The 111,372-nt window shown below is 67.5% G+C and carries 109 protein-coding genes and 4 tRNA genes (2 of these 113 cut by a window edge); 78 read left to right on the top strand and 35 right to left on the bottom strand.

Annotated features, from left to right (window positions below; genetic code table 11):
* On the top strand, positions 1 to 324 hold the 3' portion of the coding sequence (locus tag KIT25_13735) for a hypothetical protein (protein ID UYN93128.1). The gene continues 87 nt to the left of window position 1, outside the view; 324 of the gene's 411 nt are visible here — the last part of the coding sequence; its start codon lies off the left edge, out of view; it ends in the stop codon at positions 322 to 324.
* Between the two features lie 349 nt (positions 325 to 673).
* Here the strand turns inward: KIT25_13735 and KIT25_13730 are convergent, their stop codons facing one another.
* Positions 674 to 1,909 (bottom strand): hypothetical protein, encoded by a 1,236-nt coding sequence (locus KIT25_13730; protein UYN93127.1) that lies wholly within the window; start codon positions 1,907 to 1,909, stop codon positions 674 to 676.
* A 90-nt stretch (positions 1,910 to 1,999) separates the two neighbouring features.
* Between KIT25_13730 and KIT25_13725 the strand changes: the two genes are divergently transcribed.
* The 4 genes from KIT25_13725 to KIT25_13710 all read left to right on the top strand — a co-directional run bounded on the left by KIT25_13725 (position 2,000) and on the right by KIT25_13710 (position 5,049).
* A complete protein-coding gene (locus KIT25_13725) occupies positions 2,000 to 2,536 on the top strand; it encodes a hemerythrin domain-containing protein (protein UYN93126.1) in 537 nt (178 codons plus the stop codon).
* 68 nt (positions 2,537 to 2,604) lie between these two features.
* Positions 2,605 to 3,378: a sulfite exporter TauE/SafE family protein gene (locus tag KIT25_13720; protein UYN93125.1), complete on the top strand. Its 774-nt coding sequence runs from the start codon at positions 2,605 to 2,607 to the stop codon at positions 3,376 to 3,378.
* A gap of 22 nt (positions 3,379 to 3,400) precedes the next feature.
* Positions 3,401 to 4,657, top strand: a complete 1,257-nt coding sequence (locus KIT25_13715) for an MFS transporter (protein UYN93124.1) — start codon at positions 3,401 to 3,403, stop codon at positions 4,655 to 4,657.
* Between the two features lie 2 nt (positions 4,658 to 4,659).
* Positions 4,660 to 5,049: a VOC family protein gene (locus KIT25_13710; protein ID UYN93123.1), complete on the top strand. Its 390-nt coding sequence runs from the start codon at positions 4,660 to 4,662 to the stop codon at positions 5,047 to 5,049.
* 16 nt (positions 5,050 to 5,065) lie between these two features.
* On the opposite strand, the gene KIT25_13705 is transcribed toward KIT25_13710, so the two are convergent.
* From KIT25_13705 to KIT25_13690, 4 genes are read right to left on the bottom strand one after another with little or no spacing between them, the layout of a single operon-like run.
* Complete coding sequence (locus KIT25_13705) at positions 5,066 to 6,025, bottom strand: 2-hydroxyacid dehydrogenase (GenBank protein UYN93122.1); 960 nt, start codon at positions 6,023 to 6,025, stop codon at positions 5,066 to 5,068.
* A complete protein-coding gene (locus KIT25_13700) occupies positions 6,026 to 7,087 on the bottom strand; it encodes a hypothetical protein (GenBank protein ID UYN93121.1) in 1,062 nt (353 codons plus the stop codon).
* The gene (locus KIT25_13695) at positions 7,084 to 8,058 is read right to left on the bottom strand and encodes a hypothetical protein (protein ID UYN93120.1); all 975 of its coding nucleotides are present in this window, start codon (positions 8,056 to 8,058) and stop codon (positions 7,084 to 7,086) included. Before KIT25_13695 ends, KIT25_13700 begins: the two co-directional genes overlap by 4 nt.
* The gene (locus KIT25_13690) at positions 8,058 to 9,761 is read right to left on the bottom strand and encodes a GMC family oxidoreductase N-terminal domain-containing protein (GenBank protein ID UYN93119.1); all 1,704 of its coding nucleotides are present in this window, start codon (positions 9,759 to 9,761) and stop codon (positions 8,058 to 8,060) included. Before KIT25_13690 ends, KIT25_13695 begins: the two co-directional genes overlap by 1 nt.
* 133 nt (positions 9,762 to 9,894) lie before the next feature.
* On the opposite strand from KIT25_13690, the gene KIT25_13685 reads away from it, so the two are divergent.
* From KIT25_13685 to KIT25_13675, 3 genes are all read left to right on the top strand, one after another.
* A complete protein-coding gene (locus KIT25_13685; GenBank protein ID UYN93118.1) occupies positions 9,895 to 10,404 on the top strand; it encodes a hypothetical protein in 510 nt (169 codons plus the stop codon).
* Positions 10,405 to 10,518: 114 nt separating this feature from the next.
* Positions 10,519 to 12,237: an amidohydrolase family protein gene (locus KIT25_13680; GenBank protein ID UYN93117.1), complete on the top strand. Its 1,719-nt coding sequence runs from the start codon at positions 10,519 to 10,521 to the stop codon at positions 12,235 to 12,237.
* A complete protein-coding gene (locus KIT25_13675) occupies positions 12,234 to 12,482 on the top strand; it encodes a hypothetical protein (GenBank protein UYN93116.1) in 249 nt (82 codons plus the stop codon). The genes KIT25_13680 and KIT25_13675 overlap by 4 nt, the downstream gene beginning before the upstream one ends.
* Before the next feature lie 9 nt (positions 12,483 to 12,491).
* Here the strand turns inward: KIT25_13675 and KIT25_13670 are convergent, their stop codons facing one another.
* Complete coding sequence (locus tag KIT25_13670; protein UYN93115.1) at positions 12,492 to 13,523, bottom strand: 5-methyltetrahydropteroyltriglutamate--homocysteine methyltransferase; 1,032 nt, start codon at positions 13,521 to 13,523, stop codon at positions 12,492 to 12,494.
* A 66-nt stretch (positions 13,524 to 13,589) separates the two neighbouring features.
* Here KIT25_13670 and KIT25_13665 point away from each other — a divergent pair, with 66 nt between their 5' ends.
* Positions 13,590 to 15,338, top strand: coding sequence for a hypothetical protein (locus KIT25_13665; GenBank protein ID UYN93114.1), 1,749 nt, complete (start codon positions 13,590 to 13,592; stop codon positions 15,336 to 15,338).
* Here KIT25_13665 and KIT25_13660 read toward each other — a convergent pair whose 3' ends face one another.
* Together KIT25_13660 and KIT25_13655 are read right to left on the bottom strand one after the other, a co-directional pair.
* The gene (locus tag KIT25_13660) at positions 15,339 to 16,745 is read right to left on the bottom strand and encodes an amidase (protein UYN93113.1); all 1,407 of its coding nucleotides are present in this window, start codon (positions 16,743 to 16,745) and stop codon (positions 15,339 to 15,341) included.
* 11 nt (positions 16,746 to 16,756) lie between these two features.
* Complete coding sequence (locus KIT25_13655; protein ID UYN93112.1) at positions 16,757 to 17,125, bottom strand: VOC family protein; 369 nt, start codon at positions 17,123 to 17,125, stop codon at positions 16,757 to 16,759.
* 71 nt (positions 17,126 to 17,196) lie between these two features.
* Here KIT25_13655 and KIT25_13650 point away from each other — a divergent pair, with 71 nt between their 5' ends.
* A complete protein-coding gene (locus KIT25_13650; GenBank protein ID UYN93111.1) occupies positions 17,197 to 18,273 on the top strand; it encodes a nitronate monooxygenase in 1,077 nt (358 codons plus the stop codon).
* On the opposite strand, the gene KIT25_13645 is transcribed toward KIT25_13650, so the two are convergent.
* On the bottom strand, positions 18,254 to 18,844 hold the full coding sequence (locus tag KIT25_13645) for a TetR/AcrR family transcriptional regulator (GenBank protein ID UYN93110.1): 591 nt from the start codon (positions 18,842 to 18,844) through the stop codon (positions 18,254 to 18,256). The genes KIT25_13650 and KIT25_13645 overlap by 20 nt on opposite strands.
* Before the next feature lie 45 nt (positions 18,845 to 18,889).
* Between KIT25_13645 and KIT25_13640 the strand changes: the two genes are divergently transcribed.
* On the top strand, positions 18,890 to 19,348 hold the full coding sequence (locus KIT25_13640) for a VOC family protein (protein UYN93109.1): 459 nt from the start codon (positions 18,890 to 18,892) through the stop codon (positions 19,346 to 19,348).
* Here KIT25_13640 and KIT25_13635 read toward each other — a convergent pair.
* Genes KIT25_13635 through KIT25_13625 form a run of 3 tightly spaced genes read right to left on the bottom strand, consistent with a single transcriptional unit; the run spans position 19,345 to position 22,447 of the window.
* On the bottom strand, positions 19,345 to 19,656 hold the full coding sequence (locus tag KIT25_13635; protein ID UYN93108.1) for a divalent-cation tolerance protein CutA: 312 nt from the start codon (positions 19,654 to 19,656) through the stop codon (positions 19,345 to 19,347). The two genes, KIT25_13640 and KIT25_13635, sit on opposite strands and share 4 nt — an antisense overlap.
* Before the next feature lie 11 nt (positions 19,657 to 19,667).
* Positions 19,668 to 21,107, bottom strand: a complete 1,440-nt coding sequence (locus KIT25_13630) for a glutamine synthetase (protein ID UYN93107.1) — start codon at positions 21,105 to 21,107, stop codon at positions 19,668 to 19,670.
* A gap of 5 nt (positions 21,108 to 21,112) precedes the next feature.
* Positions 21,113 to 22,447: an aromatic ring-hydroxylating dioxygenase subunit alpha gene (locus KIT25_13625; protein UYN93106.1), complete on the bottom strand. Its 1,335-nt coding sequence runs from the start codon at positions 22,445 to 22,447 to the stop codon at positions 21,113 to 21,115.
* A 64-nt stretch (positions 22,448 to 22,511) separates the two neighbouring features.
* Here KIT25_13625 and KIT25_13620 point away from each other — a divergent pair, with 64 nt between their 5' ends.
* The 7 genes from KIT25_13620 (at position 22,512) to KIT25_13590 (ending at position 28,816) form a co-directional block, all read left to right on the top strand.
* Entirely contained in the window at positions 22,512 to 23,378 is an 867-nt protein-coding gene (locus tag KIT25_13620; protein UYN97933.1) for an alpha/beta hydrolase, read from the top strand.
* Entirely contained in the window at positions 23,375 to 24,394 is a 1,020-nt protein-coding gene (locus tag KIT25_13615; GenBank protein UYN93105.1) for a zinc-binding dehydrogenase, read from the top strand. The genes KIT25_13620 and KIT25_13615 overlap by 4 nt, the downstream gene beginning before the upstream one ends.
* A 10-nt stretch (positions 24,395 to 24,404) precedes the next feature.
* Positions 24,405 to 25,019, top strand: coding sequence for a glutathione S-transferase (locus KIT25_13610; protein UYN93104.1), 615 nt, complete (start codon positions 24,405 to 24,407; stop codon positions 25,017 to 25,019).
* Positions 25,020 to 25,095: 76 nt separating this feature from the next.
* Positions 25,096 to 26,247, top strand: coding sequence for a hypothetical protein (locus KIT25_13605; GenBank protein UYN93103.1), 1,152 nt, complete (start codon positions 25,096 to 25,098; stop codon positions 26,245 to 26,247).
* A gap of 7 nt (positions 26,248 to 26,254) precedes the next feature.
* Positions 26,255 to 27,199 (top strand): ABC transporter ATP-binding protein, encoded by a 945-nt coding sequence (locus tag KIT25_13600; GenBank protein ID UYN93102.1) that lies wholly within the window; start codon positions 26,255 to 26,257, stop codon positions 27,197 to 27,199.
* Positions 27,189 to 28,154, top strand: coding sequence for an ABC transporter permease subunit (locus tag KIT25_13595; protein UYN93101.1), 966 nt, complete (start codon positions 27,189 to 27,191; stop codon positions 28,152 to 28,154). The genes KIT25_13600 and KIT25_13595 overlap by 11 nt, the downstream gene beginning before the upstream one ends.
* A gap of 113 nt (positions 28,155 to 28,267) precedes the next feature.
* Complete coding sequence (locus KIT25_13590; GenBank protein ID UYN93100.1) at positions 28,268 to 28,816, top strand: hypothetical protein; 549 nt, start codon at positions 28,268 to 28,270, stop codon at positions 28,814 to 28,816.
* On the opposite strand, the gene KIT25_13585 is transcribed toward KIT25_13590, so the two are convergent.
* From KIT25_13585 to KIT25_13575, 3 genes are read right to left on the bottom strand one after another with little or no spacing between them, the layout of a single operon-like run.
* Positions 28,800 to 29,483 carry an RNA pseudouridine synthase gene (locus KIT25_13585; GenBank protein UYN97932.1) on the bottom strand — a complete coding sequence of 228 codons (684 nt, stop codon included), beginning with the start codon at positions 29,481 to 29,483 and terminating at the stop codon, positions 28,800 to 28,802. The genes KIT25_13590 and KIT25_13585 overlap by 17 nt on opposite strands.
* 32 nt (positions 29,484 to 29,515) lie before the next feature.
* Positions 29,516 to 30,940 carry an amidase gene (locus KIT25_13580; protein UYN97931.1) on the bottom strand — a complete coding sequence of 475 codons (1,425 nt, stop codon included), beginning with the start codon at positions 30,938 to 30,940 and terminating at the stop codon, positions 29,516 to 29,518.
* Positions 30,937 to 32,115: a fumarylacetoacetate hydrolase family protein gene (locus KIT25_13575; protein ID UYN97930.1), complete on the bottom strand. Its 1,179-nt coding sequence runs from the start codon at positions 32,113 to 32,115 to the stop codon at positions 30,937 to 30,939. The genes KIT25_13580 and KIT25_13575 overlap by 4 nt, the downstream gene beginning before the upstream one ends.
* Here KIT25_13575 and KIT25_13570 point away from each other — a divergent pair.
* The 5 genes from KIT25_13570 (at position 32,114) to KIT25_13550 (ending at position 35,262) form a co-directional block, all read left to right on the top strand.
* Positions 32,114 to 33,055, top strand: coding sequence for a dihydrodipicolinate synthase family protein (locus tag KIT25_13570; protein ID UYN93099.1), 942 nt, complete (start codon positions 32,114 to 32,116; stop codon positions 33,053 to 33,055). The two genes, KIT25_13575 and KIT25_13570, sit on opposite strands and share 2 nt — an antisense overlap.
* Before the next feature lie 44 nt (positions 33,056 to 33,099).
* Positions 33,100 to 33,471, top strand: coding sequence for a VOC family protein (locus KIT25_13565; GenBank protein UYN93098.1), 372 nt, complete (start codon positions 33,100 to 33,102; stop codon positions 33,469 to 33,471).
* A 198-nt stretch (positions 33,472 to 33,669) separates the two neighbouring features.
* Entirely contained in the window at positions 33,670 to 34,128 is a 459-nt protein-coding gene (locus tag KIT25_13560; protein UYN93097.1) for a GNAT family N-acetyltransferase, read from the top strand.
* Positions 34,129 to 34,138: 10 nt separating this feature from the next.
* Positions 34,139 to 34,348, top strand: a complete 210-nt coding sequence (locus KIT25_13555; protein UYN93096.1) for a GNAT family N-acetyltransferase — start codon at positions 34,139 to 34,141, stop codon at positions 34,346 to 34,348.
* Between the two features lie 50 nt (positions 34,349 to 34,398).
* Positions 34,399 to 35,262, top strand: coding sequence for an isocitrate lyase/PEP mutase family protein (locus KIT25_13550; protein UYN93095.1), 864 nt, complete (start codon positions 34,399 to 34,401; stop codon positions 35,260 to 35,262).
* Positions 35,263 to 35,268: 6 nt separating this feature from the next.
* On the opposite strand, the gene KIT25_13545 is transcribed toward KIT25_13550, so the two are convergent.
* The 4 genes from KIT25_13545 to KIT25_13530 all read right to left on the bottom strand — a co-directional run bounded on the left by KIT25_13545 (position 35,269) and on the right by KIT25_13530 (position 39,544).
* The gene (locus KIT25_13545; GenBank protein UYN93094.1) at positions 35,269 to 35,742 is read right to left on the bottom strand and encodes a hypothetical protein; all 474 of its coding nucleotides are present in this window, start codon (positions 35,740 to 35,742) and stop codon (positions 35,269 to 35,271) included.
* A 16-nt stretch (positions 35,743 to 35,758) separates the two neighbouring features.
* Positions 35,759 to 36,376, bottom strand: coding sequence for a glutathione S-transferase family protein (locus KIT25_13540; protein UYN93093.1), 618 nt, complete (start codon positions 36,374 to 36,376; stop codon positions 35,759 to 35,761).
* Between the two features lie 73 nt (positions 36,377 to 36,449).
* The gene (locus KIT25_13535; GenBank protein UYN93092.1) at positions 36,450 to 37,985 is read right to left on the bottom strand and encodes a long-chain fatty acid--CoA ligase; all 1,536 of its coding nucleotides are present in this window, start codon (positions 37,983 to 37,985) and stop codon (positions 36,450 to 36,452) included.
* Positions 37,985 to 39,544 carry a long-chain fatty acid--CoA ligase gene (locus tag KIT25_13530; protein UYN93091.1) on the bottom strand — a complete coding sequence of 520 codons (1,560 nt, stop codon included), beginning with the start codon at positions 39,542 to 39,544 and terminating at the stop codon, positions 37,985 to 37,987. Before KIT25_13530 ends, KIT25_13535 begins: the two co-directional genes overlap by 1 nt.
* A gap of 60 nt (positions 39,545 to 39,604) precedes the next feature.
* Here KIT25_13530 and KIT25_13525 point away from each other — a divergent pair, with 60 nt between their 5' ends.
* From KIT25_13525 to KIT25_13505, 5 genes are read left to right on the top strand one after another with little or no spacing between them, the layout of a single operon-like run.
* Positions 39,605 to 40,840, top strand: coding sequence for a cytochrome P450 (locus KIT25_13525; protein ID UYN93090.1), 1,236 nt, complete (start codon positions 39,605 to 39,607; stop codon positions 40,838 to 40,840).
* Positions 40,841 to 41,551, top strand: a complete 711-nt coding sequence (locus tag KIT25_13520; protein UYN93089.1) for a serine/threonine-protein phosphatase — start codon at positions 40,841 to 40,843, stop codon at positions 41,549 to 41,551.
* Positions 41,548 to 42,546 carry an asparaginase gene (locus KIT25_13515; protein UYN93088.1) on the top strand — a complete coding sequence of 333 codons (999 nt, stop codon included), beginning with the start codon at positions 41,548 to 41,550 and terminating at the stop codon, positions 42,544 to 42,546. The genes KIT25_13520 and KIT25_13515 overlap by 4 nt, the downstream gene beginning before the upstream one ends.
* Positions 42,543 to 43,742 carry a class I SAM-dependent RNA methyltransferase gene (locus tag KIT25_13510; protein ID UYN93087.1) on the top strand — a complete coding sequence of 400 codons (1,200 nt, stop codon included), beginning with the start codon at positions 42,543 to 42,545 and terminating at the stop codon, positions 43,740 to 43,742. Before KIT25_13515 ends, KIT25_13510 begins: the two co-directional genes overlap by 4 nt.
* A gap of 19 nt (positions 43,743 to 43,761) precedes the next feature.
* Positions 43,762 to 44,526, top strand: coding sequence for an SDR family oxidoreductase (locus tag KIT25_13505; GenBank protein UYN97929.1), 765 nt, complete (start codon positions 43,762 to 43,764; stop codon positions 44,524 to 44,526).
* 7 nt (positions 44,527 to 44,533) lie between these two features.
* Here the strand turns inward: KIT25_13505 and xth are convergent, their stop codons facing one another.
* Genes xth through KIT25_13490 form a run of 3 tightly spaced genes read right to left on the bottom strand, consistent with a single transcriptional unit; the run spans position 44,534 to position 46,606 of the window.
* Positions 44,534 to 45,319 (bottom strand): exodeoxyribonuclease III, encoded by a 786-nt coding sequence (gene xth / locus KIT25_13500; protein UYN93086.1) that lies wholly within the window; start codon positions 45,317 to 45,319, stop codon positions 44,534 to 44,536.
* A 10-nt stretch (positions 45,320 to 45,329) separates the two neighbouring features.
* Positions 45,330 to 45,662, bottom strand: coding sequence for an iron-sulfur cluster insertion protein ErpA (gene erpA, locus KIT25_13495; protein ID UYN93085.1), 333 nt, complete (start codon positions 45,660 to 45,662; stop codon positions 45,330 to 45,332).
* A 53-nt stretch (positions 45,663 to 45,715) separates the two neighbouring features.
* A complete protein-coding gene (locus tag KIT25_13490) occupies positions 45,716 to 46,606 on the bottom strand; it encodes a DMT family transporter (GenBank protein ID UYN93084.1) in 891 nt (296 codons plus the stop codon).
* A gap of 75 nt (positions 46,607 to 46,681) precedes the next feature.
* Between KIT25_13490 and KIT25_13485 the strand changes: the two genes are divergently transcribed.
* The 3 genes from KIT25_13485 to KIT25_13475 are packed head-to-tail and all read left to right on the top strand — an operon-like array spanning position 46,682 to position 51,026.
* Positions 46,682 to 48,958 (top strand): adenylate/guanylate cyclase domain-containing protein, encoded by a 2,277-nt coding sequence (locus KIT25_13485; protein ID UYN93083.1) that lies wholly within the window; start codon positions 46,682 to 46,684, stop codon positions 48,956 to 48,958.
* Positions 48,939 to 49,847, top strand: a complete 909-nt coding sequence (locus KIT25_13480; GenBank protein ID UYN93082.1) for a DUF4392 domain-containing protein — start codon at positions 48,939 to 48,941, stop codon at positions 49,845 to 49,847. The genes KIT25_13485 and KIT25_13480 overlap by 20 nt, the downstream gene beginning before the upstream one ends.
* 12 nt (positions 49,848 to 49,859) lie before the next feature.
* A complete protein-coding gene (locus tag KIT25_13475) occupies positions 49,860 to 51,026 on the top strand; it encodes an acyl-CoA/acyl-ACP dehydrogenase (GenBank protein UYN93081.1) in 1,167 nt (388 codons plus the stop codon).
* A gap of 28 nt (positions 51,027 to 51,054) precedes the next feature.
* On the opposite strand, the gene KIT25_13470 is transcribed toward KIT25_13475, so the two are convergent.
* From KIT25_13470 to KIT25_13460, 3 genes are read right to left on the bottom strand one after another with little or no spacing between them, the layout of a single operon-like run.
* On the bottom strand, positions 51,055 to 51,669 hold the full coding sequence (locus KIT25_13470; protein UYN93080.1) for an exopolysaccharide biosynthesis protein: 615 nt from the start codon (positions 51,667 to 51,669) through the stop codon (positions 51,055 to 51,057).
* On the bottom strand, positions 51,666 to 52,529 hold the full coding sequence (locus KIT25_13465) for a CoA ester lyase (protein UYN93079.1): 864 nt from the start codon (positions 52,527 to 52,529) through the stop codon (positions 51,666 to 51,668). The genes KIT25_13470 and KIT25_13465 overlap by 4 nt, the downstream gene beginning before the upstream one ends.
* 10 nt (positions 52,530 to 52,539) lie before the next feature.
* Positions 52,540 to 52,995: a MaoC family dehydratase gene (locus KIT25_13460; protein UYN93078.1), complete on the bottom strand. Its 456-nt coding sequence runs from the start codon at positions 52,993 to 52,995 to the stop codon at positions 52,540 to 52,542.
* A 104-nt stretch (positions 52,996 to 53,099) separates the two neighbouring features.
* On the opposite strand from KIT25_13460, the gene KIT25_13455 reads away from it, so the two are divergent.
* The 9 genes from KIT25_13455 to pcp all read left to right on the top strand — a co-directional run bounded on the left by KIT25_13455 (position 53,100) and on the right by pcp (position 63,011).
* A complete protein-coding gene (locus KIT25_13455) occupies positions 53,100 to 54,077 on the top strand; it encodes an NADPH:quinone oxidoreductase family protein (GenBank protein ID UYN93077.1) in 978 nt (325 codons plus the stop codon).
* Between the two features lie 7 nt (positions 54,078 to 54,084).
* Positions 54,085 to 54,840 carry an SDR family oxidoreductase gene (locus tag KIT25_13450; protein ID UYN93076.1) on the top strand — a complete coding sequence of 252 codons (756 nt, stop codon included), beginning with the start codon at positions 54,085 to 54,087 and terminating at the stop codon, positions 54,838 to 54,840.
* A 4-nt stretch (positions 54,841 to 54,844) separates the two neighbouring features.
* Positions 54,845 to 55,945, top strand: a complete 1,101-nt coding sequence (locus KIT25_13445) for a M14 family metallopeptidase (GenBank protein UYN93075.1) — start codon at positions 54,845 to 54,847, stop codon at positions 55,943 to 55,945.
* Between the two features lie 62 nt (positions 55,946 to 56,007).
* Positions 56,008 to 57,942: a hypothetical protein gene (locus tag KIT25_13440; GenBank protein ID UYN93074.1), complete on the top strand. Its 1,935-nt coding sequence runs from the start codon at positions 56,008 to 56,010 to the stop codon at positions 57,940 to 57,942.
* A gap of 22 nt (positions 57,943 to 57,964) precedes the next feature.
* Positions 57,965 to 58,570 carry a carbon monoxide dehydrogenase subunit G gene (locus tag KIT25_13435; protein UYN93073.1) on the top strand — a complete coding sequence of 202 codons (606 nt, stop codon included), beginning with the start codon at positions 57,965 to 57,967 and terminating at the stop codon, positions 58,568 to 58,570.
* A 134-nt stretch (positions 58,571 to 58,704) separates the two neighbouring features.
* A complete protein-coding gene (locus KIT25_13430) occupies positions 58,705 to 59,190 on the top strand; it encodes a (2Fe-2S)-binding protein (protein UYN93072.1) in 486 nt (161 codons plus the stop codon).
* Between the two features lie 2 nt (positions 59,191 to 59,192).
* Complete coding sequence (locus KIT25_13425) at positions 59,193 to 61,568, top strand: xanthine dehydrogenase family protein (GenBank protein ID UYN93071.1); 2,376 nt, start codon at positions 59,193 to 59,195, stop codon at positions 61,566 to 61,568.
* Between the two features lie 15 nt (positions 61,569 to 61,583).
* On the top strand, positions 61,584 to 62,381 hold the full coding sequence (locus KIT25_13420) for a xanthine dehydrogenase family protein subunit M (protein ID UYN93070.1): 798 nt from the start codon (positions 61,584 to 61,586) through the stop codon (positions 62,379 to 62,381).
* Positions 62,382 to 63,011: a pyroglutamyl-peptidase I gene (pcp, locus tag KIT25_13415; GenBank protein ID UYN93069.1), complete on the top strand. Its 630-nt coding sequence runs from the start codon at positions 62,382 to 62,384 to the stop codon at positions 63,009 to 63,011.
* Between the two features lie 3 nt (positions 63,012 to 63,014).
* Here the strand turns inward: pcp and KIT25_13410 are convergent, their stop codons facing one another.
* Both KIT25_13410 and KIT25_13405 read right to left on the bottom strand, forming a co-directional pair.
* Entirely contained in the window at positions 63,015 to 66,113 is a 3,099-nt protein-coding gene (locus KIT25_13410) for an efflux RND transporter permease subunit (protein ID UYN93068.1), read from the bottom strand.
* 11 nt (positions 66,114 to 66,124) lie between these two features.
* Positions 66,125 to 67,258, bottom strand: coding sequence for an efflux RND transporter periplasmic adaptor subunit (locus KIT25_13405; protein ID UYN93067.1), 1,134 nt, complete (start codon positions 67,256 to 67,258; stop codon positions 66,125 to 66,127).
* 111 nt (positions 67,259 to 67,369) lie between these two features.
* On the opposite strand from KIT25_13405, the gene KIT25_13400 reads away from it, so the two are divergent.
* On the top strand, positions 67,370 to 68,032 hold the full coding sequence (locus KIT25_13400) for a TetR/AcrR family transcriptional regulator (protein ID UYN93066.1): 663 nt from the start codon (positions 67,370 to 67,372) through the stop codon (positions 68,030 to 68,032).
* A gap of 27 nt (positions 68,033 to 68,059) precedes the next feature.
* Here the strand turns inward: KIT25_13400 and KIT25_13395 are convergent, their stop codons facing one another.
* Both KIT25_13395 and KIT25_13390 read right to left on the bottom strand, forming a co-directional pair.
* Positions 68,060 to 68,362: an antibiotic biosynthesis monooxygenase gene (locus KIT25_13395; protein ID UYN93065.1), complete on the bottom strand. Its 303-nt coding sequence runs from the start codon at positions 68,360 to 68,362 to the stop codon at positions 68,060 to 68,062.
* A gap of 107 nt (positions 68,363 to 68,469) precedes the next feature.
* Positions 68,470 to 70,155 (bottom strand): amidohydrolase family protein, encoded by a 1,686-nt coding sequence (locus KIT25_13390; protein UYN93064.1) that lies wholly within the window; start codon positions 70,153 to 70,155, stop codon positions 68,470 to 68,472.
* An 80-nt stretch (positions 70,156 to 70,235) separates the two neighbouring features.
* Between KIT25_13390 and KIT25_13385 the strand changes: the two genes are divergently transcribed.
* Entirely contained in the window at positions 70,236 to 71,303 is a 1,068-nt protein-coding gene (locus KIT25_13385; GenBank protein UYN93063.1) for a tartrate dehydrogenase, read from the top strand.
* 268 nt (positions 71,304 to 71,571) lie between these two features.
* Here the strand turns inward: KIT25_13385 and KIT25_13380 are convergent, their stop codons facing one another.
* Complete coding sequence (locus KIT25_13380) at positions 71,572 to 72,618, bottom strand: alkaline phosphatase family protein (GenBank protein ID UYN93062.1); 1,047 nt, start codon at positions 72,616 to 72,618, stop codon at positions 71,572 to 71,574.
* A 25-nt stretch (positions 72,619 to 72,643) separates the two neighbouring features.
* On the opposite strand from KIT25_13380, the gene KIT25_13375 reads away from it, so the two are divergent.
* From KIT25_13375 to KIT25_13365, 3 genes are all read left to right on the top strand, one after another.
* Positions 72,644 to 73,153, top strand: coding sequence for a hypothetical protein (locus KIT25_13375; protein ID UYN93061.1), 510 nt, complete (start codon positions 72,644 to 72,646; stop codon positions 73,151 to 73,153).
* A 9-nt stretch (positions 73,154 to 73,162) separates the two neighbouring features.
* A complete protein-coding gene (locus tag KIT25_13370) occupies positions 73,163 to 74,008 on the top strand; it encodes a TauD/TfdA family dioxygenase (GenBank protein UYN93060.1) in 846 nt (281 codons plus the stop codon).
* Between the two features lie 92 nt (positions 74,009 to 74,100).
* Positions 74,101 to 74,628, top strand: coding sequence for a hypothetical protein (locus KIT25_13365; protein UYN93059.1), 528 nt, complete (start codon positions 74,101 to 74,103; stop codon positions 74,626 to 74,628).
* Position 74,629: 1 nt separating this feature from the next.
* Here the strand turns inward: KIT25_13365 and KIT25_13360 are convergent, their stop codons facing one another.
* The 4 genes from KIT25_13360 to KIT25_13345 all read right to left on the bottom strand — a co-directional run bounded on the left by KIT25_13360 (position 74,630) and on the right by KIT25_13345 (position 78,574).
* On the bottom strand, positions 74,630 to 75,823 hold the full coding sequence (locus KIT25_13360) for a CoA transferase (protein UYN97928.1): 1,194 nt from the start codon (positions 75,821 to 75,823) through the stop codon (positions 74,630 to 74,632).
* On the bottom strand, positions 75,820 to 76,686 hold the full coding sequence (locus tag KIT25_13355) for a hypothetical protein (protein ID UYN93058.1): 867 nt from the start codon (positions 76,684 to 76,686) through the stop codon (positions 75,820 to 75,822). Before KIT25_13355 ends, KIT25_13360 begins: the two co-directional genes overlap by 4 nt.
* Positions 76,687 to 76,776: 90 nt before the next feature.
* Positions 76,777 to 78,183, bottom strand: coding sequence for a type I glutamate--ammonia ligase (glnA, locus tag KIT25_13350; protein ID UYN93057.1), 1,407 nt, complete (start codon positions 78,181 to 78,183; stop codon positions 76,777 to 76,779).
* A 52-nt stretch (positions 78,184 to 78,235) separates the two neighbouring features.
* Complete coding sequence (locus tag KIT25_13345; protein ID UYN97927.1) at positions 78,236 to 78,574, bottom strand: P-II family nitrogen regulator; 339 nt, start codon at positions 78,572 to 78,574, stop codon at positions 78,236 to 78,238.
* A gap of 197 nt (positions 78,575 to 78,771) precedes the next feature.
* Between KIT25_13345 and KIT25_13340 the strand changes: the two genes are divergently transcribed.
* The 33 genes from KIT25_13340 to KIT25_13180 all read left to right on the top strand — a co-directional run bounded on the left by KIT25_13340 (position 78,772) and on the right by KIT25_13180 (position 110,657).
* Positions 78,772 to 79,938: an aminotransferase gene (locus tag KIT25_13340; GenBank protein UYN93056.1), complete on the top strand. Its 1,167-nt coding sequence runs from the start codon at positions 78,772 to 78,774 to the stop codon at positions 79,936 to 79,938.
* A gap of 179 nt (positions 79,939 to 80,117) precedes the next feature.
* Entirely contained in the window at positions 80,118 to 80,753 is a 636-nt protein-coding gene (locus tag KIT25_13335; protein ID UYN93055.1) for a TetR/AcrR family transcriptional regulator, read from the top strand.
* A 4-nt stretch (positions 80,754 to 80,757) separates the two neighbouring features.
* The gene (locus KIT25_13330; protein ID UYN93054.1) at positions 80,758 to 81,420 is read left to right on the top strand and encodes a hypothetical protein; all 663 of its coding nucleotides are present in this window, start codon (positions 80,758 to 80,760) and stop codon (positions 81,418 to 81,420) included.
* A 56-nt stretch (positions 81,421 to 81,476) separates the two neighbouring features.
* Positions 81,477 to 81,553, top strand: a tRNA-His gene (locus KIT25_13325).
* A 14-nt stretch (positions 81,554 to 81,567) separates the two neighbouring features.
* Positions 81,568 to 83,097, top strand: a complete 1,530-nt coding sequence (locus KIT25_13320; protein UYN93053.1) for an NAD(P)H-hydrate dehydratase — start codon at positions 81,568 to 81,570, stop codon at positions 83,095 to 83,097.
* 73 nt (positions 83,098 to 83,170) lie between these two features.
* Positions 83,171 to 83,255 (top strand) — tRNA-Leu (locus tag KIT25_13315).
* Positions 83,256 to 83,276: 21 nt separating this feature from the next.
* A complete protein-coding gene (tig, locus tag KIT25_13310) occupies positions 83,277 to 84,641 on the top strand; it encodes a trigger factor (GenBank protein UYN93052.1) in 1,365 nt (454 codons plus the stop codon).
* A 76-nt stretch (positions 84,642 to 84,717) separates the two neighbouring features.
* On the top strand, positions 84,718 to 85,365 hold the full coding sequence (locus KIT25_13305) for an ATP-dependent Clp protease proteolytic subunit (GenBank protein UYN93051.1): 648 nt from the start codon (positions 84,718 to 84,720) through the stop codon (positions 85,363 to 85,365).
* Positions 85,366 to 85,508: 143 nt separating this feature from the next.
* Positions 85,509 to 86,780, top strand: coding sequence for an ATP-dependent Clp protease ATP-binding subunit ClpX (gene clpX / locus KIT25_13300; GenBank protein UYN93050.1), 1,272 nt, complete (start codon positions 85,509 to 85,511; stop codon positions 86,778 to 86,780).
* 170 nt (positions 86,781 to 86,950) lie between these two features.
* Complete coding sequence (lon, locus tag KIT25_13295) at positions 86,951 to 89,350, top strand: endopeptidase La (GenBank protein ID UYN93049.1); 2,400 nt, start codon at positions 86,951 to 86,953, stop codon at positions 89,348 to 89,350.
* Positions 89,351 to 89,528: 178 nt separating this feature from the next.
* Positions 89,529 to 89,801, top strand: a complete 273-nt coding sequence (locus tag KIT25_13290; protein ID UYN93048.1) for an HU family DNA-binding protein — start codon at positions 89,529 to 89,531, stop codon at positions 89,799 to 89,801.
* A gap of 35 nt (positions 89,802 to 89,836) precedes the next feature.
* A tRNA-Val gene (locus tag KIT25_13285) sits at positions 89,837 to 89,911 on the top strand.
* Between the two features lie 335 nt (positions 89,912 to 90,246).
* The gene (locus tag KIT25_13280; GenBank protein UYN93047.1) at positions 90,247 to 92,175 is read left to right on the top strand and encodes a tetratricopeptide repeat protein; all 1,929 of its coding nucleotides are present in this window, start codon (positions 90,247 to 90,249) and stop codon (positions 92,173 to 92,175) included.
* A gap of 434 nt (positions 92,176 to 92,609) precedes the next feature.
* Positions 92,610 to 92,686 (top strand) — tRNA-Asp (locus KIT25_13275).
* Between the two features lie 51 nt (positions 92,687 to 92,737).
* The gene (locus KIT25_13270) at positions 92,738 to 93,103 is read left to right on the top strand and encodes an NADH-quinone oxidoreductase subunit A (GenBank protein UYN93046.1); all 366 of its coding nucleotides are present in this window, start codon (positions 92,738 to 92,740) and stop codon (positions 93,101 to 93,103) included.
* Positions 93,094 to 93,627, top strand: coding sequence for an NADH-quinone oxidoreductase subunit B (locus KIT25_13265; GenBank protein ID UYN93045.1), 534 nt, complete (start codon positions 93,094 to 93,096; stop codon positions 93,625 to 93,627). Before KIT25_13270 ends, KIT25_13265 begins: the two co-directional genes overlap by 10 nt.
* Before the next feature lie 13 nt (positions 93,628 to 93,640).
* Entirely contained in the window at positions 93,641 to 94,231 is a 591-nt protein-coding gene (locus tag KIT25_13260; GenBank protein ID UYN93044.1) for an NADH-quinone oxidoreductase subunit C, read from the top strand.
* Positions 94,231 to 95,415, top strand: coding sequence for an NADH-quinone oxidoreductase subunit D (locus KIT25_13255; protein UYN93043.1), 1,185 nt, complete (start codon positions 94,231 to 94,233; stop codon positions 95,413 to 95,415). The genes KIT25_13260 and KIT25_13255 overlap by 1 nt, the downstream gene beginning before the upstream one ends.
* Positions 95,416 to 95,426: 11 nt before the next feature.
* Complete coding sequence (gene nuoE / locus KIT25_13250) at positions 95,427 to 96,011, top strand: NADH-quinone oxidoreductase subunit NuoE (protein ID UYN93042.1); 585 nt, start codon at positions 95,427 to 95,429, stop codon at positions 96,009 to 96,011.
* A 4-nt stretch (positions 96,012 to 96,015) separates the two neighbouring features.
* The gene (gene nuoF, locus KIT25_13245) at positions 96,016 to 97,299 is read left to right on the top strand and encodes an NADH-quinone oxidoreductase subunit NuoF (GenBank protein ID UYN93041.1); all 1,284 of its coding nucleotides are present in this window, start codon (positions 96,016 to 96,018) and stop codon (positions 97,297 to 97,299) included.
* A gap of 15 nt (positions 97,300 to 97,314) precedes the next feature.
* Positions 97,315 to 99,366 (top strand): NADH-quinone oxidoreductase subunit NuoG, encoded by a 2,052-nt coding sequence (nuoG, locus tag KIT25_13240; GenBank protein UYN93040.1) that lies wholly within the window; start codon positions 97,315 to 97,317, stop codon positions 99,364 to 99,366.
* A 3-nt stretch (positions 99,367 to 99,369) separates the two neighbouring features.
* Positions 99,370 to 100,407 carry an NADH-quinone oxidoreductase subunit NuoH gene (gene nuoH, locus KIT25_13235; protein UYN93039.1) on the top strand — a complete coding sequence of 346 codons (1,038 nt, stop codon included), beginning with the start codon at positions 99,370 to 99,372 and terminating at the stop codon, positions 100,405 to 100,407.
* Positions 100,408 to 100,419: 12 nt separating this feature from the next.
* Entirely contained in the window at positions 100,420 to 100,908 is a 489-nt protein-coding gene (gene nuoI / locus KIT25_13230) for an NADH-quinone oxidoreductase subunit NuoI (protein UYN93038.1), read from the top strand.
* 25 nt (positions 100,909 to 100,933) lie between these two features.
* Positions 100,934 to 101,548 carry an NADH-quinone oxidoreductase subunit J gene (locus KIT25_13225; protein ID UYN93037.1) on the top strand — a complete coding sequence of 205 codons (615 nt, stop codon included), beginning with the start codon at positions 100,934 to 100,936 and terminating at the stop codon, positions 101,546 to 101,548.
* Positions 101,548 to 101,859, top strand: coding sequence for an NADH-quinone oxidoreductase subunit NuoK (nuoK, locus tag KIT25_13220; protein ID UYN93036.1), 312 nt, complete (start codon positions 101,548 to 101,550; stop codon positions 101,857 to 101,859). The genes KIT25_13225 and nuoK overlap by 1 nt, the downstream gene beginning before the upstream one ends.
* Positions 101,860 to 101,869: 10 nt before the next feature.
* Positions 101,870 to 103,852 carry an NADH-quinone oxidoreductase subunit L gene (gene nuoL, locus KIT25_13215; GenBank protein ID UYN93035.1) on the top strand — a complete coding sequence of 661 codons (1,983 nt, stop codon included), beginning with the start codon at positions 101,870 to 101,872 and terminating at the stop codon, positions 103,850 to 103,852.
* A gap of 4 nt (positions 103,853 to 103,856) precedes the next feature.
* On the top strand, positions 103,857 to 105,371 hold the full coding sequence (locus KIT25_13210) for an NADH-quinone oxidoreductase subunit M (protein UYN93034.1): 1,515 nt from the start codon (positions 103,857 to 103,859) through the stop codon (positions 105,369 to 105,371).
* A gap of 18 nt (positions 105,372 to 105,389) precedes the next feature.
* Entirely contained in the window at positions 105,390 to 106,832 is a 1,443-nt protein-coding gene (nuoN, locus tag KIT25_13205; protein ID UYN93033.1) for an NADH-quinone oxidoreductase subunit NuoN, read from the top strand.
* A gap of 41 nt (positions 106,833 to 106,873) precedes the next feature.
* Complete coding sequence (locus tag KIT25_13200; protein UYN97926.1) at positions 106,874 to 107,563, top strand: biotin--[acetyl-CoA-carboxylase] ligase; 690 nt, start codon at positions 106,874 to 106,876, stop codon at positions 107,561 to 107,563.
* A 12-nt stretch (positions 107,564 to 107,575) separates the two neighbouring features.
* Positions 107,576 to 108,340 carry a type III pantothenate kinase gene (locus KIT25_13195; protein ID UYN93032.1) on the top strand — a complete coding sequence of 255 codons (765 nt, stop codon included), beginning with the start codon at positions 107,576 to 107,578 and terminating at the stop codon, positions 108,338 to 108,340.
* Entirely contained in the window at positions 108,337 to 109,989 is a 1,653-nt protein-coding gene (locus tag KIT25_13190; protein UYN93031.1) for a ribonuclease J, read from the top strand. Before KIT25_13195 ends, KIT25_13190 begins: the two co-directional genes overlap by 4 nt.
* Positions 109,990 to 109,994: 5 nt before the next feature.
* Entirely contained in the window at positions 109,995 to 110,399 is a 405-nt protein-coding gene (gene mce / locus KIT25_13185; GenBank protein UYN93030.1) for a methylmalonyl-CoA epimerase, read from the top strand.
* A gap of 9 nt (positions 110,400 to 110,408) precedes the next feature.
* Positions 110,409 to 110,657, top strand: a complete 249-nt coding sequence (locus tag KIT25_13180) for a DUF1467 family protein (protein ID UYN93029.1) — start codon at positions 110,409 to 110,411, stop codon at positions 110,655 to 110,657.
* Positions 110,658 to 110,919: 262 nt separating this feature from the next.
* Here the strand turns inward: KIT25_13180 and KIT25_13175 are convergent, their stop codons facing one another.
* A protein-coding gene (locus tag KIT25_13175) for an NCS2 family permease (protein ID UYN93028.1) crosses the window boundary here: on the bottom strand, positions 110,920 to 111,372 show its end. It continues 840 nt past the right edge of the window; 453 of the gene's 1,293 nt are visible here — the last part of the coding sequence; its start codon lies off the right edge, out of view; it ends in the stop codon at positions 110,920 to 110,922.

Raw genomic sequence — 111,372 nt, 5'->3', positions numbered from 1 at the left:
GGGCAGACCACCATCGACAGGGGCGGCGCCAGCCCGTCGGGCAGCCCGGGCACGACCAACAACGCGCCGCGCACGGGCGGCACCACGATCCATCAGCAGGGCACGGCGGGCAGCGGCCAAATGGGGGGCACCGGCCAAATGGGGGGCACCGGCCAGATGGGAGGCACCGGGCAGATGGGCGGTGGCCAGATGGATCGCCAGCAGGCGGCCGGCGGGTCGTCGGGCGGCATGATGCGCGGAGGCGAAGCCGCCGAGCGGCAGATGACCGAGTGCCTGAACAGCGCCATGGCCCAGCAGCGGCCGCTGAGTTCCTGCCAGCGCTAGGCCGGCGCCAGGAAGAGCGAAGTCGACGATGGGGCCCGCCTCGGTGCGCCGCGGCGGGCTCTTTTCGTTCTGTCAGGCGAGGGGAGTGCCGACGAGCGGCAGGAACGTCAGAGCTTGCCGGCCAGCGTCACGGTCGCGGTGCCGATGCAGGCAAGCACCACCAGGGCAGCGAGGCCGAGATCGATCAGACGGTTACGCTTACGGTTCGACATGATGTCTCGATATGTACGCCTCGCGACTCTTCGCGACAACGACGCCCGCGTCGACAGGCGGTCGTGGCCCGCGGTTCGTCGTCCGGTGTGACTTTCATGCATCGCAATATGGCGGTGCCGCGGCGCAACGCGCGCGACTATGGCAACTCTGCCCTTGTTGCCGCGCCGGGAACGGCACCACGCGCGCTGGAACCCGTCTCGTCGCGCTCGCGCTTGCCGGCGACGATCGCGATCGAGGCGGTGGTGCTGCCGGCGGCGGCCGGCTCGATGCGCAGCGCGATCGCCTCCTCGATGGGCGGCGAGCCGGGCCAGACCGCGACGGCGGTGACGGTGCCGGCGGCGCCGCCGCCCGCGTCCGGCGGGTCGGCCGGATGGCCGACCTTGGCCAGTGCGTCGTGCGTGGCCTCGGCCTCGGCGCCGTCGAAGAAGAGGCGCGGCGGCTCGTCGGGATCGACGGTGATGCTGCGATCGCCCGAATCGCCTCCGGTGCCGGGGCAGATCGTGCAGGTCTTCGCCTGGTCGATGGCCGGTGGCGCCTCGCGCAGGCGGATCGAGACGTTGCCGCCGCGTCCACCCGGCTCGAGCAGCGCGGTCGAGCGCCGGCCGCCGCGGGCCGTCGCCTTGAAGCTGTGGCCGCCGGCGCCGGCAGCGAGGACGCCTGCCAGTTTGATCACGCCGCCCGCCGAACCGGTGGCGAGCAGGAGGTCGCCGCCGGCACCGCCTCCCTTGGCGGTGGCCTCGACGACGGCGGGGCCGGGGCGCGGCGCCTGGTTCTTCTTCTCGCCCTTCGGCTTCTGATCTTTCGGTCGGCCATCCTCGCCGGGAACGCCGGCGGGCGCGCCGATGGCGAGGGCCTCGCCACCCCAGCCGCCGAAGCCGGCCCTGATCTCGCCTTCGAGGATCATGACATCGCCGGCCGAGAGGCGGATCGTTCCGCCCGGTCCGCCGGCGCCCGACAGCGCCTTGACGAGGGCGTGCGCGGGGCCGAAGCCGCGCGCCTCGGCACGGCCGCCCGCGCCGCCCGCCCCCGATCGCAGCCGGGCGCTTTCCAACAGCACCAGCCGGCCGCCCGCCGAGACGTCGATGGCGCCGCCGGCCCGACCGTCGCCGGCGCGTACCGACGGAGCGACCGGCGGCGAATCGCCGTCGGCGCCGGTGGCCGTGGCGATGCGGCCGGCGATCAGGATGTCGCCTTTCGCCGTTCGCAGCTTGATCCCCGCGCCCGGCGCACTCCTGGCGTCGCAGACGATATCGCCGAGCAGCCAGATGTCGCCGCTCGCCCGCACCTCGACATCACCGTCGAGCACCCAGGTCTCGCCGGGCGGCAGGGTGAAATCCTTGCCGGTCAGGGTGCCGGAAATGCGGCGTGGCATGACGCGCAGTGTAGACGCCGCGGACGGCGCGGCAACCGGCGCGGCGGGCGGCTCGTTGGAACGCTGTCCCATCGCCTTGAAGGAACCCCCATGGCCCGCAGCAAGCAACCCGAGGATGCCATCGCCCTCCTGAAGGAGGACCATCGCAAGGTCGAGAAACTGTTCCACGCCTTCGAATCGGCGCGCGACCCCAATCGCAAGAAGCAGCTGGTCGAGCAGATCTGCCGGGAGCTGGTCGTCCATGCCACGATCGAGGAGGAGATCTTCTATCCGGCGTGCAAGGAACACGTCGAGGAGGACCTGCTCGAGGAAGGCTACGTCGAGCACGACGGCGCCAAGGTGCTGATCGCCGAGCTGATGGACGGCTCGCCGGACGACGAATTCTTCGATGCCAAGGTCTCGGTCCTGTCGGAGATGATCGGGCATCACGTCAAGGAAGAGGAGAAGCGCGGCGAGGGCCTGTTCACGCAGGCGCGCAAGGCCGGCCTCGACGTCGACGCGCTCGGCGAGCGGCTGAAGGCGCGCAAGCAGGAGTTGCTCGACGAAATCGAGCGCAGCGGCATCCCGACGCCGCAAACCCGTTCCTTCACCGGGCACAATCTCGAGGAGAGCCGGCCGGTCGCCTGACGGCGAAACGCGGCGCTTGAGTTCTTCCTCCCGCGTGACGCATGGTGCGCCGCGCGGGAGGACACGCCTTGACCTTCGACCTCTGGACATTGGCGCTCGGGCTGGCGGCAGGACTGGTCTGCGGCTTCCTGAACGTGGCGGCATCGTCGGGTTCGGCGGTGTCGCTGCCGATCCTGATGTTCCTCGGCCTCGATCCGGCGACGGCCAACGCGACCAACCGCATCCCCATCCTGATCGCTTCGCTGTCGGCGACGGCGAGCTTCCACGCCAAGAAGGCGATCCCCTGGCCGCTCGCGCTCAGGGTCGCGGCGCCGGTGACGGTCGGCTGCCTTGCCGGCGCCGGCCTCGCCGAGGTGCTGTCGGCGCGCAACATGGGCATCGCCATCACCGTCGCGGTGATGGCGGCGCTGCTGCTGCTCTTCACCAAGGTCAAGAAGGCGATCGAGCAGGCCACCGTCCGCGAGCCGCGCTTCGGCCTCCGCGAAATCGCGGTGTTCTTCGCCATCGGCGCCTGGATGGGCTTCATCGTGCTCGACGGCGCGACCTACATGCTGCTGGCCCTGACCCTCGTGGTCGGCCTCGGGCTGGTGCCGGCCAACGCCATCAAGGCCTTCGTCGCGGTGCCGGGGACACTCGTTGCCATGCTGGTCTTCGCCTCGCACGGCGACATCGACTGGGCGGTCGGCGCGGTGCTGGGGCTGGGCAGCCTGGTCGGCGGCTATCTCGGCGCGCGCCTGACCATGGCGCCGCGCGCCCAGAAATACGTGTTCGCCCTGCTGGTGCTCGTCATTTCGGGCGAGGTGGTGCACCTGACGGTGCACTATGTGCTGGGCACGCATTGAGCGGACGGCAGTGGGGGAATCGATGGAGAAGGGCAACACACGGCGGGTCATCGCAGCCGGGGCCATCGGCAACGTGCTCGAATGGTACGACTTCGCGGTCTACGGCTACTTCGCCGCCCAGATCGGCCGCGCCTTCTTTCCGCACGAGGACGAGATCGCCCAGATCCTGTCGGCATTCGGCATCTTCGCCGTCGGCTATCTCATGCGGCCGGTCGGCGGCGCGCTGGTCGGCCATATCGGCGACAAGTTCGGCCGCCGCCGCGCGCTCACTTTCTCGGTGGCGGCGATGGCGATCCCGACCTTCCTGGTCGGCGTGCTGCCCGGCCACGAGACGCTCGGCCTGCTGGCGCCGGTGGCGCTCACGTTGCTGCGCATGATCCAGGGCCTGTCGGTCGGCGGCGAGTACACCACGTCGGTCGTGTTCATGGTGGAGCATGCGCCGCCCGGCCGGCGCGGACTGATCGGCGCCATGGCCTGCTGCGGTGCCGTCGGCGGTATTCTGCTCGGCTCGGCCACCGGCGCGCTGCTCGCCGCCCTGTTCAGCGAAGCGGAGCTGCAGGCGTGGGGCTGGCGCATTCCCTTCCTGCTCGGCCTCGTCGTCGGCCTCGCCGGCTACTTCCTGCGCCGCCACATCCACGAAGCGCCGCCCAAGGCGGAGCAGCGCTCGCCGCTCAAGGAGACCTTCCGCGACCATTGGGGATTGCTGCTGCGCCTCGCCGGGCTCTCGGTCTTCAATGCCGTCGGCTTCTACCTGCTGTTCGTCTACATCGTGAGCTGGCTGCAGCTCGCCGACGGCATCGCACCGGCCCGCGCGCTCGAGATCAACACGGTGAGCATGCTGGTGCTGCTGCCGATGATGGTGGCGATGGGCGCGCTGTCCGACCGGTTCGGCCGCCGGCCGATGCTGCTGGCCGCCACCGCCATCGCCTTCGTGGGCGGACTGCCGCTGTTCTGGCTGATGCACCACGCCGATGTCGGCCTCATCCTGGCCGGCCAGTTCGGCTTCGTCGTCGCGGTCGGCATGTTCCTCGGCACCCAGCCGACCCTGATGGTCGAGGCGACGCCGCCTGCGGTGCGCTGCACCGCGATCGCCCTGGGCTACAACGTCACGCTCGGCGTGGTCGGCGGCGTCAGCCCGCTGGTCGCGACCTGGCTGGTGCATCGCACCGACGACCAACTCAGCCCGGCCTACATGGTGATGGTCGCCGCCGCGGTGTCGTTCCTGACGGTGCTGCTGGCCTTCCGGGAGACCCACAAGGCCCGGCTGGAGTCCGCCTGACCATGCGGGCGCTGGGTCACATCCGCCAGATCGACTACACCGTCGTCTTCGTTCGCGACATGACGGCGATGCGCGACTTCTACGAGAACGTGATGGAGTTCCCGCTGCTGCGCGTGCTGAGCGAGCGCTGGATCGAGTATCGCATCGGCACCACGACGCTCGCCCTGGCCGTCAGTGCGCCGCGCTTCGACGATCCGTCGCCGCCGCCCGGCGCATTGTCGGTCCAGCTCGCCTTCCGCGTGCCGCCGCCCGTGGTCGCCGAGTGTGCCGCCACGCTCGAAGCCCGGGGCGTCGCGCTGATCTCCGGGCCGACCGACCATCCGTTCGGCCATCGCACCATCTTCTTCCGCGACCCCGACGGCAACGTGCTCGAGATCTACGCCGAGATCTGAGAGCGGCGCGGGCGGGTCAGAGCAGCTCCGGCACCACCCAGAGCGGCGGCTCGCCGCGGGCCACGCGCTGCACGTTGTCGAAGCCGTTGCGCAGGCGCGTGACGTTGCTCTCCCAGGTCGGGCCGGCGAGATGGGCCGTCAGGATCACGTTGTCGAGCTTGAGCAGCGGATTGTCGGGCGGCGTCGGCTCCTCGTCGAAGACGTCGAGGCCGGCGCCGAACAGCTTGCCGGCCGACAGCGCCGCGGTCATCGCCTTCTCGTCGATCACCGGACCGCGCGAGGTGTTGACGATGATGGCCGACGGCTTCATCACGGCGAGCTCCTGCTTGCCGACCATGTGGTGCGTGCTGTCGTTCAGCGGCACGTGCAGCGACAGGACGTCGGACCCGCGCAGGATCTCGGGCAGCAGCCGGAAGCGCACGCCGAGTGCGTCCTCCTGTTCTTCCTTGAGGCGGACGATGTCGTAGTAGTGAACGATCATGCCGAACGCCTGGGCGAGCCGGGCCACCTTCTTGCCGATCGTGCCGAGGCCGACGATGCCCAGCACCTTGTCGCGCAGCTCATGGACGGTCGGCGGCGCGTTGCCGTGCCAGCGGCCGGCGGTGACGTTGGTGTGCTGGGTGATCAGGCGGCGCGACACCGCGAGCATCAGCAGCAGCGCGTGCTCCGACACGGCGACGGAGTTGGCGCCGCCGTTGTTGCAGAGCGGCACCTTGCTCTTGCGCGCCGCCTCGAGATCGGCGCGGTCGTAGCCCGCGCTCAGCATCTGGATCAGCCTGAGGTTGGGTGCGTCCTTGAAGAGCTGGGGCGTGACGTACTGCTGGATGAAGCCGACGAAATAGTGCGTCCCGGGCAACGCCGCCTTCTGCTCCGGCGAGTTGTGCAGCGCCTTGACGATCTCGAAGCCCTTGGGGGCGAGTTCGTCGACCATCGAGATCGTGTCCTTGGGTCCGACGACCAAAACGCGCTCAACCATCTAGAAAGCCTCCGCGGCGTGACGATGACCTGCGAGCAAGCCGGGCAGGCGTCCGGGCTGGGTGCGGCCCCAGCCGCACTCCGCTGAATAGCCGAAATCCGACACGAAGCGGCGCGCCAGTTCGGTGCGGGCCTTGTCGCCGGCCGCGTCGTCATGGTGCAGCAGGCCGAGATAGAGGCGGGTGCCGGCCGATTGATCGCCGGAGGGCCGCTTCCAGCCCGCGAGCGGCGCGTAGTAGGCGGCGTCGGTACGATCCTTCGGGACCGGGATATGAAAGAAGTCGATCCGGCGACGGGTCGCGGCGGCGATGCCTTCCATCATCTCGACTAAAATGCCGGAGTCCTTCGGTTGCACCAGGTGCTCGTCCGCCGGCGAGCCGTAGCAGAGGTGATAGCCCATCTCGACACCGGCCGGCACCGCATCGCCCAGCCGGCCGAGCATGTCGAAGGTCTGCTTCCTGTAGTCGGCGGGCCGGTCCTTGAAATAGCCCTCGAAGGCCAGCACCTCCTGGCAGACGTCCCACTGGATGGTGAGGTCGGAGGCGGGGATCGCCTCGACGGTGCCGGCGAGGGCGGCGAGCAGCGCGCGCTCGTAGACGCCGAAGTAGGTCTGCCGCGCCGGTCCGCTGACATAGAGATATCCGCTCGAATGCGGCGTCGGCAGCGACACCTGGAAGCGCGTTCCCGGCGCGATCACGCCCTCGGCGCGCAGCCTGCGAAAGGTCTCGTAGGAGGCCAGCGCCGCCTTGTCGTAGCCGGTCTCGAATGTCACCGACGCGGGGTCGATGCCGGGCTTGAAGCGGACTTGCGGGATCTCGCGGATCACCTTGCCGTCCCACTGGATGAACTTGTAGGGCGGCACCGTCGGATCGACCTCCATGGCGGGATGCGCGCGCAGCATCTGGCCCTGGAAGTAGACCCAGCGCGAGCGCTCGCCGGTCTCGCCGTCGGGAAAGCGCCTGAGGTACGGGCCGAGCTCGGCGGCGAGGGTGCGGAAAACCTGCTCGCTCGAATCCAGAGGGATGCTGCCGATCAAGTGCAGCCTGTCGCCTGTCTCCATCACGTCACCTTCTCGAGCTTCTGCAGCGAGCGAAGATATTTCGGCACGGGCACGCCGGGATGGGTGCTCGGCCAGTTGGTGTAGCTCACCTCGCCGACATAGATGTCGCCGCGCGAATCGACGGCGAGGCCGTGCGGCGAGAGGAACCGGCCGGTCTCCTCGCCGGGGCCGTGCTCGCCGCCGAGGCGCGCGATGGTGTGGCCCTTCCTGTCGACGATGGCCAGTCGCGGGCCGAGGTTGGTGTGCTTGCTGTTGACCGGCATGCCGGGGCCGAGCTCGCCGATGATGAAGCGCGGCTGCTCGTTGCCTGCCCGCGTGCCGCAGCAGTAGAGCGCGCAAGGCCGATGCATGTTGTTCCACTGCATCTCGTACCGGCCGTTGCCGTCGAACACCTGAACGCGATGGTTCTCGCGGTCGGCGACATAGACCCAGCCGTCGCCGTCGGTGGCGATGTTGTGCGGGATGTTGAACTGGCCGGGATCGGTGCCGGTGGTGCCCCAGCACATCAGGTGCCGGCCGTCGGGCGAATATTTGTGGATGCAGGAGTTGCCGTAGCCGTCCGACACGTAGATCTCGCCCTTGGGCGAGAGCGCCGTGTGGGTGCAGCGATTGAAGGGCGTTCCGCTCAGGAACGGGGCGGGCCGGTTGGGCACGCCGATGGTCAGCAGCACTTTGCCGTCGGTCGTCGTCTTGCGGACCGTGTGGTCGCCGTCGTCGGTGCAGTAGAGGTTGTCGTCGGCGTCGATGTCGATGCCGTGGGCGCGGCTGAACAATCCTTCGCCCCAGGAGCGCAGGAAATTGCCCTCGCGGTCGAACACGATCATGGGATGTTCGCCGCGATTGAAGACGTAGACGCGGTCCTTGCTGTCGACCGCGACGGCGGCGACGTCGCGGAACTCCCAGCCGTCGGGCAGCCGGGCCCAGTTCTCGACGATGCGATAGCGGTGCTCGCCGCTTCCCAGGACGACGGACATCAGGCGGCCCTCAGCATCGCGTCGGAGATCTTCTCGGCCGTCATCAAGGTGGGAAAGTTGGTGTTGGCGCACGGCACCACCGGGAAGATCGAGGCGTCGACTACGCGCAGGCCCTGCACGCCCTTGACGCGGCCCTGCGTGTCGACCACCGACATGGGATCGTCGGCGCGGCCCATTCGGCAGGTGCAGGAGGCATGCCACACGCCGATCGCCGCCTTGCGCACGAAGGCCTCGAGCGCGTCGTCGTCGGTCATTACCTGCTGGAAGGTGAAGCCCTCGACCACGAAGTTGTCGATCATGTATCTGCGCAATGCCGCCGGGCCGTCCATCAGCGCAGCCACGATCGAGGTCAGGATCCTGTTCCTGGTGTTGACGACGCCGATCTGGCGGACGCGATCGGAGTAGGAGGCCGGGAAAGGATTGTCCGTCACGGCCTTGAGCGGCTCGCTCATCTGCAGCACCGCCATCTTGCGGAAGCCCTGCATCAGCCGGTCGAGGTCGCGTTTGTCGGACAGCAGGTTGAACTCGACCGTGGGCTCGGTCCGCCAGTCGCGCGAGGCGAGCCTCACCTGGCCGGTTTCGGAGTAGGTCTTGTTGATGAAGGTGAGCAGCGAGGCGATCTGCTCCCCGACGGCGTGCCAGGCCGACTTGCTGACGACGGCCACGAACATGTCGCCCATGGGAACGCCGGGCAGGCCGGACGAATAGCGCAACCCGACCTGGATGTGGCGGCGGGTATGCTGGTTCATGCGCGCGTTGCGCCTGATGAAGGACGAGAGCGCGATGGAGGGATGGTCCATCAGGCGCTGGCCGACGCCTTCCAGCCCGACCCTCACGGGTATGCCCATCTCGTGCAGGTGTCCGACCGGGCCGATGCCGGCGCGCATCAGGTGGGCCGGCGAATGGATGGCGCCGGACGACAGGATGACCTCGCGGGCGCGGAACTCCTGCTCCCGGCCCTTGACCAGCGCCTTGACGCCGACGCAGGCGGTGCCCTCGAACAACAGCTCGCGGACCTGCGTCTCGCAGGAGATGGTCAGGTTGGGGCGCTTGCGCGTCTCGGCATCGAGATAGCCCATCGCGGCCGACGCACGCTGCTCGTTGGCATTGGAGTGCGTGACCGGAAAGTACCCCTCGACGAACTCGCCGTTCTGATCGGGCAGGAACTTGAAGCCCGCCTGCTTGCAGGCCTCGCCCACGGCCTGGGCGTGCCTGGTCCAGTGCTCGACCGGGATGCGGCGAACGGGGATCCGGCCGTCCCTGCCGTGCCAGTCGTTGTCGAAGTCGAGATCGCGCTCGACCTTCTTGAAGAAGGGCAGGACGTCGTTCCAGCCCCAGCCGTCGGCGCCGCGCGCGGCCCATTCGTTGTAATCGGTCGGCGCCCCGCGATTGGCCATCTGGCCGTTGATGGAGGATCCGCCGCCCAGCACGCGCGCCTGTTCGTACTTGCGCAGTGGCGGGCGGTTCTCCTGCGGGTTGTTGTGGCTGACGATCTGGGTGTGGACCTTGAGCTCGGTCCAGTGGAAGCGTGGATCGAAGTATGCGGTGCCGGAATAGGAGTCGCGGATCTCCGGCGGCTCGTTGCCGGGAGGCGTGTCGGGACCGGCCTCGCACAGGAGCACCTTGTTGGTGCCACGGGACGACAGGCGATGGGCCAGGACCGATCCGGCCGAGCCGCCGCCGACGATGATATAGTCGTACACGGACGTTTCCTCGTTTGCTTGGCCGAAAGCTAGCACGGTTGCGGCCGAAATTGGGCAAGGTCGGATGCCCTGCGGAACGCCGGGCCGCCGAGCCGCGTTTTCCACCCGCTCCCAACACGAGAAGGAGAAGCGAATGATGAAGCGTACGATCCTGCTGACGACCGCCTTCGTCGCCATCGCCGGCGTGGCTGGCGCGCAGACGGTTACCACGCCGTCGGTCGGCGGCACGACGGTCAATCCGCCGAGCGTCGGCGGTGCGACCGTGACGACCCCGCCGGCCACGGCGCCGTCGACGACCACGCCGTCGGTGCCCTCGAAGACCATCGGTGCGGGCGGCGCCACCGTCACCACGCCATCGGTCGGCGGTGGCTCGACCAGCGGGCCCAGTGTCGGCGGCACCGGCACGACGACGCCTGGCGTCAATCCGCCCGCCGTGTCGACGCCCGGCGTCGATCAGGCGACGCTGCCGAACGACGCCAGTGCGGCGGCCCAGTCGGCACGGCGCAAGATCGAGGCCGACGGCTACAAGAACGTGCAGGGCCTGGCCAAGGGCGCCGACGGCATGTGGCACGGCCGCGCCCTGCGCGGAAACACCGAGGTGCAGATCAAGGTCGATGCCAAGGGCAACGTGATGGCGCAGTAGCAAGAGCCGTCATCGGAACCTCGTTCCGCCCAACGGGAGCCCACCTCGTCCGACGACGGGGTGGGCTCTTTTCGTTTGCTGGCGTAGCATCGCGGCCACGAAACGGAGGAACGCATGGCGCTCGATCTGGTGGTTCGCGGCGGCACGATCGTCGACGGCTCCGGCAAGGGGCGATATGTCGGCGATGTCGGTATCGCCGACGGTCGGATCGTCGAGATCGGCCGCATCACGGAAAAGGGTCGGCGCACGATCGACGCCGATGGCCTGGTCGTCGCGCCCGGCTTCATCGACGGCCACACCCACATGGATGCGCAGGTCGCGTGGGATCCGCTCGGCAGCTGCTCGTGCTGGCACGGCGTGACGTCGGTCGTGATGAGCAACTGCGGCTTCGCGCTGGCGCCCTGCAAGCCGTCGGACCGCGACTGGTACGCACGCTGCCTTTCCGCCGTCGAGGACATCCCGACCGAGGCGATGGCGGCCGGCATCGACTGGACGTGGGAGACGTTCCCCGAATACCTGCGCACCGTCGAGCGCCTCCCCAAGGCGATCAATTACGGCATGTACATCGGCCACTCGGCGCTGCGCATGTACGTCATGGGCCGGCGCGCCCTGTCGGAAGCGGCGACGGAAGACGACATGAAGCGCATGGCGGCGCTGGTGCAGGAGGCGCTGAAGGCGGGCGCCATGGGCTTTTCCAGCTCGCGGGCCTCCACCCACGTCACGCCCGACGACACGCCGGTCGCCAGCCGGATCGCCGAATGGGAGGAGATCGACCGCATCGTCGCGGCGATGGCGGAGCTCGACACGGGCATCTTCCAGGTCGGCCCCGACATCGCGAGCGGCGAGCGCCATCGCGCGTTCCTCGAGCGCCTGCGGCACGTGGCGCTGCGCTACAAGCGGCCGATCATGTTCGGCGTGCTGGCGACGAAGCAGGGCGACGACCCCAATCCGTGGCACCACCAGACGCGCTACATCGACGACACCGTCGCGGCGGGCGGCCGGATGTTCGGACAGGGCACGACCCGCTCGATCAACGCGATCTTCTCGCTGAAGTCCTATCTGCCGTTCGACGTCCTGCCGGCCTGGAAGGCGGTGCGGTCGCTGCCGCTGGAGGAGCAGAAGAAGCGGCTGCGCGATCCCGACGTGCGCCGCGAGCTCGTGGCGGCGGAGTCCCGGATGAAGCCGCGCGACAACACCTTCCAGGGTGGCGGCGCGGCGACCACCGATCCGCGCAAGCCGGACTACGCCAACCTGTTCGCGCTCACCGGCGTCGACTGGGACGATCCGACGGTGGAGCAGCTGGCGCGGGCGCGCGGCCAGCATCCGGTCGAGGTGATGATCGATCTGTCGCTGGCCGACGACAACCAGGTCTATGTTCAGCCGCTGGTCAACGAGACTCCGGACGACGTGCTGGGCATCCTGCGCCATCCGCGCACGCTCGCGACCTTCTCGGATTCGGGCGCCCACGTCTGCCAGGAGATGGGCTCGTCGTTGCAGACCCATTTCCTGAGCTACTGGGTGCGCAAGCGCGGCGCCTTCACGCTGGAGCAGGCGGTCAGGAAGCTGACGCACGACAATGCCGTGGCCTGGGAACTCGGCGACCGCGGCCTCGTGCGCCAGGGCTACAAGGCCGACCTGGTGATCTTCGAGGAGGATCGCATCCGGCCCTGCCTGCCGACGGTCGAAAGGGATCTGCCGGGCGGCGCGCGGCGGCTGGTGCAGAAGGCCGAAGGCATCCGCGCCACCGTCGTCAACGGCAGCGTCGCCTTCGAGGGAACGGAGGCCACAGGCAGCAACTCGGGCGAGGTGCTGAAGGGCAGGCTCGCCTCGTGAGGACGTTGCTGCTCGCCGGGATGGCGATCGCCGTCGCAGCGGGGGCGGCCGGCGCGCAGCCGGTGCGCGACCAGGCGACACAGGCGGGTTCGGCGGGCGTGGCCCAGCGCCTGCAGTCGCTGGGCTACAAGAACGTGCACGACCTCCGCCGCGGCGCCGACGGCCGGTGGACCGGCAAGGCGACGCGGCACGGCGTGCCGTCGACCGTGACGGTGCAGCCGCGCGGCGCCGTGATCGCCCGCTGAGCGGCGTTCCTACGCCAGCTCGCGGCGGACGATGGCGGCGCCGGCGGCCAGCGCCTTGAGCTTGCCGAAGGCGGTGGCTCGCGGCAGGTACTTCATGCCGCAGTCGGGCGCCGGCAGGAGATTCTCGGGCGCGACGAACTTCAGGCCGGCTCGGATGCGCGCGGCGACCGCCTCGGGCGTCTCGACGTCGGGATCGGCGAGGTCGATCACGCCCAGCATGATCTTCTTCCGGCCGAGATCCCTGAGCACGCCGAGATCGAGCCTGGGCTGCGCCGATTCGATGGAGATCTGCTGGGCCGTGCTGTCGGCGAGCTGCGGCAGGAACGAGTAGCCCGACGGCTTGCTGGTGCCGACCACGGCGGCGTAGCCGAAGCAGAGATGGACGACGGTCGGGACCGCGAGTTCCTCGAGTGCGCGGTCGATCGCCTTCACCGCGTAGCGCCTGGCTTCCTCCGGGTTGTTGCGCAGCCACGGCTCGTCGAGCTGGATGACGTCGGCACCGGCCGCGACCAGTTCCCTCGCCTCCTCGTTCACCGCCGCCGCGTAGTCCATGCACATCGCCTCGGCGTCGCCGTAGAACTCGTCCTTGACCTGCTGGCCCATGGTGAAGGGACCGGGCAGGGTGATCTTGGCGAGGCGCTCGGTGTTGGCGCGCAGGAACTGCATGTCGCGCAGCTCGACGGGGCGGGTGCGACGAATCCGGCCGACGACGCGCGGCACGGCGGTGCGGGTGCCGGTGCGGCTGACGATCTCGGCCGGATTTTCGTCGTCGATGCCCTCGAGCGCGGTCGCGAAGCGGTTGGAATAGCTCTCGCGGCGCATCTCGCCGTCGGTGATGACGTCGATGCCGGCACGCTCCATGTCGCGGATGGCGAGCAAGGTCGCGTCGTCCTGCGCCTGTTCGAGAAAGGGCTCGCCGACCCGCCAGATCTCGCGCAGCCGCGTGCGCGGCACGACCTTGCTCAACATCTGGCGATCCACCAGCCAATCCGGCTGCGGATAGGAACCGACGACGGTGGTTTGCAGCAGGACATTCGACATTGCGGGAACCTTGGGGGACGCGTTGCGTTTCACCGTCGAGTTTGCGAGCGGATCGAGTCGCTGTCCATGATCCTCCTTCGTGCGATTCGTCCGATCCTGGCGCTGGCGCTGACGCTGGCCGCCTCCTGCAGCGGCATGCTGCCCAACAGCGCGGTTCCCGAACATCTCGCCAGCCCCTACGGCGGCCCGCTCGAGGCGGCGACGCCGCTCGCCTCGGTCATCCGCGAGCGGGAGCTGCGCTCGCCCGATCCGTCCTTGAGGCGGCCGCTGCTGGAACAACTCCACGACCAGCTCGCGAAGAGCGATCCGGCGAGCACTTTCAAGGGCGTCACCTACGACCTCACGCGCGGCAACGCCCTGCCGCGCGGCTGGCTGGTGCAGACGCCCGGCGGGTGGGGGAGGAAATCCTCGCAGCTTCCCTACTATGCGCTCGATTGCGCTGACTGCGATCCCGACCTGCTGCTGCCGGCCTGCCTGAGCGACGGCGACTGCACCAGCGGCGTTTGCGGCACGATCGCCAGGCGCAAGGTCTGCCTCGGCCACTCCGATTCGATCCTCGCCGGCATCCACGAGATGATCGCCGGGGCGCGGCAGAGCGTCGACATCGCCTTGCTTCAACCCGCGCCCGACACGCGCTTCCTCGGCGTCCTCCGTCATGCCGTTGCCGAGCTTGCGCGGAGCCGGCGCGACGTCACCGTCCGCCTGCTGGTCGGCCAGTATCCGCCGGCCAACGTCGATGCCCGGCGGGTGTTCGACGAACTGGCTCCGCGAGAAATGGGGCGCCTGGTGCTGAGCGTCGCCGCGATGCGCTCCTGCCTGGTGTTCGAGGGCTGCGACAGCTACTCGTGGAATCACGCGAAGATCGTCGCGGTCGACGGTCGCGACGTGCTGTCGGGCGGCCACAATCTATGGTCGGCCGACTATCTCGTCGGCAATCCGGTGCACGATCTCTCGATGAGGATGCGCGGCCCCGCGGCCGCCAGCGCGGCCCGCTACATCGAGGCGCTGTGGCGCTACGTCTGCGCCAACCTCGATCGCAAGCCCACCATTTCGGTGGTCGGCAGCAACGTCTCGGGCTGCGTGCCGTCGCCGCGCCTTCGCCCGTCGCCCGCCGTCGGCCCGCTGCAAGTGCTTGCCGTGGCGCGCCTGGGCGCGGGCATCACGCGGGATTTCGCCAACCAGAGCGAGCTCGCACGCGACCTCGCGCTCGGGGCGGCGCGCGGCAACATCCGGATCGTGCAGCAGGATCTCGGCTTCAACATGGGCCGGGCCGACACGCTTTTCCCGGAGACGGCGCTCGAGCGGCTGGTCGACTTCCTGTTCCACAACGACGGCGACATCCACATCGTGCTCTCGAACTACGGTGCGGTCGGCAACACCGGCAGCATCTACAATAACGGCGTCCGCCTCGAAGTCGTGGCGCGACGGCTGCGCGAGCTGGTGTCGCGGCGCTTCGAGGCGCTCGATCCGCTGTGGCGATACCAGATTCGCCGCGGCCCCGATCCGGTCAACGCCATGCTGTGCCAGCGCGTGCACCTGGCGTCGTTCCGCTTCGGACCGGAGAACCAATGGCCCGACGGGCAGCAGATCGCCAACCACGCCAAGTTCTGGATGGTCGACGATCGGCTCTTCTATATCGGCTCGGACAACATGTACCCGGTGAACCTGCAGGAGTTCGGCTACATCATCGACGACCGCAAGGCGGCGCAGGAGATCGTCGAGGACTACTGGACGCCGCTCTGGCACTGGTCGAGCCGCGCCGCGGTGTCGGGCCGCGGCGTCGACAGATGCATTTTCCGGGAGGTGCTGCGTTAGCTAGCCGTTGGCCGGCTCGACCGGCTCGACCACGCCTTCCGCCGCCTCGATCACCTCGCCGGCATCGAGACAGAGATCCTCGCGATTGCGCATGGCCATGATCTGCACGCCGGTGCGCAGCCTGCCGTGGCTGCCCACCGGCACAGCGAGGCCGGGCAGGCCGAGCAGCGGGGCGATCAGGGCCGGGCGCATCGAATCGAGCACCTCGCGCTGGCCCTCGAGGGTGATGTCGGCGACCTGGCGTGGCGGCAGGTCGGCGAGCGTCGGCAGGATCACCAGCGGCCACTGCTGCATGAAGCTCATCCATCGGAACAGCATGCCCTCGCGCTCGGCGAGCGCGGCGACGTAGGTCGCGAGATCGACCGGCTTGTGCAAGGCGAGCCAGTGGCCCATCGCGGCGATGCCGTCGGGATCGCCCATCTTCTGCATCTGCGGCCACAACCCGCCGAACACGTCGGTGACGCAGATCATGTGCCAGAGCGCGACGCAGCGCTCGAGCTCGGGCGGCTGGATCTCCTCGACGACGTAGCCGGTGCCCCTGAGATGCTTCCCGGCGGCGCGCACGGCCGCGGCCTGCGCCGGATGGGTCTTGCTGCCGGGGAACTCGGGCACGATCGCCACCTTGATCGGGCGCGCCGGCGGCGGGCCCTGCATCGGCACGTCGTTCCAGCGCCAGTCGCGGCGATCGCCGCGCGCCATCACCTCGAGCGCCAGCCGGGCATCGCGCACGCTGCGCGTATGCGGCCCCTGCACGGCCATCAGGATGGCGCCGATCGGACGGCCGGCGTTGGCCGCCGTCGGATTGAAGGACGGGATGCGCGCGAAGCCGGTGCGCAGCCCGACGACGCCGTTGCAATAGGCGGGAATGCGCACAGAGCCACCGATGTCGTTGCCGTGGGCGATCGCGCCGATGCCGGTCGCGGTGGCCGCGCCCGCGCCGCCGCTCGAGCCGCCGGGCGTCACCGCGGGATCGCGCGGGTTGAGCGTGCGGCCGTGCAGGGCGTTGTCGCTGAAGATGCGCATCGAGAAGGCCGGCGCATTGGTGCGGCCGACGACGATCGCGCCGGCGTGCTTGAGGTTGGCGACGACCGGGCTGTCTTCCTGGGCGATCAGGTCCTTGAGCGGAGCGACGCCGTTGTCGGTCGGCAGGCCGACCTGGTCGACGTTGATCTTGGTCGTGACCGGCACGCCGTGCAGCGGCGGCAGGGCGTGGCCGCGCGCGCGGGCGGCATCGGCCGTCTCGGCCAGGGCGCGCGCCTCCTCGTGCAACGGCCGCACGACGGCGTTGATCGACGGATTGACCCGGTCGAGCCGCGCCAGCACCGAATCGACGGCTTCGCGCGCCGAGGCCTGGCCGGTGCGAATGAGGCGGGCGAGGTCGGTCGCGTCATACTGCCAAAGTTCCATGATGTCTCCGTTCAGGCCGGTTTGGTTTCGCAGCCGAAGACCAGCATGTTGCCGTCCGGATCGGCAACATTGAAATCCCTGAGGCCATAATCGCGATCTCCCGGCGCAACGACGATCGTCGCGCCGCGACGGACGAGGTCCGCGTGCACCGAGTCGACGTCGTCGACGAAGATCACGACGCCGCCCTGCCCCGGCTGGCGCGGCGGCTGGGTATGCGAGGTGGCAATGAGATGGAGCGACACCCCGCCCGAGCACAGGCCGACATAGAAGGTGGGGGTGCCGTACTCGAAGGCGACGGCGAAGCCGAGCTTGTCGCGATAGTAGGCGAGGCTGTCGCCGACGTTCTCGACCGTGAGGACGGTCGTGCTGCCGCGCATCATTGGTGTCTCCCGGAAAGCGCGATTGCAGACTAGCATGGTAGGCTCGCCGCCTCGGCAGGAGGTTCCATCGCATGTGGCACGATCGACGGCTGCTCGACCTGTTCGGCATCGAGCATGCCATCCTGCAGGCGCCGATGGCGGGAATCAGTTCGCCGCAGATGGCGGTGGCCGTTTCCGAGGCGGGCGGGCTGGGCGCCGTCGCCGGTGCGATGCTGACGCCCGACACCCTGCGCGGTGAACTGCAGCTCGTGAAGCAGGGTACCGGGCGTCCCTTCAACGTCAATTTCTTCGTTCATCGGCAGCCGGCCTTCGATGCCGGCGTCGATGCCGGCTGGCGCCGGCGACTGGCGGCCTACTACCGCGAATTCGGCCTCGCCGCGGATGCCGGTGCCGACGGCCCGGTGCGGGCGCCGTTCAGCGCGGCGATGTGCGACGTGGTGCTCGAGTTCAAGCCGAGGGTGGTCAGCTTCCATTTCGGCCTGCCCGACGGCGCGCTGATGAAGCGGCTTCGGGATGCCGGCATTCTCGTGATCAGCTCGGCGACGACGGTCGAGGAGGCGCGCTGGCTGGAGGGCCGCGGCGTCGACGCGGTGATCGCCCAGGGCAACGAGGCCGGCGGCCATCGCGGCATGTTCCTCGCCGACGACATCGCGCGCCAGCCCGGCACCATGGCGCTGGTGCCGCAGGTCGTCGATGCGGTGAGGGTGCCGGTGATCGCGGCGGGCGGCATCGGCGACGGGCGCGGGATCGTGGCGGCGCTCGCCCTCGGCGCGGCCGGCGTGCAGATCGGAACCGCCTTCATGCTCTCGCCCGAGGCCAGGACGTCGTCGCTGCATCGTGCGGCGCTGAGGCAGGCCGACGACGGCAGCACGACGCTCACCAACGTCTTCACCGGCCGGCCGGCGCGCGGCATCGTCAACCGCTACGTTCGCGAGATCGGGCCGATGAGCGCCGACGCACCGCCGTTTCCGCTGGCAGCGGGCGCTTCGCAACCGCTGCGGACGGCGGCCGAGGCGAAGGGATCGGCCGAGTTCACGTCGCTGTGGAGCGGGCAGGCGCCGACGCTGGCGCGCGAGATGCCGGCCGCCGCGCTGGTCGGCAGGCTCGTCGAGGAAACGGCGGCGGCCCTCAGTCGCGTGACGGGATGACGACCTCGAGCAGCCGATCGACGAAGCCGTGCGTGATCGGGGCGTGGCCCATCAGCAGGCGGTAGAAGAGCGGTCCGAAGATGAGGTCGAGCGTGAGCTCAGTGTCGACGAGAGCGTCGATCTGGCCGTCGGCCGCGCTGCGTTCGAGCAGCAGGCGCGCGGCGTCGCGATTGCGGGCGATGAACTCGTTGCGGAAGGCCTTGGCGAGTTCGGTCTCGGATTGCGCCGCGGCGACCATGGCGGCGATGCTGCGCCCAGTCGGCGCGGCAAAGGCATCGGCGACCGCATGAAGCTGGGCACGCAACGCGGCGCGCGGCGAGCGGCCGGCGCGGCCCGCCGCCGGCGCATCGGACGCCTCGAGGAACGCCGCCATCGCCACCGCCGGCGCGTTCGGCCAGTAGCGGTAGATCGTCGGCCGGCTGACGCCCGCCTTGCCGGCGATGGCCTCGATGGTGACGGCGGTGAGCCCGCCGCGCTCCAGAAGGCCGCGGGCGGCGGCGAGGATGGTGGCTCGGATGCGCGGATCGCGCGGCCGGCCGCGGATCGGCGGGGAGGGGGCTTGACGGGGCATCTATTTACGTTACAATACGTAACGTAATATAACACAGGTGATGCCATGAGCGCAAAGAGCACGGACGGCCAGACCCTGCGCGCCCACATGACGGTCCACGACGCCAAGGCCGCGATCGCGTTCTACGGCAAGGCGTTCGGCGCGACCGAACTGTTCCGCCTCACCGAGCCTTCGGGTCGCGTGGGCCACGCCGAGATCAGGATCGGCGACAGCGTGCTGATGCTGAACGACGAGTATCCGGACTTCGGGGCCAGGAGCCCGGCCGCCACGGGCGGCTCGCCGGTCGCCTTCTACATCCAGGTCGCGGACGCGGACAAAGCGGTCGACCGCGCGATCAAGGCGGGCGCGACGCTCGTGCGCCCCGTCGCGGACCAGTTCTACGGCGACCGATCCGGCATGGTCGCCTGTCCCTTCGGCTATCGCTGGTCGCTGTCGGTGACCAAGGAGGTCGTCGACCCCGCCGAGATGCAGAAACGCTGGACGAAGATGCTGTCGAGCGCCTAACCGGCGTTCTCCTCGATCCACTCGGCGTAGGCGCCGAGGATGTGGGAGAACGAGAAGGCGTGGATCGCCGGCAGTTCGTAGGAGTGCAGTTCGCGGATGGCGCGCTCGATGGCGCCGTAGCTCGCTTCCGTGGTCTTGAGGAGGATGCGGTACTCCTTGCCGCTCTCGACCGAGCCCTTCCAGGAATAGACGCTTTCTATCCGGGAGATCTGCGCGCAGGCGGCGAGCTTGGCGTCGACCAGAGCGTGCGCCATGGCGCGCGCCTCCTTCTTGCTGCCGACCGTGGTGACGACGGCGATGGCGGTCATGCGGTCCTCATCTAGAATATCGAGAAGTACTCTCTCTGCTCCCAGTCGTCGGCCCCCGCGGAGAAGCGGTCGATCTCGGCCCGCTTCAGCTTGAGATAGTAGTCGACGAAGAAATCGCCGAAACCGGCGCGCAGCACCTTGTTCTTGTCGAGCGCCGCGAGCGCCTCGCCGAGCGAGCGCGGCAGTGGGGGCGCCTCGGCCTCGTAGGGCGTGTCGGCCGAGGGGCCCGGATCGGCCCTGGTCCGCAGGCCATCGAGGCCGCACACGACCTGGCTCGCCATGTAGAGATAGGGATTGGCCGCCGGCTCGCCGACCCGGTTCTCGAGATGCGTGGCGGGATCGCCCGGACCGCCCAGCACCCGCACCATGACGCCGCGGTTCTCGCGCGCCCAGATCGCGCGGTCGGGCGCCAGCATGAACGGCTGGTATCGCCCGTAGCCGTTCAGCGTCGGCGTGCTGAACGCCGCCGACGCCTGAGCGTGCGCCAGCAACCCCGCCATCCAGTGCATGCCGGCGGCCGACAACGGCTCGCCGGGATCGGTGAAGGCGTTGGCGCCGGTCTTGCGGTCCTTGAGCGACTGGTGCAGGTGCCAGCCGCTCGACATGACGTTTGGAATCTTCGGCCGGCACATGAAGGTGGCGTGGTAGCCGTTGCGCTGCGCCACCTGCTTGGTGGCGCTGCGGAACAGCACCATGGCGTCGGCCGGGTCGAGGCCCGTGCCGGCGCGGAAGGTGAACTCGACCTGGCTCGGGCCGAACTCCACCTCGAGCGAGCGCAGCGGCAGGCCCAGCCCGGCGATGTTGGCGCGCAGAATCTCGAGGATCGGATCCATCTCGTCGTAGCGCTGCTCCGTCAGGTACTGGTAGCCCTGATTGAGCAGCGACACGTCGGGCGGCGGACCGGGTTGGCCGGGCTGGCCGGTGTCCTCGAGCGCCAGCCGGGTCTTCTCGAGCTTGAACAGGTGGAACTCGACTTCCAGGCCGGCGACGAAGTCGTAGCCGGCCTCGGCGAGCGAGGCGAGCGCGCGGCGATGGAGATGACGCGTGTCGAGCGGCACCGGCCTGCCGTCGGCAAAGAAGATGTCGCACAGCATCCATCCCGTGTGCGGCGCCCAGGGAAGCACGCGGAACGTCGCCGGATCGGGCAGCATCGCGACGTCGGCGGCGCCCTCCCATTCCTTGCCGCCGAACGCGCCGCCCTGGCCCCACACGGGGAACACCGTTCGATGCGCGGTGTCCTTCATCAGCATGGTGGCGCTGAAGCCGACGCCACTCTTCATGACGCCGGCGATCTCGCCCGCGACATAGGTCTTGCCGCGCAGGATGCCGTGCTGGTCGGCGAAGGACAGGCGCACGACCGTGAGCTCGCCGGCCTGGATGCGGCGCTCGACCTCGCGCGCGGCGGCCTTGCGGTCGTCGCTCCACAGACCCGCCTTCTCGACGAGAGTCATTCGGATCAGGCCACCAGGGGCGAGGGTGTATTGGCCGCCCAGCTCGAGCCGCCGCGGCGCTTGGCGTCGAATTCCTTCCAGTAGGTCTGCCAGCCTTCGGTCGGTCCCATGCCGTCGACCGTGACGGGCCCGCGGATCCTCGAGGCCCGCGCCGGGTCGAGCCACATCGGCGGCTTCTCGCCGCGATCGACCTGGCCGATCGCCGACAGCAGCATGCGGCGATAGGCGATGATCGCCTTGTCGCTGTAGCCGAGATGCTCGCGCGTGCGGTCCTGGATGCGGCCCTGGCTCTCGATCGCCCACTGGTCGTGCACGTTGATGTCGAAACCCATGCCCGTGTAGGTCTGGGCCTTCTGTTCGGCGACGTTGTAGCCGTAGTTGTTGTGGCGGCCGATGCGCGGCCGGTAATCCGGCAACTCGTAGAGTTGCAGCCGCTGCTCGCGCATCTGCCGGTGATCGACCGGCTTCCCGAACGACGTGAAGATCGCGTACCAGTAGCAGGAGGTGTCGTCGATCGGCACGTGCCACTGGGTGATCGTCATCTCCGTGCTCATCGGGATCACGAAGGCGTAGGGGAAGACGAGATTGGTCACGCGCACATGCGTGTGCTTCTCGCTGATCTTGCGCAGGGTGAACAGGCGCAGGCCGTAGTCGGTGCCCTCGACGTCGATGGTCGGCCGCCCGTACTCGCGCATCATGCGCGTCATCGGGATGTTCGAATCGGCCGAATTGGCGCGGAACTGCCGGCCGTAGGCGTCGCCCGACGGATCCTCGTCCTCGTAGAAGCGGTGCAGGTAGGAGGCGTGCGCCGGATCGATGCCGACCTCCAGCGCCTGCAGCCAGTTGCAGTCGATCAAACCCTTGAAGGCGAAGGCGTGGGTCGAGGGCGCGAGGAAGCAGTCGAAGTCGGGGAAGGCCGGCGCTTCCCCTTTGCCCAGATAGGCGAAGACGATGCCGTTCTTGACCACCACCGGATAGGAATGCTGGCGCACCCGCTGACAGAGCACGCTGCCGTCGGGCTCGGCAGGGGTCTCGAGGCACTTGCCGTCGACGTCGAACAGCCAGCCGTGGAACAGGCAGCGCAAGCCGCCATTCTCGAGCCGGCCGTAGGAAAGGTCGGCGCCCCGGTGCGGACAGTCGCGGTCGAGCAGGCCGTGCCGCCCGCGCTCGTCGCGGAACAGCACGAAATCCTGGCCGAGCACGCGCACGGCCTTGGCCGGGCGCTCGTCCGGCAGCTCGTCGGCGAGCGCTACCGGATGCCAGTAGTGCCGCATCAGGGCGCCGCCCTTGGTGCCCGGACCGACACGGGTGATCAGCTCGTTCTGCTCGCGGCTCATCATGGAGATAGAGTGACGCAAAGCGTTTCGGGACGCTATAGGAGAAGGAATGAGTACCTTCGAAGGCATGCCCGGGCCGACGTCCCGGGTCTTCTTTTCCCAGCGTCTGCGACTGCACTACGTCGATTGGGGCAATCCCGACGCGCCGCCGCTCTTGCTGGTGCATGGCGGGCGCGACCACTGCCGCAACTGGGACTGGGTCGCCGCGGCGCTGCGCAAGGACTGGCACATCATCTGTCCCGACCTGCGCGGGCATGGCGACAGCCAGTGGTCGCCCGACGGCAACTACGCCATGTCGTCCTATGTCTACGACCTCGACCAGCTCGTGCATCAGCAGGGCCTGGCGCCGGTCACCATCGTCGCCCATTCGCTGGGCGGCAACATCTGTCTGCGCTATGCCGGCATCTATCCCGACAAGGTGCGCAAGCTGGTGGCCATCGAAGGGCTCGGCCCGTCGCCCAAGGTGATCGCCGAGCGCGGCAACAAGAGCATGGCCGCGCGCATGCGCGAATGGGTGGACGAACAGCGCAAGCTCTCCGGCCGCCTGCCGCGCCGCTATCCGACGATCGAGGACGCCTTCAAGCGCATGCAGGAGGAGAACAAGCACCTCTCCGCCGAGCAGGCGCGGCACCTGACGCAGCAGGGCGTCAACCAGAACGAGGACGGCACCTACAGCTGGAAGTTCGACAACTACGTCCGCGCCTGGCCGCCCTACGACATGAGCTATGGCGACATCGAGGCACTGTGGGCCGAGATCGCCTGCCCGACGCTGCTGATCTACGGCAAGGAGAGCTGGGCCTCCAACCCCGAGCGGGACGGCCGCATCAGGCACTTCCGCAACGCCAAAGTGGTCGAGTTCGACAATGCCGGCCACTGGGTCCACCATGATCGTCTCAACGACTTCGTGACGACGGTCAGGGATTTCATCACGTGAGGGCGGCGATCTTCCGCGGCGGCGACATCGTCGTCGATGCGGTGCCGGACCCCGTGCCCGGCGAGGGCCAGGCCCTGGTGCGGACCCTCGCCTGCGGCATCTGCGGTTCGGATCTCCACGCCGCCAAGCATGCCCATCGGATGGTCGAGGTGACGAAGCGCGTGCCGGGGCGCGTGCCGATGGACCTCTCGCGCGACGTCGTCATGGGCCACGAGTTCTGCTGCGAGGTCATCGACTACGGTCCCCGCACCGACGGGAAATTCAAGCCCGGCACCCGGGTCTGCTCGATGCCGGTGATGATGGAGGCGGACGGCCTCAAGGGCATGGGCTACTCCAACACCTATGTCGGCGGCTATGCCGAGCGGATGCTCCTCTGGGCGCCGCTGATGCTCGAGGTGCCCAACGGGCTGCCGACCGAGCATGCCGCCCTGACCGAACCGCTCGCGGTCGGCGTGCACGCCGTGGAGAAGGGCGGCCTGACCGGGGACGAGGCGCCCCTGGTGATCGGCTGCGGCCCGGTCGGGCTGGCCGTGATCGCGGCTCTTCGCCTGAAGGGCGTGCGACCGATCGTGGCCGCCGACTTCTCGCCCACGCGCCGGGAGTTGGCGGTCAAGATGGGGGCCGACGTCGTGGTCGATCCGACCCAGGACGATGTTTACAGTCATCTTGCTCAAGGCAAGAAGGCGGCGATCTTCGAGTGTGTCGGCGTTCCGGGGATCATCCAACAGATCCTCGAGAAGGCGCCGCGCGATGCGAGAGTCGTGGTGGTCGGCGTCTGCATGGAGCCCGACACGATCGAGCCGATGTTCGGTATCGTGAAGGAATTGAGCCTGCAGTTCGTGCTCGGCTATACCCCGGAGGAGTTTGCCCGCTCGCTGCGGCTCCTCGCCGAGGGCCAGGTCGATGCCGCCTCCCTGATCACGGGCGCAGTCGGTCTGGACGGTGTCAAGAAAGCCTTCCACGACCTCGCCAACCCCGAACAACACACGAAAATTCTGGTAGAACCCTGGCGCTAGGGAGGAAGCAATGAAATTCTATAATTCCGTGGGCCCCAACCCGCGCATGGTCCGCATGTTCATGGCCGAGAAGGGGTTCGAGGTCGCCAAGGTCGATGTCGACCTGCGCGGCGGCGAAAACCGCCGGGAACCCTATCTGAAGGTCAATCCCTCGGGGCAATGCCCGGCGCTCGAACTCGACGACGGCACGGTGCTGGCCGAGATCACGGCGATTTGCGAGTACGTCGACGAAAAGAAGAAGGACACGCCCTCGCTGATCGGCGACACGCCAGAGGAGCGCGCCAGGACGCGCATGTGGACCCGCCGGATCGACCTCAACATCGTCGAACCCGCGGCCAACGGCTTCCGTTTCGCCGAGGGGCTGAAGATGTTCGAAAGCCGCATCCGCTGCATTCCCGAAGCGGCCGAGGGCTTGAAGGCGACGGCGCGCGACAAGCTCAAGTGGCTCGACGGTCAGATGGGTTCGAAGCCATTCGTGGCTGGCGACAAGCTGACCATGGCCGACATCATGCTGTTCGCGTTCCTCGATTTCATGAAGAACGTGGGCCAGCCGCTCGATCCGGCCAACAAGAACCTCGCCGCCTGGTACGAGCGCATGAAGGCGCGGCCAAGCGCGGCCGCCTAAGGGGCTTGATTCTGTCGTGGCCTTTGCCATTTTCACGACCTGAAAAACAACCAAACAGGGAAAGCGGGATTCCACGATGCGCCGACTGCTGATCGCTTTGCTCGTCTTCATCGCTGCTCCGGCTTTCGCCGCCGACACGCCGGCCGTAAAGGGACTGTGGCTTCTCACCGACTATCCGTCGCAGACGGTGCGGCCCGGCGAAGCGGCAACCGTGCGCTTCAAGCTCCAGAACGCCGGAATGGCGCCCGAGCAGCTCGCGCTGTCGGTCGGCGGCGTGCCGACCGGCTGGAAAGTCGACATCCTGGGCGGCGGCCAGCCGGTTGCCGCGGCCATGCCGGCGCTCAACGAGAGCGTCAGCCTGCAGCTGCGCGTCGACGTTCCGAGGGATGCCAGGCCCGGCTCGCACAACGTCACGGTGCAGGCCAGGGGCGCTGCCCAGTCGATCGACCTGCCGCTCACGCTCACCATCGCCAGCGAGACGCCGGCCAAGCTCGGCCTCAAGACCAAGCTGCCGTCGCTGATGGGCACGCCGCGCTCGTCGTTCGAGTACACGCTCACGGTCAGCAACGACAGCGGCAAGGATCTGACGGTGGCGCTTGCCGCGCAGGGTCCGGCGAACTTCCAGTCGACCTTCACCGAGGGTTACGGCAGCAACGAGATCAGCTCGATCCCGATCGAGGCCGGCCAGTCCAAGGACATCCGGATCAAGGTGACGCCGCCGCGCGACGTGAAGGCCGGCAACTATCCGGTGCTGGTCAGGGTGTCGGCCGAGGGCGCGACGGCCGAGCAGCGCGTCACGTTGCAGATCAGCGGCCAGGGCAAGCTCGCGCTGACGGCCCGCGATAACCGCCTCAGCGGCGAGGCCGAGGCGGGCAAGCCCGCGACCTACACCCTGATCCTCGCCAACGACGGCACGGCCCCGGTCGAGGACGTCGAGCTGGCGGGCAGCGTGCCGACCAACTGGAAGGTGGAGTTCAATCCCAAGAACCTCGCCAGCCTGGCGCCCAACGAGCGCAAGGAAGTGCTGGCCGTGGTCACGCCGGCCGACAAGACGATCGCCGGTGACTATGTGGCCTCGTTCCGCGCCAACGCGCGCGGCGAGTCGAGCTCGGCGGATTTCCGCATCACCGTCACGACCTCGACGGTGTGGGGCATCGTCGGCATCGGTATCATCGCCGTCGCGCTGCTGGTGTTGCTGGGAGCGGTGGCACGCTTCGGACGCCGCTGAAGCGACCATGACCGACAACGTCATCGAAACGCGCGGGCTGCTGAAGCTCTATGGCGCCGCCCGCGCGGTCGACGCCATAGACCTCGCCATCCGTCGCGGCGAGATCTTCGGCCTGCTCGGCCCCAACGGCGCCGGCAAGACGACGACCATCCTGATGATGCTCGGCCTCACCGAGACGAGCGGCGGATCGGTCAGCGTGCTGGGGTTCGACCCGGTTCGCCAGCCCCTGCAGGTCAAGCGCCGCGTCGGCTATCTGCCGGACGCCGTCGGCTTCTACGATCAGCTGACGGCGCGCGAGAACCTGACCTACACGGCGAGGCTGCTCGACATCCCGCGGCGCGAGATCGACGCCCGGATCATGGAAGCGATGAACAGCGTCCAGCTGGCCGACGTGGTCGACAAGCGCGTGTCGACCTTCTCGCGCGGCATGCGCCAACGGCTGGGCATCGCCGAGATCGTCATGAAGCGGGCCGAGGTGGCGATCCTCGACGAGCCGACATCGGGCCTCGACCCGCACGCCACGCACGAGCTCCTCGAGATGATCCGCGGCCTGAAGAAGCGGGGCGTGGCCGTCCTGATCAGCTCGCATCTGCTGGATCGCGTGCAGAGCGTCTGCGACCGGGTGGCGCTGTTCAACAAGGGCAAGATCGCGCTGATGGGCACCGTCGTCGAACTGGCCAACCAGGTGCTGGGTGCGGGCCATCCCGTCCTCGTCGAAGCCGGCGGTGGCGGCGACATCGCCGCCATCCTGCGGGACATCGAGGGTGTTCAGCAGGTCGTGGCCGACGGTGAGGGCGCCTGGCGGGTCGTCGCCGACCGCGACGTGCGTGCGACGGTGGCGCAACGCGTGGTCGCGGCCGGAGGGTCGCTGACCCGTCTGGCGCAGCTCCAGCCCAGTCTCGAGGAGGTCTACACCCGGTACTTCCAGGAGGAGGCGCGTCGTGCGGCGTGAGGGTTCGCCTTTTACCGGCCTCGGGCCGGTGTTCATCAAGGAGCTGTCCGACCATCTGACCAGCATGCGGATGATGGTGCTGACGCTGTTCGTGGTGGTGTTCGGCGCGCTGCCGGTGGGCTTCACGCTCCAGGCCCTGCGCAACGTCATCGAGTCGGACGCCTATCTGTTCCTGCGCATCTTCACGGTGGCGCCCGACCGCGTCGGCATCTCCTTCATCGCCGCGTTGAGCTTCGTGATCCCGTTGATGGCGATCGGGCTCGGCTTCGATTCGGTGAACAGCGAGTTCAACCGCCGGACGCTCTCGCGCGTGCTGTCCCAGCCGATCTATCGCGACGCGCTGCTGCTCGGCAAGTTCCTGGGCGGGCTGGCGACGCTCACTGTCGCGCTGTCCGCTCTGTTCCTGATCGTGTTCGGGTCGGGGCTGCTGCTGCTCGGCCTGCCGCCGCGCGGCGTCGAAGTGGCGCGCGCACTCGGCTTCCTCGTCGTGGCGATCGCCTATGGCGGTGTGTGGCTGGCCGTGTCGATGCTGTTCTCGGTGATCTTCCGCTCGACGGCGACGTCGGCGCTTTGCGCGCTCGGGCTCTGGCTGTTCTTCTTCATCCTGTGGCCGCTGATCGCGCAGGCCATCACCGTGGGCTTCGCGCCGGCGCAGTTCCGCAGCGCCGAAGAGGTCTTGGCGGTCGAACAGTTCGGCCTGGCGCTGGGAAGGCTCTCCCCGGGCACCCTGTTCAGCGAGGCCGTCATCGCCCTGCTCAATCCGGAGACGCGGGCGTTCGGCGACCTGTCCAACCTGGTGCTGGCGCAGTCGCGCGGCACCATCCCCAACGCACCGCTGCCGCTCAGCCAGAGCCTGTTGCTGATCTGGCCGCAGGTGACGGGCCTGGTCGCCGGCATGATCGTGGTGTTCGCGGCCGCCTACGTGATCTTCCAGCGCGAGGAAGTGCGCGCCTGATCGGCTGGACCGCCGCCGCCGCGAAGAACAACGCGCGCTGGTGCGATGCGGTCTGTCGGGCGGCGGGGAAGCCCGGGCGGTTCCTGCCGCATGCCTGGGTCAATGCCGAGCCGGTGCCGCGCTTCTACCCCAACGTCGTCACTCTGGCGCGCGGCGCGGCCGATGTCGCCGAGCAGCTGACCGCCGTGGACATCCTCGCGGCGTCGAATTTGCCGGGCCGTTGGGCGGTGAAGGACTGCTTCAATGCGCTCGACCTGTCGCGGCGCGGCTTCGATGTCCTGCTCGAGGCGTCGTGGATCAGGGGCGTCATGCCGGCGCTCGACGCGCCGTCGACCGACATCGTCTGGCAACGCGAGGTGGAGGCGCCGGCGTCCCTGCCTTTCGACGATCCGGCCTTCGCCATGTTCACCGGCTGGCGGGGCTTTCGCATCGTCGCGGGCGGCATGCTGTACCGCGCCGAAGGCGTCGTCGGCCTGTCGAACGTCGTGGCCGACGCGGTCGACGCCGTCGCCGTATTCCGGTCGCTGACCCTTCTGTCGGCGCAGACCTTTCCGCGCCTGCCCGTCGTTGGCTACGAGTCGGGAGGCGAACTGCAGGCGGCACTCGATGCAGGCTTCGAACTCGGCGATCCGCTGCGCGTCTGGGTCAGGACGGGGGACTGAAGCCGCAGGCCGTCAGCGCCTTCAGCATGTGCGCCGGCGGCAGCGCCGTCACCGATATCGCCGGCTTGCTCTTGGACAGCGGCAGCACGATGGAGCGGGCGTGAAGATGCAGTCCGTGGCTCCGGTCGGCGGCGTCTCCGTAGAGGCGGTCGCCGACGATCGGGCAGCCCGCGGCGGCGCAATGAACGCGAAGCTGGTGCGTGCGGCCGGTTTCGGGCGCCAGTTCCAGCCAGCTCATGCCGGGGGCGCGTCCAAGGACCCTGTAGCGGGTGATCGCGACCTGGCCCTTGTCCGACACCTTCACCGACCAGCCGCTGCGCGTATTCACCTTGAGGAGCCTGCCGTCGAACACGCCTTCCTCCGCCGGCGGCGCGCCGTCGACCACGGCCCAGTAGATCTTCTCGGTGTCGCGGCCGGAGAACAGGCGCCCGAGCTTGGCGAGCGCCTTGGGATGGCGGCCGAGCACCAGCACACCCGACGTGTCGGCATCGAGGCGATGGGCCAGCGCCGGCGGCCGTGGCAGGCCGTAGCGCAGGGCGTCGAAGCATTCCTCGAGGTTCGGCGCACCGCTCGGACCGGCGTGAACCGCGAGACCGGCCGGCTTGTCGATCACCAGGATCAGGCCGTCGCGGTGCAGCACGCGCGACTGGATTTCCTCTGCCGTCAGGGGGGGCGGCCTCTTGGCCGGCGCGGGTCGCCTCAGAGGTCGGGCCATCGGTCGAGCCAGTTCTCGCTCGCCTCGTAGAGCGCGGCGATGCGCAGAACCGAGGCATCGTCGCGAAACCGGCCGACGAACTGCAGCCCGATCGGCAGGCCCGCGCCGTCGAAGCCGCAGCAGATCGTGAGCGCCGGGTGGCCGGTGATGTTGAACGGCATGGTGTAGGGAAACCAGTTGCGCCTGAGCTCGCCGGCCTCGACATCGTCGATCCGGATCGGCTCGAAGAGATCCTGGTCGATCGGCAGGGCGGTCCGCGACAGGGTCGGCGTCACCAGGTAGTCGAAATTCTCGAACCAGCGCTGCACCATGCGGAAGATATCGGTGCGCTGGAACATCGCCTTCTGGTAGTCGGCGCCGCTCCATTCCTCGGCCATCGCGACCTGCCGCACCAGCGAGGCCGACATCCGGTTGTCGTCGCGGCGGATCATGTCGCCGAACCTGGCCCGCCAGGTGGTGTGGTTGATGACCTTCCACACCGGCTCCATCTCGGGCATCGGCTCGGTGAGCTCGACCAGCTCGGCGCCGAGTTCGCGCAGCCTGACGAGCGACGCCTCAAAGGCCGCCGCGACTTCCCTGGCGACGCGCTTGTTTCCGAGCGTCAGGCTGTAAAGCACGCGCTTGCCCTCGAGGTCGCCCTCGGCGCGCGCCGCCTGGAGGTAGTCCTGCGGCACGAGACCGATCGACCACGGATCGCTGGGATGCGGTCCGGCCATGGCCTGCAGCATCAACGCGGTGTCCATCACCGTGCGGGTCATCGGCGTCACGTAGGTGTAGTTGCCGAAGGCGTCGGCCACCTGGCTGTGCGGGATCACGCCGTTGCTCTGCTTCAGGCCGACCATGCCGTTGGCCGCGGCGGGGATGCGCGTCGAGCCGCCGCCGTCGGTGGCGACGCCGATCGGCCCGATGCCGGCGGCGACCGCGACCGCCGCGCCGCCGCTCGAGCCGCCCGACGTATGGTTCGCGCTCCAGGCATTGCGCGTGCGCCCGAACAACGGCGCGTCGGTCAGCGCCTTGTGGCCGAACTCCGGCGTCGTCGTCTTGCCGAACAGCACGGCGCCCGCCGCGCGCAGGCGGGCGGTGGCGACCGCGTCCTCCTTGGGAAGGTTGTTCTCGTGCAGCAGCGAGCCGAACGTGGTGCGCACGCCCGACGTGTTCACGAGATCCTTGGCGGCATAGGGGATGCCGTGCAGCAGGCCGAGCGGCTTGCCCTGCATCACGGCATCCTCGGCCTGGCTCGCCGCCAGCAGCGCATGGTCCGGCACCAGCGTGACGAAGCAATTCAGGACGGGCTGCAGCTTCTCGGCGCGCGCCAGCACCGCCCGTGTCAACTCGAGGGGCGAGACCTTCTTGGCGGCGATATGCTCGCGCAAGGTCGAGGCCGGCAACCGGCAGAGATCGCCGGTCATTTCAGCAGGCCGCGCGCCGCCAAATTCCGCATCAGCGCCGACGTTCCGAACGTCCACGGCGGGATCCTGTCGCAATGATTGACCCGGTTGGTCAGCGTGCCGAGCTTGGGCGAGCGGATCGAAACGGTGTCGCCGACGACGTGGGTGAAGCCCAGCCCGCCCGGCTTGCGCGCCTCGGTCGGCGCGAAGAGCGTGCCCGTCATCAACACCATGCCGTCTGGATAGGAGTGATGGCTGCCCATCGCCTGTGCCACCAGATCGGTCGGATCGCGGCTGATCTTCGACAGGTCGCTGGCACCGCGCAGGCGGAACTGGTCCGGCCCCGTCACCTCGAGCTCGACCTTGGCCTTGCGGACGTCGTCGAGCGAGAACGTATCGTCGAACAGGCGCACGAACGGTCCGACGGCGCAGGAGGCATTGTTGTCCTTGGCGATGCCGAGGAGCAGCGCGCTGCGGCCCTCCATGTCGCGCAGGTTGACGTCGTTGCCGAGCGTCGCGCCGACGATCCTGCCTCGTGCGCTCACCACCAGCGTCACTTCGGGCTCGGGATTGTTCCAGTCGCTGTCGGTGCGGATGCCGATCTCCGCGCCGTAGCCGACGGCGGCCATCGGCGGCGCCTTGGTGAAGATCTCGGCGTAGGGGCCGATGCCGACCTCGAGATAGGGCGACCACGCGCCGCGCGCCATCAGGGTCTTCTTCAGGGCCTCGGCCTCGGGCGAGCCCGGCTTGATGGTGGAGACGTCGGCGCCGATGATGCCGTTCAGCTCCCCGCGCACGCGCTCGGCACGCGCCGGATCGCCCTTCGCATGTTCCTCGATCAGCCGTTCGAGCAGGCTGACGGCGAAGGTGACGCCCGCGGCCTTGATCGCCTGAAGGTCGATGGGGGCGAGCAGGGCCGGGATCGTCTCCTCGAGCGAACCGAGCCGCATGCCGGCGGTACGCGCAAGCGCCACGGGATCTTCGGCGTTGCACAGGTCGGACACGGTGGGCGCTGCAGCCGTGATGTCGAAGACGCCGTCCTTCCGGACCGAGATGACACTTGGCCCGGCCGCCGTTGTCGCGCGGCCGACCAGCGTGCCCGCATAGCCGTCTTCAGGAAGTATTTCTGCTGCCACTGGACGTCCCCGGCGCTTCGTTGCACAAAAGGCGACTTGTTTCGGGAGAAATAAAATCATGGCCGCTGCGCGGATCAAAGGCGTTCTTTCGCCGGTCGTCACCCCCTTCAAGCGCGACCTCTCCCCCGACGTCGGCCGGTTCATCGCGCATTGCAGGTGGCTGCTGAGCCAGGATTGCGGCCTGGCCGTGTTCGGCACCAACTCCGAAGCCAATTCGATGTCGGCCGACGAGCGCATGGGGCTTCTGGAGGCCGCGGTCTCCGCGGGCGTGCCGACCGATCGCATGATGCCGGGCACCGGTGCCTGCTCGATCACCGAGGCGGCCAAGGTCAGCGCCCATGCGACCAAGCTCGGCGTCGGTGGCGTGCTGATGTTGCCGCCCTTCTACTACAAGGGCGTGCCGGAGGACGGATTGTTCCGCTTCTTCTCGGAAGTCGTGCAGAGGGTCGGCGACGACCGCTTGCGCGTCTACCTCTATCACATCCCGCCGGTGTCGGCCGTGCCGATCACCCACAAGCTGGTCGAGCGGCTGATGAAGGCCTACCCGAAGCAGATCGCCGGCATGAAGGATTCGTCCGACGACTGGCCGCATACCAAGAGCATGATCGATGCTTTCGCCAAGGACGGCTTCGACGTCTTCTCGGGCAACGAGAAGCCGCTGATCGACAACGTGAAGTCGGGCGGTGCGGGCTGCATCAGCGCCACCGCCAACATCAATCCCGGCAAGATCGCCGAGACCTACAGGAAGTACGCCACGCCGGAAGGTGACAAGCTGCAGGCCTGGATCAACGAGGTGCGCGGTGTCATGCAGGGTTACGTCATGATCCCGGCGCTGAAATATTGCATCGCCCACTACGGTTCGGACGCGGCCTGGACGCCGGTCCGTCCGCCGCTGGTCGAGACCGACGAGAAGGCCGGCAAGGACATGATCGCCAAGCTCGACAAGCTCGGCTTCACCATGCCCGGTCTCAAGCAGGCGATGGCGGTGGCGGCGGAGTAGCCGTCACGGTTGACCTTGGCACCTTCGACCACGTCACGCTGCTCGTGCGGGATCTCGACGCGGAGACCGCGACATATCGTGATCTCTACCGGGCGGAGGTCTCGCCGACGGAACGCATCGAGCGATACGGGTGTTCATCCGCCTTCGTCGATCTCGGCTATACGCGGCTACGGCTGTTGCAGCCGGATCAGGACTCGCGGTTGGTTGGCCTAGTCGCGGCGCACGAATGGGCAGGCGCCGTGCACCACGTCTGCCACAAGGTCGCTGACGTGGTAGTCGTGCGCGATCAGCTTCTGGATGAAGGTTATCGACCGCTGAGCGGCGACGAGATCAAGCAGACCACCGATGGCAAGCGTGTGGTGTTCATGCGCCCGGCCGACGGCAACGGGCCGCTGCTCAAGCTGGAGGAGTGGTAGCGCCCGCATTGACAGAGGCGTTTGGCGCGGGATATACAAAGCGCATGCACACGAACCTGCTCCAGAAGGGTTGGTACTTTACGTCGCCAAAATAGGCGGCGCGAAGGGTTGTGACCTGACGAAGCCGCCGCTTCCCGGCGGCTTCTGTGTTTCTGGAGAGGGCCTCCGGGTCGCGGCGAGACCGCAACGGAGGATGAGATGTCGACCAGCGATGAGGATGTAGAAGCTGCCGCACCGGTGCCGATCCGCGTGCGCCTCGCGGGTCCGCGCGATTGCGAGGACCTCTGCGTGTTGCTGGCCAATCCGGACCATGCCCGTGAGCAGGTCATGGCGTGGCTGGAGAGCCCCGACACGACCTTGCTGGTGGCGCAAAGCGAGATCGGCATCCTGGGCGTGGCCGTGCTGCTGACCCGCATCGTGCCGCTGGATGGCGGCGGAGCGCACAAGGTGGTCGAGGTCGACAACCTCATGGTGCGCGAAGATCTGCGCGGCCGGCGCATCGGCCGGCGCCTGCTCGCCGCGGCCGTCGAATGGTCGCGCCAGCGGCGTGCCACCCACGTCGAGGCGGTGGTGGGCGAGGTCAACCGCGACGCCAAGCGCTTCTACGAAAGCTTCGGCTTCGCGGCGGCGAGCGATCGCCTGGTGCTGGCGGCGTGAGCGCCGGGCCTTGACCCGCCCGCCGTCGGCATTTGCCGGCGCCGTTCCGCGCAAGGTCATCGAGCTCGACGATCTGGCGGTCCGCGCCGGCTGGCGCAGCCGCGGCGTCGGCCATCTCCTGTTGGAGGTGTCGGTGCATGGCTTCAATCGCGATGCGCGGCGGTTCTACGAGAAATTCGGTTTCGCAGCCTCGATAGACCGTCTCATGCTGGCCGCGTGAGGATTGGCGACCTATCCTCCCGACCGACTGTCACCGGGAGGAAAGTGTCGATGAACGCGCCTGATCGTTTGCGTGCCCTGCTGGCCGAGCCCGGCCTGATCGTGATGCCGGCCGTGTGGGACGGCATCAGCGCCAAGCTCGCGGCATCGGCGGGTTTCAAGACGGCCTTCCTGTCCGGCTCCTGCGTCGCGGCGAGTCGTCTCGGCGGACCCGACCTCGACCTCGTGTCGTTTGGCGAGATGTTCGATTCCTTCAATATGGTGCACGCCGCCGCGCCGCAAACGCTCGTCCTCGCGGACGGCGATCACGGCTACGGCAACGCCATGAACGTCCAGCGCACGGTGCGAGCCTATGGCCGCGCCGGCGCCGCCGCCGTCCTGATCGAGGACAAGATCACGCCGCGCGCGCTCACCGCCGCCGGCAAGCCATGCCTGCCGCGCGAGGAGGCGCGCATGAAGATCCGCGCCGCCGTCCAGGCCGCCCGGGAGTCGGGCATCCTCGTGCTGGCGCGCACCGATTGCCGGCCGACACAGGGCATCGACGAGGCGGTCGCGCGTATCGAGATGTATGTCGAGGAGGGTGCCGACATCCTGTTCCTCGATTCGCCCGCCGATGAGGGCGAGGTCCAGCGCGCCATCAAGGCGGCGAAGGGCAAGCCTTCGTTCGCCGTGCTGTCGCCGGGCGCGCCGCGCGCGACGCCCTCGCAGAAGGAAGCCGCCGCGTTGGGCTTCAAGATCGGCACCTACCCGACGGGAATGCTGTCGCCCGCCATCGCGGGCATGAAGGCCGGATTGGCCGCCCTGGCAGCGGGTGAGGCGGAGACGAAGAGCGCTCTGCCGCCGGCGGAACTGCGAACGACGCTCGGCTATCCCGACTACGACGCGCAGGCCAAGCCGTTCATCATCGCAAGCTGAACTTGGCTATCCCGCCAGCTCGAACACCACGTAGTAGGCCGCGGCGATCCAGGCCGCGCCGCTCAACACCAGAGAGATGACGAAGACGGCGAAAATCACCCGTCCTCGCTTGTTGATTCTGGCGCGTGGATGGGCCAGCGCAAGGAGCTCGAGCGCGAACCAGAACGGAAAGGCGAGCATGCGGGCAACGAACGGCTCGCGACGGAACGCATTGCGATAGTCGCGTGCGAAAGTATGGCCGGCCGCCAGCCGCGGCTCGGCCTGGCTTGCCGGCTGACCGCCGTCGGGCGCTCTCGGTCGAGCGCCGCCGGACGAAGCGGCGGGTTCCTCGATGGGCGATACGCCAAGAATGGCATCCCAGGTCGTCCGGTGCTGCCGGAGCAGGTCGTTGGACTTGCGGATCGCCGCCAGAGCCTCGGCGTCGTGCTGGCTGAGCGTGAGGTTCAGCAGCTTGGCCAGCCGGTCCTTGTCCAACTCCACGCCGTGCTCCTCCCGACTAGGCAGGCTCCTTGTCGCGTGCCTCCCACATTCTCCTGAATGCCGGGCGGGCATGGCAAGCGGCCAGCCAGCTCTTGACCCTCGGTGCGGCATCGAACAACGCCGTCGCGCCCTGGGCGTAGCGCACGATTTCGGCGGTGTTGATATCGGCCACCGTGAAGCGGCTGCCGACCAGGAAGCCGGAGGCGAGGGCCGCGTCGAGGACCGAGAAGGGCCCGCGCAGGGCCGCCATCGCCGTCTCGGTGACACCGTTCTGCAACAGCGAGAGCGCCGGGCTTTCGACCTCCGTGGCCGCCCAAAGCGCCCACATCGTCATTTGGCCGTCTTCGAGGACGTTCGCCGGCGCCAGCGGCCCGCCATGCTTCTTGGCGAGGTAGAGGTTGATGGCCAGCGACTCGTGCAGAATCACGCCCTCGTCGTCGACCGACGGGATGTGGCCGTTCGGGTTTACCTTCAGGAACTCCGGCGACCGGGTGTGGATCGTGCCGGGCGGAGCGGGCTCCTTGACGCGGTAGTGCTGGATCACCGGCACCTGCTTGAAGGGAATGCCCAACTCGTGGGCCAGCCAGATATTGCGCGACGCGCGGGAACGATGGACGCCGTAGATGGTCAGCATGGTGGCAACGTCTATAGCCGAGTTCGTGGGCGCTTCAACGCGCAGACCCGCTCGGCCTGTGAATGAACCCGGTTCAGGTGATCGCCGGTTTGCCGGCGCCGACGTAGTGCTGCCTCAGCTCGCGCTTCAGGACCTTGCCGGTGGCATTGCGGGGCAACGCGTCGACGAAGGCGACGGATTGCGGCACCTTGAACTTCGCCAGTCTGCCGAGGCAATGCCGGATCACGTCGGCCTCCTCGAGGCGGCCGTCGGGTTTGCGCACGACGATCGCCATGCCGACTTCGCCCCAGCGCTCGTTGGGCACGCCGATGATCGCCGCGTCGGCGACCTGCGGCAGTTGAAACAGGACGTTCTCGACCTCGGCGGGATAGACGTTCTCGCCGCCCGAGATGTACATGTCCTTCCAGCGATCGACGATGTAGACGAAACCCTCGTCGTCGAGGCGCGCCGCGTCGCCCGTGTGCAGCCAGCCGTCGGTGAAGGCGGCAGCCGTCGCCTCGGGCTTGTTCCAATAACCGGGGGTGATGTTGGGGCCCTTGATCAGCAGCTCGCCGATGCCCCCTTGGGGTACGTCGTGCCCCCGGTCGTCGACGACGCGGATTGCCGTGTGCATCATCGCCTTGCCGGCCGACCCGACCTTGCGGATGGCGTCGGCCGCGTCGAGCATCGTGCCCGCGGGACTGGTTTCGGTCATACCCCAGCCTTGCACCAGCGGCACGCCCCGCGCGCTCCAGCCTTCGAGGATCGCCAGCGCGCAAGGGGCGCCGCCGACGCCGGCGATCTGCAGTCGCGACAGGTCGGCGCCCTGGAACTTCGGGTGCTGCATCATGAACTGATAGGGCGCCGGCACGCCGAAGAAGTGGGTGATGCCCAGCGACCGGTCGGAGATGCAATCGAGCGCCTGACCCGGATCGAAGGTGCGCATGATCAGGATCGTCCCGCCCGCGTGCAGGACCGGGTTGGCGTAGCAATTGAGGCCGCCGGTATGGAACAGCGGCAGCACGACCAACTGGACGGTGCGCGGGGAAATGAGCGCCGGAATGCCGAGATTGACGGCGTTCCAGAAGTTCATGCCGTGCGTGATGATGGCGCCCTTGGGATGCCCCGTGGTGCCCGACGTGTACATCACCATGGCGATGTCGTCGTGAGTCAGCGGGAGTGCCGCCGGAGGAGTTCCGGCCTCGGCGAGGGCGCGCTCGTAGGCGCTGTCGGGCAGCTCGTGGTCGATCTCCAGCCGGTTTTCCGAGAGGGCGTTGGCCTGGGCGGCGAAACTCGCATCGTGCAGCAGCAGCTTCGGACTTGAATCACCCAGGATGTATTCCAGCTCCGGCACGGTGAGCCGCCAGTTGAGCGGCAGCATGATCGCACCGAGCCGGCCGCAGGCGAACTGCAGCTCGAAGTACTCCGCGCAGTTGGGGGCGAGCAGCGCGACCCTGTCGCCGCGGCCAATGCCGCGCTCGGTGAGCGCGGCGGCGAGCCGGCTCGTGCGGCGATCGACGTCGGCATAGGTGAGCCGCCGGCGGGTGTGCAGGTCGTGGATGGCGAGCTGGCCGGGGCGCCGGCCGGCGTGATGGGCGATCCAGTCGTAGTAGGGAGGAATGCCGGGCATCAGTTGACGGCCTTGCCGTAGCCTTTCCAGTAGGGCTCGCGAAGTTCGCGCTTCAGCACCTTGCCAGCACCGGAGAGCGGGAGCGGCGCGTCGCGGAACTCGACGCTGCGCGGGCACTTGTAGCCCGCGATCTGGGTGCGGGAATGGGCGACCACGTCGTCCGCGGTGAGGGTGGCCCCCGGCTTGGGGACGACGATGGCATGCACACGCTCGCCCCAGCGCTCGTCGGGGACGCCGATCACCGCGACTTCCGCGACGCCGGCCAGCAGGGAGATGGCGTTCTCGACTTCGGCGGAATAGACGTTCTCGCCGCCGGAGATGATCATGTCCTTGAGGCGGTCGACGATGAAGAGAAAACCTTCCCCGTCCATGTAGGCGCCATCGCCCGAGTAGTACCAGCCGTCCTGCAGGACGGCGGCGGTCTCGGCGGGCTTGTTCCAGTAGCCCTTCATGATGTTGGCGCCGCGGATGGCGACCTCGCCCGTCGTGCCGGCCGGGACCTCCCGGCGGTCGGCGTCGACCACGCGCACTTCGCAGACGGGAGCCGCCTGGCCGCAGGACTTGAGGCGGCCTGCGTAGGGGCCGTCGAGAGTCGTGTAACGCGGGTCGAGCAGGGTCACGATGGGCGCCGCCTCGGTCATGCCATAGGCGTGCATGAAGCGGACACGCGGCATCACCTGCATCGCCGTGCGCAGCACGCCCTCAGGCATCGGCGATGCGCCGTAGAGGATGAAGGACAGCGAGGAGATGTCCGACTCGGTGAAGCGCGGATGGTTGACCAGCATGTTGACCATCGTCGGAACGAACTGTGCGTGGGTCACTTTCTCCGCTTCGATCGTCCGCAGCACCTCGACGGGGTCGAATCTCGGCACGAAGGCATGGCGTCCGCCCGCCATCGTCACGCCGAATGTCGAGGCGCCGTCGGCGAGGTGGAACATGGGGCCGGAGTGGATGTAGGTGGTGTCCGTGTCGAAGCCGATGCCGGCGACCGCGTTCAACGCGTTCACCACGAGATTGGTGTGGGTCAGCATGACGCCCTTCGACCGTCCGGTGGTGCCGCCGGTATAGAAGAGACCGGCGAGATCGTCGTTGGCGGCCTCGACATCCTCGACCGGGTCGTGCGCGGCGAGATCCTCGTAATGCAGGATGCCGTCGGGCGAGGCGATGTCGTCGAGCCAGATGGTTTCGCGTACGCCGGGCGTCTTTCCCTCGAGCGCGGTCAGGTGATGGGCCATCGCGCCATCGACGAACAAGGCGACCGCCCCCGAATCCGCCAGGATGTACTCGATCTCCGGCGCGGCCAGCCGCGTGTTGAGCGGTACCATCACGGCGCCGACCCACGGCAGGGCGTACATCAGTTCGAAGTAGCGGTCGCTGTTGAGAGCCAGGATGGCGACGCGATCGCCTCGGCCGATATGCAGCGTCGACAAGGCGCCGGCGACCCGGCTGACGCGCTCGGCGCATTGCGCCCAGGTGCGGTGCCGGCCGGCGAAGGCCGTGGCCGTGCGGCCGGGTTTCGTCTGAACGGCTCGCCTCAGACCTTGAGTCAACGAAAACATGAGCAATGCTAGGGGGACGCTCGTTCGCGCGGCAAGGGGGATCGTGCTAGACAAAATGCCATGAACGACATGACTCCGCCGCTTCCGGATGGCGGCCCGCTGGCCTTCAATCCGCTCGATCCGGATTTCATCGCCGATCCTTATCCGTTCTATCACCGACTGCGGGAAACCGCGCCCGTGTACAGGACGCCGATGGGCTTCTGGCTGCTGACGCGCTACGAGGACGTGGCGTTCGCGTTGCGCGACAAGCGCTTTGGCAAGGATTTCGCGGGCAATCTGGAGCGTCGCTACGGCCGCAACGTCATGGACGAGCCTGCGGTCGCCAACCTCGCCCGGACCATGCTGGTGCTCGATCCGCCCGATCACACGCGGTTGCGCGGGCTCGTGACCAAGGCCTTCACCGCCCGCCGCGTGGCCGACATGCGCCCGCGCGTGCGCGCATTGGTCGACGAGCAGCTCGATCGGGTGGCGGACCGGGGCAGCATGGACGTGATGCGCGATCTGGCGCACCGCCTGCCGGTCATCGTGATCTGCGACATGCTGGGCATTCCCGAGGACCATCGTGCGCCATTCCTGGCGGCGAGCAATGTCAACGGCCGCATCCTCGAGCCGATCCCGATGACCAGGGAGGAGATGGCGCAGGCCAATGCGCAGGCGATGGCGGGCAACATGTATTTCGACCAGCTCTGCGAACTGCGCCGCCGCGACCCGCAGGACGACCTGACCACCGAGCTCGTCAAGGCGGAGGAGGCGGGCGATCGGCTCAGCACCGAGGAACTGCGTGCGAACATGGCCCTGCTGTTCGGCGCCGGCCACGAGACGACGACGAACCTCATCGGCAACGGGCTGCTCGCACTGCACCGCAATCCCGACCAGTGGCAGCGGCTGAAGGACGATCCGTCGCTGATCGCCAACGCGATCGAGGAATTGCTGCGCTACGATTCCTCGGTCCAGCTGACCGGGCGGGTGACGATGGCGGAGGTCGAGGTCGGCGGCGTCAGGCTGGCGGCCGGCGAGAGCGTCATCATGCTCCTGGGCGCGGCCAATCGCGATCCCGCGCAGTATGCCGAACCCGACGAGCTCGACGTCGGCCGGCAGAACGTCCGGCCGATGTCGTTCGGCGGCGGCATTCATCATTGTCTGGGCGCGCAGCTCGCGCGCCTCGAGGCGGAGCTGGTGTTCACCGCGCTGGTCGAGCGGCTCCCGGGCATCGAACTGCCGGCAAAGGACAATCCCGAGTGGAAGCGCAGCTTCACCTTGCGGGGCCTCTCCAAACTCCCGGCGGTCTGGCACTAGATGGCCGCAGTGCGTTGGCAGGGCGAAGGCGCGCAGCATCAGGGCGGCCGTCCCTATCAGGAAGACAGCTGGGCGCTGCGAACCATGAACGACGGCACGTTGCTGGCGGTCGTTGCCGACGGCATGGGAGGCCATGCCGGCGGTGCCGTGGCGAGCAAGCTGGTGGTCGAGGCGCTGGTGGCGACGGTGGCGGCCGGCGGCAGCCTGTTGCAGGGCCTGCAGAAGGCCAACGAGGCGGTGGCGGCCGGGGCCGCCGGCAAGCCGGAGTTGGCGGGCATGGGATCGACGCTGATTGCCGTCCGGCTGAAAGGCAGCGAGATGGGGTGGATCAGTGTCGGCGATTCGCCCCTTTACCTCGTGGCGGAGGCCGGGCTCGAGCGCTTGAATGCCGACCATTCGATGGCACCGCAGATCGACGCATTGGCGAAGCGCGGGGTGATATCGGCCAGTGAAGCCGCCAATCATCCCGGTCGTCATACGCTCAGGGAAGCCGTGATGGGTCAGCCCCTCACGCTGATCGACGAGGGCAATCGCACCCTGCAGTCGGGCGCCCGCCTGCTGCTCTGCAGCGACGGCGTTCAAAGTCTCGCCGACGACAGGATCGCGGCGCATGCGTCGGGAACCGCCAGGTCGTTGATCGATGCCGTATTGGCGGTCGGCGCGCCGCACCAGGACAACATCACCGTGATCAAGCTGGAGGGCCGGCCATGAGCGGCCCGGTGATGGTCGAGGTCACGCGTGGGCCGGTCGTCGAGAGCCGTCACGAAGGCATCGCCGCCGTGGTCAAGCCGGACGGCAGCGTCGTTGCCGGCTGGGGCGACGTCGATGCGGCGATCCTGCCGCGCTCGGCCAACAAGCCGATCCAGGCTATGGCGTTCGTCGAAAGCGGAGCGGTGGAACGTTTCGGGCTGGGGGACGAGCACATCTCGCTGGCGTGCGCCTCCCACAATGGCGAGCGACGCCATGTCGAGACCGTCCGGGCGTGGCTGAACAGGATCGGCCTTGGCGAGGCGGATCTCGAATGCGGTACCCATGCGCCGCGATTGCAATCGAGCATCGAGGCGCTGGTGCGCGATGGCGCGGTCGCGACGCCGGCCTTCAACAATTGCTCGGGCAAGCACAGCGGCTTCCTGTCGACCGCGGTCGTCTATGGCGAGCCGACCAAGGGCTACATCGGGTACGGCCATCCGGTGCAGCGTCGGCTGCGCGAGATCATGACCGATCTCTGCGGGGTCGACGCCGGCGGCTTTCCGCATGGGACGGACGGGTGCGGCATCCCCACCCTCGCGACGCCGCTGCGCCGGCTCGCCCAGGCGATGGCGAACATGGCCGATCCGTCGCGCCTGTCGGATCGACACGCCGAAGCGGCGACCCGCATCCGGCGGGCGATGAACGCCGAGCCCTTCATGATGGCGGGCACCGGTCGCTTCTGCACGCGTGTCAACGGCGCGCTGCCAGGCGTCGCCCAGATCAAGACCGGGGCGGAGGGCGTCTACTGCGGCATGCTGCCCACCCTGGGGCTGGGCGTGGCGATCAAGATGTGGGACGGCGCGGGGCGCGCGGCGGAAGTCGCGATGGCGACGGTGCTTGGCCACCTGGGCGTCCTCCCGTCCGGCCTGAAGGACGAGCTCCTGCATCCACCGGTCAAGAACGTGGTCGGCCTGCTGGTCGGCGAAATGCGCCCGGCCAAGAGCTGGCTGGGGTGATCACGCTGGAGATTGCCGAAGTCGGCGCCCGTGGCGACGGCGTGGGCGAGTACGACGGCAAGCGCTACTTCGTCCCGTTCACGCTGCCGGGGGAAACGGTCGCAGCCGAACCGCGCGAGAGCAGGGGAGAAGGGGTGTCGGCCGCGCTCGTCGAGGTCCTCGCTCCGTCGCGCCATCGGGTCGAGGCACCGTGCCGGCATTTCGGCACGTGCGGCAACTGCGCGCTGCAGCACTGGCGGCTCGACGCCTATGCGGCGTGGAAATCCGACCTCATCAGGCGGGCCCTCGTCCGCCAGCGCGTGGATGTTCCGGCATTCGAGCCGATGCTGCACGGCCAGCCCGGCGAGCGCCGCCGCGCCGACGTCGTCGTGCGTCGCAACCTCGCGGGCTTCCACGAACGTGCCAGCCGCCACGCCTTCAATGTCGAGGAGTGCCACGTTCTCGTACCAAGGCTACTCGCGCTGCTGCCGGCGTTGCGCGCCCTCCCGTGGGGAGAGCTTGCGGCCGACGCCATCATCAACGACACCGATGCGGGTGCCGACGTCCTGTTGCGTCCGCACAGGAAGACGCTTCTATCGCTGGAGACCACGCGGAGGCTCGTTGCGTTCGCCGATGCGTCCGATCTGGCGCGGCTGAGCTGGGGTGAGCGCACCGATCCAGAGCCAATCGTGGTGCGCCGGATACCGCGGCTGGCTTACGGCGACAGGACGGTCGAGCCGCCGCCCGGCGTGTTCCTCCAGGCGACGAGGCGGGCCGAGCAGGCGATGCGACAGTCAGCGGCCGAGTGGCTGGCCGGCGCCGGCCGCATCGCCGACCTGTTCGCCGGCATCGGCGCGCTGACAATCGGCCGACCCTGGCGCTCGACCTTGTTCGATGGCGACAAGGCTGCTGTCGCGGCGGTATCGCGGTCGAACGCCGTCCGTCGCGACCTGTTCCGCAATCCCCTGCTCGCCGCGGAGTTCAAGCCGTTCGACGGCGTGGTGCTCGATCCGCCGCGGGCTGGCGCCGCGGCGCAAGTGAGCGAACTGGCCAGGTCCGGTGTTCCGCGAATCGTCTATGCCTCGTGCGATCCCGGCAGCTTCGCGCGCGACGCCCGAGTGTTGCAGGAGGCGGGCTACCGATTGGAGAAACTGAAACCCATCGACCAGTTCCTCTGGTCGGGGCATGTTGAGCTGATAGCGCTCTTCGTCAGGTGAATTCGGGGGAATTGCGATGATGTTCGATCTTTCCGGCAAGGTCGCGGTGGTGACCGGCGGCAGTCGCGGCATCGGCCGTTCGATTTGCGAGCAGATGGCGGCGCACGGCGCCAAGGTCGTCGTGTCGAGCCGCAAGCTGCCGGCCTGCGAGGAGGTCGTCACAGGCATCAAGGAGAAGGGTGGTGACGCCGTCGCGGTCGCCGCCAGCATCTCCGAAAAGGCCCAGCTCGAGAATCTCGTCGCCCAGGCACGAAAGGCCTACGGCAAGATCGACATCATGGTGTGCAACGCGGCCTCCAATCCCTACTTCGGCCCGCTCGCCGGCCTGAAGGAGGAGGTGTTCGCCAAGATCATGCAGAACAACGTCATGTCCAACCTCTGGCTGATGAACATGGTCGGGCCCGAAATGGCCGAGAGGAAAGATGGGGCCTTCATCGTCGTTTCCTCGATCGGCGCGCTCGTCGGTTCGGCGCACATCGCCGCCTACAACATGTCGAAGGCCGCCGACCTGTCGCTGGTGAAATCACTCGCCATGGAGTGGGGCAAGCACAACATCCGGGTCAACGCCATCGCCCCGGGCCTGATCCAGACGGACTTCGCCCGGGCGCTCTGGGAGAACCCGCAGATCCGTGGCGCGCAGGAGAGCAAGGCCGCGCTGAAGCGCATCGGCCAGCCCGACGACATCGGCGGCGTTGCCGTCTTCCTGGCCTCGCGCGCGGGGGCTTTCGTCTGCGGTCAATGCATTATCGCCGATGGCGGCGTCATCGGCTCGGGCGCCGAATAGGCGAGACTCAGGCGGCGTCGAGCTCGCACCAGACGGGGACGTGGTCCGACGCCTCGGGTCGACCGCGCTCCTCCTTGTCGATGCCGACGCCGGCGAGCCGGTCGGCCGCTTGCGGCGAGAGCAGGAGATGGTCGATGCGTAGCCCGTTGTTCCTCGGCCATGCACCGGCCTGGTAGTCCCAGAACGTGTACAGCACGTCGTCGGCGAGCATGGCCCGCACCGCGTCCGTCAGCCCGAGATTGAGCAGCGTGCGCAGCGCGGCACGCGACTGCGGCTGGCAGAGCGCATCATCGGCGAAGGCGGCGGGGCTGAACACGTCCAGGTCCGTCGGACAGACGTTGTAGTCGCCGCCCAGCACGAACATCTCCTCGCGCTTCAGCAGGGTGCGTGCCCGCTGGAGGAGGCGGTCCATCCACGCGATCTTGTAGACGAACTTCTCCGTGCCGATGGGATTGCCGTTGGGCAGGTAGAGACCGCCCACCGTGAGCGGCCCGCGGGCGGTCTGGACGCGGCCCTCGATGTAGCGGGCTGGTTCGTCGGCGGCCGGGTCGGGCAGGGTGCGCGCAGTGATCTCGACCGGATGCCTCGACAGCAGCGCTACGCCATTGAAGCCCTTCTGGCCGACGATCTCGGCCCTGTAGCCGGCCGCTTCGACCTCGAGGCGCGGGAACTGTGGCTCCTGCGCCTTGATTTCCTGCAGCACGACGATATCCGGTTGGGTGCGTTTCAGCCAATCGACGAGGTGTCCCGTGCGCTTGCGCACGGAATTGACGTTCCACGTCGCGATCTTCATCGCGTCCGGATCAGACGCTGAAGGAGTTGCCGCAGCCGCAGGACGAGGTGGCGTTCGGGTTCTTCACCTGGAAGGAAGCGCCGACCATCTCCTCGACATAGTCGAGCTGGCTGCCCTGGAGCAGCTCGAGCGACGTGCTGTCGACCAGAACCGCCGCACCGTTGCGCTCGATGACGAGGTCGTCGTCGTTACGGTGGTCTTCAAAGGAGAAGTTGTATTGGAAGCCCGAGCAACCGCCGCCCAGAACCGCGACCCGCATCATCACGGGCTTGGCTTCCTTGGATGCCAGGAAGGCGATGCGCTTGGCGGCACTCTCGGTGACGGAAAAAGAGGTCTCACTCATGCCTACAAGATGTGGATTGGGGGGGCATTCGTCAATCCTCGAGGGGAATACCCTCAGGAGACTTGCGGGATAGCGGCTTGCCGCGCCCGGATCCGCTCCCGATGGAGGATGTAGAAGCCGGAGCCGATCACAAGGGGTAGGCCGAACCACACCATCGGCGACGGCGACTCATGGAACCACAGGTATCCGAAGAGCATGGCCAGCACGATGGTGCTGTAGTCGAAAGGTGCCAGGATCGAGGCCGGGGCCAGCCGCAGGGCGCGTATGGCCAATATCTGGGCGGTTCCGCCGATCAGCCCGAGCGAGCACAGCCAGAACCATCCGGACGGCGACGGCCACTGCCAGTTGGGGAGGGCGGCCACGAGGGATGCCGCACTGGCCACGACACTGAACCAAAAAATGGTCGCGGCATCGTGGTCGTAGCGGCTGATCAGCCGTGTCAGGACGTTCGAGAGGGCGTAGCTGAAGGTGGCCACCAGCACGATCAGGGACATCCAGTGGATCGAGATGGTCCATGGCTCCAGTATTACCAGCACACCGACGAATCCCACCGCGACGGCGCTCCAGCGGCGCCAGCCCACCACCTCGCCCAGCATCGGCACGGCGAGCGCCACCATGAAGAGCGGAGCCGCGTAGGAGATCGCATAGGCATCCACCAGCGGCATGCGGGGAAAGACATAGAAGAAGCCCAGCAGGCTGCCGAATCCGGTGAGGATGCGCGCGACCTGCAGCATTGGGCGATTGCTGCGCAGCCGCCTCAAGCCGCCCCGGCCGCGAATCAGGAAGTAAAGCGGCACCATGGCAACCACGCTGCGGAAGAACATGACCTGGAACGTGTCGTAGCCGTCCCCCAGCGATTTCACGATGGCGTCCATGGTGGCGAACATGGCGAGAGCGACGACCCGCAGGTAGATGCCAGCGAGGGTCGAGGACGAGGTATCCATTGGGGCGCGGTATTTGGCTTGGACGCCGTCCTTCCGTAAAGTGAATTCGGTGGGAGGCACTATCGGCGAATGCGCATGAACTGGTTGTTTGGCGGGCCTGGCAAGCCGCGCTCGCCGGTCGTCGTCGCGCTGCTCGTGCTCGTCGCCGCCCTGGTGGTCCGTGCCGACGATCCGGCAGGCCTGTCGCGCCTCCGGGACTTCGCGTTCGACCAGTTCCAGCGGACCAAGCCGCGCGTCGTCGACGACGAGTTGCCGGTCCGCATCGTCGACATCGACGAACCGTCGCTCGCCCAGTTCGGCCAATGGCCCTGGCCGCGCACGCTTCTGGCGCAGCTCACCGACAGGCTCACGGAGAAAGGGGCGGCGGTGGTCGCCTTCGACATCGTCTTCGCAGAGCCCGATCGCACCAGCCTGGGAGCGCTGGTGCAGCAATTGCCGGTCGACGAGCGAACGAGCCAGCTCCGGCAGTTGATGGCGGCGCTGCCCGACAGCGACCGGCTGTTTGCGGAGGCGCTGGAGCGCTCGACGGCGGTCCTGGGCTTCGGGTTCGATGCGAAGGGGGCGCACGAGGCGTCCAAACGCTTCCACGGCGTTGCGCACAACACCGGCGAAGCCGAGGTGGGCTCGGTGCCCGACCTCATCCGGCATTTCGTGCCGCAGCAGCCGGGCGTGGTGAAGACCCTGCCGATGCTGGAGAACGCAGCGAAGGGCAACGGCAGTGTCACCACGGATGTCGAAGGCGCCATCGTGCGGCATGTGCCCATGCTGTTCCGGCTGGCCGGGCAGCGCGACGAGGACCTCTATCCGGCACTTTCGATCGAAACCATTCGCGTCGTCCAGGGCGCTTCGACCTATCTCGTGCGCTGGTCGGGCGCACAGGGTTTCGAGGCCTTCGGCGAGCGGACCGGCATCGGCGCGATCCGCGTCGGCGAGGTCAATGTGGAAACCGACGCGCGCGGGCGCGTGGCCCTCTACGACAGCGGACATCGACCGGAGCGTTTCGTGTCGGCGGCCGCCGTTCTGAACGACACCGTCCCGCCCGACAAGATCGAGGCGCACATCGTCTTCATCGGCACCTCGGCCGTCGGCCTCAAGGATCTGCGCAACACGCCCACCCAAAGTTCCATGCCGGGAGTCGAGATCCACGCGCAGATCGTGGAGCAGATGCTGACGCAGGTGTATCTCGGCCGGCCCGACTACGCCGACGGCGCCGAGTTTCTCTATCTGGCCGCCATAGGACTTCTGTTCGTCTTCCTGATGCCGCGCTTGTCGGCCGGGCGCATGGCCGTCGTGGCGGTGGTGTTCGTGGGCGCCGGCCTCGCCGTGCCGTGGGTTGCCTTCGACCAGGCCCGCCTTCTCTTCGACCCGATCTATCCGTCGGCCACCCTGGCGACGATCTATGTCGGCGGCTCCGCCCTCGCCTTCATGCGCACGGAGAAGGAGCGCGCGGAGATCCGCAGCGCCTTCGGCCTCTATCTTTCTCCGGACATAGTCGAGCAGGTGGCGCGCAATCCCGAACTGCTCAAGCTCGGCGGCGAACTGCGCGAGATCACGGTGATGTTCACCGACCTGCGCGGCTTCACCACCATCTCCGAGCAGTTCGATCCGCCCGGCCTGACGCGCTTCATGAACCGCTTCCTCACGCCCATGACCGACACGATCATGGGCAAGAACGGCACGATCGACAAATACATGGGCGACGCCATCATGGCGTTCTGGAATGCGCCGCTGGCGGTGCCGGGCCATCCCGCCCGGGCCTGCGAGGCGGCGCTGGCCATGCAGGCGCGTCTGCGTGACCTCAACGTCACTTGGAAGACGGAGGCGGAAGCGGAAGGGCGGCGGCACATCCCGGTCAATATCGGCATCGGCCTCAACACCGGCCCGGCGTCGGTCGGCAATTTCGGCTCGACGCAACGCCTGACCTATTCCTGCATCGGCGACGACGTGAATCTGGCCTCCCGGCTCGAGGGTCAGTGCAAGGACTACGCAGTCGGCATCATCATCGGCGACAAGACGTGCCGGCAGGTCCCCGATTTTGCCACCGTCGAGCTCGACCTCATCATGGTCAAGGGCAAGACCGAGCCCGAGCGCATCCACGCGCTGATCGGCGACGTTGCCCTGGCGCAGACGGCGGGATATCGCGCCCTCGTCGCCCAGCAGGAGAAGTTCCTGGAGCTCTATCGCAGCGGCGCCTTCGCCGAGGCGCTGGAGGAAATCGACGCCTGCATCGCCGCCGCAGCGGCGGCCGGCTGGCAGCAGGGCTACTACGAGATGATGCGCGCACGGGTCGACGGACTGATCGACGACTCGCCGCCCGACTGGAAAGGCGTGTATGTCGCCAAGACAAAGTAGGCTCGCCGCGATCGAGGCGGTGGTGTGCCGCGACGTGGGCCGCAAGACGAGCGCACTCATCGAGGCGAGCCGGGGCGAACTGGCCGCGGCCGCGGAAGCGCTCTCCGGGGCGCGCAAGGTCGGACTGATCACCGGCTTCTTCGTGCCGCGCGGCGAGGTCGCCGCTCCTGAAACCGACGGCCCGGTCGGGACGGCCCTGCTGGCGGCGGGCCTGGCGGCGTGCGGAGTCCCGGCGCGGATCGCGGTCGACACGCCCTGCGCCGAAGCCGTCCGCGCGGCCGTGGCGGCAACGGGCGAGCGGGTGGCGATCGACGAAGTCGCTCTCGACGACCGCGGCGTCATCGACCGGCTGGCCGAGACATGGCAGCGCGACGGCATCACTCACGCCGTCTCGATCGAGCGTTGCGGGCCCAGTCCCGATGGCAAGCCGCGCAACATGCGGGGTGTCGACGTCTCGCCATGGACGGCGCCGCTCGAGAAGTTGTTCATGGCGGGGTCGTGGCTGAAGCTCGCCGTGGGCGATGGCGGCAACGAGATCGGCATGGGCAAGCTTCCGCCGGGCCTGATCGCTCGGACGGTGCCGAATGGCGACCGGATCGCCTGTACGACGACGTGCGATCGTCTCGTGGTCGCGGGCGTTTCCAACTGGGGTGCCTACGGCTTGCTGGCGGCGCTTTGCGTGGTTCGGCCGACGTGGTCCGCGACGCTGTCGAGGTTCCTCACCGCGGATCGCGACCTCGCCGTCACCCGTGCTGTCGTGGAACAGGCCGGGGCGGTCGACGGCGTGACGGCGCGGCGCGAACCGACGGTCGACGGCTTCGGTCCGGAGGTGCACGGGGCGCTGATCGAAGAGTTGCGCCGCATTGCGTGGAGCGGGGACGGCGACTAGTTTGCCGCCGCCATGGAAACGCCCTACGCCCCGACACACCCCGAGATCCGCGACGCCGTTCGCCAGCTCTGCCTCAGGTTCGACGGCACCTACTGGCGCGCACTCGACCGCGAGCGCGGCTATCCCACCGCGTTCGTCAAGGCGCTGACCGAGGCCGGTTGGCTGTCGATCCTCATTCCCGAGGAATATGGAGGCGCCGGCCTCGGAATCTCGGCCGCCAGCGCGGTGCTGGAAGAGATCCACCGCGCGGGCTGCAATGCCGCCGCCTGCCACGCCCAGATGTACATCATGGGAACGGTGCTGCGGCACGGCAGCAAGGAGCAGAAGGAGCGCTACCTGCCGAAGATCGCCGGCGGCGCATTGCGCCTGCAGGCATTCGGCGTCACCGAGCCGACGAGCGGCACGGACACGCTGAGCCTGCGCACGACCGCCGTGAAGAAGAACAACAGCACCTACGTCGTGAATGGCCAGAAGGTGTGGACCAGCCGCGCCGAGCATTCCGACCTGATGCTGCTGCTCGCGCGCACGACGCCGAAGGAACAGGCGCAGAAACGCACCGAGGGGCTGTCAGTGTTCCTGGTCGACATGCGCGCGGCCCTCGGCAAGGGCCTCACCGTCCGGCCGATCCGCACGATGATGAACCACAACAGCACCGAGGTATTCTTCGACAACATGGAAGTGCCCGCCGAGAACCTGATCGGCGAGGAGGGGCAGGGGTTCCGCTATATCCTCTCGGGCATGAATGCCGAACGCGTGCTGATCGCGTCCGAGTGCATCGGCGACGGCCGCTGGTTCATCGAGAAGGCAGTGAACTACGCCAGGGAGCGCAAGCTGTTCGGCCGGCCGATCGGCCAGAACCAGGGCGTGCAGTATCCGATCGCGCGCGCCTACACCCAGATTGAGGCGGCCGACCTGATGGTACGCAAGGCCGCCACGATGTTCGAGGCCGGCATCAATGCCGGCGCCGAGGCCAACATGGCCAAGATGCTGGCCTCCGAAGCGGCATGGGCCGCGGCCGAGATGTGCGTGCAGACCCATGGCGGCTTCGGTTTCGCCGAGGAGTACGACATCGAGCGCAAGTTCCGCGAAGCCCGCCTCTACACGGTCGCGCCGATCTCGACCAACATGGTCCTCAACTTCGTTGCCGAACACGTACTCGGGCTGCCGCGCTCGTACTGACGCACCGGTGTCGTCGTGCCCGCGAGGGTCACGCGAACAGCGTGTCGATCAGGGCCATCAGCGCGACATGACCGAGCGTCAACAGGAACACCGTCCAGAGTGCCGTCACGACGGTGAACAGCCATCCCAGCATGGCCATCAGGCCGTCGTCCTCGATCAGGGCGAGGCAGAAGAACAGGATCGCCCAGGCCGGGAACAGGTTGTCGAACGGGATGGGCAGGGCGAGGATCACGATGTCGACGGTCCAGGCGACCAGCAGCGCGCGGCGCGGCAGGCCGGTGACCCACCATTCGTGGCGGACGTGAACCTTGCGCTCGAGCCAGTTGATGCGACGGCGGGCGCGCTTGAGGAAGTCCTGCAGCTTGCCGCGCGACAGGCCACGCCGTCCGACGAAGCGCGGCAGCGAGGGTACCGGGCGGCCGGCGAAGTACTGCGCCAGCAGGAACATCATGACCAGGCCGGTGATGCCCGACACCCACGGCATGCCGGTCGGCACGCAGTTGGGCAGGTCGACCGCGGCTATGGCGAAGGCATAGGAACGCCCCTCGAGGCCACGCAGGAATTCGGCCAGGGTCAAGACCGACTTGCGCTCGCCGGCAAACAGCCGATCGAGCGTGTCGTAGAGGCCGAAGGTGTCCCTCATCCCCCCGTCCGGGCGAGCAGACGTCGCGCCAGCACGAGGTGCGGACGATCCAGCATCTTGCCGTCCAGCGTCAGCACCCCCGAGCCGGGGTTGTTCTCGAACGTCGCCACCACCCGCCTTGCCCAGTCGACCTCCTGCGGCGATGGCGTGAACACCTCCTGGATGATCGCGACCTGGTCGGGATGGATGGCGATCTTGCCGCCGTAGCCCATGCGCTTGGCGTCATTGGCCTCGGCGCGCAGGCCGTCGACGTTCTTGATGTCGGGATAGACCGTATCGTAGGCCGTGACGCCAGCCGCGACGGCGGCCATCAGGTTCATCGTGCGGGCGAGCTTGAACGTATCGTCGTACTCGCCGGGTGCCGGTCCCTTGGCCAGCGCGCCGAGATCGGCCATCAGGTCCTCGCCGCCCCACGAATGCCCGATCAGTCGAATGTGCCTGGGCGGTGCGGCGGCGAGGGCGAGCACCGCGGCGGCGCTCTCGGTGGCGATGGTGAGGATGCGGGTCGAATCGATCTCGATGCCTTCGCGAGCCTCGAGCGCGTCGAGCCAGCCGGCCAACCGATCGAGGTCGCCCTGGCCGACGCACTTGGGAAAGACGATGCCGTCGGGCCTGCCCTGCATGACGGTGGCGAGATCGCCCAGTGTCAGGCCGGTGTCGAGCGCGTTGACGCGAACGTAGAGCTTGGGGCCGTCGCGGTCGGCCGAGCGCAGGTAGTCGAGCGCCATTCGGCGGGCAAGTGGCTTGCGGTCGGCGGCGACCGAATCCTCGAGGTCGAGGATCAGCCCGTCGGCGCCGGACGCCGGCCCCTTGACGAGCTTGCGCTCCGAATCGGCGGGAACGAACAGGAACGAACGCATGATCCTTGCCTCACTTGCTGGGGCGCTTGCGCATCAGCGCCTGGCGCTTGCACTCTGCGACGACCTCGCCGCGCTGGTTGATGGCGGTGTGGCCGAACTCGACGATGCCGGCATCGGGCCGCGACCTGCTCTCGCGCACCGACAGCACCGTCGTGCGCACGCGCAACGTGTCGCCGTGGAAGACGGGCTTTGGGAACCTGACGTCGGTCATGCCGAGATTGGCGACGGTCGTGCCGAGCGTGGTGTCGTTGACCGTGATGCCGATCATCAGGCCGAGCGTGAACAGGCTGTTGACGATGCGCCGGCCGAACTCGGTCTTGGAGGCGAACTCCTCGTCGAGATGGAGTGGCTGGACGTTCATCGTCAGCGAGCTGAAAAGGACATTGTCCATCTCGGTCACGGTGCGGGTCCAGTCGTGGTCGAACGCGCGGCCGACAGCGAACTCCTCGAAATACAGCCCTGCCATCTTCCTCCCCGCGAAAGGCCGACCGTCTTAGCACGAATGGACGCTGACAGGGCGGGCGTCGTATCAATGCGCGACGACGCAAGCACCACGAAGCGGAGCGGCCAATGCGCGCGATGATGAGCGAAACCCCGGGCGGTCCCGAGAGCCTCAGGCTGATGGAACTGCCGTCCAGACCGGTCGGCAAGGGCCAGGCACGCGTCGCGGTGAAGGCGGCTGGCGTCAATTTCCCCGACACGTTGATCATCGCCGACAAGTACCAGTTCAAGCCGCCGCGCCCCTTCGCGCCCGGGCACGAGATCGCCGGGGACGTGACCGAAGTCGGCGAAGGCGTCGCCGACTACAAGGCAGGTGACCGCGTGATCGGCATGATCGGCCACGGCGGCTATGCCACGGAGGCAGTGATCGACCAGGGCAACCTGCTGCCGATGCCGGCGAACATGAGCTACGAGGACGGCGCCGCCTTCACGATGACCTACGGCACGTCCTACTACGCGCTCAAGCAAAGAAGCAGCTTCAAGCCCGGCGAGACGCTTCTCGTGACCGGCGCGTCTGGCGGCGTCGGTCTGACAGCGGTCGAGCTGGGAGCGCTGATGGGATTGAAGGTGATCGCCGCGGTCGGGTCCGACGAGAAGATGGAGATCTGCCGGAAGTATGGCGCCACGATGTTCGTGAACTACGCCAAGGAGAAAATGCGCGACAAGGTCAAGGAGCTGACCGGCGGCAACGGCGCGGACATCATATACGACGCCGTCGGCGGCGACGCCTTCGACGAGGCGATCCGCTGCATCGCCTGGTACGGCAGATTGCTGGTGATCGGCTTTGCCGCCGGCCGCATTCCGTCGTTGCCGGCCAACCTCGCGCTACTCAAGAGCTGCGACGTACGCGGCGTCTTCTACGGCGCCTGGCGGGGCCGGGAACCCGCCGAGGCGCGCAAGAACTTCGACGAGCTGCTGGCCTGGTACGCGCAGGGCAAGCTAAAGCCACACATCTCGATGCGATTCCCGCTCGAGAAGGGCGCCGAGGCGATGAACGCCCTGCTGTCGCGCAAGGCGACAGGCAAGGTCGTCCTGACGACGGCGTGAGCCGGGCATGGGGCGCTTGAGCGGCAAGATCGCCATCGTCACGGGCGCGGCCTCCGGCATCGGTGCGGCGTCGGCTCGGCTCTTTTCCGAGGAAGGCGCGCAGGTGCTGGCGGTCGATCGCCCGCAGTCCGAGATCGCCTCGGCGCACGAGGGCCATCCTGACATCGTGGCGCTAGGCAGCGACATCACCGGCGACGACGCTCCCCGGGGCATCGTGGCGGCGGCACTCGAGAAGTTCGGCGCCATCGACATCGTGTTCAACAATGCCGGCGTCAGCGGTCGCGCCTTCGTCGAGGAAATGACCGATGCGGAGTGGGATCGGGTCAACGCCGTCAACGTGCGGGCGATGTTCCGCATCTGCCGCGAGGCAATTCCCTCGCTCAAGGCGCGCGCGCGAGACAAGGGCAGGGCGCGCATCATCAACACCGCGTCGGTCATGGCGTTCGACACGGATTACGGACTTGCGGCCTATTGCGCCTCCAAGGCAGGGGTGGGCGGCCTGACGCGCACGCTCGCGCTCGAGCTCGGCAAGTTCAACATCACCGCGAACTATGTCTGCCCCGGCGCGATCTACACGGGCATGACCCGCACGAATTTCGACAAACCCGAGATCAAGGCGGTATGGGAGAAGAAGGCGGCGTTGCGCCGCCTCGGTCTACCCATCGACATCGCCCGTGGCGCCCTGCTGCTGGCGTCCGACGAGGCCGACTTCATCACCGGCCATGAGCTCGTGGTCGATGGCGGCCTGACGCTGAGGACATAGGCCGGTGGCTGGCAGCATTCATTCCTTCTCGGCGAGCTTCGGCGAGGCGCGCGACAAGTTCCTGGCCGCGGCACGCATCGCCGGCGCGACGGCTTTCCGCTACGACAATCCGCGCAAGGGACCGGAGGGCGAAGCGCTTTCCACCGACGTGGCGCGACTGGGACCGGAGGATGCGTCGAAGCTGGTCGTGACGATTTCGAGCACGCACGGAGTCGAGGGCTATTGCGGCTCGGGTTTCCAGGTCGACTGGCTGGCCCATGTCGGTGCGGCCGGCCTTCCGGCGGACACCGCCGCCCTGTTCATCCACGCCATCAATCCCTACGGCTTCGCCTGGACGCGGCGTGTGACGGAGGAGGGCAACGATCTCAATCGCAACTACGTCGACCATGCCAAGCCCTACCCCGCGAACGAAGGCTATCTGGAGATCGCCGACGATTTGATTCCAGCCGATTTCAGCGAGGCCGGCCGCGCCGCGGCCGACGCGCGGCTTGCCGCCTATCGCAAGAAGGTGGGTGACGTCGCCTATTTCCGCGCCGTGTCGGGCGGGCAGTACAGTCATCCCGAGGGCATGTTCTTCGGCGGCGGCGGGCCAGCCTGGTCGAACCGCACCTTGCATGCCATCTCCGACAGCTTCCTCCGCGGCCGCAGCGACGTTGCCGTCGTCGATTTCCACACGGGTCTCGGCCCTTACGGCTACGGCGAGCCGATCACGCACTACGACATCGATTCGCCGGGCTCGCGGCGCGTGCGCGCTTTCTGGGGCGAGTCGGTGACGGAGTCCAAGCGCGGGCAGACCGCTTCGCAGGCGCGCGACGGGCTTGGACACTATGGCCTCAACAGGATCCTGACCGAGCCGCAGACGCGGCTGACGATGTGTACGCTGGAGTTCGGCACTTTCGATCGGGAGAGCGGCCAGAAGGCCTTTCGCGCCGATCACTGGCTGCACAAGTACGGCGATCCGCTGGGCAGGGAGGCCGTGCCGATACGGGCGGCGATGCGGCGGCAATTCTATCCCGAGACGGACGACTGGAAGGAAGCTGTCCTGTTCCGCGGCCACCAGGTCGTGCGCCAGGCTATCGCCGGCCTGCAACGCCGAGGCTCCTGAGCGCTGGGGACAAGGCGCTCAAAAGCCGTTCGCTGCTGTATCGATCCTGCTAAATAGTCGCCATGCGTGCCCTGCTCGCGCTGCTGACCTTCGTCGCCGTCGCGGCGCTCAATCTTGCGTGGTGGTGGTTTCCCAACAGGCCCGTCGATATTGCGGGCTGGACGAATGCGCCCCTGCAGAGCGTGTCCTTCGCGCCCTATCGACCGGGCCAGAGCCCGCTGTCGCGGATCTACCCGACGCCGGACCAGATCGAGCAGGATCTTCGCCGGTTGCAGGGCAAGGTCGGGACGGTGCGCACATACTCGGCCGCCGAGAACCTCGAGACCGTGCCCCAGCGCGCCGGCAAGTACGGGCTCAAGGTCTGGCACGGCGCGTGGCTCAACGACAACGACAAGGAGAACCTCGAGCAGATCAATCTGCTGATCGATCATGCCAACCGCTATCCCGACACGGTCGAGCGGGTGATCGTCGGCAACGAGGTGCTGCTGCGCAAGGACCTGACGGCAAACCAGCTGCGCGGCTACATCAGGCAGGTCAAGCAGCGCGTCCGACAGCCCGTGACCTATGCCGACGTCTGGGAGTTCTGGCTGCGCAACCCGCAGCTCGCCGACGAGGTGGACATCGTGACGGTGCACATCCTTCCGTACTGGGAGGACGAGCCGATCGGCCTGGATCGCCGGGAACGGGACGGCGCCTCGAGCATCGAGAAGCACATCGTCGACATCTATCGCAAGGTGCAGGAGCGCTTCCCCAACAAGCGCATCGTGATCGGCGAGACGGGCTGGCCGAGCGATGGCCGCATGAGATCGGATGCGCGGCCCGGCCGGGTCGAGCAGGTGCGGTATTTCTCCATGTTCCGCACCGTCGCGGAGCGCGAGCGCTTCGACTACAACTTCATCGAGGCCTTCGACCAGTTCTGGAAGTCGCGCCAGGAGGGCACCGTCGGTGCCTCCTGGGGGTTGCTCGACGCCCATCGCGGCGACAAGTTCGAATTGGGCAAGCCCGTGGTGGCCGAGCCGCGTTGGCGCATTCTCTTCGCGCTGTCGACTTTGCTGGGCGGGCTGCTCGTCGCCGCCTTCGTCACTGCGCGCCGACGCGCCGAGGCCAAGCAGATTGCCATCTTCGCGGTGTTCGCCCAGCTCGTCGCGACCTGCTACGTCCAGGCGGTGTGGCTCGACGGCACGCGCGCCTTCTATGTCGAGCGCACGGTCGGCGTGGCGTTCTGGGCGTTGCTGCTTGCCGCGTTCTCCTACGCCCTGCTGCGCGGCATCGCCGACAGCCTGACCGGACGGATGGCCGATCCCTCGCTTTACGGTGCACGCGTCCGCGAGGCCTGGCGGGCCTGGCGCGCGCTGCCGCGGTTCGCCGTGCTGAACCGGGCCGACCTGCTGGCGCAACTTCTTTACCTCGTGCTCACGGCGATCTGCATCTTCTATCTGATCTTCATCACCATCGACTGGTATGACGGAGTCATTCGGCTGAGCGACACGTTCTATCGCCAGATCGCGATCGACGGGCGCTATCGCGATTTCCCGATCTGGAGCTTCGTCATCCCGAGCGTCGTGCTGCTGGCATGGAAGACGCTGACCATCGTACGGTCCGATCCCGCGCCGCGGGCCGACCGGTGGGCCAAGGCGCTCTCGTTCGGACGCCTGCTTGGCTACGACGGCAGTCGCGGCTTCGTGCGCATGGACCGCTCGTTCACGCGGCTGCGGCCGGTGCTGCCGGAGATCGTTCTCGCGGCGATGCTCGTTCTGTGGGCGAGCGCGCTGCTCGTGACGGAGGGAGCGATCAAGCTGCACGACGGCGGCGCGGGCGGGTTCGTCGCGGCCGACGGCGGTCGCTGGGTGATCAGGACGCTGTTCTGGAACACCCAGGCGAACTGGTTCGCCGGTCTGGCGATGCTGATGGCGGTGCCCTATCTTGCAACCGTCTACGTGTCGATGCGCGAACCACTGGCAGAACCGCCGCCGGACTCCTATACCAGCAAGTGGTAGCGCTACAGGCGGAGCAGGACTCATGGAAATAAAGGGCGAGTACAGGATTGCCGCGCCGCGCGACAAGGTGTTTGCCGCGCTCAACGATCCGGCCGTGCTGCAGGCCTGCATTCCCGGCTGCGAATCGCTCGAGAAGACGTCGGACACCGAGATGAAGGCCAAGGTGCGCATGCGCATCGGCCCGGTGAGCGCGAACTTCTCGGGCAAGGTGACGCTGAGCGACATCGATCCGCCGAACGGCTACCGGATTTCCGGCGAAGGGCAGGGTGGCGCGGCGGGCTTCGCCAAGGGCGGCGCCGTGGTCAACTTGCGCGAGGATGGCGGCGAAACGGTGCTGACCTACAATGTCGATGCGCAGGTCGGCGGCAAGATCGCCCAGGTCGGAGCGCGCCTCATCGACGGCACGGCGCGCAAGCTCGCGGACGAATTCTTCGGCAAGTTCGCCGCCATGGTGGGTGGGGCGCCGGCACAACCCACGCCGGCCGGCAACGGCGCCGGAACGGCATCTGGCACGGCCGGCGCGGCGGCCGCGCCGGCGCCCGCCGCCGCGCAGCGAGGCTATACGCACTGGCTCGTCATCGGCGCCGGTGCGGTGATCTTGATCCTGATCTTCCTTGCGAGCCGCTAGCAGCGCCTCCGACGGCGACCGTCACCCGCAATTCGCTTGACCGGCCCAGCGGCGGCTTGCGAGAGTCGCCGCCAATGTCCGGCGACGGCGCATGCGTGCGGCTTGTCGACCAACGACGTGAGGGAGAGAAAGTAATGACCCATTCCGTTACCATGACCGTCAACGGCAAGTCCGTGTCGGGCAAGGTCGAGTCCCGCACATTGCTGGTCCAGTTCCTGCGCGAGCATCTGGGAATGACCGGCACCCACGTCGGCTGCGACACCAGCCAGTGCGGGGCCTGCGTCGTTCATGTCGATGGGAAGTCGGTGAAGTCGTGCACCATGCTCGCGGTCCAGGCCGAGGGCGGCAAGGTCACGACCATCGAGGGCCTGGCACCCAGTGTCGACAAGCTGCACCCCATGCAGGAGGCCTTTCGCGAGAACCATGCCCTGCAGTGCGGCTTCTGCACGCCGGGCATGGTGATGAGCGCCATCGACATGGTGAAGCGCCACAACTACCAGCTCGACGAGGCCACGGTGCGCCGTGAGCTCGAAGGCAATCTCTGCCGTTGTACCGGGTACCACAACATCGTGAAGGCAATCCTGGCCGCAGCACCGGCCATGAAATCTGCGGGGGTATAGCCATGGCCGCCGAAACGGGAATTGGCGCCCGGGTCAAGCGGAAGGAAGACCAGCGCTTCCTGACGGGCACGGGTCGTTACGTCGACGACCTGCCGCTTGCGCGTTCCACACATGCGTACTTCGTCCGCTCTCCCCATGCTCATGCCCGGATCAAGGGCATCGACACCTCGGCTGCCGCGGGTATGCCGGGCGTCGTCGCCATCTTCACCGGCAAGGACGTGGCCGACGCCAAGGTCGGCAGCCTGATTTGCGGCTGGGTCGTCAAGGACAAGCATGGCCAGCCGCACAAGGCGCCGCCGCATCCGGTGATGGCGGCCGACACGGTGCGCTATGTCGGCGACCCGGTCGCGATGGTGGTCGCCAACACGGCCGACGAGGCCAAGGACGCGGCCGAGGCGATCAAGGTCGACTACGACGTCAAGGCAGCCAACGTCGATCTCGCCAAGGCGCTGAGCAAGGGTGCAGCCGAGGTGCATGCCGAAGCGCCCGGCAACCTGGTCTACGACTGGGAGATCGGCGTGAAGGCCGACGTCGATGCCGCCTTCGCCAAGGCCGCGCACGTCACCAAGATCGACATCGTCAACAACCGCCTGATTCCCAATGCGATGGAGCCGCGGGCAGCCGCGGCCGAGTACGACAAGGGTACGGGCCAGTACACGCTGTGGTCGACGTCCCAGAATCCGCATGTCCTGCGACTGATCCTGTCGGCCTTCGTGCTCGGCATTCCGGAACACAAGCTCCGCGTGATCGCGCCCGACGTCGGCGGCGGCTTCGGCAGCAAGATCTTCTGCTACAATGAAGAGACAATGGTCTGCTGGGCATCGAGCCGTGTCGGTCGGCCGATCAAGTGGACCGCCGAGCGCAGCGAATCCTTCCAGACCGATGCGCATGGTCGCGACCACGTCACCCACGCCGAACTCGCCATGGACAAGGACGGCAAGTTCCTGGCGCTCAAGGTCGAGACGACCGCCAACATGGGCGCCTATCTCTCGACCTTCGCGACGGCCGTGCCGACCTATCTTTACGCCACACTGCTCGCCGGCCAGTACACCACGCCGCTGATCTACGCCAACGTGAAGGCGGCACTCACCCACACGGCACCGGTCGATGCCTACCGCGGAGCGGGCCGCCCCGAGGCGACCTACGTCATCGAGTCGATCGTCAGCAAGGCTGCCAAGGAGATGAAGCTGGATCCGGCCGAACTGCGCCGACGCAACTTCATTCCGCCGACGGCCTTCCCGTACCAGACGCCGGTGGCGCTGCAGTACGATTCGGGCAACTACCAGCCGCTCATCGACGAAGCGATGAAGATGGCCGACTACAAGGGCTTCGAGGGCCGGCGGGCGGAGTCGAAGTCGCGCGGCAAGCTGCGCGGTATCGGCTTCTCGTCGTACATCGAGGCCTGCGGACTCGCGCCGTCCCAAGTGATCGGCCAGCTCGGCGGCGGAGTCGGGCAGTGGGAGTCGGCGCAGATCAAGTTCAACCCGACGGGCAACGTCCAGGTCCTGACCGGGGCGCACAGCCATGGCCAGAGCCACGAGACGACCTTCGCCCAGATCGTCTCGGACAAGCTCGGCGTGCCGCTCGAGAACATCGAGGTCGTCCATGGCGACACGGCGACTACGCCGTTCGGCATGGGCAGCTACGGCAGCCGCTCGCTTGCCGTGGGCGGTTCGGCCATCGTCAAGGCGGCCGACAAGGTGATCGCCAAGGGCAAGAAGATCGCCGCCCATCTGATGGAAGCGTCGGCGGCCGACGTCGTCTTCGAGAACGGCGTGTTCAAGGTGGCGGGCACGGACAAGAACGTGCCGCTCGGACAGGCGGTCTTCGCCGCCTACGTGCCGCACAACTATCCGCTCCATGAACTGGAGCCCGGCATGGACGAGAACGCCTTCTACGATCCCGCCAACTTCGTCTATCCGGCGGGCACGCAGATCTGCGAGGTCGAGGTGGATCCCGAGACCGGCATCGTGGAGATCGTGAACTTCACGGCGGTCGACGATTTCGGCAACATCATCAATCCGATGATCGTCGAGGGCCAGGTCCACGGCGGCATCGTCCAGGGTGTCGGCCAGGCGCTGCTGGAGAACGCGGTTTACGACAAGGCGACGGGTCAGCTGCTGAGCGGATCCTACATGGACTACACCATGCCGCGCGCTGACGACGTGCCGTCGTTCAAGCTCGGCTACAAGGTCACACCCTGCCCGCACAATCCGCTGGGCGTGAAGGGATGCGGCGAGGCCGGCGCGATCGCCGCTCCCGCCGCCGTCATGAACGCCGTCCACGATGCCCTGGCGCCGCTCGGCGTCTCGCATGTGCCGATGCCGGCCACGCCACTCAACGTGTGGCAGGCGATTCACGGCAAGGCGGCGGCGTAACCGGAGGAAACAGAGATGTACGATTTCGCCTACCATCGCCCGAAGTCCGTCGCCGATGCCGCCAACCTGCTGAAGGGCAAGGTCGAGGCGCGGCCCATGTCGGGCGGCATGACGCTGATTCCCACACTGAAGCAGCGGCTGGCCAAGCCGAGCGACGTCGTCGATCTCGGCGGCCTGAAGGACCTCGCCGGCATCAAGGTCGAGGGCAACAACGTGGTGATCGGTGCGATGACCCGGCATGCCGATGTGGCCGGTTCGGCCGAGGTCAAGGGCGCCATTCCGGCGCTCGCCCATCTCGCCGGCCATATCGGCGACCCGCAAGTGCGCAACCGCGGCACGATCGGCGGCTCCATCGCCAACAACGATCCGGCCGCGGACTATCCGGCCGCCGTCGTGGCGTTGAATGCCACCGTCACCACCAACACCGGCAAGCATACGGCCGACAGTTTCTTCAAGGGGCTGTTCGAGACGGCGCTGGCCGACGGCGAGATCGTCACGTCGGTGAGCTTTCCGAAGGCCGAGAAGGCGGCCTACATGAAATTCCCGAATCCGGCGTCGCGCTACGCCATGGTCGGCGTGTTCGTCGCCAAGACGGCGGGCGGCGTGCGCGTTGCCGTGACGGGCGCCGGTCCGTGCGTCTTCCGGGTCAAGGCGATGGAAGATGCTCTGGCCAAGAACTTCTCGTCGGCGGCCATCAAGGACATCAAGATCCCGGCCGACGGGCTCAACAGCGACATCCACGGCAGCGCCGAGTACCGAGCCCATCTCGTCGGCGTGATGGCGCGTCGCGCCGTCGACGCGGCCAACAAATAGGTGAAGGCGCTCGTCACCGGCTTCGAGCCGTTCGGCGGCGACGAGATCAATCCTTCCTGGGAGGCGGTGCGCCTCCTCGGCGACCGGATCGGCAGCCTCGCGGTGCATACCGTCAGGCTGCCGACGTCGTTTGGGCGGTCGACGTCCGCGTTGCGCGAACGGATCGACGAGCTTCGTCCCGATCTCGTGCTGTGCGTGGGCCTGGCCGGCGGGCGGGCCGAGCTTTGCCTCGAGCGCGTGGCGATCAACGTCCAGGATGCCCGGATCCCGGACAATGACGGCGACCAGCCGATCGACGTGCCGGTGGTGGCGAACGGGCCGGCCGCGCATTTCGCGACCTTGCCCATCAAGGCCTGCGTGGCCGAGATGCGCCGCGCCCGGTTGGCGGCCACCGTGTCCAACACGGCCGGTACCTTCGTCTGCAACCACATCTTCTATGCGCTGATGGATTTCGCCGTGGCGGCGCCGTGGCCGCTGCGCGGCGGCTTCCTGCACGTTCCCCACGCGCCGGGCCAGGCCACCGGACCGACGATGGAATTGGCCGACATTGCCCGCGGCATCGAGATCATCCTGACGGTCAGCGCCGCCCGCACCGACGACGTGCGCTCGGCCGAAGGCCGCATTGCCTGACGCTCATTCCGCGGCGAGGGCGAGACGGGGTGGCTCGTGTCGTTCGGCCGCTGCGGCAGGGCTCCCGCGCCTGACCCGGAACCAGGCGGCATAGAGGGCCGGCAGGAAGAGCAGCGTCAGCGCGGTGGCGACCAGCAGGCCGCCCATCAGCGCGACGGCCATCGGACCCCAGAACACGCTGCGCGACAGGGGGATCATGGCGAAGATCGCGGTGCCGGCGGTGAGCACGATCGGCCGCGCCCGTCGCACAGTGGCGTCGATTACGGCGTCCCACGGCGTGTGGCCGGCCGCGATGTCCTGGTCGATCTGGTCGACCAGGATCACCGAGTTGCGCATGATCATGCCGGCCAGCGCGATGGTGCCGAGCAGGGACACGAAGCCGAAAGGCTGGCCGAAGGCGAGCAGGAAGAGCACCACGCCGATCATGCCGAGCGGTGCCGTCAGCATGACCAGCGCGAGCTTGGAGAAGCTGCGCAGCTGCAGCATCAGGAACAGCACCATCAGGAAAGCCATGAGGGGCATCATCTTGAAGATCGAACCCTGGCTCTTGGCGCTCTCCTCGCTGTCGCCACCGACCTCGATGCGGTAGCCCGGCGGCAGTTCCCTTCGCAGAGGCGCCAGCGCCTTGTCGAGGCGTGCGGCCACGTCGGGGCCCTGCACGCCGTCGACCACGCCGGCGCGCACCGTCATCAGGAGCTCCTTGTTGCGCCGCCACAGGATCGGCTCCTCGAGCTCGAAGTGAAGCGTCGCGAGCTGCGAAAGCGGCACGATGCCGCCATTGGCGGTGCGCAGGTTGATGGCTTCGAGCCCCTCGAGGCTCAGCCGCTCTCCCGGCACGGCGCGCGCCACCACGTCGATGCTCTCGGTGCCGTCGCGATACTGCGTGACGACGATGCCCGAGAGCAGCGTTTGCAGCGTGTTGCCGAGAAGCTGCGAATCGACGCCCAGGGCGCGGGCCTTGCTCTGGTCGACCTGCAGACGCACCGTCTTCGCCATCTCGTTCCAATCGAAGTTGATGTCGCGGGTGTCGGGGTCGGCCTTGAACACCTGGCGCACTTTCTCGGCAACGGCGCGCACTTCCCGGGGATCGTCGCCGAGAACGCGGAACATGACCGGGTAGGCGACGGGCGGACCGTTCTGCAGCCGCTGGACGCGCGCGCGGACCGGCTCGAAATCCTCGCCGAACAGCCGCTCGAGCCGGGCGACGACGCGCTCGCGCGCCTCGATGCCGCGCGTCATGACGATCACCTGACCGAAGTTCGCATTGGTCAGCTCCGGCACCGTCGGCAAGTAGAAGCGCGGGCTGCCGGCACCGACATAGGAGGTGAAGTGGGCGACGTCGTCGTTGTCGGCCAGCCACGTCTCCAGCTTTTTCACCTGCTGTTCGGTCGCGGCGTAGGAGGCGCCCTGGGCGAGGCGCAGGTCGACGATCAACTCCGGCCGGTTGGCCGTCGGGAAGAACTGCTTCTGCACCAGGCCGAACGCGCCCATGGCGGCGACGAAGGCGAGGGCGGTGATCGCGATGGTGGTCTTGCGCCAGGTGACGCACCACACGACGAGTTTGCGGAAGGCAGTGTAGAGCCGGCCCTGGTACGGATCCGCATGATGCGTTCTGGGTTGCGGCAGGAGCCGATAGCCGAACCAGGGAGTGAACAGGACGGCAACGAACCACGACACGATCAGTGACAGGCCGACGACCCAGAAGATCGAGTTGGTGTACTCGCCGGCGCTCGACTTGGCGAAACCCACCGGCACGAAGCCCGCGGCGGTGACCAGCGTGCCGGTGAGCATGGGGAAGGCCGTCGAGGTGTAGGCGAAGGTGGCGGCCTGCATGCGCGAGAAACCCTGCTCGAGCTTCACCATCATCATCTCGACGGCGATGATCGCGTCGTCGACCAGCAAGCCGAGCGCGATGATGAGAGCGCCGAGCGAGATGCGTTGGAAGTCGATGCCCAGCAGCATCATGCCGACGAAGGTGATGGCCAGTACCAGCGGCACCGAAAGGGCGACGATGACGCCGGTACGGATGCCGAGGGTGATGAACGACACGACGAGCACGATGGCGAGCGCCTCGAGCAATGCCGCAGCGAATTCCTGGAAAGACCTGCCGACGACCTCGGGCTGATTGGAAACCCGGTGCACGGTGACGCCGACGGGCAGGTCGCGGCCGATCTCGGCCATCGCCTTGTCGAGCGCCTTGCCCAGCGCCTCGACGTTGCCACCCGGCGCCATGACGGCGCCGAGCCCGATCACCCGGTCTCCCTGGAATCGCATGGTCGATCGCGGCGGATCGCTGTAGCCGCGCCTGATTTCGGCGACGTCGGCGAGCGTCAGCGTGCGGCCGCCGGCGCTGAACGGCAGCATGGCGAGTTCCTGCGCCGAGGCCGGCGCGCCATCGACGCGCACCGACACGCGCTCACTCCCCGCTTCGACGACGCCCGAGGCGACGATGGCGTTCTGCTTGCGGATGACGTCGAGGATCTGGTCGACCGGCACGCCCAGCATGGCGAGGCGGGTATGGCTGAACTCGATGTAGATCTTCTCGTCCTGGACGCCGAACAGGTCGACCTTGGTGACGTCGGGCACGCGCAGCAGGCGCTGGCGCGCGCCCTTGACGATTTCCTTCATCTCGGCCGGCGAGAAGCCGTCCGACTCGAAGGCCCAGATCAGGCTGTAGGTGTCGCCGTACTCGTCGTTGAAGAACGGGCCCAGCACGCCCTGCGGCAACGAGCTGCGGATGTCGCCGACCTTCTTGCGCACCTGATACCACAGCTCGGGCACCCTCGATGGCGGGACGTCGTCGCGCAAGGAGACGTAGATCACGGTCTCGCCCGGCTTGGTGTAGCTGGTGACGTTGTAGAAGTAGGGGAGCTCCTGCAGCTTGGTCTCGATCTTGTCGGTGACCTGCTGCTCGACCTCGCGCGAGGTCGCGCCCGGCCACGCCGCCGACACCACCATCTGCTTGATGGTGAAGGGCGGATCCTCGGCGCGACCCAGGCTGAAATAGGCGTAGATGCCCGCCAGCGTCAGCGCCACCATGAAGAACACGGTGAGGGTGCTGTTGCGGAGCGCCAACTCCGACAGGTTGAGCCGAGTGCCCATGGCGCGCTGTGCTAGCGCTCGGCCTGCTGTTGCGGCATCGGCCGGACCCTCTGCCCGGCTTCGAGCTTGTGCACGCCGGCGGTGGCGACCAGCTCGCCGTCGCGCACGCCCGAGCCGAGGGCCGCCGTTTCGTTGCGCCAGCGGGCGACGACGACGGGACGCAGCTCGACGACGCCGCTCTGGCGATCCACGACCCACACCGCGGGCTGCGAACCGGCCTGGAAGATGGCGGACAACGGCACCTCGGCGACCGGCGCGCCGTCGGGCCGGCCGAGGGTTAAGGTCGCGGTCATGCCGAGGCCGATGAAGCCCGGCTTGTCGAGCACCGAGAAGCGCGCGGGATAGGTGCGCGTCAGGGAGTCGGCGCTGGGCGACAGCTCGCGCAGGCGGGCGCTGAAGCGCTTGCCTGGATCGGACCAGAGCTCGAAGGTCGCTTCATCGGCCGCCCGCACCGCGTTCAGGCGATGTTCGGGGACGCCGACCAGAATCTCGAGTTCGTTCGTGCGGGCGACGCGCACCACGCCCTGGCCCTGCGCCATCACCTGGCCGACCTCGGCGAGGACGGACGTGACGACGCCGGCCGAATCGGCGCGCAGCTCGCTGTAGGCGAGGTTGTTCTCGGCCGCGGCGAGCTGGCTTTCGGCCTGCTTCATGCGGCCCAGCGCCGTGGCGGCCACCGACTTGCGCTGGTCGTGGGTCTGAGCCGTGAAGACCGACGTGTTGCGAAGCTGCTGGTAGCGGTCGTGATCGGCCTTGGCGCGCATGTGGTCGGCCTCGGCCGCGGCCAGAGCCGCCCGGGCGTTGTCGACGGCGAGCTGAAGGTCGGCGGGATCCAGCCGCGCGATGAGCTGGTCCGCCTGCACGGCGGCACCGACATCGACGAGGCGCTCGACGATCTTGCCGGCCACGCGGAAGCCGAGCGTGCTCTCGATGCGGGGGACGACGGTCCCGGCCAGGGTGAGGGCATGGATAGGGCGCTCGTAGGCGATCTCGACGACCCGGGCCGGCCGGACCACGGAAGGCGCAACGACCTCGGCGCGCGAGGCGTAGGCATTCCAGGAGAGCGCGGCGACCGTCCCGCCGATCGCCGTCACGATGGCGACCGACAAGAGGGCGGTTTTCAGGGAAACCCTCGGTAGAACCATGGCGGGCCATCCTTTCCAGGAGTATTATGAATCCCGATAAGTTATCGACGTTAACTGATCGTTGATAAGTTATCGACGTTCAGTTAACAGTCAAGGCCAAGGAGTTCACATTTGTCGGGTGTTCCGGTTTCGATCGCGGCGGGGCGCAAACGGCGCGGCGAGGGACATACCCGCCGCGAGGAGATCCTGGCGGCCGCGAAGGAGCTCTTCCTGGAGCAGGGCTACGATGCCACGACGATCCGCCGGATCGCCGACCGGGTCGGCATCTCCGCGCCGGCCCTCTACCTCTACTTCACCGACAAGGAAGCGCTGATGCTGGCGCTGTGCGACCAAGCCTTCGGGCACCTGCTGGTCGCGATCGGCGATCTCGAACGGACGGTGGCGGATCCGCTGGAGCGCATGCGCAAGTTCGGCGAGGCCTACATCCGCTTCGGACTCGCCCATCCGGACGAGTATCGGCTGGTGTTCCTGGGTGCCAACATCCCCGAATCGATGCGCAAGATCGGCCACCGCGCGCCGACCGACGATCCCAACCGGCCCGGCATCGGCGGCGCCCTGGTCTTCCAGAAGCTGGTCGCCCTGCTGGGCGAGATGCAGGCCCGCGGCATCGAGCTCAACTACCCGCCCGACACCTGCGCCGAGCTGTGCTGGATGGGCGTGCACGGTCTCGTTGCGGCGCTGATCATGAAGCCGGAATTCCCGTGGTCCGACCGCGAGCTGCTGATCCGCGGCATGCTCGACATCCAGATCGCCGGTCTCATCCGCGCCGGGTGACGTCCGGCGCGGCGACGCCGTCCGAGATCAAGCGTTCTGCAGGACGTGGACGGCGCGGTTGGCCAGCAGATCCTTGTTCTTCTCGGCGTAGGCCTTCATATGCGGCGCGGCGGCATGAGCCTTGAGGTGGTCCATGCTTTCCCACTTCTCGATCACCACGAAGGTATCCGGTCCGAACTTGGCGAACGGGCCGCCGTCGGTGTCGACGGTCGCGCCGTACTCGATGCAGCCCTTCTCGGCGTGGACCGCCGGCACGTTGGCCTTGAAGTTCTTCAGCACTTCGTCGCGCTTGCCGGGCTTGGCGGTGATGATGGCGATGACGTGGATCATTCATTGTCTCCCTTCAAAGAAGTCGTCATCCCGAGGCCGTGAGGCCGAGGGACCTTTGCGGAACCGGATAAGGTCCCTCGCGGCGCTCGGGATGACACCGAGCGTGTTCAGGCGGCCCTGCCGTGCCGCAACAGGCGGCCCGGCAGCTTGTCGTCGTTGGCGACGACGTCCCTGCCGTCGCGGCGGATCAGCCGGCCGTTGACGATCACGGCATCGACGCCGTTGGCATCCGAGACCAGGCGGTCGGCGCCGGCCGGCAGGTCGTAGACGCGGCGCAGCGGGCCGGGACCGACGGTCGCCGGATCGAACACAACCACGTCGGCCGGCCGGCCCTCGGCCAGCAGGCCGCGATCGGTGATGCCGAACATCTCGGCCGGCCGCTGCGTGAGGTGGTGCACGGCCTGCTCGACGGTCAGCGTGCCGCGCTCGCGCACCCAGTGGCCCAGCAGATGGGTGGAGTAGCAGGCGTCGCAGAGCTGGCTGGCGTGCGCGCCGGCGTCGGACAGCGCGATGATGGTGTGCGGGTCGGTGATCAGCTCGGCCACTTCCTTCTCGTCGAAGTTCATGACGGCCATGCGAAAGCGGGCCTGCAGGTCGTTGGCGAGGGCGAGGTCGAGCGCGAGGTCGACCGGATCCTTGCCGAGCCGCGCGGCCGCGGCGGCGAGCGGCTGCTCCTCGAGCTCGCGTGCGGACGGCGCCCAGGCGATGACGACGCGGTCCCACCAGTCGCGGAAGAGCGGGGTCACCTCCGAGCGCAGCTTCTCGCGCCACGCCGGATCGGCATAGGCGCGGCGGCGCGCGCCGGGCTCGCGGGCTTCGGCGATGGCGAGCTCGTTCATGAACTTCATGACGTCGAGGATGAAGGGCTCGGCGAAGGTGAACTCGAAATTGAGCGGCCGGCAGCTCACCTGCGGGATGACCATGGCGCCCGACCTGCGCTGTTCGGCGGCGAGGTCGAGCTGCTTGCGATGGCCGCCAGGGCCGTAGAGGTGCGAAAGCAGCGCCGTCCAGGTGACAGGGACGCCGTACTTGCGGCTGACCTCGGCCATGTGGCGGGTCGAGAAGTCGCGGCCGATCGTGATCTGCATCAGGCCGCGCTTCATCTCGCCCATCACCGAGACGAGCTGGTCCATCTCCTCGACCGTGGCCTGCCGGCTCGGCACCGGCTTGCCGGCATAGCCGTTGTGGCTCACCGAGACCGAGGTGCCGAAGCCGATGGCGCCGGCCTCCATCGCCTCGCGCACCAGGCCCTTCATCGCCTTGATCTCGTCGGGCGTGGCGGCGCGCTCGGTCGATTCCTCGCCCATGACGTAAAGGCGCAGCGGCGTGTGGCCGAACAGGGCGGCGACGTTGATCGCCGAGCCGCGCTTCTCCAGCGTGTCGAGATACTGCGGAAAGGTCTCGAACGGCCAGGCGGTGCCCAGCCCGGCCTGCAGGGCGTCGAGGCTCATGCCCTCGACCTTCTCGAGCGTCTGCAGGACGAGGTTGCGGTGCGCGGCGCGGGTCGGCGCGACGCCGAAGCCGCAATTGCCGATTACGGTGGTCGTCACGCCGTGCCACGGCGAGATCGACAGCAGGCGGTCCCACAGGATCTGCGCGTCATAGTGGGTGTGAACGTCGACGAATCCGGGCGCCACGACCCGGCCCTTGGCGTCGATGGTGGTCGTGGCCGATCCCTCGGCCCTGCCGAGCGAGACGATCCTGCCGTCCGCGATGCCGACGTCGCCGACGAATCCCGGCTTGCCGCTGCCGTCGACGATCGTGCCATTGGTGATCTTGAGATCGTAGGCCATCGAACTTCTCCGGATTTCCCTGGGGCTTGCTCCTGGATCGGCGTTCATTATACGTCGGGCGGCGGCGAGGGAGGAAACGCATGGCCAGGCACAAGATCGCACTCATTCCGGGGGACGGAATCGGCAAGGAGGTCGTGCCCGAGGGGGTGCGCGTGCTCGAGGCCGCGGCACGCCGCTTCGGTTTCCAGCTCGACTTCACCGACTACGACTGGTCGTGCGACCGCTTCGCCAAGACGGGCAAGATGATGCCCGACGACGGCATGGAGACGCTGAAGGGCTTCGAGAGCATCTTCCTCGGCGCCGTCGGCTGGCCGGGCGTGCCCGATCACGTCTCGCTGTGGGGCCTGCTGATCCCGATCCGCCGCGAGTTCGACGAATACGTGAACCTCCGTCCTGTGCGCCTGTTCGAGGGCGTGCCCAGCCCGCTCGCCAACCGCAAGCCGGGCGAGATCGATTTCTGGGTGGTGCGCGAGAACACCGAGGGTGAGTACAGCTCGATCGGTGGCCGCATGTTCCAGGGCACCGACGACGAGATGGCGATCCAGCAGGCCATCTTCACGCGCAAGGGCGTCGACCGCGTGCTGAAGTTCGCCTTCGACTTCGCCAGCACGACGAAGAAGAAGCATGTCACCTCGGCGACCAAGTCCAACGGCATCATCCACACCATGCCGTTCTGGGACGAGCGCTTCGCCGAGATGCGCAAGAAGTATCCCGACATCAAGGCCGACCAGTATCACATCGACATCCTGACGGCGCACTTCGTGCGCAATCCCGACTGGTTCGACGTCGTCGTCGGCTCCAACCTGTTCGGCGACATCCTGTCGGATCTCGGTCCGGCGCTCACCGGCTCGATCGGCGTGGCGCCCTCTGGCAACATCAATCCCGAGCGCAAGTTCCCCTCGATGTTCGAGCCGGTGCACGGCTCGGCGCCCGACATCGCCGGCAAGGGGATCGCCAACCCGATCGGCCAGATCTGGTCGGGCGCCATGATGGTGCGTCATCTCGGTTATCCCGAGGCGGCCGACGCCATCGAGCGCGCCATCGCCGCCTCGCTGGTCGAGGGCGGCCCGCGCACGCGCGACCTCGGCGGCAACGGCGACACGAGGACCGTCGGCGCCGCCATCGCCGAGCTGGTCAAGACGGTGTAGCCGGCGCGCCGCCGCACGGCTGCAGAAACTGCAGGAACTGCCGCAACTGTACAAATGGTCCGTTCACGGAACCAAAATCGTTCGCCAAAATCGCCAAAATCGCCAAAACTCATTCCGAGGCCGACGCGGCGGCCGGAGAAAGGGCGTCGCGAAAACCGCGCAATCCCTCGCGGCGGGGTTCTATCGGCCGGCAGGCTGGATGTCGCCATGCCGGCTGTATGGCATATTCGCAGTGAAACGTATAGTAAATTATACGACTGCTGCGCCGTCAGCTGAAGGCGAGGTCGTCCAGCCGCAGGGTGGTGCTCCGGCGCACGGTGCCGCCGGTGTCGCGCAGGGCGAGCGTGACGCTGCGTTCCCACCAATCGACGTCGACCACGCCGAAGTTCGGCATGGCGTAGAGCTCGCCAAGGCGGTTGGGGCCGGCTTCCCTGGCCGCCCAATAGAACTGGTTGAGGCCGCTCGATGTCGCCTCGGTCAGCGCATAGAGGCCGGCCGGCCGCTCGCGGTAGAGCGCGCCGATATGGCGGTCGCCGGAGATCATCACCACGCCGCCGGCGCGTGCCTCCCGGATGGCGGCGAAGAGTTTCTCGCGCTCGAGCGGGAAATTTCCCCAGCGCTCCCAGCCATGACCGTCGGCGAGGACCTGGATGGAAGAGACGAGGAGGCGCAGCTCGGCCGGCTTGCGCAGTTCGGTGGCGAGCCACGCCCACTGGGCGTCGCCCAGCATGGTCTTCGTCGGATCGGGGTCCGGCAGGTAACGTTCCCTGCCCGGCGCGCCGCGCTGGTCGGTCGGCTTCCAGGGCGACTTGAACCAGCGGATGTCGAGCAGGATGACCTGCACGCGCATGCCCGGCGGGCCGACGATGCGGGAATCGTAGATGCCCTCGCGCGTGCGTCGCACGTCCGTTGCCGGGGCGTGGAAGAAGTCGAGGAACAGCTCCTTCGACACCTGCTTGTGCGGGAAGGAGGCGCCGGCGTCGTTGCGGCCGTAGTCGTGGTCGTCCCACACCGCGAGATGGGGCACCGTGCGCATCAGCCGCGCATAGGGCTCGATCGCGGCCGCTTCGGCATAGGCTTCCCGAAGCGGGGCGGCGTCGGCGGAGCCGAAATCGCCGTAGACGTTGTCGCCCATGAAGACGAACAGGTCGGGCCGATAGGCGAGGATGGCGTCCCAGATCGGCTGCGGCCGCCTCTGGTCGGCGCAGGAGCCGAAGGCGATGCGGGTGAGGGGAGGCGCGCCCTGCGCCTCCGCCGTGAGCGGCGCGAGCGAGGCGGCGGCCATCAGCGGACCGAGGGTACGGCGTCGCAGCATGGTCGACGGTGTATGCTGGGCCGGGATGAATAGCCATCGCAAACGCCTGCTGCAGGTGCTGCTGCTGCCGATCGCGGCGGGCATCGTGTTCTTCGAACAGACGCTGATCCGTTACCTCAACGTCATGATGGCGGCGTTCGCGCGCTGGCCGCCGGTGGCCCGATTCGAGGCATGGCTGGTGACCTTGCCGCCGTGGGCAGCGCTCGGCGCCTTCGTCGGCCCGTCCGCGCTCATCCTGCCGGTCAAGCTGTCGGCGGTCTGGTTCGTGATCCACGGCCATTACAGCCTGGCGGTCGGCATCGTCGTCGCCGCCAAGCTGACCGCGACCGCCCTCCTGGCGCGGCTCTACCGCCTGCTGCGGCCGTCGCTGATGAAGATCGGCTGGTACGCCCGCCTCGACACCCGGTTCTTCGACTGGCGCGACCGCGCCTATGAATTCGTGCGGGCGCTGCCGGCGTGGCAGGCGGCGCAGGCGCTGGTCCGGCGCCTGCGGGCCCGAGTCGCGGAATTGGTTTCCACCCTGTTCGCGCGCTAGACTCGTGGCATGAGCAGGATCGAGGTCGTTCCCACGGGCGGCGCGCTCGGCGCGCGTATTGAGGGGCTGGATCGCGCGCGAGCCGGCGAACCCGCGGTGGCGGCGCTGCTCAACCGCGCGCTCGCCGAGCATCTGCTGGTGGTCGTTCCGGGCGAGTGCATGACGCCGGAACAGACGCGCACCTTCGCGCGGGCCTTCGGCCGGCCGCAGCGGCAGCTCCTGCGCTACAAGCGCGACGATGCGGTGCCCGACGTCTCCATCATGGTCTCGACCCTGATGGCCGACGGCACGACCGACAAGACGGCGATCCGCGCCGAGGACTGGCACACCGACGATTCCTATTTCGCGGTGCCCGCCAAGGCGACCCTGCTGCACGGCATCGAGATCCCGAGCCGCGGCGGCGCGACCTGGTTCTGCAACATGCACTCGGTCTACGAGGCGCTGCCCGAGGCGACGCGCAAGCGCATCGCGGGCCTGCGCGCCGTCCACGGCTACGACACGCCCCGGGCGCGCAACCGGCCCTCGCCGCGCACGCCGCAGGAGATCGCCGAGACGCCCGACGTCGAGCACCCGCTGGTGCGCACCCATCCGGAGACCGGCCGCAAGGCGGTCTATCTCAATCCCAACCGGCTCGACCGCATCGTCGGCCTGCCGCGCGAGGAAAGCGACGCGCTGCTCGACGAGCTCGCCGACGAGGCGCGCAAGCCGCGGCACCACCACGGCCATGTGTGGAAGGCGGGCGACATCGTGGTGTGGGACAACCGCGCCACCATGCACCGGGTCGTGATCGACTATCCGATGGGCGAGCAGCGGATCATGCACCGGGTGCTGATCGAGGGCGATCGGCCGTTCTGAGGCACGATCGCGGCGCGGGAGCCGTTGCCACAAGACCGCCCCGATCGACGGCGACGATCGGCGCCGTCGATCGGGAAAGATAGGGAGGCACCATGGCCGTCACACGGAAGGAAGAGAATCGCGCCCTGAGCTCGGATGAGCGGGACCTCGTCGGCAAGTCGCATCATCCGGCGGTCCAGGGACTTTCGGACGCCGAGCTCTCCGAAGTCGTGAAGCTGGTGCGTGAACGGCGCGACCGGGCGAGGACCATGGCCGAGCGGCGCCGGCGCGAGATGCGCGGCAAGTCAGAGCCGCGCGGCGCCACGCCGGCGCAGGCCGACGACGGCTCGAAGCTCAAGCTGGCGGTGCTGGCGTCGGCGATGCGACGGCTCAACGGCGAAGCCGAGAGGCGCCGGCGGATGGGCGCACGCCTCGCGCTGGTGGCGAGCGCGCACAAGGCGTTGGCGATGAAGCAGGCGGAGTCGGGAGAGAACGCCGCGGCATCCCTGAACACCAGGCACGCCCATGGCGGCCTGCGGCGAAAGGAGAACCCGCGCGCGCCGGCGCTGGTGCGTCCGATGGAGCGCGGCCGGCTGCGCAAGGCCGCCGCCGTCGCCCAGGCGAAACGCGACGCGCGGTGACCTAAGCCGCCGCCTCGTCGGCGAGCATGCGGTCGATCTCGGCGGCGCTGTAGCCGACTTCCGCCAGCAGCTCACGCGTGTGCTCGCCGTAGCGCGGAGCGTGCGTGGGATCCTCACGCTCGCCGCCCGAGAAGACGTTGGCGAGCCTGGTGCGGCGAATTTTGCCTTCGCTCGGATGCTCTTCGGCGCGGAAGAAGCCGACATCGCGCAGGTGCGGGTCGGTCAGCAGCTCGTCGATGGTGTTGTAGCGCGCCGCCGGCACGTCGAGCTTGTCGAACAGCTCGACCCATTCGTCGGTCGTCTTGCCGCCGAGGCTGGTCGCCTGGACCTCGAAGTAAGCCCTGGCATTCCTGGTGCGCGACGCCGCGCTGTCGAAGCGCGGGTCGGTCTTGAGTTCGGGCCGGCCGATGGCGTCGAAGAAGGCGAAGGCCTGGGCGTTGGTGTTGGGCCGCACGGTGACGTAGCCGTCCCTGGTCGGCACCGGCCGATAGTTCGGGCTGAGCAGGCGGCCGTCGCCGGTCGGCCCGACGGGCGGGTCGAAGGTCACCGCGCCGAGATGCTCGCTTGCCACGAACGACGCCATGTTCTCGAGCATCGGCACGTCGATCGCCTCGCCCGTGCCGGTCTTCTCGCGGCGGAACAGGGCAAAGCCGATGGCCTGCGCGGCGATCAGGCCGCTGACATGGTCGCTCATCACCATGGGCACGAAGCGCGGCTCGCCGGTCGCGCGCGCGATGGTGCCGGCGACGCCCGACAGGCTCTGGATGACGGGGTCGTAGGCCGGCCGGTTGAAGTAGCGGCCGCCGCGGCCGAAGGCGAGGATCGAGCAGTGGATCAGCCGCGGGTTCTTCTTCGCGAGGCTCGCGTGATCGAGGCCGGCGCGCGCCAGGCCGTCGGGCCGCACGTTGCTCACGAACACGTCGGCGCGCTCGAGCAGGCGCAGCAGCGCCGCCAGCCCCTCGGGCTTCTTGATGTCGAGCCCGATCGAGCGCTTGTTGCGGTTGAAGTTGATGAACTTGCCGGACATGCCGGGGTTGCGGCTGCCCTCGGCCATGGTGCGCAGCAGGTCGCCGCCGGGCGCCTCGACCTTGATGACGTCGGCGCCGTAGTCGGCCAAGGTGCGCGTGCAGATCGGGCCGACGACCACCGTGGTGAGATCGACGACGCGCACGCCTTTGAGCGGACCGGCCATCAGGAAAACTCCAGATCCATCTCGCCGCACAGCACGCCGTTCTTGTCGGCGGCCCAGATCCTGAGCCTGCCGTCCTTCGGCGCCCCGCCGCGCACGTCGATCAGGTCGCCGACCCACAGCGGATGGACGAGACGCGCGGTGTAGCCCGTGAGCGTGCCCGTGGCGTGCTTGAGCGCGGCGTCGACCATCAGATGCATCGACAGGCCGCCGTTGGAGACGAGGGCGGGGTAGCCTTCCTCGCTGCGCGTGTAGTCGCCGTCGTAGTGGATGCGGTGCGCGTTCCAGGTGAGCGACGAATAGCGGAAGTTGAGCGCGTTGCTGAGCGCGGTCTTCTCCGACCAGACATGGTCGGCGGGTGCCGGCGTGGCGACGGTCTGCGTGGTCTTCTGGCCGGGCGGCACGGCAGGCCGGTAGATCGCGTCGAAATCGTCGACCGCGACGGTCTTGCCGGCCTGCTCGTAGGTGTGGCGCATGGTCAGCACGAAGATGTCGCCCGAGCGGCCGCTCTTGGGGACGATGTCGACGACCTCGGCCTTCTTCACCGCCGGCACGCCGGCCTTCAGCCGGCCCATGATCCTGACCCGTCGGCCCGCACCCATGCGGCGCGGCATGGGGATCGGCGGCAGCACGACGCCCTTCTTGGCGTGGCCGTCCGGACCGATGTCGTCCTGCCGCACGGTCTCGACGCCGAACAGGGTGAACCAGTGCGGCGGCAGCTCGCTGCCCGGCTTGAAGCTCTCGGGATCGAGATTGAAGGTGCCGGCGGCGCGGCGCACCGCCATCAGCCCGACATCGTCCTCCGTCGCGCGCACCCGCCCGACCCAGGGGCGCAGCTCCTTCATCGCCTCGTCCATCCAGTTCGGCATGGCCGTTCCTCCCTTGCCGGCGCATCTTCCGACAAAAGAAGGGCCCGCGACAGCGGGCCCTTCCATGGATCGAAAACGTCGAAACGGAAATCAGACCGAGTAGTACATCTTGTACTCGATCGGTGCGGGCTGGTGTTCCCAGGCGTAGACCTCTTCCCACTTGAGCTCCATGTAGGCGTCGATCTGGTCGTCGGTGAACACGCCGCCCTTGGTCAGGAACGAGCGGTCGCCGTCGAGCGCGTTCAGCGCCTCGCGCAGGCTGCCGGCCACGGTCGGCACCTTGGACAACTCCTCGGGCGGCAGGTCGTAGAGGTTCTTGTCCATCGGATCGCCCGGATGGATCTTGTTCTGGATGCCGTCGAGGCCGGCCATCAGCATCGCCGCGAAGGCGAGGTAGGGGTTGGCCGACGGATCGGGGAAGCGCACCTCGACGCGCTTGCCCTTGGGCGACGACGCGTAGGGGATGCGGCACGAGGCCGAGCGGTTGCGCGAGGAGTAGGCGAGCAGCACCGGCGCCTCGAAGCCCGGGATGACGCGCTTGTAGGAGTTGGTGCTGGCGTTGCAGAAGGCGTTGAGCGCCTTGGCGTGCTTGATGATGCCGCCGATGTAGTACAGCGCCGTCTCCGACAGGTCGGCGTAGCCCGAGCCGGCGAACAGCGGCTTGTTGTCCTTCCAGATCGACTGGTGGGTGTGCATGCCCGAGCCGTTGTCGCCGTAGAGCGGCTTCGGCATGAAGGTCAGCGACTTGCCGTAGCTGTGGGCGACGTTGTGCAGGGTGTACTTGTACTTCTGCACGTTGTCGGCGGTCTTCACCAGGGTGTCGAAGCGGAAGCCGAGCTCGTTCTGCGCCGGCGCCACCTCGTGGTGATGGATCTCCATGACCAGGCCCATCTCGGTGCAGACCGACATCATCTCGGCGCGCAGGTCGTTCATCGAATCGACCGGCTGGACCGGGAAGTAGCCGCCCTTGACGCCGGGCCGGTGGGCGAGGTTGCCGCCCTCGACCTCGGCGCCGGTGTTCCACGGCGATTCGGAGGAGGCGATCCTGTAGAAGCTGCCGCCCATCGCGACGTCGAAGCGCACGTCGTCGAACACGAAGAACTCGAGCTCGGGGCCGAACACGGCGGTGTCGCCGACGCCGGACGACTTCATGAAGGCCTCGGCGCGCTTGGCGGTCGAGCGCGGGCAGCGCGCGTACATCTGGCCGGTCGACGGCTCGATGACGTCGCAGTTCACGATCAGCGTCGTCTGGGCGGTGAAGGGGTCGAGCACAGCCGTCGCCGGATCGGGCATCAGGATCATGTCGGACTCGTTGATCGCCTTCCAGCCGGAGATCGAGGAGCCGTCGAACATGACGCCGTCGGCGAACGTGCCCTCGTCGGTGGCGGAGGCCATGCGGGCCGTGTGCTGCCACTTGCCGCGAGGATCGGTGAAACGGAAGTCGACGAACTTGACGTCCTTCTCCTTGATCATCGCGAGAACTTGCTTGGCATCCATTTATCGTCGTCCCTCTTCTGTGGTTACGGTCCCAGCCCCCAAGGGCCGCTTGTCATACGGCGGCGTCACCACGCTCACCAGTACGAATTCGAATGGCTTCGTCGATGCCCGACACGAAGATCTTGCCGTCGCCGATGCGGCCGGTATGGGCCGAGTTGCGGATCGCCTCGACGGCCTTTTCCACCATCTCGTCCTCGATGATCAGCTCGATCTTCACCTTGGGCAGGAAGTCGACGACATACTCGGCGCCGCGGTAGAGCTCGGTGTGGCCCTTCTGCCGTCCGAAGCCCTTGGCTTCGAGGACGGTTATGCCCTTCAGGCCGATCTGGTTGAGGGCGTCTTTGACCTCGTCGAGTTTGAAAGGCTTGATGATCGCTTCGATCTTCTTCATTTGCTCCAGACACTCCGCAGGCGGGCGCAGCGGCGCCACCGGTTTCGACAGCCCGTGAGCGGCCACTAGCATCTTTCGTGCCAGGATTTTCCACAGACCTCCTCTAAAGTTCAGAAGCCGGAATGACCATCGTTTGGGCGACATGCCTATGGAACGGGCGAAAATATGCCCAATAAAACATCAGGAACGACGCCTCCATGAAATCCGCCAACCTGCTGATGTCCGGCCTCGGAACCACCGTGTTCGAGGTGATGTCGGCGCTCGCCCGCGAGCACCAGTCGGTCAACCTCGGGCAGGGCTTCCCCGACGACAAGGGCCCGCCCGAGGTGCGCGAAGCCGCCGCCAAGTTCCTGATGGACGGCCACAACCAGTATCCGCCGATGATGGGCATCCCCGAGTTGCGGCAGGCGGTGGCCGAGCACGCCAAGCGCTTCCAGGGCCTCGACATCGACGGGCAAAGCGAGGTGCTGGTGACGTCGGGCGCCACCGAGGCGCTGGGCGACTGCCTGTTCGGCCTGATCGAGCCGGGCGACGAGGTGGTGCTGATCGAGCCGCTCTACGATTCCTATCTGCCGATCGTGCGCCGGGCGGGGGGCATCCCGCGCCTCGTCCGCGTCGAGCCGCCGACCTGGCGCCTGCCGCGCGAGGCGCTCGCCGCGGCCTTCAGCGAGCGCACCAAGCTCATCCTCTTCAACACGCCGATGAACCCCTGTTCCAAGGTGTTCGATCGGGACGAACTGGAATTCATCGCCGGGCTCTGCCGCAAGCACGACGCCTATGCCGTGTGCGACGAGGTCTACGAGCACATCATCTTCGACGACCGCCGGCACGTCTCGATCATGACCTTGCCGGGCATGCGCGAGCGGTCGGTGCGCATCGGCTCGGCCGGCAAGAGCTTCAGCCTGACCGGATGGAAGGTGGGCTACATCACCGCCTGCACCGAGCTGCTGAAGCCGATCGCCAAGACCCACCAGTTCATGACCTTCACCACGCCGCCCAACCTGCAATGGGGGGCGGCGACCGGATTGCGCCTAGCCGACACTTATTTCTCACAGCTCGCCGCCGACATGCAGCGCAAGCGCGACCGGCTGGCCGTCGCGCTGGCCGAGATCGGCTTCGAGGTGCTGCCAGCCCACGGCACCTATTTCGTCACGACCGACTTCCGGCCGCTCGGCTTCAACGGCAGCGACGAGGATTTCTGCCGCCACATCACCACGGCGGCAGGGGTCACGGCCGTGCCGGTCAGCGCCTTCTACGACGATCCGATGGCGGCGCCGCGCCACCTGGCCCGCTTCTGCTTCTGCAAACACGACGAGACCTTGGACAAGGCGGTCGACCGTTTGAGGCGCCATTTCTGCAGTTAGGGCGCAATCTCGCTGCATTTAGCGACAACTACCACAATGGATACAATTCTGGGGGACGTCGCAGTCACCGCCTCCTATTATTACTGCACTCCAATTGCCAAATCTTTGGCGTGGTTGCAGGGACCCGGCATGTTCACCGTTCGCTCATCCCCTTCGGGGGCACCTTGATGGATAGTGCCGTGTCACAGACCGGCATCCCGCGGGTTCCGCCCCGGGTGGATGGGCGGCGGCTGCGCAGCGAACGGACCAAGCAGCTCATCATCGAGGCCTTTCTGGCGCTGCTTCGGGAGGAGCCGGCCATGCCGACGGCGGTGCAGATCGCCGAGCGGGCGGGATACTCGGTGCGGTCGGTGTTCGAACGCTTTCCCGACCTCATCGCCCTGCGCGTCGCGGCGACCGACTACGGGCTGTCGCAGGCCGCGGCGCTGGCACCGCCGCGCCACGTCAACGCCGACCGGGCGACCCGCATCCGCTCGCAAGTGGAGACGCGCGCCTTCACCTGCGAACGCGGCGCCGGCCTGTGGCGCGTGCTGCTCGACAGCCAGAAGGAATCGGACGAGTTGAAGCTCCGCGTCCGCGTGGCGCGCGAGCGGACCGTCGAGCGGATGGAGTTGATGTACAAGCCCGAGCTGTCGACGCTCGGCGAGCCGGAGCGGCGCCATATGCTGATCGTGCTCGAAGCGCTGACTGACATGGAGGTATGGACCCGCCTGCGGACGATCGACGGCCTGTCGTTCCAGGAAGCGTGCGACTTGTGGGTCGAGGCGATCGACCGCCTGCTGCCGCAGTCCCCGCAGACAGCACAGACGGCGTGACGGCATGAGCGGGCGTCCCGACGAGCCGGCGAGCGGGCCGGCCAGCGATCCGGCGGTATTCGCGGGCGCGAACAGGGTCGATGGCCGGCGGTTGCGCAGCGAGCGCACGCGCCAGCTCATCATCGAGGCCTACATGGCGCTGGTCAGGGAGAACCCGCAGGTGCCGACGGCATCGCAGATCGCGGAACGCGCGGGGTATTCCGTGCGCTCGGTGTTCGAGCGCTTCCCCGATCTGCTGGCGCTGCGGGTCGCTGCCGCCGACTACGCCATCGCCGAGGCCCGCACCCAGAGTGCGCTGCGCGACGTCGACGCCGACCGGCCGACCCGCATCCGCTCACAGGTCGAATCGCGCGCCGCCGGTTGCGAGCGCTGGCTGCCGCTGTGGCGCGTGCTCAACGCCGATTCGGCCGGCGCCGAGGAACTGCAGAAGCGAATCCGGTTGATCCGCGAATTGATCCGCCTGCGCCTCGAGCTGATGTTCAGGCCCGAGCTCGCGGGCCTGTCCGACGGCGAGCGCCGCCGCATGCTGCTCGCGCTCGAGGCGATCACCGACTTCGAGAGCTGGGGCCGCATGCGCGAGCTGTATGGCCTGACCATCGAGGAGGCGTGCGCCGTGTGGATCCGTGCCCTCGACCGGCTGTTGCCGCCGACGCCGGCTGTTTCTTGACGCTCCGGGCGGCGGAGCGTAGGAAGGCGCGCTTCGTCGGGAGCCACCCCACGATGGCGGCCGTAGCTCAGTTGGTTAGAGCGCCAGATTGTGATTCTGGATGTCGCCGGTTCAAGTCCGGTCGGCCGCCCCAATCTCCCTCCAGCCATGGTTGACGAGCCTCTCCCCGGGATACTCGCAGCGCAGGGCGATCTCGTCCTGCTGACCTGCGCCGAGATGGCGAAGGCGGATGCTGCCGCCATCGCCGGCGGCGTGCCTGGCGGCGAGCTGATGGAAGCCGCCGGCCGCGCGGTCGCCGACGCCATCCTGCGTCGCTATCCCGCGCAATCGGTGCTGGTGCTGTGCGGGCCCGGCAACAACGGCGGCGACGGCTTCGTCGTGGCGCGGCATCTCAAGATGGCCGGATGGGCCGTGCGCGTGGCCCTGCTCGGCGCGGCGTCCCATCTGCGCGGCGACGCCGCCTGGGCGGCCGGCCTGTGGAAGGGGCAGGAGGCGCCGCTCTCGACCGCGCTGCTGGCGGGACGCCCGCTGATCGTCGATGCGCTGTTCGGTGCGGGGCTCAGCCGGCCGGTCGACGGGGTGGCCGGCGAGGTCATCGATCGGATCAACGACGAGCGCTTGCCGGTGGTCGCCGTCGACGTGCCGAGCGGCCTGAACGGCGACACCGGGCAGGTGATGGGCCGCGCCCCCAGGGCCGAGCTCACCGTCACCTTCTTCCGGGCCAAACCCGGACACTGTTCGGCAGTGGGGCTCGCACTGTGCGGTGTCCTGGAAGTCGCCGACATCGGCATTCCCGAGTCGGTGCTCGACGCCATCGCACCTCGTTTGTGGCGCAATGCCCCTCCTCTCTGGGCGCGGTTGCTCTCGCGCGACGCGGTCGCCGACCACAAGTATGCGCGCGGTCATCTCACCATCCTGGGCGGCGCCTCGGCGACCGGCGCGGCGCGGCTCGCGGCGTTGGCGGCGCGGCGGGGCGGGGCGGGGCTGGTGACGATCGCCGCGCCGCCCGGGTCGCTTTCGGTCTACCGAACGGCCGAGCCCGGAAATCTGGTCGTCGAGGCGCGGGACGGCGCGGCATTCGAGGCGCTGCTGGCCGACGAGCGACGCAATGCGCTGCTCCTCGGGCCGGGCAGCGGCGTCGACGACCGTACGCGGGCCGGCACGCTCGCCGCCCTGGCATCGCGTCGGCCGACGCTGCTCGACGCCGACGCCATCACCGTCTTCGCCGACCGCCCGGCCGAACTGTTCGGTGCCGTGGCGGGGCCCGCGCTCCTGACGCCGCACGAAGGCGAGTTCCGGCGACTTTTCCCCGACCTGACGGCCGGCTCGAAGATCGAGCGGGCGCGGGCCGCGGCGCGACGCAGCGGCGCGACCGTGCTGCTCAAGGGACCCGATACCGTGATCGCGGCGCCCGATGGACGTGCCGTGGTCAATGTCCACGCGCCGTCGTCGCTGGCCACGGCGGGCGCGGGCGACGTGCTGGCGGGCTTGGCGGGTGCGTTCCTCGCCCAGGGCCTGGAACCGCTCGCCGCCGCGTCGGCAGCGGCCTGGCTGCACGGCGAGAGCGCCTACCGCTTCGGCCGCCCCGGACTGATCGCCGAGGATGTCGTCGATCGCCTTCCCGAAGCACTGGAGGCGGCGGGGCTTTCGCCTTTCGCCGGTCCCATCCGGCCGTGAATTGACCGCCCGTCGGGCGCGGGCTAAGAGGCGCGCGATTCGGCCCTCGCGGCACGGCCCGGGCCGGCCTCGGGCGGGCGTGGTGGAATTGGTAGACACGCGAGATTTAGGTTCTCGTGCCGCAAGGCGTGGGGGTTCAAGTCCCTCCGCCCGCACCAACCGGAAATGGAAGAGAGAAGATGCAAGTCACGGAACTGTCGACCGAAGGGCTCAAGCGGCAATTCAAGATCGTGCTCCCCGCGGCCGAGCTGTCGGCCAAGGTCGACGAGCGGCTGAGCGAACTGGCGCAGACCGCGCAGATGCCCGGCTTTCGTCCCGGCAAGGTGCCGGTCGGCCTGCTGAAGAAGCAGTACGGCCCGGCGCTCTATGTCGAGGCGCTCGAGCAGGCGGTCAACCAGAGCACCGCCAAGACGATCGAGGATCGCGGCCTCAAACCCGCCCTGCAGCCGCGCGTCGACTTCAAGGACCAGGCGCCGGCCGAGGGCAAGGACGTCGAGTTCGAGGTCGCCGTCGAGGTGCTGCCGGAGATCGGCAAGCTCGACTTCTCGGGCCTCGAGCTCGAGCGGCTCAAGGCGGCGGTTCCCGACAAGGAAATCGACGAGACGATCGAGCGCATCGCCAAGGCAGGCCGCGAGCAGAAGCCGGTCGATCCGCCGCGTCCGGCGCAAAAGGGCGACGCCATCCGCCTCGACTTCGTCGGCTCGGTCGACGGCAAGGAGTTTCCCGGCGGCGCGGCGCAGGACTACACGCTGGAGATCGGCTCGGGCTCGTTCATTCCCGGCTTCGAGGACCAGCTGGTGGGCGCCGAGGTCGGCAAGGTCGTCGACGTGAAGGTGACGTTCCCGGCCGACTACGGCAACGCCGAGCTCGCCGGCAAGGAAGCGGTCTTCAAGTGCACGATCAAGGAGATCCGCGAGTTCGTCGACAAGCCGGCCGACGACGAGCTGGCGAAGAAGAACAACTTCGAGACGCTCGAGGCGATGCGCAAGGCGGTCGCCGACCGCATCGGCCAGGAGTACGCCCAGGTCGCGCGCTCGATGGTCAAGCGCCAGCTCCTCGACAAGCTGGCCGACTCGCACAAGTTCGAGGTGCCGGAGGGGCTGATCCAGGGCGAGTTCGACGCCATCTGGCAGCGCATCGAGGAAGCCAAGAAGAACGGCCAGAAGCTCGAGGACGACGAGGACAAGCTGCGCAAGGACTATCGCGAGATCGCCGAGCGCCGGGTCCGGCTCGGCCTGCTGCTGGCCGATGTCGGGCGTTCCAACTCCATTGACGTCACGCCCGAGGAGCTCAACCAGGCGATCATGCGCGAGGCCATGCGCTATCCCGGCCAGGAGCGCCAGGTGCTCGAGTTCTACGGCAAGAACCCGCAGCTCAAGGAGCAGATGCGCGCGCCGATCTTCGAGGAGAAGACCGTCGACTTCATCCTCGAGCTGGCGAAGGTGTCGGAGAAGTCGGTTACGCCGGAGGAATTGATGAAAGCGGCACGCGAAGCCGGCGAGGACGCCGCCACCGACGACAAGTCCGCCGAGGCGGCGAATTGATCCAGTGGTGGCGCCGGCCTTGAACCGGGGCACCCGCGCTGCCACCTTTCATTCCGAAGTCACAATAGGGCCACCGATGATTCGCGACCGCGACCCGCTGCAAGTCTACAACAACTACTACGTCCCGATGGTCGTCGAGCAGTCGGCGCGCGGCGAGCGCGGCTACGACATCTGGTCGAGGCTTCTCAAGGAGCGCATCGTCTTCCTCAACGGACCGATCGAGGACAACGTCGCCGGCCTTGTGTGCGCGCAGCTGCTCTATCTCGAGGCCGAGAATCCGACCAAGGACATCTCCTTCTACATCAACTCGCCCGGCGGCGTGGTGACCTCGGGCCTGGCGGTCTACGACACCATGCAGTACGTGCGGCCGCAGATCTCGACCCTGGTGTTCGGCCAGGCGGCGTCGGCCGGCTCGCTGCTGCTGATGGCGGGCGCCAAGGGCAAGCGGTTCGCCCTGCCCAACGCGCGGATCATGATCCACCAGCCTTCGGGCGGCGCCCAGGGCCAGGCGACCGACATCGAGATCCACGCCCGGGAAATCCTGTCGACCAGGGCCCGGCTGAACCAGATGTACGTCACCCATACCGGCCGCACGATCGAGGAGATCGAGCGGGCCATGGAGCGAGACAAGTTCTTCTCGCCCCCCGAGGCCAAAGAGTTCGGCTTGATCGACGACGTGCTCGACAAGCGTCCGACTCCGACCATCCAGGCTGCGGCCTCCTGAACGGGGCACCGCGACCAGTTGTCTGGCTTCCCCCCTGCGATACACCATATTTTGATGTTGTCGCGGTCCGGGAGGCGCGTTTAACATAGTCTTGTGTGCGGGCTCGCCGGCAGCGGGCCCCCAAGCGGAGGTGCGTTAATCACATGCCAGCCGCCAAGTCAGGGGGAGACTCCCGCAATACCCTCTATTGCAGCTTTTGCGGCAAGAGCCAGCACGAGGTCCGCAAGCTCATTGCCGGCCCGACCGTGTTCATCTGCGACGAATGCGTCGAGCTGTGCATGGACATCATCCGGGAGGAGAGCAAGACCACCCTGGTGAAGTCCAAGGACGGCGTGCCGTCGCCCAAGGAAATCCGCCAGATCCTCGACGACTACGTGATCGGGCAGGACCAGGCCAAGCGCATCCTCGCCGTTGCGGTGCATAATCACTACAAGCGCCTCAGCCACGGCGGCAAGGCCAACGACGTCGAGATCGCCAAGTCCAACATCATGCTGATCGGCCCGACCGGTTGCGGCAAGACGCTGCTCGCCCAGACGCTCGCGCGCATGCTCGACGTGCCGTTCACCATGGCCGATGCCACGACCCTCACCGAGGCCGGCTATGTCGGCGAGGACGTGGAGAACATCATCCTGAAGCTGCTGCAGTCGGCCGACTACAACGTCGAGCGCGCGCAGCGCGGCATCGTCTACATCGACGAGGTCGACAAGATCAGCCGCAAGTCCGACAACCCGTCGATCACCCGCGACGTGTCGGGCGAGGGCGTGCAGCAGGCCCTGCTCAAGATCATGGAGGGCACGGTCGCCTCGGTCCCGCCGCAGGGCGGGCGCAAGCATCCGCAGCAGGAGTTCCTGCAGGTCGACACGACCAACATCCTGTTCATCTGCGGCGGCGCCTTCTCGGGCCTCGACAAGATCATCTCGCAGCGCCGCCAGGGCACGTCGATCGGCTTCGGCGCCGAGGTGCGCGGTCCGGACGACCGGCGCACCGGCGAGGTGCTGCGCGACCTCGAACCCGAGGACCTGCTCAAATACGGGCTGATCCCGGAATTCGTCGGCCGCCTGCCGGTGGTCGCGACGCTCGAGGATCTCGACGAGGGTGCGCTGATCGAAATTCTCACGCGCCCGAAGAACGCGCTGCTCAAGCAGTATCAGCGGCTGTTCGACATGGAGAGCGTGAAGCTCAAATTCTCCGACGACGCGCTGCGCGCCGTCGCCCAGAAGGCGATCCTGCGCAAGACCGGCGCGCGCGGCCTGCGCTCGATAATGGAGACGGTGCTGCTCGACACCATGTACGACCTGCCGTCGCTCGACGGCGTCGACGAAGTCGTCATCAATCGCGAAGTCATCGAAGGGCGGGCCCAACCGCTCTATGTGCACGGGGAGCGCAAGGAAGGAATCGCGGCGGCCCCGGCCTGATATTTGCAGCCTCGGCATCGTGAAGCCGGGGTTGTCCGGCGGGCCTTGAACGGACCTCCGTTCGGGCCAATCTTTGCAGCGAGTGCGCGTGGCTTCTTGCCGCGGACTGCCCGGTCGGGGGTCGTGGCGCGGGCGCGTGGCAGCTCTAACAGTATATGTTGCGAGGCATCATGAACGCCCCCGTCCAAGAAGGTACTTCCTATCCCGTCCTGCCGTTGCGCGACATCGTCGTGTTTCCGGGCATGATCGTTCCGCTGTTCGTCGGCCGCGAGAAGAGCGTCAAGGCGCTCGAAGAGGTGATGAAGGACGACAAGCAGATCCTTCTCATCGCGCAGAAGAACGCCAGCCAGGACGATCCCGATCCGCAGGACATCTACACCATCGGCACGCTCGGCACCGTCCTGCAGCTTCTGAAGCTGCCGGACGACACCGTGAAGGTGCTCGTCGAGGGCGGAAGGCGGGTGCGCATCACCGGCTACGCCGACAGGACCGAGTTCTTCGAGGCCACGGCCGTCGACATGGAGGACGTGCCGGGCGACGGCGCCGAGCTGCAGGCGGCGTCGCGCACCGTGGTCTCGGAGTTCGAGAACTACGTGAAGCTCAACAAGAAGGTGCCGCCGGAGGTCGTCGTCTCGATCAACAAGATCGAGGAGCCGGCCAAGCTCGCCGACACGATCTCGGCGCATCTGGCGCTGAAGGTGGCCGAGAAGCAGCAGCTGCTCGAGCTCGACTCGGTGTCGAAGCGCCTCGAGCGCATCCTCGGCCTGATGGAAGGCGAAATCGGCGTCCTGCAGGTCGAGAAGAAGATCAGGAACCGCGTCAAGCGCCAGATGGAGAAGACGCAGCGCGAGTACTACCTGAACGAACAGATGAAGGCGATCCAGAAGGAGCTCGGCGAGACCGAGGACGGTCGCGACGAGATCTCCGAGCTGGAGAAGCGCATCAGGAAGACGCGCCTCAGCAAGGAGGCGCGCGAGAAGGCCGGCGCCGAGCTGAAGAAGCTCCGCACGATGAGCCCGATGTCGGCCGAGGCGACGGTGGTGCGCAACTACCTCGACTGGCTGCTGTCGATTCCGTGGCGCAAGCCGACCAAGATCATCAAGGACCTGAAGTACGCCGAGGACGTGCTCAACGCCGACCATCATGGCCTGGAGAAGGTCAAGGAGCGCATCCTCGAGTACCTCGCCGTGCAGCAGCGGGTCGACAAGATGAAGGGCCCGATCCTCTGCCTCGTCGGCCCGCCCGGCGTCGGCAAGACCTCGCTCGGCAAGTCGATCGCCAAGGCGACCGGCCGCAACTTCGTGCGCATGTCGCTGGGCGGCGTCCGCGACGAGGCCGAGATCCGCGGCCATCGCCGGACCTACATCGGCTCATTGCCGGGCAAGGTCATCCAGAGCATGAAGAAGGCGAAGTCGTCGAACCCGCTGTTCCTACTCGACGAGATCGACAAGCTCGGCGCGGATTTCCGCGGCGATCCATCGTCGGCGTTGCTCGAGGTGCTCGACCCCGAACAGAACGCGACGTTCAACGACCACTATCTCGAGGTCGACTACGACCTGTCGAACGTGATGTTCATCACCACGGCCAACTCGCTGCGCATGGCGCAGCCGCTGATGGACCGCATGGAGATCATCCGCCTCGCCGGCTACACCGAGGACGAGAAGCTCGCGATCGCGCGCAAGCATCTCATTCCCAAGCAGATCGAGGCGAACGGCCTGAAGGCGGGCGAGCTCGACATCCACGACGACGCCGTACGCGACCTCGTGCGCTACTACACGCGCGAAGCCGGCGTGCGCAACCTCGAGCGCGAGATCGCCAACCTGGCGCGCAAGGCGACCAAGGAAATCCTCATGAAGGGGACGTCCAAGGTGAAGGTGCGCGCCAAGAACCTCGACAAGTACGCCGGCGTGCGCCGCTTCCGCTTCGGCGAGGCGGAGCTGTCGGATCTGATCGGCATCACGACGGGCCTCGCCTGGACCGAGGTCGGCGGCGAACTGCTGCAGGTCGAGGCCGTGCTGGTGCCCGGCCGCGGCCGCATGACCGTCACCGGCAAGCTGGGCGACGTGATGCAGGAATCGGTGCAGGCGGCCAACGCCTACGTCCGGTCGCGGGCGAACTCGTTCGGCATCAAGCCGACGATCTTCGAAAAGCGCGACATCCACATCCACGTGCCGGAGGGCGCCACACCCAAGGACGGCCCGTCGGCCGGCGTCGCCATGGTGACGTCGATCGTCTCGGCGCTGACCGGCGTCGCGGTGCGCAAGGAAGTGGCGATGACGGGCGAGATCAGCCTGCGGGGCCGGGTCATGCCGATCGGCGGGCTGAAGGAGAAGCTGCTGGCGGCGTTGCGCGGCGGTCTCAAGACCGTGCTCATCCCCAAGGAGAACGAGCGCGATCTGCCGGAGATTCCCGACAACGTGAAGAAGGGCCTGGAGATCGTCGCGGTTTCGACCGTGGACGAGGTGCTGGCCCAGGCGCTGGTCAAGCCTCTGGTGCCGATCGAGTGGCCCGACGACCTCGAGGCGGTCGCCAAGAAGCCGCCGGAGGGCGAAACCATCGTCGCCCACTGACCGACAGCCGACGAGAGTCGACTGAAAGCCCCGGAGAGATCCGGGGCTTTTTACTGGGTCGATCCCCAACCCATGCGGTGAATGAGGCCTATCGACCACAAAATATGGTAATCGGCGTTGACGCCGTTTTCGTGCCGCCCTTACACTTCACTTTGCCGTCCCTTGTAGAGGCCCGCCCGTGAACAAGCATGATTTGATCGCCGCCGTCGCCGCTTCGACCAACCTTTCGAAGACGGATGCGGCCAACGCCGTCGATGCGATCCTCACGGTCGTCACCAAGTCGCTGAAGAAAAAAGAGAAGGTTCTGCTGGTCGGCTTCGGCACGTTCCAGGTGTCGCGGCGCAAGGCCACCGAGGGGCGCAACCCGCAGACCGGGGAGAAGATCAGGATCCCGGCCTCGAACGTGCCGCGCTTCAAGGCGAGCAAGGCGCTCAAGGACGCGATCAACTGAACCGTTCGCCGCGTGCCTGTGCTAACAAGCGCGTCGGGCGATTAGCTCAGCGGTAGAGCATTCCCTTTACACGGGACAGGTCGGCGGTTCGATCCCGTCATCGCCCACCACCTGCTTCGCACTGCGCGCTTCGCAGGATTTGAATTGGTTGCGCGCAACCGCCCCGCAGCGAGCTGATGGGCCCATGACGATGCGCCAGCGAATCACGCCGGCTTCGCTGAGACATAAAGTACGCGGCTGCAGCCGCCCCTTCGTTGCGGCCTGCGGGACTACACCTTGGCGAGGCTTGTACTGGGGGGCGTTCCCAGCCCCATACGGTCCAACCTCAGAGCCGTCGGCGGCGCCCCATCACAACGATGGATGACTGCAGCGACAGCTCTTCTCTGCCCCTCATCCGCCTAAACCAAGGCCATTTCACATGGTACAATTACGAGATACCACTCTGGTGGGTGCAGGCATGCAGAATGAGAAAGTGCGCCGGCGGCTGTCTGCCATTTTGGCGGCGGATGTCGCTGGCTACTCACGTCTCATGGAGCACGACGAGGCCGGCACCCTCTCGCGTCTCAGAAGTATCCACCAAGAGACGATAGGACCTCGCGTCGAACACTACGAAGGCCGCATCGTCAAGACCACCGGTGATGGATTTCTAATCGAGTTCGCCAGTGCCTTGGCCGCGGTCAGCTGCGCCTTGGACCTGCAGGCTGATATGGAGACCCGCGAGGCCACTCTGACAGAGGTGCAGAGAATCCGCTTTAGAATCGGCATAAATCTTGGGGACGTCATTCACGAAGGCGGCGATGTTTTCGGTGATGGCGTCAATATCGCCGCGCGCCTGGAGCAAATGGCTGAGCCGGGCAGTATATGCGTCTCGCGCAATGTCTTCGAACAGATCCGGGGTCGCTTGGCCATCGAGTACGACGAGCTCGGTGAGCAGCAGGTGAAGAACCTCACCCGCTTAGTGGAGGCCTATCGATTACGGCCAGGTGGCGGCTATACCGTGGCCACCTTGTCAGTCGGACCGCCCCGGCATCGCCGGCGCTCCGTTATCGCGATGGTCGCCTGCCTGGCGCTGCTGGGCATGGGCTTCCTGTGGTGGTCAGTCAATTGGAGCAGCTTGCCGGGCGCAGCTGCGCCCGAGGCCCAAGCTTCGCAGTCCGACAGGGAGACGCCCCGCCTTTCGATCGTGGTACTGCCGTTCACAAATCTATCGGATGACAAGGACCAAGAATATCTGGCCGACGGCATCACTGACGACCTGATCACAGACCTCTCTCGTATTTCCGGCTCGTTTGTGATCGCGCGCAACACCTCCTTCACCTACCGGGGCAAGTCCGTGGACACGCGCAAGGTCGGCGAAGAGCTTGGCATTCGCTATGTGCTTGAGGGTAGCGTCCGGAGGGCCGGCACTCAGCTCAGAGTCAATGCTCAGCTCATCGAAGCGGCTACGTCAGCGCATATCTGGGCGGAACGATTCGATCGGGAAACGCAGGATATCTTCGCCCTGCAAAGCGAGATCACCGGCCGAATCGCTCGTGCCCTCAACCTGGAACTCATGGAGGCGGAGAGCCGCCGGCTTGGACAGTCGGGCAACATGGAAGCGAGTGATCTTGCATTGCGCGGGTGGATAATCCTGTTGAACAAGCCGCAGACTGCCGAGACAAACCGCGCAGCGGAGCCGCTCATCGAGCAGGCAATAGCGCTGGATGAAACGTCGGCCCTCGCGTGGACCGCGGCAACTTACCTGCATACCCGCGCCGGAAACTTCGGATGGAGCGAGTCGAGCGCTGCCTCGCTGCGTAAAGCAGTCGACGCGGGAGAGCGCGCTATCCAATTGGCGCCGCGGAGCTCGGACGCGCACTACATGCTGGGCTATGCACTACGCTCGAGCGGGCAGCAGGACCGGGCCTTGGCGGCGATGGACATGGCGATCGCACTGAACCCGAACAACCCTTTACCCTATCATGGCTTGGCGTACGGCATGATTTTGCTGGGCCGCGCGCAGGAAGGCATCCCCTTCCTGGAGCGAGCATTCCGTCTCAGCCCGCGAGAACCACTCGGAGCCGTCTGGCATTGGACCGCAGCTTACGCACACGTTCTGACTGGTGCTGACGAGCTGGCGGTGACTGCGTCGAAGAACGCCCTGGCCGTGAACCCGAAGTTTCCGCGCTCATATGAGACCCTGGCCGCCGCGTCCGCGCACCTAGGCCGTGATCGCGAAGCTCGCGCGGCTATTGCCGAGTACCTGAAGTATGCACCTCGGATCGACACGGTTTCCAAGGCGCGACAGAACCTCAGCCTGTCCGACCATCCAACTTATCAAAAACAGTTGGATCGCTTCGCCGATGGCTTGCGCAAGGCCGGGCTGCCAGACTGAACGATTTGCCTCGCCACGACATGGCGAAGCAGGATGTCCCCCGCAGCGTTGGTGGAGGAGGGCAGCTGATGCACTACTCATACTTGCTGGAAAGTGGATCGGCGGCCGGCCAACGCCACGTAGGAGCACGTCGGACCTCAAGCGACGGTTGGCCGAGGACAACGCGAGAAAGTCCGCGCAGACGTCGAAGTATGCGCCGTGGACCTTGGTCACCTGCATCGCCTTTTCGAATGCCGGCAGGTGGGCGGACTTCGAGCGCTATCTCAAATCCGGTTCAGGTCATGCATTCGCCAGAAAGAGGCTTTGGTAGGAAGGTTTCGTCTGCACGCCGAAAGCGCTGATTTCTCGGACACTTACGCACGCTTTCGCGGGTGCGGTAAGCTTGACACCCCATGGGGGGTCCTTTATCTCTCCGCGCGCCGTTTGGGGCTATTGCGGGCGTAGTTCAGTTGGTTAGAACGCCGGCCTGTCACGCCGGAGGTCGCGGGTTCGAGTCCCGTCGCTCGCGCCAGCCCCAACGCTGGCGACCCGCCGCAGGGAAATTGGGGGCGAAGGGGTGACGATGGAAGAGCTTCTGCTGGAATATCTTCCGATTCTGATCTTCCTCGGCCTCGCCCTGGGCCTTACGTGCGCCATGATCGGCGGTTCCTACCTGATCGCCCGGCAGAATCCGAACTCCGAGAAATTGTCGCCCTTCGAATGCGGTTTCGCGCCGTTCGACGATGCCCGCGGGCGGTTCGACGTGCGTTTCTATCTCGTGGCCATCCTCTTCATCATCTTCGACCTCGAGGTGGCCTTCCTGTTCCCGTGGGCGGTGGCGCTGGGAGACATCGGCGTGTTCGGCTTCTGGTCGATGATGCTCTTCCTCGCCGTGCTGACCGTCGGGTTCGTCTACGAATGGCGCAAGGGAGCCCTGGAATGGGAGTGATCGCCCAGCCCAAGCACGATCCGGCCGCGAACGCGGCGCTGTCGCGTGCATTGAACGACGAACTGGCCGACAAGGGCTTCGTCGTCGCCCAGCTCGACAAGCTCGTCACCTGGGCGCGCACCGGCTCGCTGTGGGGCCTGACCTTCGGCCTGGCCTGCTGCGGCGTCGAGATGATCCATGCCTGGATGAGCCGCTACGACCTCGACCGCTTCGGCTTCGCGCCGATGCCGAGCCCGCGCTCGGCCGACGTCATGATCGTGGCCGGCACGCTGTGCAACAAGATGGCGCCGGCGCTGCGCAAGATCTACGACCAGATGGCCGAGCCGCGCTACGTCATCTCGATGGGCTCGTGCGCCAACGGCGGCGGCTACTATCACTACAGCTACTCGGTGGTGCGCGGCTGCGACCGCATCGTGCCGGTCGACGTCTACGTCCCGGGCTGTCCGCCGACGGCCGAGGCGCTGCTCTACGGCATCCTGCAGCTCCAGAAGAAGATCCGCCGCACCGGCACCATCGTGCGGTGAGCGGAGCGGCGTGATGGAAGAGCTCGGCAACCACATCGTCCAGCAGAGCGGCGCCGCCACCGGCATGTCGGTGCGGCTGGGCGAACTCATGGTGGAGACGACGCCAGACAAGGTGATCGCCCTGCTGACGTTCCTGAAGAACGATCCCAAGTGCCTGTTCAAGCAGCTGATCGACATCTGCGGCGTCGATTGGCCCGAGCGCGAGAAGCGCTTCGACGTGGTCTACAACCTGCTCAGCCTCAAGCTCAACCAGCGCGTCCGCGTGAAGGTGGCGACCGACGAAACGACGCCGGTGCCGTCGGCCGACGCGGTCTACAAGTCCGCCAACTGGTTCGAGCGCGAGACCTGGGATCTCTACGGTATCTGGTTCTCCGACCACCCCGACCTGCGGCGCATCCTCACCGACTACGGCTTCGAGGGCCATCCGCTGCGCAAGGACTTTCCGCTCACCGGCTTCGTCGAGCTGCGCTGGGACGACGTGCAGAAGCGCGTGGTCTACGAGCCGGTGAAGCTCCAGCAGGAGTTCCGCCGGTTCGATTTCCTCAGCCCCTGGGAGGGCGCGCAGCACCTCCTGCCCGGCGACGAGAAGGCGAAGACCGGCTGATGTCCGACGTCGAGATCAAGACGCTGACGATGAATTTCGGGCCGCAGCACCCGGCGGCCCACGGCGTGCTGCGCCTCGTCGTCGAGATGGACGGCGAGATCGTCGAGCGCTGCGATCCGCACATCGGCCTGCTCCATCGCGGCACCGAGAAGCTGATCGAGTACAAGACCTACCTGCAGGCGGTGCCGTACTTCGACCGCCTCGACTACGTCTCGCCGATGAGCCAGGAGCACGCCTTCGCGCTCGCCACCGAGAAGCTGCTCGGCATCACCGCGCCGGAGCGCGCGCAGTACATCCGCGTGCTGTTCTGCGAGGTCACGCGCATCCTCAACCATCTGCTGAACGTCACGACCTTCGCCATGGACGTCGGCGCGCTGACGCCGCCGCTGTGGGGCTTCGAGCAGCGCGAGCTGCTGATGGAATACTACGAGCAGGTCAGCGGCTCGCGCATGCACGCCAACTACTTCCGGCCCGGCGGCGTGCACCAGGACCTGCCCGAGGGCATGCTCGATTCGATGGAAGGATGGATCAAGCAGTTCCACCCGTTCCTCAAGGATCTGGAAAAGCTGCTCTACGACAACCGCATCTTCCGCCAGCGCATGGTCGATATCGGCGTGGTGTCGTCGGAGCAGGCCATCGAGTGGGGCTTCTCGGGCCCGATGCTGCGTGCCTCGGGCGTGCCGTGGGACCTGCGCAAGTCGCAGCCCTACGACGTCTACGAGCGCATGGAGTTCGACATTCCGGTCGGCAAGACGGGCGACTGCTTCGCCCGCTTCCTGGTGCGCTGCGAGGAGATGACGCAGAGCGCGCGCATCATGGAGCAGTGCGTGGCCGCGCTGCGCAAGGTCGGCGGGCCGGTGCGCGTCGACGACCGCAAGGTGGCGCCGCCGCGCCGCGGCGAGATGAAGGGCTCGATGGAGGCCCTCATCCATCACTTCAAGCTCTACACCGAGGGCTACAAGGTGCCGCCGGGCGAGACCTACACCGCGGTCGAGGCGCCGAAGGGCGAGTTCGCCGTCTATCTGGTGTCGGACGGCACCAACAAGCCGTACCGCTGCAAGATCCGCGCGCCGGGCTTCCCGCACCTGCAGGCGCTGGACATGATGACCAAGGGCCACCAGCTCGCCGACATGTCGGCGAACATCGGTTCGCTCGACATCGTGTTCGGCGAGATCGACCGCTAGGAGACGACGCGATGGCGATGATCACCGCCGATCCCAAGGACGTGCCGCAGGTCGCCTCGTTCGCCTTCACGCCGGAGAACATGGCGCGGGCGAAGGAGCTGATGGCGCAGTATCCGCCCGGCCGCCAGGCGAGCGCGGTGATCGGGCTGCTCGACCTCGCGCAGCGCCAGCAGGGCTGGCTGCCGCGTGTGGCGATGAACGAGGTCGCGCGCATCCTCGACATGGCGCCGATCCGCGTCTACGAGATCGCGACCTTCTACACCATGTTCCAGCTCAGGCCGAAGGGGCGCTACCTGCTGCAGGTCTGCACGACGACGCCGTGCTGGCTGCGCGGTTCGGAGAAGATCATGAAGGCCTGCGAGCTGGCGGCGGCCGACGGCGAGACCTTCACCGTACAGGAGGTCGAGTGCCTCGGCGCCTGCGTCAACGCCCCGGTCGTGCAGATCAACGACGATTTCTACGAGGATCTCGACGAGGCCTCGATCGGCAGGGTGCTGGAGGCGTTGCGGCGCGGCGAGCTGCCGAAGCCCGGCCCCCAGGTCGACCGGCAGACGTCGGCGCCGGAAGGCGGCCTGACCAGCCTCAAGGGCGAGTAGCGTCATGCTCCAGGACAAGGATCGCATCTTCACCAATCTCTACGGCGTGCACGACTGGCGCCTGCCGGCGGCACGCGCGCGCGGCGCCTGGGACGGCACGAAGGAGATTCTCGCGCGCGGTTCCGACGCGATCATCGAGGAGATGAAGAAGTCGGGCCTGCGCGGCCGCGGCGGCGCCGGCTTCCCGACAGGGCTCAAATGGTCCTTCATGCCCAAGGAGGTGAGGGACCGGCCGCACTATCTCGTGGTCAACGCCGACGAGTCCGAGCCCGGCACCTGCAAGGATCGCGACATCATGCGCCACGACCCGCACCTGCTGGTCGAGGGCTGCCTGATCGCGGGCTTCGCCATGCGCGCCAACGCCGGCTACATCTACGTGCGCGGCGAGTTCTACAACGAGGCGCAGACCCTGACGGCGGCGATCCGCGAGGCCTACGAGGCCGGGCTGCTGGGCAAGAATGCCTGCGGCTCGGGCTGGGACTTCGACCTCTACGTCCATCGCGGCGCCGGCGCCTATATCTGCGGCGAGGAGACGGCGCTGCTGGAAAGCCTCGAGGGCAAGAAGGGCATGCCGCGGCTCAAGCCGCCGTTCCCGGCGGGCGCCGGCCTCTACGGCTGCCCGACCACCGTCAACAACGTCGAATCGATCGCCGTCGCGCCGACCATCCTGCGCCGCGGCGCCGCCTGGTTCGCCGGCATCGGCCGCCCCAACAACACCGGCACCAAGCTCTTCTGCATCTCGGGCCACGTGAACAGGCCGTGCAACGTCGAAGAGGAGATGGGCATTCCGCTCAAGGAGCTGATCGAGCGCCACGCCGGCGGCGTGCGCGGCGGCTGGGACAACCTGCTCGCGGTCATCCCGGGCGGTGCCTCGGTGCCGCTGCTGCCGAAGTCGATCTGCGACACCGTCCTGATGGATTTCGACTCGCTGCGCGACCAGAAGTCAGGCCTCGGCACGGCGGCCGTGATCGTGATGGACAAGTCGACCGACGTCATCAAGGCGATCGCGCGTCTCAGCTACTTCTACAAGCACGAGAGCTGCGGCCAGTGCACGCCGTGCCGCGAGGGCACCGGCTGGATGTGGCGGGTGATGGAGCGCATGGTGCTCGGCAAGGCGCGGCTCGACGAGATCGACGCGCTGGAGGACGTCACGCGACAGGTCGAAGGCCACACGATCTGCGCGCTGGGCGACGCCGCCGCCTGGCCGATCCAGGGATTGATCCGCCATTTCCGCCCGGAGATGGAGCGCCGCATCCGCGCGCGCACCGAAAAGCTGGCGGCGGAATAGGGCAGGGAGTTCGCGATGCCCATAGTCAAGATCGACGGCAAGGAGATCGAGGTGCCCGCCGGCATCACGGTGCTGCAGGCCTGCGAGCTGGCCGGCCTCGAGATTCCGCGCTTCTGCTACCACGAGCGGCTGTCGATCGCCGGCAATTGCCGCATGTGCCTGGTCGAGGTGAAGCCCGGCCCGCCCAAGCCGCAGGCGAGCTGCGCGTTGCCCGTCGCCGACAAGCAGGAAATCTTCACCACCACGCCGACCATCATCAAGGCGCGCAAGGGCGTGATGGAGTTCCTGCTGATCAACCATCCGCTCGACTGCCCGATCTGCGACCAGGGCGGCGAGTGCGACCTGCAGGACCAGGCGATGGCCTACGGCTTCGACCGCAGCCGCTACCACGAGAACAAGCGGGCGGTGCCGGACAAGGAACTGGGCCCGCTGGTCAAGACCTCGATGAACCGCTGCATCCACTGCACGCGCTGCATCCGCTTCGCCACCGAAGTGGCGGGCGTCGAGGAGCTGGGCGCGACGGGGCGCGGCGAGAGCATGGAAGTGACGACCTACGTCGAGCACGCGCTCTCCACCGAGCTCGCCGGCAACCTCGTCGATCTCTGCCCGGTCGGCGCGCTGACCTCCAAGCCCTATGCCTTCGAGGCCCGTCCCTGGGAACTGCACAAGACCGAATCGATCGACGTGTTGGATGCGCTCGGCTCCAGCATACGCCTCGACACGCGCGACGGCGTGGTGATGCGCGTGCTGCCGCGTCTCAACGACGACGTCAACGAGGAGTGGATATCCGACAAGACGCGCCACGCCATCGACGGGCTTCGCTATCAGCGGCTCGATCGGCCCTATGTGCGCCGCGAGGGCCGGCTGGTCGCGGCGACCTGGGATGAAGCCTTCGCCGCGATCGCCAACCGGATCAAGGGCATCGACGGCAGCAAGATCGCCGCCATCGCCGGCGACCAGTGCGACGCCGAGTCGATGATGGCGCTCGGGGATCTGATGGCGGCGCTGGGCTCGCCCAACATCGATTGCCGCCAGGACGGCGCCAGGCTCGAAGCCGGCGTGCGCGGCGGCTACATCTTCAATCCGGGCATCCGCGGCATCGACCGTGCCGACGCGATCCTGCTGGTCGGCACCGACCCCCGCGCCGAGGCGCCGGTGCTCAATGCGCGCATCCGCAAGCGCCACCTCGCCGGCCGCTGCAGGATCGCCAGCATCGGCCCCGCGGTGGACCTGACCTATCCGGTCGAGCGGCTGGGCGCCGGCCCCGCGACGCTGCACGAGCTGGCCGAGGGCAGGCTCTCATTTCTCGACACGCTGAAGGCGGCGAAGAATCCGTTGATCGTCGTCGGCATGGGAGCGCTGGCGCGCGAAGACGGCTCGGCGGTCCTCGCGCTCGCACGCGAGGTCGCCGAGAAGGCGAATGCCGTGCGCGAGGACTGGAACGGCTTTGCCGTGCTGCACACGGCGGCGGCGCGCGTCGGCGGCCTCGACCTCGGGTTGGTGCCCGGCGCCGGTGGACGCGACGTGGCGGGCATCCTCGAGGGCTGCGAGAAGCGCGAGATCGATGCGGTCTATCTGCTGGCGGCCGACGAGATCGACATGAAGCGCCTGGGCAAGGCCTTCGTGATCTACCAGGGCCATCACGGCGATGCCGGTGCCCATCGCGCCGACGTCGTGCTGCCGGGCGCGGCCTACACCGAGAAGTCGGCGACCTATGTGAACACCGAGGGCCGGGTGCAGACGACGTTCCGCGCGGGCTTTCCGCCGGGCGAGGCGCGCGAGGACTGGGCGATCCTGCGCGCGCTTTCGGAACGTCTCGACCGCACCTTGCCCTACGACACGATCGAGCAGGCGCGCGCGCGCCTGGTGGCGGTGAACAAGGTCTTCGCGCGGCTCGACCAGCAGGCGGCCGGCGAGTGGGGGGATTTCGGCAAGCCCGGCGCCGTATCCGACGCGCCGTTCGCCTCGCCGATCGCGAATTTCTACATGACCGACCCGATCAGCCGCGCGTCGCGGACCATGGCGGAGTGCGTCGCGTCGCGCCGCCAGCTCCTGGCGGCGGAGTAGCGAATGATCGCCGACATCGTCCACTTCCTCACCACGCACTGGCTCGGACAGGGCATCCTGATCCTGCTGCAATGCCTCGCCGTGACCGTGCCGCTGCTCGTTGCGGTCGCCTACATGACCTACGTCGATCGCAAGGTCTGGGCGTCCATCCAGCTCAGGCGCGGTCCCAACGTGGTCGGGCCGTTCGGCCTGTTGCAGCCCTTCGCCGACGGGCTGAAGCTGGTGCTCAAGGAGACGATCGTCCCGTCGAGCGCCAACGGCGTGCTGTTCATCCTGGCGCCGATGATCACCTTCGTCACCGCGCTGATCGCCTGGGCGGTGGTGCCGTTCGACGACGGCTGGGTGATCGCCGACATCAATGTCGGCATCCTCTATCTCTTCGCCATCTCCTCGCTCGGCGTCTACGGCATCATCATCGCCGGCTGGGCGTCGAACTCGAAATACGCCTTCCTCGGCGCCTTGCGCTCGGCGGCGCAGATGGTGTCCTACGAGGTCTCGATCGGCTTCGTGCTGATCACCGTGCTGCTCTGCGTCGGCTCGCTCAACCTCAGCCAGGTGGTGCTCGCCCAGTCGGGCTGGTTCTGGAACTGGTACTGGCTGCCGCTGCTGCCGATGTTCGTCATCTTCTTCGTCTCGGCGCTGGCCGAGACCAACCGCACGCCTTTCGACCTGCCGATGTCGGAAGCCGAGCTGGTGGCGGGCTTCCACACCGAGTATTCGGCGATGACCTTCGGCCTGTTCTTCCTCGGCGAGTACGCCAACATGATCCTGCTGTCGGCGCTGGGAGCGGTGCTGTTCCTCGGCGGCTGGATGTCGCCGATCCCCTACGCGCCGTTCACCTGGGTGCCGGGCGTCGTCTGGTTCGCCCTCAAGATCGCCTTCCTGCTCTTCGTCTTCAGCTGGACCAAGGGCACGCTGCCTCGCTACCGCTACGACCAGCTGATGCGGCTGGGCTGGAAGGTCTTCCTGCCGGTGTCGCTCGGCTGGGTCGTCATCACCGCCGCCGTGCTGCAGTTCGGCGGCTGGGTCCCCGGCAAGTAGGAGAGACCGACCATGGCATCTCTCGACCGTACCGCGCGCTCCTTCCTGCTGACCGAGCTGGTCCGCGGCTTCGCCCTGACCTTGAGCTACATGTTCAAGCCCAAGGTCACGGTGAACTACCCCTACGAGAAGGGCCCGCTCAGTCCGCGCTTCCGCGGCGAGCATGCGCTGCGCCGCTATCCCAATGGCGAGGAGCGCTGCATCGCCTGCAAGCTTTGCGAGGCGGTGTGCCCGGCGTTGGCCATCACCATCGAGGCTGAGCCGCGCGACGACGGCAGCCGCCGCACGACGCGCTACGACATCGACATGACCAAGTGCATCTACTGCGGTCTTTGCCAGGAGGCATGCCCGGTCGATGCCATCGTCGAGGGCCCGAACTTCGAGTTCGCCACCGAGACGCGCGAGGAGCTGATGTACGACAAGGACAGGCTGCTCGCGAACGGTGACCGCTGGGAGAGCGAGATCGCCGCCAACCTGCGCGCCGAAGCGAACTACCGTTGAACGGGCCGGGGGGAGAAACGGCAAGATGATCCTGCAGGCCCTGGCATTCTGGGTGTTCGCCATCGTCACGATGGTGTCGGGCGCGATGGTCGTGGTGTCGCGCAATCCGGTCTATTCCGTGCTGTTCCTGATCCTGGCGTTCTTCAACGCCGCCGCGTTGTTCGTGCTGATCGGCGCCGAGTTCATCGCCATGATCCTGATCATCGTCTATGTCGGCGCCGTGGCGGTGCTGTTCCTGTTCGTCGTGATGATGCTCGACATCAACGTCGCCGAACTGCGCGCCGGCTTCCTGAAATACCTGCCGGTCGGCGGCCTGATCGGGCTCGTGCTGCTCGCCGAGATTTTCGTCGGCCTCGGCGTGCTGGGCGGGTCGTCCGAGACAATCCAGGCGTTGAGCAAGGCCGGCGTGCAAAGCCTCGGCGTCGACAATACGCGGGCGATCGGCCGGGTGCTCTACACGCAGTATTTCTACCTCTTCCAGGTGGCGGGCCTCGTTCTGCTGGTCGCCATGATCGGCGCCATCGTGCTGACCCTGCGCCACCGCCCCGGCGTGCGCCGGCAGAAGATCGGCGAGCAGCTCTACCGCTCCAAGGAAGAGACGGTGACGCTGGTCAAGGTGCCGACGCGGGGAGGCGTGTGATGCTCGCGATCGGGCTCGGCCATTATCTCGGGGTCGCCGCCGTCCTCTTCACGATGGGCGTGCTCGGCATCTTCCTCAATCGCCGCAACGTCATCGTCATCCTGATGTGCGTCGAGCTCATGCTGCTCGCCGTGAACATCAACCTGGTCGCCTTCTCGAGCTTCCAGGGCAACGTCGTCGGCCAGGTCTTCGCCATGCTGGTGCTGACCGTGGCGGCGGCCGAGGCGGCGATCGGTCTCGCCATCCTCGTAGTCTACTTCCGCAATCGCGGCACCATCGCGGTCGAGGACATCAACGAGATGAAGGGCTAGGCGCGGCGTCATGGATCTTGCCATCAAGCTCATCGTCTTCCTGCCGCTGGTCGCCGCGGCGGTCGCCGGGCTGTTCTGCCGCGTCATCGGCGACCGGCCGGCCCAGATCGTCACCTGCGCCGCGCTCCTGATCTCCGCCGCGCTCTCGGTCTACGTCTTCATCGGCATCGGCTTCGGGCCGGAGAACGCCAAGGTCGTGATCGTCCACCTGTTCGGCTGGATCGACTCCGGCACGCTCAACGTCGAGTGGTCGCTGAGGGTCGACACCCTGACCGCGGTCATGCTGATCGTGGTGACCGGCGTGTCGTCGATGGTCCATGTCTATTCGGTCGGCTACATGGCCGAGGACACGTCGATCCCGCGCTTCATGTCCTATCTCAGCCTGTTCACCTTCTTCATGCTGATGCTGGTGACGGCCGACAACCTGGTGCAGCTCTTCTTCGGCTGGGAGGGCGTGGGCCTCGCCTCGTACCTGCTGATCGGCTTCTGGTACGACCGCCCGTCGGCCAACGCCGCGGCGATGAAGGCGTTCATCGTCAACCGCGTCGGCGATTTCGGCTTCGCGCTCGGCATCTTCGCCGTCTGGATGCTGTCGGGCTCGGTCGGCTTCACCGAGATCTTCGCCAAGGGCCAGGACATGGCGGCGATGCGCATTCAGTTCCTCGGCATGGATCTGCCGGCGCTGGAGACCGCGTGCCTCCTGCTGTTCGTCGGCGCCATGGGCAAGTCGGCCCAGCTCGGCCTGCACACCTGGCTGCCGGACGCGATGGAAGGCCCGACCCCGGTTTCCGCGTTGATCCATGCGGCGACCATGGTGACGGCCGGCGTGTTCATGGTCTGCCGCCTGTCGCCGCTCTTCGAGCTGGCGCCGATCGCGCTGCAGGTGGTGACGCTGGTGGGTGCGGCGACGGCGTTCTTCGCCGCGACGATCGGCCTGACGCAGTTCGACATCAAGCGCGTGGTCGCCTACTCGACCTGCAGCCAGCTCGGCTACATGTTCTTCGCCGCCGGCGTCGGCGCCTATTCCGCGGCGATGTTCCACCTGATGACCCACGCCTTCTTCAAGGCGCTGCTGTTCCTCGGGTCGGGCTCGGTCATTCATTGCCTGCACCACGAGCAGGACATGCGGCAGATGGGTGGCGTGCGCGAGAAGGCGCCGCAGACCTTCGTGCTGATGTGGATCGGCACGCTTGCGCTCGCCGGCATCGGCGTCCCGGCCATTCTCGGCCACGGCATCGGCTTCGCCGGCTTCTATTCCAAGGACATCATCCTCGAATCGTCGTTCGGCGCGCATTCCACGGTCGGCACGATCGCCTTCTGGCTCGGTGTCGCGGCCGCCTTCATGACCGCGTTCTATGCGACCCGGCTGATGTTCATGACCTTCTACGGCAAGTATCGCGGCGACCATCACACCTGGGATCACGCCCACGAATCGCCGATGGTCATGCTCATCCCCCTCTACGTCCTGGCGGCGGGCGCGGTGCTGTCGGGCTTCGTCGCCTACGACTGGTTCGTCGGCGATACCTGGCGCTCGTTCTGGGGCACGTCCATCGCAGTGAAGTCGACCGAGGAGATCCTGCACCACGCCCACGAGGTGCCGTTCTGGGTCAAGGTCCTGCCGCTGGTCATGGCAGTGTCGGGCATCGCGCTCAGCTACTACTACTACGTCGTCAATCCCGCCCTGCCGGCGAAGACGGTCGCCGCGTTCCGCGGCGTGCACGCGCTGTTCTTCAACAAGTGGTACTTCGACGAGATCTACGACGCGATCTTCGTCAAGCCGTCGCTGGCGATCGGCAGGGTGTTCTGGAAGAAGGGCGACGGCGCCGTCATCGACGGACTCGGGCCCGACGGCATCGCGGCGCGCGCCCAGGACATGGCCGGCGTGCTCAGCCGCTTCCAGAGCGGATACCTCTACCACTATGCCTTCGTCATGCTGGTCGGCGTGGCGGCCGTGGTGACGTATTTCATGTATCCGGTGCTGGGCGGGAAATAGGCCGATGACGAACTGGCCCATCCTTTCCCTGGTCACCTTCCTGCCGCTGGTCGGTGCCGCCTTCTGCCTCGTCGTGAACGGGCCCAAGGAAGCGGTCGATCGCAACTGCCGGAGCGTGGCGCTGGTCACCTCGGTGGCGACGTTCCTGATCTCCCTGCTGCTGTGGATCAACTTCGATCCGACCAGGGCGGGCTTCCAGTTCGAGGAGAAGGCCGCCTGGGTGCCGGCGCTGAAGATCGGCTATCACATGGGCATCGACGGCATCTCGCTGTTCTTCGTGCTGCTGTCGACCCTGCTGACACCGCTCTGCATCCTGGCGAGCTGGGAATCGATCGAGAACCGCGTCAAGGAATACATGGTGGCGTTCCTCGTGCTCGAGACCTTCATGGTCGGCATGTTCTGCGCCCTCGACCTCGCGCTGTTCTACGTCTTCTTCGAGGGCGTGCTGATCCCGATGTTCCTGATCATCGGCGTATGGGGCGGCAAGCGGCGCGTCTACGCGGCCTTCAAGTTCTTCCTCTATACGCTCCTCGGTTCGGTGCTGATGCTGCTGGCGATCATCGCCATCTACTGGCAGATCGGGACCACGGACCTGCCGACGGCGTTCGAGCAGCTCGACCTGCCGTTCCAGTGGCAATTCTGGCTGTGGCTGGCCTTCTTCGCGTCGTTCGCCGTCAAGGTGCCGATGTGGCCGGTCCACACCTGGCTGCCCGACGCCCACGTCGAGGCGCCGACCGCGGGTTCGGTCATCCTGGCGGGCGTGCTCCTGAAGATGGGCGGCTACGGCTTCATCCGGCTCTCGGTGCCGCTGATGCCCGAGGCGACGCAGTACTTCGCCCCGCTGGTGTTCGGCCTGTCGATCGTCGCCGTCATCTACACCTCGCTGGTCGCGCTGGTGCAGGAGGACATGAAGAAGCTGATCGCCTATTCGTCGGTCGCCCACATGGGATTCGTGACGATCGGCATCTACGTCATGAACATGCAGGGCCTGCAGGGCTCGATCTTCCAGATGCTGAGCCACGGCATCGTCTCGGCCGCGCTCTTCCTGTGCGTCGGCGTGGTCTACGACCGCATGCACACGCGCGAGATCGAGGCCTATGGCGGCCTCGTCCACCGCATGCCGCGCTACGCCTTCGTCTTCATGTTCTTCACCCTGGCGAGCGTGGGCCTGCCCGGCCTGTCGGGCTTCGTCGGCGAGTTCCTCGTGCTGGTCGGCGCCTTCAAGGCCAACACCTGGGTCGCCTTCCTGGCCGCGACGGGCCTGATCCTCGGCGCGGCCTATGCGCTCTGGCTCTACCGCAAGATCGTCTTCGGCGAGCTGACGAAGGATTCCCTGAAGGCGATCATGGACATGAAGCCGCGGGAAGTGCTGGTCTTCGCGCCACTGGTGCTGATCACGCTGTGGATGGGCATACATCCCAACTCGTTTCTCGACCCGATGGCGCCGTCGGTCGACAAGTTGATCGGCGACTATCAGGCGGCGCTCAAGCTCGCGCGCACCGCCGCGCTGGCGCCGTGACCGGGCGGGGGTAGAAGAATGCTGCTTGGTCTCGAATCCTGGACACTGGCTCGGCCGGAAATCTTCCTGGCGGCCGTCACGTCGCTGCTGCTGGTCTACGGCGTGCTGCGCGGCGAAGCCTCGACGCCGTTCGTCTCGCTGGCGACCGCCGCGGCGCTGCTGGTGACGGCCGCGCTGCTGTTCTTCCCCTACCGCGAGGGAACGGCCTTCGCGTCCCTGTTCGTCGTCGACCGCCTGACGGCGACGATGAAGGTGTTCGTGCTGGTCGGGTCCGCCGTCGCCATCCTGATGTCGCGTGCCTATTTCGAGCGCGTGCAGGCCTGGCGCTTCGAGTATCCGCTGCTGGTGGCGCTGGCCACGCTCGGCATGATGCTGATGATCTCCGCCAACGATCTGATGGCGCTCTATGTCGGGCTCGAGCTTCAGTCGCTGGCGCTGTACGTCATCGCCGCGTTCCACCGCGACAGCGTGCGCTCGACCGAGGCCGGCGTGAAGTACTTCGTCCTGGGCTCGGTGGCGTCCGGCATGCTGCTGTTCGGTGCCTCGCTGATCTACGGTTTCTGCGGCGGCACGGCCTTCGTGCAGATCGCAGAGGCGTTGGCCGGCGGCAAGAGCGGCGAGATCGGCGTCGTCGTCGGCCTGGTGTTCGTGGTCGCCGGTCTGGCCTTCAAGATTTCGGCCGTGCCGTTCCACATGTGGACGCCCGACGTCTACGAAGGCGCACCGACGCCGGTGACCGCGCTGTTCGCGGTGGCACCCAAGATCGCCGCCGTGTCGCTGACGATTTCGGTGCTGATGGGGCCTTTCAAGCCGCTGTTCCCGCAGTGGCAGCAGATCATCGTCGCCGCCGCCATCCTGTCGATGGCGCTCGGCGCCTTCGCTGCGCTGCGCCAGCCCAACATCAAGCGCCTGATGGCCTATTCGTCGATCGGCAACGTCGGCTACATCCTGCTCGGCGTGGCGAGCGGCAGCGAGAAGGGCATCCAGGCGGTGGTCTTCTATCTCGCCATCTACCTGGTGATGTCGCTCGGCGTGTTCGCCGTCATCCTGATGATGAAGCGCCGCGACATCATGGTCGAGAACATCTCCGACCTGGCCGGGCTCGCCCGCAGCCAGCCGATGATGGCGCTCGCCATGCTGCTGTTCATGTTTTCGCTCGCGGGCATCCCGCCGCTCGCCGGCTTCTGGGGCAAGCTCTACATCTTCATGGCCGCGGTCGAGGCCAAGCTCTTCTGGCCGGCCGTGCTGGGCGTCCTCGCCTCCGTCGTGGCCTCCTACTACTATCTGCGCATCGTCAAGGTGATGTATTTCGACGAGCCGGCCGAGGCGCTCGACCGGTCGGCGCTCGGCGTCAATCGCGTGGTCGCCTTCGTCGCCGCCGTGCTGGTCGCCGTGTTCTCGCTGGCACCTCAGCCGCTCAGCGTGATCGCCGAGGCGGCCGCCAAGGGCCTGTTCCCGTGACATCGGCGCCCGTCCTGCCGGACGGGTGGACGCTGGTCGCCATGGACAGCGTCGGCAGCACCAACGACGAAGCCGCTCGCCTCGCCGAGCAGGGCGCGCCCGAGGGCACGCTGGTGTGGGCCCGCCGGCAAACGGGTGGCCGCGGCCGTCGCGGCAGGATCTGGGTGTCGCCGCCCGGCAATCTCTACAGCTCGACCGTCGTTCGCCCACGCTGTGCGGCGGCACGGGCGGCCGAGCTCGGCTTCGTGGCGGCCCTCGCCGTTGCCGACCTCGTGCCGGCCGGGCGCGACGTGCGGCTCAAATGGCCGAACGACGTCCTGGTCGGGGGCGGCAAGCTCGCGGGAATCCTGCCGGAGAGCTCGATCGGGCACGGTGGCGAGGTCGAGTATGTGGTGCTGGGCATTGGCGTCAATGTCGACTTCGCCCCGGAGCTGCCCGACATGCGTTATCCGGGGGCTTGCCTCGGCGGCACGGTCGAGGCGGCATTGCAGGGGCTGGCCGGCGCCCTGGCGCGTCGTCTCGCCGACTGGCGATCGCAGGGCTTCGAGGCCGCCCGCCGGGAATGGCTCGCCAAGGCCGGCCCGCTCGGCGCCGAGGTCAGCGTCAGGCTGGGCGAGGAGCTGGTCGAGGGCCGCTTTGCCGGCCTCGACGCCAGCGGGGCGCTGCTGCTCGAGACGGCCGACGGCCGACGCAAGATCACGTCGGGCGAACTGCTCGGCCGCGCCGCTTGAGGGAGTAGGACGATGCTTCTGGCCATCAATGCCAACAACACCAACGTCAAGTTCGGCGTGATCGACGGCGACCGGATCGTCGGCGAGTGGCGCCAGCACACCTCCGCCATGCGCACCGCCGACGAGCATGCCGTGTGGTTGTTCCAGCTGATGAAAATGGAAGGCATCGACACAGGCGCCATCACCGACGCCATCATCGCCAGCGTGGTGCCGCAGGCGACGTTCAACCTGCGGCGCCTGTGCACCCGCTATTTCGACTGCACACCTCTGGTCCTCGGGGAGCCGAGCGTGACCTACGGCATCGAGGTCAAGGGCCAGGGCGCGGGCGCCGACCGCATCTGCAACACGGTCGGGGCGGCCGTGCTGTTCCCGAAGACCCCGATGATAATCGTCGACTTCGGCACCGCCACCACCTTCGACGTCGTCGACGAGGACGGCAGCTACTGCGGCGGCGTGATCGCACCGGGCATCAATCTCAGCATCGAGGCGCTGGTCAATGCGACCGCGCTGCTGCCGCGGATCGTCGTTGAACGGCCCCGGCGCGTGATCGGCGTCAACACGATCGAATGCATGCACTCCGGCGTGTTCTGGGGCTATGTCGGCCTGATCGAGGGCATCGTCGCCCGCATCAAGGCCGAGTTCGGCCGTCCCATGAAGGTGGTGTCGACCGGCGGCCTCGCGCCGGTGTTCGAGGGGGCGACCGGCGTGATCGAGCAGGTCGTCCCGGACATCACGGTGCGGGGGCTGATCGAGATCCATCGCCGCAGCCGCAAATGACCGTACCGGCCGGCGACGAACTGCTGTTCCTCGCGCTCGGCGGCGCGGGCGAGATCGGCATGAACCTCAACCTCTACGGCCACGCCGGCAAGTGGCTGATGGTCGATCTCGGCATCGCGTTCGGCGACGATTCGATGCCGGGCGTCGAGGTGATCATGCCCGATCCCGCCTTCATCGTGGAGCGGCGGGAGCGGCTCGCCGGCATCGTGCTCACGCACGCGCACGAGGACCATCTCGGCGCCGTCGCCGATCTCTGGCCCCGGCTGCAGGCGCCGGTCTATGCCACGCCCTTCGCCGCCTCGGTGCTGCGGCGCAAGCTCGCCGAGGCCGGCCTGATGGACGCCGTGCCGATCACGGAGATCCCGCTGCGCGCCCGCTTCCGGATCGGTCCCTTCGACCTCGAGCTGATCACCATGACGCATTCGATCCTCGAGCCGAATGCGCTGGCCATCCGCACCGGGCTGGGTACGGTGTTCCACACCGGCGACTGGAAGATCGATCCCGAGCCGTTGCTGGGCGACGTCACCGACGAGGAGACGCTGCGGCGCATCGGCGAGGAGGGTGCCCTCGCGATGGTTTGCGACAGCACCAATGTCTTCGTCGAGGGCGAGGCGGGTTCGGAGGCGTCCGTGCGCCTCAATCTCGAGAAGCTGGTCGCCAGCCGTCGCGGCCGCGTCGCGGTGACGTGCTTTGCCTCCAACCTGGCGCGGGTGGAAAGCATCGCCAAGGCGGCCGTCGCGGCGCGCCGCCATCCCGTGCTCTCGGGCCGCGCGTTGCAGCGCATGGTCGACGCCGCGCAGGAGTGCGGCTACCTGCTCGATTTTCCCGCCTGTGTCGACGAACGGTCGGCAGGCTACCTGCCGCGCGACAAGGTGCTGTTCATCTGCACCGGCAGCCAGGGCGAACCGCGGGCGTCGATGGCCAAGCTCGCCGGCGACGACCATCGCGACCTGGTGCTCGAGGAGGGCGACACCGCCATCTTCTCGGCGCGGATCATCCCCGGCAACGAGCGGGCCGTCGGCCGCCTGCACAACGCGCTGCTGGCGCGCGGCGTCGAGGTGATCACCGACCGCGAGGCCGACATCCACGTCTCGGGCCATCCCGCGCGCGACGAACTCGTGCGGGTCTACCAGTGGATACGGCCGCGCATCGCCGTGCCGGTCCATGGCGAGGTTCGCCACATGGTGGAGCACGCCGCCCTGGCGCGGGCCTGCCAGGTGCCCGAGACCGTCGTGGCGCCGAACGGCTCGCTGGTTCGCCTCGCGCCGGGACCGGCCGAGATCGTCGACCACGTCCCGGTCGGCCGCCTGGCGCGCGACGGCGACACTCTCGTCGCGCTGGACGGCGAGTCCCTGCGCGAGCGCCGCAAGCTGTTGTGGAACGGCTCGGCGGCCGCTACGTTGGTGCTCGACAGGCAAGGGCGGGCAGCGGCCGAACCGGTGGTCTCCCTGCGCGGCATCGACGACGCCGACGGGGAGCTTGTGCCGGGCATCGTCGCCGGGTTGAAGGAGATGCTGGCCGATCTGAGCCAGGGAGAACGTGGCGACGACCAGCGGATCAGGGAAGCGGCGGGGCGGGCGGTGCGACGTGTCGTCCGCGCGCATGTCGGCAAGAAGCCGTTGACGGACGTGCACATCGTCCGCATCTAAACGGCATGATCGGTCGCCTCAACCACATCGCCATCGCCGTGCCGGACCTCGCAAGGGCGGCGGAGCTTTATCGTACGGTGATGGGGGCCAAGGTCAGCGCGCCGAAGGCCCAGCCGGACCACGGGGTCACGGTCGTCTTCGTCGAGTTGCCCAACACCAAGATCGAACTGCTTCATCCGCTCGGCGAGAAGTCGCCGATCGCCAATTTCCTCGCGCGAAACGCCGACGGCGGTATCCATCACGTCTGCTACGAGGTCGAGGACATCTATGCCGCCCGCGACAAGCTCAAGGCCGGCGGTGCCCGCGTGCTGGGCGATGGCGAGCCGAAGATCGGGGCGCACGACAAGCCTGTGCTCTTTCTCCATCCCAAGGATTTCACGGGCACCCTGATCGAGCTCGAGCAGGTCTAGGGGCGGCGCATGGGATGGGCCACCGGCATCACGGTCTACCTGGTGATCTGGTGGACGGTGCTCTTCGCGATCCTGCCGCTCGGTGTCCGGCGGGTCGAGAAACCGGGGCGCGGTCAGGATCCCGGAGCGCCCGAGCGGCCGCAACTGCGGCGCAAGGCGGCCATCACGTCGGTCGTCGCCGCCGTGCTCTGGCTGGGGTTTTATTTGCTTCATCGAGCCGACGTCTTCAGCTTCCGCCGGCTGGTCGAAGGAAATTAAAGTAAAATATCAAGAACGGCTCTTAAGCCTTTGAAAAGAAAACGGCGGGCTTTGCCCGCCGCCTCTCTGCCCCGAAGCTCCTCGTAAGGCGGCTTTGCGCCGCTCTCCTCCCTAAACTCAGGCTGCGCCTAAGTCGTAGGCTGTGTACATGGCGGCATGACGATTGCCAAGACCTTTTATTTCGGTGGCTTCTGCCGATTAGAACGATTGTTAACGCGGCGAGTCGTTCGACATCAAACAAATTTCCGCGTCCGTTGTCTGATCATCCGATCACCACGTACTTGATCACGAACAGCACAGCGAGGGTGGCGACGGCGGGATGGATATCCTGCCAGCGTCCGGCAACCAGCTTGATGCCGGCGTACGAAATGAATCCGAAGGCGATCCCTTCGGCGATCGAGAAGGTGAACGGCATCGCCAGCGCCGTGATGACGGCGGGCGCGGCCTCGGTGATGTCGTTCCATTCGATCTCGACGAGCCCGCGTGCCAGCAGGCTGGCGACATAGAGCAGCGCCGGTGCGGTGGCATAGGCGGGGATCGAGCCGGCGAGGGGTGACACGAACAGCGCCAGCAGGAAGAGCACGCCGACGGTTGCCGCGGTCAGGCCGGTCCGGCCGCCCGAATTGATGCCTGCGGCGCTCTCGATGTAGCTCGTCGTGGTCGAGGTGCCGATCGCGGCACCGGCCATGGCGGCGCCGCTGTCGGCGAGCAGGGC

This window comes from Enhydrobacter sp. (assembly GCA_025808875.1).
GTDB lineage: Bacteria > Pseudomonadota > Alphaproteobacteria > Reyranellales > Reyranellaceae > Reyranella.
This window is presented reverse-complemented; position numbering and strand designations above follow the sequence as displayed.

What these genes read in the sequence shown, in the direction of transcription:
- KIT25_13730 (UYN93127.1), bottom strand. Translation starts at nt 1,909, where the DNA reads ATGCCACGCCGCATTTCCGGCACCCTGACCGGCAAGGATTTCACCCTG.
- KIT25_13725 (UYN93126.1), top strand. Translation starts at nt 2,000, where the DNA reads ATGGCCCGCAGCAAGCAACCCGAGGATGCCATCGCCCTCCTGAAGGAG.
- KIT25_13715 (UYN93124.1), top strand. Translation starts at nt 3,401, where the DNA reads ATGGAGAAGGGCAACACACGGCGGGTCATCGCAGCCGGGGCCATCGGC.
- KIT25_13710 (UYN93123.1), top strand. Translation starts at nt 4,660, where the DNA reads ATGCGGGCGCTGGGTCACATCCGCCAGATCGACTACACCGTCGTCTTC.
- KIT25_13705 (UYN93122.1), bottom strand. Translation starts at nt 6,025, where the DNA reads ATGGTTGAGCGCGTTTTGGTCGTCGGACCCAAGGACACGATCTCGATG.
- KIT25_13695 (UYN93120.1), bottom strand. Translation starts at nt 8,058, where the DNA reads ATGTCCGTCGTCCTGGGAAGCGGCGAGCACCGCTATCGCATCGTCGAG.
- KIT25_13685 (UYN93118.1), top strand. Translation starts at nt 9,895, where the DNA reads ATGATGAAGCGTACGATCCTGCTGACGACCGCCTTCGTCGCCATCGCC.
- KIT25_13680 (UYN93117.1), top strand. Translation starts at nt 10,519, where the DNA reads ATGGCGCTCGATCTGGTGGTTCGCGGCGGCACGATCGTCGACGGCTCC.
- KIT25_13670 (UYN93115.1), bottom strand. Translation starts at nt 13,523, where the DNA reads ATGTCGAATGTCCTGCTGCAAACCACCGTCGTCGGTTCCTATCCGCAG.
- KIT25_13665 (UYN93114.1), top strand. Translation starts at nt 13,590, where the DNA reads ATGATCCTCCTTCGTGCGATTCGTCCGATCCTGGCGCTGGCGCTGACG.
- KIT25_13660 (UYN93113.1), bottom strand. Translation starts at nt 16,745, where the DNA reads ATGGAACTTTGGCAGTATGACGCGACCGACCTCGCCCGCCTCATTCGC.
- KIT25_13655 (UYN93112.1), bottom strand. Translation starts at nt 17,125, where the DNA reads ATGATGCGCGGCAGCACGACCGTCCTCACGGTCGAGAACGTCGGCGAC.
- KIT25_13650 (UYN93111.1), top strand. Translation starts at nt 17,197, where the DNA reads ATGTGGCACGATCGACGGCTGCTCGACCTGTTCGGCATCGAGCATGCC.
- KIT25_13645 (UYN93110.1), bottom strand. Translation starts at nt 18,844, where the DNA reads ATGCCCCGTCAAGCCCCCTCCCCGCCGATCCGCGGCCGGCCGCGCGAT.
- KIT25_13640 (UYN93109.1), top strand. Translation starts at nt 18,890, where the DNA reads ATGAGCGCAAAGAGCACGGACGGCCAGACCCTGCGCGCCCACATGACG.
- KIT25_13635 (UYN93108.1), bottom strand. Translation starts at nt 19,656, where the DNA reads ATGACCGCCATCGCCGTCGTCACCACGGTCGGCAGCAAGAAGGAGGCG.
- KIT25_13630 (UYN93107.1), bottom strand. Translation starts at nt 21,107, where the DNA reads ATGACTCTCGTCGAGAAGGCGGGTCTGTGGAGCGACGACCGCAAGGCC.
- KIT25_13625 (UYN93106.1), bottom strand. Translation starts at nt 22,447, where the DNA reads ATGATGAGCCGCGAGCAGAACGAGCTGATCACCCGTGTCGGTCCGGGC.
- KIT25_13620 (UYN97933.1), top strand. Translation starts at nt 22,512, where the DNA reads ATGCCCGGGCCGACGTCCCGGGTCTTCTTTTCCCAGCGTCTGCGACTG.
- KIT25_13610 (UYN93104.1), top strand. Translation starts at nt 24,405, where the DNA reads ATGAAATTCTATAATTCCGTGGGCCCCAACCCGCGCATGGTCCGCATG.
- KIT25_13605 (UYN93103.1), top strand. Translation starts at nt 25,096, where the DNA reads ATGCGCCGACTGCTGATCGCTTTGCTCGTCTTCATCGCTGCTCCGGCT.
- KIT25_13600 (UYN93102.1), top strand. Translation starts at nt 26,255, where the DNA reads ATGACCGACAACGTCATCGAAACGCGCGGGCTGCTGAAGCTCTATGGC.
- KIT25_13580 (UYN97931.1), bottom strand. Translation starts at nt 30,940, where the DNA reads ATGACCGGCGATCTCTGCCGGTTGCCGGCCTCGACCTTGCGCGAGCAT.
- KIT25_13570 (UYN93099.1), top strand. Translation starts at nt 32,114, where the DNA reads ATGGCCGCTGCGCGGATCAAAGGCGTTCTTTCGCCGGTCGTCACCCCC.
- KIT25_13575 (UYN97930.1), bottom strand. Translation starts at nt 32,115, where the DNA reads ATGATTTTATTTCTCCCGAAACAAGTCGCCTTTTGTGCAACGAAGCGC.
- KIT25_13560 (UYN93097.1), top strand. Translation starts at nt 33,670, where the DNA reads ATGTCGACCAGCGATGAGGATGTAGAAGCTGCCGCACCGGTGCCGATC.
- KIT25_13550 (UYN93095.1), top strand. Translation starts at nt 34,399, where the DNA reads ATGAACGCGCCTGATCGTTTGCGTGCCCTGCTGGCCGAGCCCGGCCTG.
- KIT25_13540 (UYN93093.1), bottom strand. Translation starts at nt 36,376, where the DNA reads ATGCTGACCATCTACGGCGTCCATCGTTCCCGCGCGTCGCGCAATATC.
- KIT25_13535 (UYN93092.1), bottom strand. Translation starts at nt 37,985, where the DNA reads ATGCCCGGCATTCCTCCCTACTACGACTGGATCGCCCATCACGCCGGC.
- KIT25_13530 (UYN93091.1), bottom strand. Translation starts at nt 39,544, where the DNA reads ATGTTTTCGTTGACTCAAGGTCTGAGGCGAGCCGTTCAGACGAAACCC.
- KIT25_13525 (UYN93090.1), top strand. Translation starts at nt 39,605, where the DNA reads ATGAACGACATGACTCCGCCGCTTCCGGATGGCGGCCCGCTGGCCTTC.
- KIT25_13520 (UYN93089.1), top strand. Translation starts at nt 40,841, where the DNA reads ATGGCCGCAGTGCGTTGGCAGGGCGAAGGCGCGCAGCATCAGGGCGGC.
- KIT25_13515 (UYN93088.1), top strand. Translation starts at nt 41,548, where the DNA reads ATGAGCGGCCCGGTGATGGTCGAGGTCACGCGTGGGCCGGTCGTCGAG.
- KIT25_13505 (UYN97929.1), top strand. Translation starts at nt 43,762, where the DNA reads ATGTTCGATCTTTCCGGCAAGGTCGCGGTGGTGACCGGCGGCAGTCGC.
- xth (UYN93086.1), bottom strand. Translation starts at nt 45,319, where the DNA reads ATGAAGATCGCGACGTGGAACGTCAATTCCGTGCGCAAGCGCACGGGA.
- erpA (UYN93085.1), bottom strand. Translation starts at nt 45,662, where the DNA reads ATGAGTGAGACCTCTTTTTCCGTCACCGAGAGTGCCGCCAAGCGCATC.
- KIT25_13490 (UYN93084.1), bottom strand. Translation starts at nt 46,606, where the DNA reads ATGGATACCTCGTCCTCGACCCTCGCTGGCATCTACCTGCGGGTCGTC.
- KIT25_13485 (UYN93083.1), top strand. Translation starts at nt 46,682, where the DNA reads ATGAACTGGTTGTTTGGCGGGCCTGGCAAGCCGCGCTCGCCGGTCGTC.
- KIT25_13480 (UYN93082.1), top strand. Translation starts at nt 48,939, where the DNA reads ATGTCGCCAAGACAAAGTAGGCTCGCCGCGATCGAGGCGGTGGTGTGC.
- KIT25_13475 (UYN93081.1), top strand. Translation starts at nt 49,860, where the DNA reads ATGGAAACGCCCTACGCCCCGACACACCCCGAGATCCGCGACGCCGTT.
- KIT25_13470 (UYN93080.1), bottom strand. Translation starts at nt 51,669, where the DNA reads ATGAGGGACACCTTCGGCCTCTACGACACGCTCGATCGGCTGTTTGCC.
- KIT25_13465 (UYN93079.1), bottom strand. Translation starts at nt 52,529, where the DNA reads ATGCGTTCGTTCCTGTTCGTTCCCGCCGATTCGGAGCGCAAGCTCGTC.
- KIT25_13460 (UYN93078.1), bottom strand. Translation starts at nt 52,995, where the DNA reads ATGGCAGGGCTGTATTTCGAGGAGTTCGCTGTCGGCCGCGCGTTCGAC.
- KIT25_13455 (UYN93077.1), top strand. Translation starts at nt 53,100, where the DNA reads ATGCGCGCGATGATGAGCGAAACCCCGGGCGGTCCCGAGAGCCTCAGG.
- KIT25_13450 (UYN93076.1), top strand. Translation starts at nt 54,085, where the DNA reads ATGGGGCGCTTGAGCGGCAAGATCGCCATCGTCACGGGCGCGGCCTCC.
- KIT25_13440 (UYN93074.1), top strand. Translation starts at nt 56,008, where the DNA reads ATGCGTGCCCTGCTCGCGCTGCTGACCTTCGTCGCCGTCGCGGCGCTC.
- KIT25_13435 (UYN93073.1), top strand. Translation starts at nt 57,965, where the DNA reads ATGGAAATAAAGGGCGAGTACAGGATTGCCGCGCCGCGCGACAAGGTG.
- KIT25_13430 (UYN93072.1), top strand. Translation starts at nt 58,705, where the DNA reads ATGACCCATTCCGTTACCATGACCGTCAACGGCAAGTCCGTGTCGGGC.
- KIT25_13425 (UYN93071.1), top strand. Translation starts at nt 59,193, where the DNA reads ATGGCCGCCGAAACGGGAATTGGCGCCCGGGTCAAGCGGAAGGAAGAC.
- KIT25_13420 (UYN93070.1), top strand. Translation starts at nt 61,584, where the DNA reads ATGTACGATTTCGCCTACCATCGCCCGAAGTCCGTCGCCGATGCCGCC.
- KIT25_13410 (UYN93068.1), bottom strand. Translation starts at nt 66,113, where the DNA reads ATGGGCACTCGGCTCAACCTGTCGGAGTTGGCGCTCCGCAACAGCACC.
- KIT25_13405 (UYN93067.1), bottom strand. Translation starts at nt 67,258, where the DNA reads ATGGTTCTACCGAGGGTTTCCCTGAAAACCGCCCTCTTGTCGGTCGCC.
- KIT25_13395 (UYN93065.1), bottom strand. Translation starts at nt 68,362, where the DNA reads ATGATCCACGTCATCGCCATCATCACCGCCAAGCCCGGCAAGCGCGAC.
- KIT25_13390 (UYN93064.1), bottom strand. Translation starts at nt 70,155, where the DNA reads ATGGCCTACGATCTCAAGATCACCAATGGCACGATCGTCGACGGCAGC.
- KIT25_13385 (UYN93063.1), top strand. Translation starts at nt 70,236, where the DNA reads ATGGCCAGGCACAAGATCGCACTCATTCCGGGGGACGGAATCGGCAAG.
- KIT25_13380 (UYN93062.1), bottom strand. Translation starts at nt 72,618, where the DNA reads ATGCTGCGACGCCGTACCCTCGGTCCGCTGATGGCCGCCGCCTCGCTC.
- KIT25_13375 (UYN93061.1), top strand. Translation starts at nt 72,644, where the DNA reads ATGAATAGCCATCGCAAACGCCTGCTGCAGGTGCTGCTGCTGCCGATC.
- KIT25_13370 (UYN93060.1), top strand. Translation starts at nt 73,163, where the DNA reads ATGAGCAGGATCGAGGTCGTTCCCACGGGCGGCGCGCTCGGCGCGCGT.
- KIT25_13365 (UYN93059.1), top strand. Translation starts at nt 74,101, where the DNA reads ATGGCCGTCACACGGAAGGAAGAGAATCGCGCCCTGAGCTCGGATGAG.
- KIT25_13355 (UYN93058.1), bottom strand. Translation starts at nt 76,686, where the DNA reads ATGCCGAACTGGATGGACGAGGCGATGAAGGAGCTGCGCCCCTGGGTC.
- glnA (UYN93057.1), bottom strand. Translation starts at nt 78,183, where the DNA reads ATGGATGCCAAGCAAGTTCTCGCGATGATCAAGGAGAAGGACGTCAAG.
- KIT25_13345 (UYN97927.1), bottom strand. Translation starts at nt 78,574, where the DNA reads ATGAAGAAGATCGAAGCGATCATCAAGCCTTTCAAACTCGACGAGGTC.
- KIT25_13340 (UYN93056.1), top strand. Translation starts at nt 78,772, where the DNA reads ATGAAATCCGCCAACCTGCTGATGTCCGGCCTCGGAACCACCGTGTTC.
- KIT25_13330 (UYN93054.1), top strand. Translation starts at nt 80,758, where the DNA reads ATGAGCGGGCGTCCCGACGAGCCGGCGAGCGGGCCGGCCAGCGATCCG.
- KIT25_13320 (UYN93053.1), top strand. Translation starts at nt 81,568, where the DNA reads ATGGTTGACGAGCCTCTCCCCGGGATACTCGCAGCGCAGGGCGATCTC.
- tig (UYN93052.1), top strand. Translation starts at nt 83,277, where the DNA reads ATGCAAGTCACGGAACTGTCGACCGAAGGGCTCAAGCGGCAATTCAAG.
- KIT25_13305 (UYN93051.1), top strand. Translation starts at nt 84,718, where the DNA reads ATGATTCGCGACCGCGACCCGCTGCAAGTCTACAACAACTACTACGTC.
- clpX (UYN93050.1), top strand. Translation starts at nt 85,509, where the DNA reads ATGCCAGCCGCCAAGTCAGGGGGAGACTCCCGCAATACCCTCTATTGC.
- lon (UYN93049.1), top strand. Translation starts at nt 86,951, where the DNA reads ATGAACGCCCCCGTCCAAGAAGGTACTTCCTATCCCGTCCTGCCGTTG.
- KIT25_13270 (UYN93046.1), top strand. Translation starts at nt 92,738, where the DNA reads ATGGAAGAGCTTCTGCTGGAATATCTTCCGATTCTGATCTTCCTCGGC.
- KIT25_13265 (UYN93045.1), top strand. Translation starts at nt 93,094, where the DNA reads ATGGGAGTGATCGCCCAGCCCAAGCACGATCCGGCCGCGAACGCGGCG.
- KIT25_13260 (UYN93044.1), top strand. Translation starts at nt 93,641, where the DNA reads ATGGAAGAGCTCGGCAACCACATCGTCCAGCAGAGCGGCGCCGCCACC.
- KIT25_13255 (UYN93043.1), top strand. Translation starts at nt 94,231, where the DNA reads ATGTCCGACGTCGAGATCAAGACGCTGACGATGAATTTCGGGCCGCAG.
- nuoE (UYN93042.1), top strand. Translation starts at nt 95,427, where the DNA reads ATGGCGATGATCACCGCCGATCCCAAGGACGTGCCGCAGGTCGCCTCG.
- nuoF (UYN93041.1), top strand. Translation starts at nt 96,016, where the DNA reads ATGCTCCAGGACAAGGATCGCATCTTCACCAATCTCTACGGCGTGCAC.
- nuoG (UYN93040.1), top strand. Translation starts at nt 97,315, where the DNA reads ATGCCCATAGTCAAGATCGACGGCAAGGAGATCGAGGTGCCCGCCGGC.
- nuoH (UYN93039.1), top strand. Translation starts at nt 99,370, where the DNA reads ATGATCGCCGACATCGTCCACTTCCTCACCACGCACTGGCTCGGACAG.
- nuoI (UYN93038.1), top strand. Translation starts at nt 100,420, where the DNA reads ATGGCATCTCTCGACCGTACCGCGCGCTCCTTCCTGCTGACCGAGCTG.
- KIT25_13225 (UYN93037.1), top strand. Translation starts at nt 100,934, where the DNA reads ATGATCCTGCAGGCCCTGGCATTCTGGGTGTTCGCCATCGTCACGATG.
- nuoK (UYN93036.1), top strand. Translation starts at nt 101,548, where the DNA reads ATGCTCGCGATCGGGCTCGGCCATTATCTCGGGGTCGCCGCCGTCCTC.
- nuoL (UYN93035.1), top strand. Translation starts at nt 101,870, where the DNA reads ATGGATCTTGCCATCAAGCTCATCGTCTTCCTGCCGCTGGTCGCCGCG.
- KIT25_13210 (UYN93034.1), top strand. Translation starts at nt 103,857, where the DNA reads ATGACGAACTGGCCCATCCTTTCCCTGGTCACCTTCCTGCCGCTGGTC.
- nuoN (UYN93033.1), top strand. Translation starts at nt 105,390, where the DNA reads ATGCTGCTTGGTCTCGAATCCTGGACACTGGCTCGGCCGGAAATCTTC.
- KIT25_13200 (UYN97926.1), top strand. Translation starts at nt 106,874, where the DNA reads ATGGACAGCGTCGGCAGCACCAACGACGAAGCCGCTCGCCTCGCCGAG.
- KIT25_13195 (UYN93032.1), top strand. Translation starts at nt 107,576, where the DNA reads ATGCTTCTGGCCATCAATGCCAACAACACCAACGTCAAGTTCGGCGTG.
- KIT25_13190 (UYN93031.1), top strand. Translation starts at nt 108,337, where the DNA reads ATGACCGTACCGGCCGGCGACGAACTGCTGTTCCTCGCGCTCGGCGGC.
- mce (UYN93030.1), top strand. Translation starts at nt 109,995, where the DNA reads ATGATCGGTCGCCTCAACCACATCGCCATCGCCGTGCCGGACCTCGCA.
- KIT25_13180 (UYN93029.1), top strand. Translation starts at nt 110,409, where the DNA reads ATGGGATGGGCCACCGGCATCACGGTCTACCTGGTGATCTGGTGGACG.